Below are 114,033 nucleotides of genomic sequence, written 5' to 3' on the forward strand. Positions count from 1 at the left end.
TTCCATTAGCATTCATAATGCGACCTATGGTACGCAACCTCGACATCGCCCTGCTTCGCGCCTTCGTCACGGTCGCCGATCACGGCAGCATGACGGCGGCGAGCCGCGCGCTGCATCTGACGCAAGGCGCGGTCAGCCAGCAGGTCGCGCGGCTCGAAATGCTGTCCGGCCCGCTGTTCGTGCGCGAGCATCGCAACCTGCTGCTCACCGCGGACGGCGAGCGTCTGCTCGCGCAGGCGCGCCGGCTGCTCGCCGCGCACGACGCGCTGCTGACCGACATGACGGCCGGCGCGATGGAAGGCGCCGTGCGCATCGGCGCGCCGCAGGATCTCGTCGGCAGCTGTCTCGCGCCGATCCTGAAAGGCTATGCGCACGCGCATCCGCAAGTCGCGCTGTCGCTCGTGTGCGCGGCGTCGCCCGAACTGCGCAAGGCGCTCAGGCAGGGCGAGATCGATGTCGCGTTGATCGAGGCGCCGGTCGGCCCGTCGCGCGGCGAATGCGTCGCCGTCGACCGTCTGGTCTGGGTCGGCGCAAAAGGTGGCAGCGCCCATCTGCAGACACCGCTGCCCGTGTCGATGGTCGACCGGACCTGCGCGTTCCGCCCGACCGTGCTCGACGCACTGCGTGCCTGCGACCGCGCATGGCGCACGGTGTTCGAAAACGGCAGCATCGACGCAACGGCCGCGACCGTGCGCTCCGATCTGGCGGTGACCGTCTGGCTCGCGTCCACCGTACCGGTCGATCTCGACATCCTGCCCGCCGACAGCGGCTTGCCCGCGCTACCGAATTTCGCGATCAACCTCCATCTGCCGCGCGGCGAGCCCACGCCGGCTGCGGCGGAACTGGGCCGCCACCTGCGCAACGGCTTCGCACGCATGCGCGCGGCCGCCTAGCCTTCTACCCCGCTTGCCGCTACGCGACACGTGCCCCGAGCGGGCATTGCATGGCAAGCGCGCAGTGTGTTGCCCGGCATGAAAACAAGGCAGTGCGACGTAACGGTGAAAATGTTCCGGAGCCCTACGTCATGCATTCGCGGCATCCGGGCGGAACCCGATGGCACAATCACGGTCCCTTTCATGTGCCCTTCAGCGGGCGCGCGCCGCATCGCGGCGCAGATTCAACGCACGAGAAGGACCCTGTCTGCCCTTATGACCCTGAACGAATCCTGGTTTGCGCCGCTCGTCGGCATCCTCATCCTGCTCGCCGCCGCCGGCGCGATCACGGCCACCGCTCATTTCCTGCTGTTCCGCGTGGTCGCGCGTCTTGCGCGGATGTCGGCCACCCGCATCGACGACGCGCTGTTCGAGTTCGGCGCATTCAAGTGGCTGAACCGCATCGTGCCGTTCGTCGTGATCAAGCTCGGGCTCGGCGCAGTGCCCGGCATCCCCGCCGTGGCCGCTCAAACCGCCGACAAGGTGCTGTTCGCGCTGATCGTGTTCCTGGTGTCGATGACGATCAGCGCGACGCTGTCCGCGCTCGAGCACACGCATCGCACGAGCCGGCGCGACCAGCCGCGCCTGTCGCTGAAAGGCGCGATGCAGCTCGTCAAGCTCGTGATGTTCATCACGGCCGCGCTCGTCGTGATCGGCGACGCGACCGGCAAGCAGATCGGTCTGCTGCTGTCGGGCATCGGCGCGATGTCGGCGGTGCTGATGCTGATCTTCAAGGACACGCTGCTCGGCCTCGTCGCCGGCGTGCAGCTGTCGTCGAACGACATGCTGCGGATCGGCGACTGGATCACGATGCCGTCGGCCGGCGCGGACGGCACCGTGATCGACATCACGTTGAACACGGTCAAGGTTGCGAACTTCGATCACACGATCATCACGGTGCCGACCTGGAAGCTGATCACCGAAAGCTACCAGAACTGGCGCGGGATGACCGAGGCCGGCGGGCGCCGCATCAAGCGCGCGCTGTTCGTCGACGCGACGAGCGTGCGCTTTCTCGGCAACGACGAGATCGAACGGCTCGAACGCCTGACGCTCCTGAAGGACTACCTGGAAGACAAAGTCGACGCGATCGCGCAATGGAACGGCACGCTCGGTGCCGCCGGCGAATGCCAGGCGAACCGCCGTCAGCTCACGAATCTCGGCACGTTCCGCGCGTACGTCGCGAACTACCTGAAGGGCCATCCGCGGATCCGCCGCGACATGACGTGCATGGCGCGCCAGTTGCCGCTGACGGCCGAGGGCATTCCGCTCGAACTGTACTGCTTCACCGACACGACGACCTGGGTCGACTACGAGGCGATCCAGTCCGACCTGTTCGATCACCTGATCGCGGTGCTGCCGGAATTCGGGCTGCGCGTGTACCAGCATCCGTCGGGCTTCGACATGCGCCGGATGGCCGGCGCGGCGCAAGCCGACATGCCGGCGCTGCACGCGCGATAGTGCTTGCCGCGACGGCCTGCAACGGGTCGCCGCCGGCATCTCGCGCGCGTGGCGCCGCTCACCGCCCCGCGCACTCGGACGCGAGCCGCCCCACCACCTTCAGCGCATCCTCGATCTGCCGCGACCACGGATAACTGTAGTTGAGCCGGATGAAGTGCCGGTAATCGGCGGTCGCCGAGAACATGTGGCCGGGCCCGATCGTGATCCCCTGCGCGAGCGCGAGCGCATACAGCTTCATCGCGTCGACCTGCGGCGGCAGCTCGACCCACAGCACATAGCCGCCCTGCGGCTGCGACAATCGCGTGCCTTCCGGGAAGAAGCGCCGCACCATCGCGCTCATCAGGCTCGCCTGCTGCGCATACTGCTTGCGCATCCGCCGCAGATGAAAATCGTAGCCGTCGTGCTTCAGGTATTCGGCGATCGCGAGCTGCTCGATCGCGGGCGTCGCGAGCGTGTTCAGGAATTTCAGCTTCTCGACCTGGTCGCGGTAGCGGCCGGGCATCGCCCAGCCGATCCGGTAGCGCGGCGACAGGCTCTTCGTGAACGACGCGCAATGCAGCACGAGCCCGTCGCGGTCGTACGACTTCAGCGCGCTCGGCGTCGTGTCGCCGTAATGCAGCTCGTGATAGACATCGCTCTCGATCGCGGGCACGTCATGCTTCGCGAGCAGCTCGACGAGCGCGCGCTTGCGCGCATCGGGCATCTGGAAGCCGAGCGGATTGTGGAAATTCGGCATCACCATGCACGCGGCGATGCGCTCGCGCGCGAGGATCCGTTCGAGCGCGTCCAGATCGATGCCGTCGCCCGGATGGGTCGCCACCTCGAGCGCACGCATGCCCATCCGCTCGATCGCGTGCAGCATCGCGTAGAACGTCGGGGACTCCACCGCGATCGTGTCGCCAGGCTTTGCGACGGCCTGCAGGCACAGGTTGATCGCCTCCGTCGCACCGATCGTCATCACGATCTCGCCCGGCTCGACCGGGATCCCGCGCTCCGCGTAGCGCCGCGCGATCTGGCGGATCAGCTCCTGGTTGCCTGGCGGCAGGTCGTCGATCACGCCCCAGCGCGTGCGGCGCCGGCCGATCGCCTGTGCGTAGCGCGCAAGACGCTGCACCGGGAACTGCGACGCATCGGGATATGGCGAACCGAGCGGCACCGCGTCGTCGCGCGCGATCGAGCGCAGCGTCGACAGCACGAGCCGGCTCACGTCCACCGCCGACGGCTCGGCGGCCGGCGCCGACACGTGCAGCTCGGCCTCCGCCGGCGCCGTGGCCCGCGCCCGCACGAAATAGCCCGACTGCGGCCGGCTCTCGATCAGCCCGCGGCTCTCGAGCACGAGATACGCGCGCAGCACGGTCGTGACGCTGAGCTGCTGCTGCCGGCTCGCCTGGCGTACCGACGGAATCCGCTCGCCGGGCCGGTACACGCCGCGCTCGATCTGCGCCTGCAGATCGTCGGCCAGTTGTTCGTAACGCTTCACGCGCCTCCCTTTCAACGTCCCTTCAACAACACAGTTGCGGTCCGCACTGCCTGATTGGCCGCAACTGTACTCTTTTTCGAAGACGAAAGGTGTACACACAGCGGCCGGAACACTGCGCGTACTCTCCGTGCATCGACCCCGACACACGCATCATGAAAAAGAAATCCGCCGCCGCGCGCATCGAACCGTACACCCACCCGGCCGCCGGCTGGGGCGCGCTGAAAGCCGTCACGATCAACCTGATCAAGGAAAAGGTCGCCGGCGGCAACTACCGCACGCTGCTGCGCCAGAACCAGCCGGACGGCTTCGACTGCCCGGGCTGCGCGTGGCCCGACCGCCAGCATGCCTCGACGTTCGAATTCTGCGAGAACGGCGTGAAGGCCGTGGCCGCCGAAGCGACGAGCAAGCGCGTGACGCCCGAATTCTTCGCCGCGCACACCGTCGCCGAGCTGCTCGAACAGTCGGATTTCGAACTCGAACAGCACGGCCGCCTGACCGACCCGATGGTGTACGACGCGCGGACCGACCGCTACGTGCCGATCGCGTGGGACGACGCGTTCGCGCTGATCGCACGCCACCTGCGCGCGCTGCCGGACCCGAACCAGGCGGCGTTCTACACGTCCGGCCGCGCGAGCAACGAGGCGGCGTTCCTGTATCAGCTGCTGGTGCGGCTGTACGGCACCAACAACTTCCCCGACTGCTCGAACATGTGCCACGAGGCGACGAGCCGCGGGCTGCCGGCGTCGGTCGGCGTCGGCAAGGGCACCGTCACGCTCGACGATTTCGAGCACGCGGATATGCTGCTCATATTCGGCCAGAATCCGGCAACCAACCACCCGCGGATGATGGGCGAGCTGCGCGAATGCGCGAAGCGCGGCGCGACGATCGTGTCGATCAACCCGTTGAAGGAACGCGGACTCGAGCGTTTCGCCGATCCGCAAAGCCCGCTCGAGATGCTGACGATGTCAGGCACGAAGATTGCGTCGACGTTCATCCAGCCGACGATCGGCGGCGATTTCGCGCTGATCAAGGGGATGGCGAAGCGCGTGCTCGAACTCGACGACGCCGCGCGCGCCGCCGGTGCACCGCGCGTGCTCGACACGGCGTTCATCGGCGAGCACACGGCCGGCTTCGATGCGTTCGCCGAAGATCTGCGCAACGAAAGCTGGTCCGCGCTGACGGCCGAAAGCGGCGTACCGTACGAGCAGATCGACGGCCTCGCGCAACGCTATGCACGCAGCGAGCGCGTGATCGCGACATGGGGCATGGGCATCACCCAGCACAAGCATTCGGTCGCGACCGTGCAGATGCTGACGAACCTGATGCTGATGCGCGGCAACATCGGCCGCCCCGGTGCGGGCCTGTGCCCGGTGCGCGGTCACTCGAACGTGCAGGGCAACCGCACGGTCGGCATCGAGGAGAAACCGTCGCAGGCGTTCCTCGACCGGCTCGGCCACGTGTTCGACTTCGAGCCGCCGCGCCACCACGGCTACGACGTCGTCGAAACCATCGAAGGCATGCTCGAAGGCCACGTGAAGGTGCTGATCGGCCTCGGCGGCAACTTCGCGATGGCGACGCCCGACACGCCACGCACGTGGGAAGGCATGCGCCGCTGCGATCTCTCCGTCCACATCACGACGAAGCTGAACCGCAGCCACCTGATTCACGGCCGCGACGCGCTGATCCTGCCGACGCTCGGCCGTACCGAGATCGACCTGCAGGACAACGTCGCGCAGGGCGTGACGGTCGAGGATTCGATGAGCATGGTCCACGTGTCGTACGGGATGAACAAGCCGGCGTCGCCGAACCTGATGTCGGAGCCCGCGATCGTCGCGCACATCGGCCATGCGCTGTTCGGCAGCGGCAAGATCGACTGGCTCGCGTACAAGGACGACTACGCGAAGATCCGCGACGCGATCGAGGCGACCGTCGACGGCTTCTACGACTACAACGCGCGCATCGCGCGGCCGGGCGGCTTCCACCTGCGCGTCGCGTCGCGCGACCGCGAATGGCTGACGCCGACGGGCAAGGCGAACTTCATCGCGCATGCGCTGCCGACCGACACGCCGATCCAGCGCGCCCGCGCGCTACACGGCGAGCGCCTGATGACGCTGATGACGACGCGTTCGCACGACCAGTACAACACGACCGTCTACGGGCTCGACGACCGCTATCGCGGCGTATTCGGCCAGCGCCGCGTGGTGTTCGTCAATCGCGACGACCTCGCGATGCTCGGCCTGAAGGCCGGCGAATGGGTCGACATGGAAACCGTGTGGCACGACGGCATCGAGCGGCGCGCGGACGGTTTCCTGCTCGTCGAATACGACATCCCGCGCGGCTGCATCGGTGCGTACTACCCGGAAACGAACCCGCTGGTGCCGCTCGACAGCGTCGGCGACGTGTGCAACACGCCGACGTCGAAGTCGGTGCCCGTGCTGCTGCATCGCGCGGCCGCGCCGGCGTCGGCCGCTGCCTGACGGAGCGCCGCGATGATCGTTCGGCCGCGCGAGCACTGGTTTCGGATGCTGCTCGTCTGGAACGGATCGGTACTGCCGACCATCCTGCCGCAGCTCGCGCTGACGCTCGCGATCAGCTTGGTCGCGGTATGGGGCGGCGGCCGCCTGCTCGGCGAGAAGGTGCCGCTGAATCCGACGCCGTTCACGCTGATCGGCCTCACGCTCGCGATCTTCGCGGGGTTTCGCAACAACGCGAGCTACGAACGCTATCGCGAGGGACGGCAGCTGTGGGGCGGCGTGCTGACCGCCACGCGCACGCTGGTGTCGCAGGCGCTCTGCTACGGCGCGATCGACGGCGACGACGCTGCGCGGCAGGCGTTCGTGCGCAAGGTCGTCGCGTTCGTCCATGCGTTGAAGCATCAGCTGCGCGGCACCGATCCCGCGGCGGACCTGCGCACGCTGCTCGACGGCGCCACCTTTACGCGCATCGTCGCCGCCCGGTTTGCACCGATCGCGATCGTCCATGAACTGCGCGAAGCATTCGCCGCGCGCGCCGACGCGGGCCATCTCGCCGATACCCGGCTGTGGATGCTCGACGTGCGCCTCGACGATCTCGTGTCGATGGTGAGCGGCTGCGAGCGCATCGCCTCGACGCCGATCCCGTTCTCGTACGACGTGCTGCTGCACCGGACCATCTACGCGTACTGCGTGCTGCTGCCGTTCGGTCTCGTCGATTCGATCGGCGCGGCGACACCGTTCGTCACCGTGTTCGTCGCCTATACGCTGATCGCGCTCGACGCGATCGCGCATGCGATCGCCGAGCCGTTCGGCGACGGACCGAACCAGCTCGCGCTCGATGCAATGACGCGAACGATCGAGCGCACGCTGCTCGAACTGAACCGCGAACCGCTGCCGGCCGAAGTGACGCCGAGCCCCGCGTATCGGCTCACCTGACGGGCCGACGCTGCCGACGCGCGACGCATGCTCGGCCGGCCGGCCTGGCCGCTGTAATGAAGACTTGCAATCGATACAGCCGGAAACGTCAACAGCCGGGGGGCGCACAGCGTTTTTTCCACAAGCGCGCACGTTTCGTGACGCGCAACGACAGGAGAAAACGTCATGCGAGCCCTTACCCGCCATCTCACGATCGCCGCCACCCTGATGTCGGTACTGACCGGCACCGCGTTCGCCGAAACGCCGTGGCAGCAAGCGCATCCGCGCCGCGAGGAGGTCAACCAGCGCCTCGCCAACCAGAATCGCCGGATCCGTCACGAAGTGAAGGAAGGCGAGATGTCGCACGCCCAGGCCGCGCGCCTGCACCGTGACGACCGAAAAATCCGCCAGGAAGAGCGGGACATGGCCGCGCAGGATCGCGGTCACATTACGCAGAGCGAAAAGCACGTGCTGAACCAGCAGGAAAACGCGGTCAGCCACAAGATCGGCCAGTAACGCCGGCAAGCGTCGATTCGCCATCGCTTGAAACGCCCGCTGCCGCCGTGCGGCAGCGGGTGCTTGTTGTTGTATCGAATCGTTTCAGCAGGCCGTTCGCGTCAAGTGCCGCGGGTATACTTCGACGTCAGCCGCCACCCGCATCGACCGTCGACAACGGCACGATTCCGGCGGTTTCGTCGCGAAGCTCCGCGTTTCGCGTACCCCGCGCCCCAGCCTCGACACGAGACACACGACGATCCCGATCATGAAACGATTCCTGCTGCTCCTTCCCGCCGCCCTGCTCGCCGCCTGCGGCTCGGCGCCCTCGTCCGATTCGGCCGCGTCCGGCTCGGCACCGATGATCTACGTGTCGTCCGCGCGCCCGGCCCACGCGATCGCCAACTGCCTCGACAGCCGCCTGTCCGGCACCGCGCAGTCGCAGCACAACGGCGTGACCGACATCACCGTCGGGTCGCGCTCGTATTTCGTCACGCTCACGCCGTCGGGCAACGGGTCCGTCGTCAAAGTCGTGCGCGGCTCGGGCAGCGAGCCGGCCGAGGAAGCGATGCGCTTCGCGATCGCGCGCTGCGTGATCTGACCGCCACCGGCGCCGGGCGCTCCGCCCGGCCCGCAAGCCACGTCACCCGGGCGCCGTCATGCGCGTCCGTCGAATTTTTTCATCCGGGCCGCCGTCGATGAGAGAATCGCACCACGATTCCCTTTCAACGGAGCCCGCATGAAGCACCTGCTGTCCCGGCTGTTCGTCAGCGCCGCGCTCGTCGCGCTTGTTCCGGCGCTGCCGGCGCAGGCCGCGACGCCGCCCGGCATCTTCGTCGTCGCCACCCAGCTCGGCGAATTCACGACCCTCGATCCGAGCGAAATCTACGAGCTCGTGCCGTCCGAGTACGTCGCGAACACCTACGAACGGCTCGTGCGGGTCGACCTGAAGGACCCGACGCGCTTCGACGGGCAGATCGCGCAATCCTGGTCGGTCGGCGCCGACGGCGTCACTTACACGTTCAAGCTGCGCCCCGGTCTCACGTTCCACTCCGGCAACCCGGTCACCGCCGACGACGTCGCGTGGTCGCTGCAGCGCACCATCCTGCTCGACAAGGGCCCGGCCGGCGTGCTCGCCGATCTCGGCCTCACGAAGGCGAACGTGATGCAGAAGGTGCGCGCGGTCGACCCGCAGACCTTCGTGCTCGAAACCGACCACAAGTACGCGCCGAGCTTCGTGCTCAACGTGCTGAGCGCGTGTCCGGCGTCGGTGCTCGACAAGAAGCTGCTGATGTCGCACCAGCAGGGCAGCGATTTCGGCAGCGCCTGGCTGAAGACCAACGACGCTGGCTCGGGCCCGTACCAGCTCGTCAAGTGGACGCCGAACGAAAGCATCGTGCTGCAGCGTTTCGACAAGTACCGCGCGCCGTACCCGATGAAACGCGTCGTACTGCGCCACGTGCCCGAGGCATCCGCGCAGCGGTTGCTGCTGGAAAACGGCGACGTCGACGCCGCGCGCAACCTGAGCCCCGACAGCCTCGCCTCGCTGACCAAGGCCGGCAAGATCAAGGTCGCGTCGTGGCCGGTGTCCGCGCTGCTGTACCTGAGCCTGAATACGAAGAACCCGAATCTCGCGAAACCCGACGTGCAACAGGCGATGAAGTGGCTGGTCGACTACGACGGCATCCAGCGCAACATCGTCAGCACGACATACAAAGTGCACGAGACCTTCCTGCCCGAAGGCTTCCTCGGCACGCTGAATTCGAACCCGTACAAGCTCAACGTCGCGAAGGCGAAGGCGCTGCTCGCGAAGGCCGGCTTGCCGAACGGATTCGACGTGACGATGGACATGCCGAACGATTATCCGTACCTCGAGATCGCACAGGCACTCCAGGCGAACTTCGCGCAGGGCGGCATCCGCGTGAAGCTGATTCCGGGCGATGCGAAGCAGGCGATCGGCAAGTATCGCGCGCGCCAGCACGACATCTTCATCGGCGAATGGTCGCCGGACTACATGGACCCGAACAGCAACGCGCGCGGCTTCGCCTGGAATCCTGACAATTCCGACCAGTCGAAGACGAAGATGCTCGCATGGCGCAACAGCTGGGACATCCCGCAACTGACGAAGGACACCGAGGCCGCGCTCGTCGAGCCGTCGCCCGCGAAGCGCGCGCAGCGTTACGAGGCGCTGCAGAAGGCCGTGCTCGCGAACTCGCCGTTCGTCATCATGTTCGAGAAGGTCGTGCAGGTCGCGACGCGCCCCGGCACGACCGGGCCGGAGATCGGGCCGATCAACGACCTCGTGTCGTACCGGACGCTGGCAAAATAAGGCCGGCTGCCCGCGCGGCCGGCGACGCCGGCGCGCGGGTGCATCCATCATCCAATATGCTTCGCTCGGGGACCACGCAATGCGCTCATTACAAGAACTGCGCCTGGAATTTCTCCAGTACAAGATCGAACCGATCGGCTGGCTCGGCGACAGCCCGTCGCGCTTCGACTTCTACACCCGCACTGCGGAAGGATGCGACAGCGTCGTCGAGCTGGGCGTATTCACCGGCCTGACCACGACGGCCTTCATGCTCGCGCAGCCGAAGCGGCTGGTGTCGGTCGACATCACCGATCAGTATTTCCACATCCAGGATGAGCTGAAGCACGCGGCGAATGAACTGGCGATCGACTTCGAATTCAGGATCGCCGACGATCTCGCGATGGAGCCGCTTGCATCCGACCTGCTGTTCATCGACACCACGCACACGTACGAGCAGACGCTCGCCGAACTGAACCGGTTCGGCCCGCTCGCGCGCAAGAAGATCGTGCTGCACGACATGAACACGTCGGGCGTCTACCAGGCCGTATTCCAATGGCTGTGGGACAACAAGCAGTTTCACATCACGTATCACGACAGCCGCGGCTGCGGCGCGGTCGTCTGCGAGCGTCACGTCGGCTATTGAGCCGCGCACGCGCGACGGGAGGCACCATGCATTCGAACGGGCACGCGGTCTGCGTGGCGATCAACGACAACAACCGCGCGTGGTACGAGATGCTCGTGCCGTTCCTGCTGTCGCTGCGGCACACGGGTTACGACGGACAGGTGGCCGTCATCGGCTACGGGCTGTCCGAGCACAAGCGGCGCATCCTGGAAAGCCAGTCGGTCGACGTGATCGAAGCGTCGAGCGCGCATGCGCTCCCGGTCGGCCGCTTCATCGAGGCCGCCGGCTATTGCGCGCGCAATCCGCACATCACGAAACTCGCGCTGTACGACGCGGACATCTGGTTCTGCGCGCCCTCCTTCGACCTGTTCTCCCGGATCGCCGACGATCGCCTGTATGCGTGCCCCGACCCGCTGTTCTGCACGTTCGTGGTCACGCCGCTGATCGGTGAGCGGCGCGACGCGCATTGGCGCCTCGTCGTCGACGAGGTGCAGACGCGTCACGGCGGTGCGCTGCAGGCCGGACTCGTCGCCGGCACGGCCACCGCGTGGGCGCGCTTCGCGGCGCACCTGCGCGACTGCGTCGCCCGCATCGGCACCGACTTCCAGGAATGCTTCGGGATCGACACGACGTTCCTGCACCTGTGGGGCGCACGCGGCGAAACCGCGTTGCTCGACCCGGTCCAGAACTTCGTCAGCAAGAACGGCATTCACGAATCGTTCGACGCGCGCAACGGCACCACGACACTGCGCTATCAGGGCGAACCGATCCGCGCGCTGCACATGACCGGCGACATTCGCTTCCTCGACCGCTGGCGCTACTACGCGAACCACGTCGACGCCGCATTGCGCGACGGCGTGCCGTTCGCGCTGTCGGACGGCACGCCGTCGCCATCCGACACGGCTGCCGCCAGCATCGCCGCGACCGGATTCGTGCGTTCGGCCGGGCTGACCGTCACTTCCGCCGCGGTCGAGCGCAGCGCGGGCGCGTACCTGCAGGCGATCGACGAACCGGGCGGCACGATGCTCGTCGGCAGCGCGAACCACGAGATCGTGTTGACCGCGACCCGCGACATCGCGCGACTGAACGTGTACATCACGCATCCGTCCGGCACGCCGTCGCCGCTGCGATGCGAGGTGCTGATCGATGGACAGGCGCAACGCAAGGGCACCGAACTGATGACGCATTTCTGGTATCAGATCGCGGCCGGCACCGTCATCACGCTGCGCTCGACGAGCCTCGGCGGCCAGCAGTGCAATGCGATCTGGCGGCTGCGCGAGACGTCGGACATGCAGCAGTAGTCGATGGGCAACGTCGAACGCTCGCGTGCCCGGCTTCGAGCGCGCGGCATGTCGTCGAGGCGCCGCGCGGCGAAGCGCCCCGGCAAATTATCCCTGTCAGCATGAACGCGAATTATGCGTGACAGGAACAATTTCTCCGTTGCCCATCGCGATCCTCTCGTCGGACGCGCACGTCCGCCCCTATCATCCTCTGGCAAACGATAGTTTTTATTCGCTGGCGCCAATGATTTTGGCTTTGTTAGATAGATGTCAAAGAATCATCCAATGACAACGATCTAACAGCCCGATGACCTGTGCATTCGCCCATACCGTCGAATCCCGCTTTGCCGATCTGACGCCGACCGCGAAGCGTATCGCGAGCTACATGCTCGCGAACCTCGATCGGCTCGGCCTCGAAACCGCCGACCAGATCGCGCAGCAGACCGGCACCAGCGGCATTTCGGTCGGGCGGTTCCTGCGCAGCGTCGGTTACCGGAATCTCGACGACCTGAAACGCGAACTGCGTGGCGACGGCGATCGCCCGTGGATGATCACCGACCGCCTCGACGAGTACCGCCGCGCCGCCGCCACGCAAACGATCGCCGGCGAAGGCGACAGCGATCGCAGCAGCGGCACGCTCGCGTCGTCGCTCGACCGCGAGCTCGACGCGATCCGCCACGTGTACCGGCTCGCCGAAGAACCGGTGTTCGCGCAGGTCGCGGACCGGATCGCGCATGCCGATGCCGTATTCATCCTCGGCATCCAGTCGACCCGCGGCATCAGCAATGCGTTCAGCAGCTATCTCGAATACCTGCGCCCACGCGTGTTCTATTCCGACGGCCAGTCGGGCTCGTACGTCGATTCGCTGAATTCCGAGTTCGAACGGCCGTACTGCATCGTCACCGACACGCGCGCGTATTCGCGCAGCGCGCGCCGCTATTGCCAGGCCGCCGCCGAACGCGGCCAGCCGTTCGCGCTGGTCACCGATCTGTATTGCCCGTGGGCGCGCGAATGGCCGGCCGACCTGCTGCAGGTGAAGACCGACGTCGGCCAGTTCTGGGATTCGCTCGCGCCGCTCACCTGCCTGTTCAACCTGCTGATCACCGCCGTGGTCGACCGCCTCGGTCCCGCGGTCGACCGGCGCGTCGCGCGCAATCGCGAACTGCAGCGCACGTTCGACCAATTCGAATCCTGAGTCAACCGGACCGCCGATGAACCATCACCGTCTCGTCGAAATCACGCCCGCCACGCATCGCATCGAGATCGATCTCGTCTACGCGACCGAGCACAACCTGACCGGCAAGCCGATCTACCGCAACGCGCACTGTCTGCTGCTCGAGCCGGCCGAAGCCGCGCTGCGCCGCGCGGTCGACGTCGCCGCGCAGGCCGGCTTCACGCTGCGCATCTACGACGCATACCGGCCGCCGGAGGCGCAGCAGGTGCTGTGGGATTTCCTGCCGGATCCGAACTTCGTCGCCGATCTCGGCCGCGGGTCGAACCACAGCCGCGGCACCGCGCTGGACCTGACGCTCGTCGGCGCGAACGGCGAGCCGCTCGACATGGGCACCGGCTTCGACGAGATGGTGGCCGCGTCGGGCCACTTTCACGCGGGGTTGCCCGAGCACGTGCAACGCAACCGGCTGCTGCTGCTCGGCGTCATGCATGCGGCCGGCTTCGCGCATATCGACAGCGAGTGGTGGCACTACGAGCTGCCCGGTTCGCACGCGCTGCCGCAGATCGACAACGCGGCGAGCGGCCCGTGGCGCCTGATGTAACGATGCTGCACGCCCCCTTTTTCATGCAGGTTCACGTTCAACGACTCAAACGACAGATGGAGAAGCGCCCATGAAATTCCCGACCTCCCGGCTCGTCGCGGCGCTGGCCGCCGCGTCCCTGTTCGCCGCCGTTCCGCTTTCCACCGCCCATGCGGAAACGCCGAAGGACATGTTCGTGATGGCCACGCTGCTCGACGAATTCACGACGCTCGATCCGGGCGAAATCTACGAGCTGGTGCCTGAGGAGTACGTCGCGAACACGTACGACCGGCTCGTGCGCGTGGACCTGCGCGATCCGTCGAAATTCAACGGCGACGTCGCGCAGTCGTGGACGGTGAGCGCCGACGGCCTGACCTATACGTTCAAGCTGCGCTCGGGCCTCAAGTTCCACTCGGGCAACCCGCTGACGGCCGACGACGTCGCATGGTCGATCCAGCGCGCGGTGCTGCTCGACAAGGGACCGGCCGCGGTGCTGACCGGCATCGGGCTCACGAAGGCCAACGTCGTGGCGAACGTGAAGAAGCTGGACGACCAGACGGTGTCGATCACGACCGATCACAAATACGCGCCGACCTTTGTGCTCAACGTGCTCGGCTCGTGGCCCGCGTCGGTGCTCGACAAGAAATTGCTGCTGTCGCACCAGCAGGGCAACGACTTCGGCAACGCGTGGTTGAAGACCAACGAGGCCGGCTCCGGCGCGTACAAGCTCGTCAAGTGGTCGCCCAGCGACAGCATCGTGCTGCAACGCTTCGACGGCTACCGGCTGCCGCTCGCGATGAAGCGCATCGTGCTGCGCCACGTGCCCGAAGCGGCGAGCCAGCGACTGCTGCTGGAAAACGGCGACGTCGACGCGGCGCGCGACCTGAGCCCGGACGATCTCGCGTCGGTCGTGAAATCGGGCAAGGCGAAAGTCACGGCCTCGCCGCAAGCGACGCTGCTGTATCTCGGCCTGAACACGAAGAACCCGACGCTCGCGAAGCCCGACGTGCAGGAAGCGCTCAAGTGGCTGGTCGACTATGCGGGCCTCCAGGCCAACGTCGTGAAGACGACCTACAAGGTGCACCAGACCTTCCTGCCCGAAGGCTTCCTCGGCACGCTGAATGCGAATCCGTACAAGCTCGACGTCGCGAAGGCGAAGGCGCTGCTCGCGAAGGCCGGCGTGCCGAACGGCTTCTCGGTGACGATGGACGTGCGCAACGACTATCCGTACACGGAGATCGCGCAGGCCGTGCAGGCGAACTTCGCGCAGGCGGGCGTCAAGGTGCAGCTGATCCCCGGCGACAACAAGCAGACGCTCGCGAAATACCGCGCGCGCCAGCACGACATCTACATCGGCGAATGGTCGGCCGACTACATCGACCCGCACAGCAACGCGCAGGGTTTCGCATGGAACCCCGACAACTCCGACAAGTCGAGCTACAAGATGCTGGCCTGGCGCAACAGCTGGGACATTCCGCAACTGACGAAGGAAACCGACGCCGCGCTCGCCGAGCCGACCGCCGCGCAACGCGCGCAGCGGTACCAGGCGATGCAGAAGGAAATGCTCGCGCGCTCGCCGTTCGTGATCATGTTCGAGAAGGTCGCGCAGGTCGCGACGCGACCCGGCGTGAGCGGGCTCGAAGTCGGGCCGATCAACGACCTCGTGTCGTACCGTAACCTGAAGAAGCAATAAGGTTCGCCGCATGTCGACTCCCGCCTCCTCCCTCGAAGCACTGCGCACGCTGCCCGCGCGGCGCCCGGCCGTGCGCTGGGTGCTACGCGTGCTGCGCTGGGCGCTCACGCTCGCCGTCACGTTCACAGGGCTGCTCGCGCTGACGTTCGTGATCGGCCGCAAGGTGCCGATCGATCCCGTGCTCGCGATCCTCGGCGATCGCGCGTCGGCCGAGGCCTACGCGGCCGAGCGCATCGCGCTCGGCCTCGACAAGCCGCTCGTCACGCAGTTCCTGATCTACGCGCGCGACGTGCTGCACGGCAATCTCGGCATGTCGCTGCTGACGTCGAACCCGGTGCTCGACGACATCAGGCGCGTGTTCCCCGCCACGCTCGAACTCGCGACGATCGCGACGGTGATCGGCATCGCGATCGGCGTGCCGCTCGGCGTCGCGGCCGCGGTGAAGCACAACCGGCCGATCGACCACATCGCACGCTTCGTCGGCCTGATCGGCAATTCGGTGCCGGTATTCTGGCTCGGGCTGATGGGGCTGCTGCTGTTCTATGCGCGGCTGCACTGGGTCGGCGGCCCCGGCCGGCTCGATCCGGTGTACGACGGGATGGTCGACCCGCGCACGGGCAGCCTGCTGATCGACTCGGCGCTCGCGGGCGAGTGGGACGTGTTCCGCAACGCGGTGTCGCACATCGCGCTGCCGGCCGCGATCCTCGGCTACTACTCGGTCGCGTACCTGAGCCGGATGACGCGCTCGTTCATGCTCGACCAGCTGAGCCAGGAATACATCGTCACCGCGCGCGCGAAGGGCTTGTCCGAGCGGCGCGTCATCTGGCGGCATGCGTTCGGCAACATCGCGGTGCCGCTGCTCACCGTGATCGCGCTCACGTACAGCAACCTGCTCGAAGGCTCGGTGCTGACCGAGATCGTGTTCGCGTGGCCGGGGCTCGGCTCGTACCTGACCGGCGCGCTCCTGAACGCCGACATGAATGCCGTGCTCGGCGCGACGCTCGTGATCGGCGTGATGTTCATCACCGTCAACCTGCTGACCGACGCGCTGTACCGTGTGTTCGATCCGCGTGCGCGCTGAGGGCCGCTTCGACATGACCGTTTCCATCCTGCTTCCTTCACCGACCATGCCGAAGGCCACCCGTCCATGAATGCCGAACATCTCACGCTGCGCGCGTGGCTGCTTTCCGATGCGCCCGCGTCGCGCTCGCAGGCCGCGTTCGGCCTCGCCTACCGCCGCTGGCGCCGTTTCGCGGGCAATCCGCTCAACCTGTTCGGGCTCGCGATCCTGGTGACGCTGATCGTGGTCGCAATCGTCGGCCCGCTGATCATGCCGCACGATCCGCTGCGCCAGGTGCTGTCGGACCGGCTGCTGCCGCCCGGCTCCGCATCGCACTGGCTCGGCACCGACCAGCTCGGCCGCGACATCCTTTCGCGGATGATCGCGGGCTCTCGCCTCACGCTCGGCATTGCGATGCTCGTCGTCGTGATCGTCGTGCCGATCGGCCTCGCGATCGGCACGACGGCCGGCTATTGCGGCGGCTTCGTCGACAGCGTGCTGATGCGCATCACCGACATCGCGCTCGCGTTCCCGAAGATCGTGCTTGCGCTCGCATTCGCGGCCGCGCTCGGGCCCGGCGTGATCAACGCGGTCGTTGCGATCTCGATCACCGCGTGGCCCGCGTATGCGCGGCTCGCGCGCGCGGAGACGATCCGCATCGCGCAGGCCGACTACATCCACGCCGCGCGGCTGCAAGGCGCGTCGGGCCCGCGGATCCTGCTGCGCTACATCATGCCGCTGTGCATGTCGTCGGTGATCGTGCGCGCGACGCTCGACATGGCCGGCATCATCCTCACCGTCGCGGGCCTCGGCTTTCTCGGCCTCGGCGCGCAGCCGCCGAGCCCCGAGTGGGGCTTCATGGTCGCGTCGGGCCGCAACGTGCTGCTCGACGCGTGGTGGGTCGCGACGCTGCCCGGCATCGCCATCCTGCTCGTGAGCCTCGCATTCAACCTGCTCGGCGACGGGCTGCGCGACGTCTTCGATCCCCGCCATGGAGCATGACATGCCGATGAATTCCACCACCGCGCCCGCGCCGCTCTGCGAGATCGACGGCCTGAAAATCGGCTTTCGCGGGCACGACGGCGTCGTCACCGACGCGGTGCGCGACCTGTCGCTGACGCTCGCGCCCGGCGAACGGCTCGGCATCGTCGGCGAATCGGGCTCCGGCAAGTCGCTGACGGGCCGCGCGCTGCTCGGCCTGCTGCCCGAAGCCGCGCGCTGGTCGGCCCGCACGATGCGCTTCGCGGGCCAGGACCTGCTCGCGATGTCCGCGAGCGAACGCCGGCGCCTGTGCGGCAGCCAGATGGGGATGATCCTGCAGGATCCGAAGTATTCGCTGAACCCGGTGATGACCGTCGCGAAGCAGATGGGCGAAGCGTTCCGGCGGCACGAGCCGCGCCTGCGCGGCCGCGCGCTGCGCGAGCGGATCGTCGACGCGCTCGCGGCCGTGCAGATCCGCGACCCGGCGCGCGTCGCCGATGCGTATCCGCACGAGCTGTCGGGCGGCATGGGCCAGCGCGTGATGATCGCGATGATGGTGTCGACGGGCCCGCGCCTGCTGATCGCCGACGAGCCGACCTCCGCGCTCGACGTCGCGGTGTCGATGCAGGTGCTCGCGGTGCTCGACGCGATGATCGCGCGGCACAACACGGGCCTGATGTTCGTCAGCCACGACCTGCCGCTCGTGATGTCGTTCTGCGATCGCGTCGCGGTGATGTATGCGGGGCGCGTGGTCGAAACCTGCGCCGCGCGCGACCTGCGCGATGCGACGCATCCCTACACGCGCGGGCTGCTCGCGGCGAACCCGCCGCTCGTGAACCCGCCCGACGAACTGCCCGTGCTGCGGCGCGATCCGGCGTGGCTCGACGCCGCTGCGCCCGCGCCGACCGCTCACATACCGCAGGAGGCCGCACGATGATCGACGTCGATCACGCATCGATCCGTTTCCCGACCCGCACGGGTCACGTCGACGCCGTGCGCGATGCCAGCTTCGCGGTACGCGACGGCGAGGTGTTCGGGCTCGTCGGCGAATCGGGCTCCGGCAAGTCGACGCTGCTGCGCGCGCTGACCGGCCTCGTGCCGCTCGCGGGCGGCAGCCTGTCGATCGACGGGCGGCCCGTCGGCGGCACGCCCGATCGCGCATTTCGCCGCCACGTGCAGATGGTGTTCCAGGATCCGTACGCGTCGCTGCATCCGCGCTTCACGGTGGACCAGACGCTGCGCGAGCCGCTGTCGATCCACGCGATCGACGACGCCGACGCGCGCATCGCCCGTGCGCTGTCCGAAGTCGGGCTCGGCCCGTCGTTCCGCTTCCGCTATCCGCACCAGCTGTCGGGCGGCCAGCGCCAGCGTGTCGCGATCGCGCGCGCGCTGATTGTCGAGCCGCGCGTGTTGCTGCTCGACGAGCCGACGTCCGCGCTCGACGTGTCGGTGCAGGCCGAAATCCTGAACCTGCTGCGCCGCCTGCATCGCGAACGCAAACTGACGATGATCCTCGTGAGCCACAACCTCGCGGTGATCGGCTTCCTGTGCCAGCGCGTCGCGGTGATGCAGCATGGCGAGATCGTCGAACAGCTGCGGATCGAGGACGTGCGCGCCGGACAGGTCGCACGCGACTACACGCGCACGCTGCTGCGCGCGACCGAAGGCTACCGCCGCCTCGATCCGGTCGCCTGACATGAGTGCGACGCGCGGGCGTGCGATACTCGGCACCCCGTGCGTCGGTGCGCCAATGCACCGGCACGCACGCCGAATGGAACCCTCGCGCGCCGCGCGGGTCCATTTCCTTTCGTCAACAGCTCAACAGCTATAGGGAGGCGTTCATGCTGCAATTCATCGAAACCCTGGTGGTCGGGCTCATCGTCGGCCTCCTCGCCCGTGCGCTCAAGCCCGGCGACGACAAAATGGGCATCCTGATGACCGTCGTGCTCGGCGTCGTCGGCTCGCTCGTCGCGGGCTACGTCGGCCGCGCTGCCGGCTGGTATGCGCCGGGCCAGGGCGCCGGCTGGATCGCGTCGATCATCGGCGCGATCGTGCTGCTCGTGATCGTCGGCGCGATGCGCAAGCGCGCGGGCTGACCGCCGCATCGCCCGCGTCGATGCGGAAACGGCCGCTCGTCACACGAGCGGCCGTTTTTCTTTCTGCACCCCGCAATTCGCACCCTCGTCGAATCGTTGAGTTCTCAACGATTCACCTGCAAAACCCCTGTCCGTTGGCCGGATTGCAGCGAGCTTACGCCATCGGCAATACCCTGACTTGCGGCCGCACAAATTTGAGATAAATTGATTGGAGGAATACGGCGTCATTTGCTCGTTGCCGTCATTTCCCGTTCTTTCATTCAAGAGGTCCAATGGAATTGCCGTTTACGCATACAGCATCGCAGCGTTGACGGACTGCCATTCGAGCTGCCCCGCTGCGACGCGCTTCCTCTCTGGAGCCTGTCATGAAGCATCGCCTGTTTGCCGCCTCGTTTGCCCTGGCTGCCTCGCTTCTGGCGTCGTCCTCGTCTTTTGCCGCCGGCGCGTCCGGCGTCATCCACTTCACCGGCATGATCGTCGAGCCGCCGTGCTCGTTCGCACTCGACACGGCCGACGCCGCGCACGCGCACGTGCGCCCCGACTGCCCGCGCCCGGCGAGCGGGCAAGTCGCGTTCGTCGACGCGGCCAGCCTGCGCACGATCAAGACCACGACCTTTACGCAGGCCTCGCGCGCAATCGTTTTACCTGACCGTGCGGGCAACGCGCATGCGCCGATGATCGCCGTCGTGACGTACCAGTAGCGCCTGCTGCAGGAGACGTCGCGCGTCAGTCGCGATGGCAGGCGATCCAGTCGCTGAACGCGCGGATCTTCTGCTGGCTGCCGATGCTCTCCGGATAGACGAAGAAATAGCGGGCGCCGGTCTCGAGCACGATGTCGAACGGCCGTTCGAGCCGGCGCGCGGCGACGTCGTCGTCGACGAGCGTCACATCGCCGATCGCGACGCCGAAGCCCTGCATCGCCGCATTCGTCGCGAGATCGAGCGTGTCGAAGGTCGGCCCGCGCTCCGCGTCGACGGCGCGCTCGCCCGCGTGATCGAGCCACGCGCGCCAGTCGCGGTGGTCGCGCGTCGGATGCAGCAGCGTATGGTGCGCGAGATCGCCGACCGCGTCGAGCGGCACGGCCTGCCGCAGCTCGGGCGCGCACACCGGCGTCAAGCGCTCGTCGAACAGCGGCAGCGCGAACACGCCGGTGCCCGGCGACGTACCGTAGACGACCGCCGCGTCGAACGGCTCGGTCGAGAAATCGACGATGTGCTGCCACGCGGTCGTGATCTGCACGTGGAGCTCGGGATGCTCGCCCTGGAAGCGCATGATGCGCGGCAGCATCCAGCGCATCACGCAAGTCGGCACCTTCAGCGCGAGATCGGTGCGCTGCCGCGTGAGCTTCATCGAGATGTCCTCGATCCGCGCGAAGCTCTCGTTGACCACCGGCAACAGTTGCTCGCCCTCCGCCGTCAGCGTGAGGCCCTTCGCGTGCCGCTTGAACAGCGGAAAGCCGTAATGCGCCTCGAGTGTCTGGATCTGCCGGCTTACCGCGCCCTGCGTGAGGCACAGCTGCTCGGCCGCGCGCGTGAAGCTGCGGTGGCGGGCCACCGTCGAGAAGATCTGCAGCGCGTGCAGGGGTGGAAGTCGGCGCATGACGAAGGGGTAGACGGATCGATCGCACCCAACGAAGGCGCGGCAAGGCCGCGCGCCGACACCGGCGCGCGCTGATCGACACGATAAGCCAAACGCCCGCTTTACGCGAGGTGCACCGGACGCTCAGGCCGTGGCGGCGAGCGCGCCCGTCGCGATGCGCGCCGCCGACGCGACGACGTCCGCACGTGCCGCCGCGTCGGCACGCGGCTGCGTGAACGACACGGCCAGCACGATCGGCGCGCGCGACGGCGGCCACAGCACCGCGACGTCGGTCGTCGTGCCGTAACCGCCGGTGCCGGTCTTGTCCGCGATGCGCCAGCCCGGCGGCACGCCGGCCGCGATTCCGGTCGCGCCGCGCGCGCCGCCGGTCATCCATTCCGTGAGCTGCGCACGCTGCGGCTCGCGCAGCGTATCGCCGAGCAGCAACCGCTGCAGCGTGTCGACCATCGCGACCGGTGTCGACGTATCGCGCTCGTCGCGCGGCGCCGCCTGGTTCAGTTCGGGTTCCCAGCGGTCCAGCCGGAATGCGGTGTCGCCGCTTTCGTGCGCGAACGATGTGACGGCCTGCGGACCGCCGAGCACGCCCATCAGCAGGTTCCCCGCGCCCTTGTCGCCCGACTGCAGCATCGCCGTGCAGAGCTGCGCGATCGTCATCCCCGTGTCGACGTGGCTTTCCGTCACCGGCGAGCCGGCCACGACTTCATAGCGGCGATACAGGATGCGGCGCGGCAGCAGCGACGCGTCGAGCGAGCCGCGCGCGAGTATCGCGGCGGCGGCGACGACCGCATAGGTGCCGCACAGCGGGAAGCGCTCGCGCGCGTGATGCGCGATGCGCGTGCCGCTCGACGTATCGAGTGCGGCGACGCCGAGCCGGCCGTTCGACGCTTTTTCGAGCGCGGCGAGTTCGGCCTGGGCGGCATGTGCGCGGCCCTGGTCGGCGACGGGTGCCGACGAGCACGCGGCGACGAACGGCGCGGCGACGGCGGCGAGCAACAGCGAGCGGCGTGTCGGAGAGTGTTCCATGGGTGAAGGGTGTTCTGTCGGAAACGGTGGCACGAAGCAACATACGTGCGCATCGACGATGCACACGCATTCACGCCGACGGCCGGCTCGCGACGGCATACGCCGCGCATCCCCGAAGACGTCCGTCGGCCCCGCATGCGGCGGGACGCACATGAACAGGCCCTAGCGTAGCAGCGAGCGCCGCTGCGTTCCAGCGGCGCGGCCTGCATCACCCTTGCGACGAAGGCAGGTACGGCATCGGATTGACGGGCTTGCCGTCGCGCCGCACTTCGAACAGCAGCGCGACACGCGAGTTGTCGAGGTCGCCCATCTCGGCGATCTCGTCGCCCCGGCGCACGATGTCGCCGGTCTTCACGAGCAGCTTGCGATTGTGCGCATAGGCCGTGAGGAAATCCGCGTTGTGCTGGACGATGATCAGGGTGCCGTAATCGTTCAGGCCGCTACCCGCGTACATCACGCGGCCGTCGGCCGCCGCGCGAACCGGGTCGCCCGGCCGGCCGGCGATCTGGATGCCGCGGTTCTGCCCCGGCCGGAACGCGTCGACGATCTTGCCGCGCGCGGGCCACGTGAGCGCCACCGCACCCGTGTGCCGCCTGGTTTCCTTCACGACCTGCCGGTCGCTCGCCGTCGACGCGCTCGCCTGCGCGGCGCCCGCCGCATTGCTCGCGGCGGCCGGCGCCGCGGCCGGCGCGCTGCCACTCGCGCCCGATGCCTGCAACGGCTGCTGGCGAACGATGCGGAGCACCTGCCCCATGCGCAGCCTGCCGCGCCCATCGAGCTTGTTCCAGGTGCGCAGGTCGGCGACGCTGCAGTCGTTCGCGGACGCGATGCCCGACAGCGTGTCGCCGCGTTTCACCATGTACTTCTGCGCGACGAGAATGGGCGCGGGCGGCGGCGTCGCGGGCGTGGCCGCCGGTGCGGCGGCGGGCTGCCCCGACGGCGATCCCGCCAGCGTGTCGCTCGGCGGGACGGACTGCGTGCTGGCACAACCGGCCATGACGAGCACCGCGGCGAGGCCGGACAGCCACGCCGACTTGCGGCAAATCTCGCGCTGTTTCATGGACGATCGACTCCGGTTTGACAATCTTTCAAGCATCTCAAAAACGGAACGGCCGACGTGTAACCGGATGCAAACAATCATGACAAACGATCACGAACCAGGCGCCGGCGGACACTCGTTACCGGTAATACGGTCAATTTCGGGAAAACTTGACGGTTTCTGGCGCGCGATGCGGAAGAAATTTCGCAATGGGCCGAAATTTCGAATGGCTTTCAATATCGATATAGCCGCATCGGACAGCCGATGCGGCTGCGATGGGTGCCCGCTCAACGCAGCCAGTCGACCAGCTCCGCGCAGGCCCACGCGAGCCCGATGCACAGGAACAGCAGGTGCAACGCGATCTTGAACGACACACCCCACGACGAATCGACCCGCATGACAGTCTCCCCCGGTTGATATGCGGCCATGATCCGGCATCGATCCCGCCCCGAAAATGCGGAACCGGCGAACGGGGTCTCAGGCCCAGCCTGAGACCGGTGCGGCGGTTCCTGCTAACTTATCGGCCATACCAATCCTTACGCGCCCTCACCCCGCCATGCGATTCGACCTGACCGACCTGCGGCTCTTCCTGAACATCTGCGAGGCCGGCACGATCACGGGCGGCGCCGAGCGCACGCACATCACGCTGCAGGCAGCAAGCGAGCGCATTCGCGGGATGGAGGACGAACTCGGCGTGCCGCTGCTGCACCGGAGCAAGTCCGGCGCGCAGGTGACCGACGCCGGCCGCGCGCTCGAGCATCACGCGCGCACGGTGCTGCAGCAGATCGACCACATGCGCGGCGAACTGCAGCAATACGGCCAGGGGCTGCGCGGGCATATCCGCCTGCTCTGCAACACGGCCTCGCTGAGCGAATACCTGCCCGACGCGCTCGCCGCGTACCTGCCGCATCATCCGAAACTGTCGATCAGCGTCGAGGAGCGCTCGAGCCAGGAAATCGTGCACGCGATCCGCAACAAGACGGCCGAGGTCGGCATCGTCGCCGATTCGGTCGGGCTCGGCGGGCTCGAGCAGAAGCCATTCCGCGAGGATTGGCTGATCGCGGTCGTGCCGGCCGGGCATCCGCTCGCCGCGCGCGACAAGGTCGCGTTCGACGAGATCGCCGACGCGGATTTCATCGGACTGACCGACGGCAGCGCGCTGCAGGTCCATCTCGCGGACCAGGCGCGTGCGCTCGGCAAGCGGATCCGCTACCGTGTGCAGCTGAAGAGTTTCGATGCGATCTGCCGCGTGATCGAAAGCGGCGTGGGGATCGGCATCGTGTCGCGCCACGCGGCCGAGCGCGCGATGCAGACGATGGACGTGCGGCTCGTCGAGCTGTCCGACGCGTGGAGCCACCGCAAGCTGACGCTCTGCGCACGATCGTTCGATGCGCTGCCCAAATATACGCAGGCGTTCGTGTCGTATCTGTCGGGCGAAACGTCATCGCGCTGAACGCCCGCGCCATCCGCAACAGCCGGGCGATACACGAGGAGGCACCCCGTCATGACGAAACCCGATCTCGCCACGCACTACCGCGCCTACATCGACTGCCTGAACCGCCAGGACTGGCCGGCGCTCGGCCAGTACGTCGCCGACAACGTGATCCACAACGACCGGCCGCTCGGCCTGGCCGGCTACCGCGCGATGCTCGAGCAGGATTTCCGCGACATTCCGGATCTCCATTTCGCGATCCGGCTGCTGGTGTGCGAACCGCCGCGCATCGCGTGCCGGCTTCGCTTCGCGTGTGCGCCGAAAGGGACGTTCATGGGGCTCGCCGTCGACGGCACGCGCGTCACGTTCGCCGAGAACGTCATCTACGAATTTCACGACGGCAAGATCCGGCAGGTCTGGTCGGTGATCGACAAGGCGGCGATCGAAGCGCAGCTCTAGCATCGCCGCGGGGCCGCCGCCGGACAGAATCGACAGCCGAGATCCGGCTTGATTCGATTTTCAGGGGTAACGTTTTCTCTTGCATCTCGTCGGAAGCGCGCCGCCCGAGCACCTTTCCAACGCTTCCGTCGCTGCCGATATGTCACGCTGCATTGCAGCGAAAATAATAATAAATCGCGGCAATTCCGGCATCAACACCCCATCTTCACGACAGCTGCCGTTTCGGCCATCCGGGTTTTCACCGGCGTCTCCGGCGTGAAAGCGCATTGACATCGAAGCAATCGATGCCTAAATTTGGAAAACGTTTTCCTTCGCCTTCAGCGCGACGCCTTCGTGGCCCGCGCAGGGAGAACGCTTGCCTGCCCGAGTTGCGATTCAAGCCTTCATCACTATTCGAAAACCCGGAGACACAATGCATATGCGCAGCAGATTCGCGCTCGGCGCCGCGCTCAGCGCCCTTTCCGTCCTGTTCGTCAGCGCATGCGGCGGCAACGACGTGACCGCCTCGCCACCCTCGTCGCCCCCGCCGTCGACACCGGCGCTCGCGCCGAACTCGTTGCAGGCGCTCGTCTACGGCGCCCCCGACACCAGCGTGCCGGCGGGCACGAGCATTCCGGTCACGATGATGGGCCAGATGCGCGCGCTGTTCGACCTGATCCGGAAGTCGCCCGACTTCACGCAGGTCGTGATGGATCTCGGCGACGGTTCGCCGGTTCACGTGCTCGACACGAACACCGGCGACAAATTCCTTCCCGGCAAGCTCGCGCTCGGCCTGTCGTACATCCTGATCGACATGAAGTCGAAGGGCGACCCGCAATACGCAAGCTATCTGGCGACGTACCAGACGATCACGACCGCGATGATGGCGCAGTCGGGCAGCGACTATGCGTATGCAAATACGTCATGGGGCGAGTACTACTACCTCGTCGCGCTGAACAACCTGAAGGCGCACGGCATGCTCAACGAGGTCTTCAGCGACGCGATGCTCGCGACGCTGCAGCAACGGCTCACCTTCTGCGACATGTTCGGCCCCGATGCAAGCGGCAAGACCAGCACCTGCCCGGCCGCCGGCACGCCGATCGACATTGCGTCGCTCAACACCGCGCAGAATTACTATGCGGTGTCCTACGGAATTGCCGGCCTGCGGCAAAAACTCGGCTGGAGCAATCCGTCGTTCTCGTCGGCGACCGATCCGGCCGTCGCGACGATGGGCGCGCGCGATGCGCTGCTCTACACGTTGACGAACCACATCCGCAAGGATTCGTCGGGCGGGTTCTCCGACGAAGCGTCGAACACGCACACGACCTATTACGACCAGGCGCGCTACGACCGCTACAGCACGCTGCTGATCGGCGAAGTGACCGAGCGCACGTTCGAGATGGGCAACGAGGCGAACCTCACGCCGGAACTGAAGGGCTATCTGCGCAAGTCGGTCGACCTGATCCTGCCGCAGCTGAACGCCGACGGCCAGGGCTTCGACTACGGCCGTTCGATCGGCCCGTACGGCGATTCCGCGTTCATGGAGATCCTGACGGCAGCGGCCAATGCGGGCGTGTTGACCGATCAGGAAAAGCAGATTGCGTACGCGTTCATCTACCGGGCCGCGCGTCGCTTCGACACGTACTGGTACGACCCGTCGCTGCCGACGCCGTCGGTGAACATGTGGGTCAAGGGTCGCGGCACGGACGCCTATCGCGGCAAGCCGCGCGTGATGGGCGAGAATTTCAGCCTGCTGCACCAGTATCTTTACGTGAACGCGTGGTGGAACAAGCTCGGCTTCGGCGGCAAGGCGCCGATGGACGATGCGGCCTACGATGCGTGGCTCGACGCGCTGCCGCGCTACACGCTCACCCGGTACAACCAGCCCGGCGATACCGCGCATCCGTACGACGCGGCGCTGCTCACCGTGCGCGACGGCCGCCGCGTCATCAACCTGAATCTCAGCCAGGCGCCCGACTACAACTCGTTCACGCCGTACTACCCGGTGCCGTTCTCCGACAAGCTGATCTACGGGACGACCGATCTGGGCTATGCACTGCTGGTGCCGCAGGTGTCGTACAACGGGAAGACCTACGTGCCCGTCACGTACTACAAGAACCTCAACGTGCAGCAGGCCAACGGCCAGGTGGTCGTGTCGTTCGACACGGCGAAGTTTCGTCTCGCGTCGAAGAACGCGGCGTACACGACGGATCTCGACCTCCAGGTGCATACCGTGCTGACGTTCGCGCACGGCACGATCTCGCGCAGCGACACGCTTGCTTCGGGCACGCTCGCCGGTAACCTGTCGGTCGAGACGGACTTCGCGTCGTTCGCGGACTTCGCGTCGACGCAAGCAAACGGCGGCGGCACATCGGTGACGTACGCGAACAGCGCCGCGACCGGCTATGCGGCGTCCGGGTTCGACACCTGCGCGCTGTCCGCCTTCGACACGGTCAACGGCGCGACGAACCCGCTGTCGACGACGCCGATCGGCCAGCTGCATTCGAACTTCGCGTGCAAGACCGCGCCGTTCGCGCTCGGTGCGGGCGTCACCCGCGCGTTCGGGTGGACGCTGAAGTACGCCGACCCGGCCTGAGCGGCCTGGCCGCCGCTCCGTGAGCGTCCTCGAAGCCGGCGCTCGAAACCGGCTTCGGGGCATTCACGCGCGGCGCGCATGGCGCGTGTCGGCGATGCCCGCTCACTGCCACGCCGAAGCGGCCATGCAGACGCCGAGCGCGGTCATCCCGACAAAGAAGCAGCGCTTGAAAGTCTTCTCGCTCATCACGCGCCGCGCATATTGCCCGCCGATCATCCCCGCGAGTGCCGGCACGAGCGCCAGCGCCGATACGCCGAGATCGACCGTCTGCAGCGCGCCCGTCACGCGCAACTGCAGCCCGAGCGCGATCGTCGACGCGGTAAACGAGAGCCCGAGCGCCTGGATCAGGTCATCCTTCGACAGCCGCAGCGCCTGCAGGTACGGCACGGCCGGCACGACGAACACGCCGGTGGCGGCCGTCACGACGCCCGTCAGATAGCCGATCGCGGCCGACAGCCACTTTTCGTGCCGGCCCGGCGCGGGCAATCGCGCGGCGGCGAGCCCCCAGCCGCCGTAAGCGACCAGCACGAAGCCGAGCGCCGCGTGGGTCCACGCACTGCCGCCCGCGAGCGCGGGCAGCCCGCCCGTCAGCGTGCCGATCGTCAGCCCGGCGAGCAGCGGCCACAGACGTCTCAGCAACGGCCCGAACGACGGGCCGAGCCACAGCTGCCACACATTGGTGATGAACGACGGCACGAGCAGCAGGCTCGCGGCGGCCGACGGCGGCATCGCCAGCGTCAGCAGCCCCATCGCGATCGTCGGCAGCCCGAGGCCGATCATGCCCTTGACCGCGCCGGCCAGCAGAAAGACCATCACGATGATCGTCAGCGTATGGGTTTGCATGGAGGGCGTTCCGTCCGGTTGAAGACGGCGCCGATGATGAACCACCGTCACGCCGCCGGCCATCTGGCTTTGCCTGAGGCTGGCTCGGGCCCACCCGGCGGGCCTCGTCGCCTCATCATCCCGCCATGCCCGCCGTTCAGGCTGCGTGCGTCGACCCCCGGCCATGCTCGCTGTCGAGGTGCGCCATCTGGGGTGCTGGATAACGCTCGCCGGCAGCCGCCCCGGCGGGAACCGCCGTTTCGATGCGAGCCAGATCATCGACCGTTAGTTGCAACTTTGACGCTTGCAACGCGTCCTGGAGTTGCGTGCGCTTGCGCGCGCCGACCAGCGGCACGATGTCGTCGCCGCGCGACAGCGCCCACGCGATCGCGATCTGCGCCGGGTTGCTGCCCTTTTCGTCGGCAATCGCGCGCAGTGCGTCGACCAGCGCGAGATTGTGCGCGAGGTTCTCGCCCTGAAAGCGCGGGCTGGCCGCGCGGAAGTCGCGCTCACCCTGCCGCGCCGCGCTCCAGCCGCCGCCGAGCAGCCCGCGCGACAGCACGCCGTAGGCCGTCACGCCGATCCCGAGTTCGCGACACACGGGCAGGATGTCCGCCTCGATCCCGCGCGACAGCAGCGAGTACTCGATCTGCAGGTCGGCGATCGGCGCGACGGCCGCCGCACGGCGGATCGTGTCGGCACCCACCTCCGAGAGGCCGATATGGCGCACATGACCGGCCTTCACGAGATCGGCGATCGCGCCGACCGTCTCCTCGATCGGCACCGCCGGATCGACGCGCGCCGGCCGGTAGATGTCGATGTGGTCGGTGCCGAGCCGCTTCAGCGAATACGCGACGAAATTGCGGATCGCCTGCGGCCGCGCGTCGTAGCCGACGAACGCGCCGGCCGGATCGCGCAGCGCGCCGAATTTCACGCTGATCAGCACCTGGTCGCGCGTGCGGCCGCGCAGCGCGTCGCGGATCAGCATCTCGTTGTCGCCCATCCCGTAGAAGTCGCCCGTATCGAGCAGCGTGATCCCGCTGTCGAGCGCCGCGTGCAGCGTCGCGATGCTTTCGTCGCGATCCGCCGGCCCGTAGAGATCCGACATCCCCATGCAGCCGAGCCCGATCGGCGACACCTGCGGGCCCGTGCGGCCCAGTTGACGCTTGTCCATGTCCGTTTCCTTGCGGTGGTGAGTGAATGAACCGGATTCTGGACGCATTGCGGCGCGCGATAAACGCGAAACGCCCAACCAAATCATTCGACGCTGATTAACAATGGAGCCTGTCCCAATTCGCCCAGGCTCCCGCTCCGCATGGACCATCTGCATGCAATGCGCATCTTTGCGCGCGTCGCCCACCTCGGCAGCTTCACGAAAGCGGCCGAGCAGTTGCAATTGCCGCGCCCGACGGTCAGCAATGCCGTCCAGTATCTGGAAAAACACCTGCGGGTGCGCCTGCTGCAGCGAACCACCCGGCGCGTCGCGCTGACCGCCGAGGGCGCCACTTATTACGAGCGCTGCACGCGGCTGCTGGCCGATCTGGACGATGCCGAGACGCTGTTCGACGACGCCGGCGCCGCGCCGCGCGGCGTGATCCGCGTCGACCTGCCCGAACGCTTCGCCCTGAACAAGGTGATTCCGGCGCTGCCGGATTTCCACGCGCGCTATCCCGACCTGCGCGTCGTGCTGAGCACGACCGACCGCTTCGTCGATCTCATCTCCGACGGCATCGACTGCGCGGTGCGGGTCGGCGTGCTGTCCGACACGTCGCTGGTCGCGCGCCGCGTCGGCGAGATGGCGCAGATCAACTGCGCGTCGCCCGCGTATCTCGCGCGATACGGCACGCCGCGCTCGCCGGACGATTTGCCCGACCATGTCGCGGTCGGCTATTTCTCGAGCCGCACGGGCCGTGAGCTGGACTGGGAATATGCGGACATGGATTCGGGCGCGCTGCAGACGGTGAAAATGCGCAGCGTGGTCGCGGTAAACAGCTCGCAGGCGTATCTCGCGTGCTGCATCGCAGGCCTGGGTCTGATCCAGGTGCCGCGCGACGGGCTCGCGCCGCTGTTCGAGGACGGCTCGCTGGTCGAGGTGCTGCCGGAATGGCATGCCGCGCCGCTGCCGGTGTCGGTCGTGTTTCCGAACGGCCGGCATCTGGCGCCGCGCGTGCGGATCTTCGTCGACTGGCTCGCGCAAACGCTCGACGACGCGCACCGGCCAACATGACGAAAGCCGGCACCGGGGCGATCCGCCCCAGGGCGCCGGCACATCAGCGTCAGAACTTGTGGCGGATCGCGGCGCGCACCGCGAACTGGTTCGCCGACGACGACGGGCCGTCCGTCCCGACCACGTAGCCGCCATCGGCGGCGGTGCCGGTCTTGTCACCGGCGACCTTCTGCCATGCGCCCTGCAGGTAGACGTCGGTGCGCTTGGACAGGCTGTAGTCGGCCATCAGCCCGACGGTGTGGTACTTCGGCTTGAACGAACCGGCCGCGGCGTCGAACTTGCCGTCCGTGTACACGTACTGCGCGCCGAGATAGAAATCGGACGTGAGCTGATACTTGCCGTTGATCTCGAAGTTCTGGAACTTGGTCGCGGTCAGCCCGAGGCCCGAGAACGTCGACGCCGGCAGGTAGACGGTCGACACCGGGTTCTTCACGTCGGTCTTCGTATAGACGAAGCCGACCGTCGCCGGGCCGAACGTGTAGTTGATGCCGCCGCCGAAGATGCGCAGGCGGTCGGCGACGAAGTTCGCATCGTCGGCCGCGATCGCGCCCGCGTTGCCGACGCCCGGGCTGTTCGCCTGCAGGTAGGCAGCCGCGACCTGCAGCCCGGCCAGCGAATACTGCGCGCCGATGCTGTACTGTCGGTTGGTCGAGAAGCCCGTGCTGTTGCTGAAGCTGTAGGTGCCGCCGAACGACAGCCCGTTCCAGTCGGGGCTCGCATACTTGACCGTGTTGTTGACGCGGAACGAGTTGTCCGTGTTGTCGTTGTCGAACGGGTGCGAGAACAGCGTGCCGCCCCAGTTGCCGTTCGCGGTCAGCGGCGCGAGATAGTCGACGACTGAATCGTACTGGCGGCCGAAGGTCAGCGTGCCGAAGCGCGACGCGCTCAGCCCGACGAACGCCTGGCGGCCGAACATCCGGCCGCCCTGATTGAACCGGCCGTTGTTCACGTCGAAGCCGTTTTCCAGCGTGAAGATCGCCTTCAGCCCGCCGCCCAGGTCCTCGCTGCCCTTCAGGCCCCAGCGGCTGCCCTGCGCGTAGCCGCTCGCGAGCTGGTAATTCGTTTTTCCGACCCCGCCTACGTTCACGTTGTTCGTGTAGTTGAAGCCCTCGTCGATCAGGCCGTACAGCGTCACGCTGTCCTGCGCGAAGGCCGGCGCGGCAAAAGCGGCCAGCGCGGCGGCAAAAATGACGTGCTTCTTCATGACGAATCTCCGGAGCCGGGTGCCGGGCAGGCCATGCGCCCGGCGATTGTTTGGTCTGTTTTATAGAGGTGGCCCGCAGGGCGGACTGCGCGGTGTGCGGCCGCGAGGACAAAATGGTGTCACGTCGCAAACCGCCCGTCCATATGGGCGTGGGGCCGGCACGCAAAGCGTTGCGCTCGTCCAACTGCCCTGTCCTCGTCATGGCCTGACCAGGCTTGTCGGTAGCGGCTGGCCGGCCCACCATCCGCGTAAACCCGGACGGCGTCACATCGGTGGCACAATGCGCATCCGTTCGTCATTTCTTCACGAAGTCATGCTTCACCCCGATTCATGCGCGGCGGGTGCCGGCCGCGCACGCGGCGCGCGCCGGGAGGCGGCCCGATGACCGCCGCCGCCCGGGCCGGCCGCTACGCCGAGCTCGACTTCTTCCGCGGCCTCGTGCTGCTGGTGATCGTCGTCGACCACATCGGCGGCAGCATCCTGTCGCGCGTGACGCTGCATGCGTACGCGCTGTGCGATGCGGCCGAGGTGTTCGTGTTCCTCGGCGGTTTCGCGACCGCCATCGCGTACAACTCGCTCGCCGAGCGCCACGACGAGGCTGCCGCGCGCCAGCGTTTCATCCGCCGTGCCTTCGAGATCTACCGTGCTTTCCTCGTGACGGCCGGCCTGATGCTGCTCATCACCGCCGTGCTGAACGCATTCTCGATCGACGGCCCGAACATGCCGACCAACGATCTCGACGGCCTGCTCCACAAGCCGCTCGCCGCGCTGCGCGACATCCTGCTGTTCCGCCGCCAGCCGTATCTCGCGTCGGTGCTGCCGATGTATGCGTTCTTCGCGCTGCTCGTCCCGCTCGCGCTGCCGCTCGCGCGCACGCAGCCGTGGTTGATGCTCGCGTTCAGCGGCTCGCTCTGGTACGCGGCGCCGCACATTGCGCGCTTCTTGCCGACCGTCGAAGGCGCGCCGTGGGACTTCAATCCGTTCGCGTGGCAGTTCCTGTTCGTGCTCGGCGTGATCGCACGCTGCCAGCCCGTCTACCAGACGCTCGCACCGAAACCGCAGGGCTGGCTGCTGACGGCCGTGTCGCTCGCGATCGTCGCGGCCGGCGCGTACTACCGGCTGCGCATCGAGCCGTTCCCGACCGACCCGTCGATCAAGCAGAATCTCGGCGCGCTGCGGCTCGCGAACTTCCTCGCGATCGCGTGGCTCGCGGCCAAGCTCGTGCACCTCGGGTGGATGAAGAAGGTCGCGCATGCAATGCCGTGGATCGGCACGATCGGCCGCCAGGGGCTGCTGTGCTTCGTCGCCGGCACCGGCATCTCGCTCGCGGTCGACTCGCTGCTGTACCAGGCGACCGAAGGCTATCTGAACGTGCCGCTCGGCCTGACCGCCGACGTCGTCGCGATGGGCCTGCTGTATCTCGTCGCGAAGCTCTATGCGCCGCTCGTGTCGCGGCTGCCGTTCCCGTTCCGTCCGCGGTGATGATGCGCCGCGCCGTCACGCGCCGCTGCTACGATAGCGGGCGCCTCTCCTGAAACGGTTCACCATGCGCCGACTCGCCCTTCCGTTCGCCGCCGCCCTGATCGCCGGTGCCATCGCCACCGCCCACGCCACGCCGGGCGGGCCCGCGGTTTCGCCGGCGTCGTCCGCGCCCGCGGCCGCGACCGTCCCGCCCGCAACGATCGCGCCGGCCGCCCAGGAACCCTCGGTCAATCCGGGCAGCAGCGTCGTGCTGCGCGCGTTCCGGTCGGCGTCGCTGAAGCGCGACTGGTCTTACACGGTCTACCTGCCGCCCGGCTACAACCCGGAAGGCGCGCGCTATCCGGTGCTGTACCTGCTGCACGGCAACGCCGGCAACGCAAACGACTGGATCACGCAGGGCCGGCTGCAGGCCACCGCCGACACGCTGATCGAGCGCCGCGAGATCCCGCCCGTCGTGATCGTGATGCCGCAAGGCGGCACCGACTGGTACGTCGACCGCAAGGAGAAAATGCAGAGCGCGTTCCTCAACGACCTGCTGCCTGAAGTCGAAGCGCACTTCGCGGTGTCGAACCAGCGCGCGGGCCGCGCGATCGGCGGCGTGTCGATGGGCGGCTTCGGCGCGCTGCGCTTCTCGCTGCTCGAGCCGGGCCTGTTCTGCGGCGCGATGCTGCTGAGCCCCGCGATCTACGCGAACGAGCCGCCGCTCAATTCCGCCGCACGTTATGTCGGCGTGTTCGGCGACCGGCAGTTCGACCCGCGCGTGTGGCACGAGCTGAACTACCCGGCGCTGATGCGCGGTTATTTCGCGCGCAACTGGCGCGTGCCGATGTTCATCGCGGCGGGCGACGACGACCTGACGATCCAGGCCGAATCGAGCGTGCTGTACACGCACCTGCGCCGCGCGCAAAACCCGGCGGAACTGCGCATCGTCGACGGCGGGCACACGTGGGAAGTGTGGCGCGGGCTGCTCGGTCAGGGGTTGAAGTACGCACTGGAATGCGTGAAATGATGCGGGCCCGAGCGCGGCCCTGCCGTGGCGGGCGGTATGCGCGCGCCGCCGGCCGCCTTGCTTGAGTCAGACTTCCGCAGCGATCGTCCTTGCCATCCGCAGCGCCAGCGCATACCCGGTCAGCGTCGGATTGACCACCGACGAACTCGGATGCACGGCCGTGCTCGCGATGAACAGGTTCGGGTGATCGTGCGTACGGCAATCGCGGTCGACGACCGAATCGGCCGGATCGCTGCCCATGATCGTCGTGCCCATGATGTGCGAACTCGGCACCCACGCATGGATGTCGTTCACGATCTCGGTCGCACCGAACACCCGCTGGAAATCGCGGTAGTCGTCGAGCACTTGCGATGCCGCGCGCAACGCGTAGTCGTACACGTCGTAGTCGGTGCGCGGCGTCGGCAGCCCGAGCGCATCCTTGCGATCGCTCAGCGTCACGCGGTTGCGCGGGTCGGGCAGGATCTCGACGTAGCTGGCGATCTTCAGATAGCGCGCCGCGTCGTGACGGATCCGCGTATCGAGCGCGTCGCCGACGACACCTTGCGCGATCAGCCGCCGCGTGACGACCTCGTTGGGCACCGTGTTGTCGAGGAAATGCCGGATCGCGCCGTGTTCGCGGCGAAACGCGCCGTCGCGCCGCGTGTTGATACTGCCCTGCTGCGTCGGGCCGCGCCCGGCCCACACCGGCTCGCGCGCGAGCATCGCGATCGCGCGGCCGGTGTGTCCCATCATGTTGCGGCCGACCTGGTCCGACGAATTCGCGACACCCGACATCAGCAGCAGCTTCGGAATCTCGACGCCATGCGCCGCGAGCACGAAGGTCCGCGCGGTCAGGCGCGTGCTCTTGCCGTCCGGCGTCATGTAATGGATCGCGGCGATCCTGCGATTCTCGCCGCGCTCGATCTTGTAGACGACCGCGTTCGTCAGCAGCCGCGCGCCCTGCGCGACGGCGCGCAGCACCGGGCGATCGCCTGAAAATTGCGCACCGATCGGGCAGATCGGCGCGCAGTTGTTGTTGCCGGCGCAGGTCGGTCGACCCTCGTAGGGCCGCGTCGCGCGCGCGTTGGGTTCGTCGACGAAACGATGACCGATCGTCGCGACCTTGTCCGCGACCTGCTGCGTCAGGTACGACCACGGTTGCTGCCGCATCGGATACGGCTTCGAGCGCGGCGGGAACGGCCCGCCGCCCTGGCCGCTCTGGTCGTCGGTATCCGAGCCCGATACGCCGATCTGCTCTTCGGCGAGCTGATACCACGGCTCGAGTTCGTCATAACCGATCGGCCAGTCGCGCCCCTGGCCGTAGAGGCTGCGCAGCCGGAAATCGTTCGGCAGCATGCGCCACGTCGCCCCTCCCCAGTGCCACGTGGTGCCGCCGACGAGGCGCAGGAACGACGGCTTCTGCAGCACCGGGCCGACGCTGTCGATGTAGCGATCGGAATAGCGCCCCGTGGACGATTTCGGCGCCCACGGCAGGTCCGGATACGGGCCGTTGTAGTCCGACTTGTTGCCGTAGTCGCGGAACGCGCGCACGAGCTCGGCACGCTTCACCTCCGGCCCCGCCTCGAGCACGATGACGGACTTGCGTTCCTGCGTCAGCGACTGCGCAACGGCGCCGCCCAGGATGCCCGCGCCGATTACGATGACGTCCGCGTCATAGGTAGTGCTCATGATTTCGATCCTCGTTCGATAGGCCGGTCAGCCGGCGTCGGCGGTCGGGCGCGCCGTCCAGTACTCGGGGCGCGCGCGGATGTAGGTCGGAATGACCGTGACGTCGGCGGTCGGCTCGAACATCAGCGCGGTTTCGTAGCCGACCATGCGCGCCTGCCCGCCATGGCCGACGCTGCCCGTGTAGAAGGCCTCGATGATGGCCAGCGCGGCGGTGCGCAACTCGGGGGCCGCGACGCCGAGCGTGCGCACGAGCGCGTCGAGCGGCTGCGTGCCCATGTCGATCGCGACGGCGAGCGCGCGCAGCCGCGCGGGAAATTCGCGGTCCTGCGCGACGAGACCGTCGTAGACGGATTGCACATAGCGCGACGGAAGCGTCGAGCGGCGCGTCAGGTAGGCGGCCACGCCGGCAAAATCCCGCAGCGGCACGGCCTCTGGCGCAGCCGCTGCACGTGCGATCAGCATGCCGGCAGGCAGTGCGGCGGCAAGCGCCGCGCCGGCCGACAGCTTCACGAAGCGGCGACGCTGCGCGTTCGCGTCGTCGGTCACGTCGAAATCCTTCATCGCGTGCATCTCCTGTCAGTGGGCGGGGGCCGTGCGGATCTTCGCGACATCCGCCGCGCTCACGCGAGTCTTGCCATTGCCGAACCGGTCGCTCAAGTAGTTCACCAAGGTCGCCACTTCGTCATCCTTGAGTTCGGTCTGGAACGCCGGCATGAAATAGTGCGCGGCGCCGTTGTTCACGCTCGCGCCATGCATGACCACCTGCAGCAGGTTCGACGCCGTGGCGGTGCCGACCGCGCTGTTGGCGAACAGCGACGGGAAGAATCCGTCCGCCGTGCCGGCGCCCGTCATCCCGTGACAGCTCGCGCAATGATCGAGGTAGAGCGACGCGCCGGCCGGTGCCGGGCTTCCCATCGCGGCCGCGGCGCGTACCGCGACGTAGTCGTCGGTCTTGCGCCCCTGCGCGGAACGCGGTGCGATATCGGCGCCCTTCGCCGCCGGCACGGTCGACAAATAGGCGGCGATCGCATTCAGATCGCGGTCGCTCATGCGGCTGAAGCTGTGTTCGACCGCTTCCGCCATCGGGCCGGCCGCCTGTGCCTTGCCCGGCACGTTGCCGGTGCGCAGGTACTGGACGATCTGCGCGGTCGTCCACGTGCCGATGCCCGCGTCGCGGTCGCGCGTGATGTTGAACGCCTGCCAGCCCGCGAGCGGCGCGCCGCCGAGATAGCCGGCGCCGGTTTCGTCGTAGGCCAGCTCCTGCATCCCGATGCCGCGCGGCGTATGACAGGTGCCGCAGTGCGCGGCGCCCTGCACCAGGTAGGCGCCGCGATTCCACTCGGCGTCCCGCCCGTGCTTCGGCACATACGCGCCTTCGCGCAGATACAGCGCGTTCCAGATCTTCAGCGGCCAGCGCATGGTCAGCGGCCACGGGAAATCCGGCCGGCGGTTCGGCTGGTGCACCGGCGCGACGCCGTGCATGAAATACGCGTACAGGTTCGCGATGTCGTCGTCGCTGAACTTCGTGTACGACGGATACGGCATTGCCGGATACAGGTTGCCGCCGTCGCGCCGAAGCCCCTTGCGCAGCACGTTCGCGAATTCCTGCTCCGAGTAGTTGCCGATCCCCGTTTGCTTGTCCGGCGTGATGTTGGTCGAGTAGATGTCGCCCATCGGCAACGGCATCGCGAGGCCGCCCGCGAACGGCTGCCCTCCCTGCACCGTATGGCACGCGACGCAGTCGGCCGCGACGGCCAGCGCCTTGCCCGCGGCGACGCGATCCGCGGCCTGCACGGCCGCCGATGCGGGGTCCGTCGCAATGAGGAAAAGCGCGACAAGCGCGGAAAAGCCGGGTAAACGCATGGAAATCGTCCGTGAGAAATCCGGTGAGCAAAGCGGTTTCGGGGAGCCTCGCGATACGGCCCTCTATCTTCCGGAGAAATCGCTCGCGTGGTTTGGCCGCACTATATCATCTTCTGTATCGATACACTAAATCGATACAGAATCACCATTCGGATAATAATCGGCGGATGCCGGATCAGCGTCGCGGGATTCCGGAAGACGGTCGAACGCCGCGCGGGCGCGGCCGCGCCGATCGGCGTGCCGGGTGAGCCGGCACCGTTTTCAGTGCAGCGGGACGAAAGAACGGCTCGCATGCCGCGCAGGACAAAGTCCGGGCGGCATGCGGCTCAGCGATGCGACGGAACGTTCGCCCGGGAGACGGCACATGCTGCGCAGCATGGCTGGCGCGCGCGACATTTCGGCTCGCGAAAGCGTCGGTTCAATTCCACGCGTGACGCGCCGGCCGCACCCCGTTCAGGTAGTAGTTGCCGACGAGGTGATACTTCCACCGCACCGGATCGTGCAGCGTGTGCGTGCGCGCATTGCGCCAGTGCCGGTCGAGATTGTGCTCGGCGAGCGTCGACTGCGTGCCGGCCAGCTCGAACAGCTTCTCGCCCGCGAGCAGCGCGATCTCGGTCGTGAGCACCTTCGCCTCACCGACCGCGACCGACGCACGCGCGACATCGTCGTCGGTCACCGTGCCGCGCGCGCCGATCTCGTCGAGCGTGCGCGCCGCGCGTTCGAGCAGCGCTTCCGCAGCATGCAGCTGGATATGCAGACGGCCGATCTCGCGGACGATCAACGGATCGTCGACCGCGCGCTCGACGCCGCTGTCGACCCAGGGCCGCGTGCGCGTGCGCACGAACGTCTCGGTATCGGCGATCGCGGCCCTCGCGATGCCGGCATCGATCGCCGCCTGGATGATCTGCGACAGCGGGCCGTTGAGCGTCGGTTCGTCCGATACGCGCTGCGCGTTCAGCACATGCGAAGCCGGCACGCGCACGCTGTCGAGCACCACCGTGCCGCTTGCGGTCGTGCGCTGTCCGAAGCCCGACCAGTCATCGATCACGGTCAGCCCGGGCGTCGGCTGCGGGACGTACCCGAGCCACGCCTGCCGCGCATCGTCGAGGCCGAGCACCGGCACGTAGTGCGCGAACAGTGCGCCGGTCGAGTAGAACTTCGTGCCGTCGACGAGATAGTCGTCGCCGTCGCGCCGCACGCGCGTCTTCAGGTCGAGCACATGCTTCGTGCCCTTCTCCGAGAAAGCGTTGCCGAAACGCTTGCCGCTGAGAATTTCGGCGAAGAAATGGCGCTTCTGCGCGTCGGTGCCGGTCAGCGCGATCACGTCGACCAGCCCGAAGTGGTTCTGCGGCAACTGCCCGAGCGACGGATCGGCCGCAGAAACGATCTTGATCACCTCGGTGAGCGTCACGTGCGATACACCCGCCCCGCCGTACGCCTTCGGCACCGTGATCGCCCACAGCCCCGACTGCGAGAACCATTCGATCTCGTCGCGCGGCAACCGGCGCTCGCGATCGCGTTCTGCTGCCCCTTCGGCCAGCCGCTGCGCAAGTGCATGCGCGACCGCGATCGCCTGCGCGTCGTCGGCGATTACGCGGGCAACCTGCGGTCCTGCGTCGGCCGGGCGCGCCTGAATCGTCGCACTCGTATCTGACATCGAGCTCTCCTGTCGAATGACGAAAGCACTCAATCTAGCAGCGTCACGCAAGCCGGCAAACCGAGCGATTCTCGTATCGATATTCCTTCGGATAACAAACTACATTGCACAGAACGACGTCCGCCTCCGCGCTTCGGCATCGCAATCGATGCCCGAGCGTCGACGCCTTCCGTCGTTGATCCGCGTAATGCGCTGCGACGATAACGATCTGCGAATCCGTTATTGGAATGCGCGCGGCGTGCTTCCTATACTGGCATCCCGATGCAAACGGCCCCGCCCTTCGAGGAACACCGCATGACTTCGTCGCACGCAGATACCGATCTTTCCACCGGCACCGACTACGACGCACTCGCGAGCCGGTTTCGCCCCCTCTTCGAGCGCATCGCCGCCGGCACCGCCGAGCGCGAACGCCGCCGCGAACTGCCGCACGAAGCGATCGGCTGGCTCAAGGCCGCCGGCTTCGGCGCGATACGGCTGCCGGTGCGCGACGGCGGTGCCGGCGCATCGCTGCCGCAGCTGTTCCGGCTGCTGACCGAACTCGCCGCCGCCGATTCCAATCTGTCGCAGGCGTTGCGCGGGCACTTCGCGTTCGTCGAGGACTGGCTGAACGCGCCGCCCGGGCCGCTGCGCACGACGTGGTTCGACCGCTTCGCGAGCGGCCAGCTCGTCGGCAACGCATGGTCGGAAGCCGGCGACGTTCCGCTTGGCCAGACGATCACCAAGGTGTCGGAGCAGAACGGCCGGTTCGTGCTGAACGGCCGCAAGTTCTACAGCACCGGCAGTTTGTTCGCGGACTGGATCGACGTATTCGCGCAGCGCGCGCACGACGGCAGCGACGTGATCGTCGCGGTCGCCACCGCGCAGCCCGGCGTGATCCGCGACGACGACTGGGACGGCTTCGGCCAGACGACGACCGGCAGCGGCACGACACGCTTCGAGAATGCGGCGGTCGACGCCGACAACGTGATCGATTTCGCACGCCGCTTCAAATACCAGACCGCGTTCTACCAGCTGTTCCATGTCGCCACGCTGGCCGGCATCGGCCATGCGATCGTGCGCGACGCGGGCGAACTCGTGCGCAACCGCTCGCGCGTATACAGCCACGGCAACGCAGCGCGCGCCGGCGACGATGCGCAACTTCAGCAGGTGATCGGCGAAATCGCGTCGTGGGCCTATGCGGCCGATGCGCTCGCGCTGCGCGCCGCACAGCCGCTGCAGCAGGCGTACGTCGCACGCTTCGGTGGCGACGATGAGGCTGAACGTGCCGCGAACGTCGCGGCCGAAATCGAATCCGCGCAAAGCCAGCTCGTCGTGTCGGAACTCGTGCTGCGCGCGGCGACACGCCTGTTCGACGCGCTCGGCGCCTCCGCGACGCGCAGTACGACCGCGCTCGATCGTCACTGGCGCAACGCGCGCACGGTGTCGTCGCACAATCCGCTCGTCTACAAGGCGCGGATCGTCGGCGACTGGGTCATCAACGGACGCACGCCGCCGTTCGTCTGGCGCGTCGGCAATGGTGCAGGTGCAGATGCAGGTGCCGCCGTGGAATCGGGAGCCGCACGATGAGCAAGACCATTCGCTTCAACGCGTTCGAGATGAATTGCGTCGGCCATCAGTCGCCCGGCCTGTGGGCGCATCCGCGCGATCGTTCGTGGCAGTACAAGGATCTCGACTACTGGACCGATCTCGCGCGCGTGCTCGAGCGCGGGATCTTCGACGCGATCTTCATCGCGGACGTGATCGGCTATTACGACGTCTACCAGGGCAGCAACTATCACGCGCTGCATCAGGCCGCGCAGATTCCGGTCAACGATCCGCTGCAGCTCGCCGCGCCGATCGCGATGGCGACCGAGCATCTCGGCATCGGCATCACCGCGTCGACGACGTTCGAGCATCCGTACACGTTCGCGCGCCGGCTGTCGACCGCCGACCATCACACGAAGGGCCGGCTCGCGTGGAATATCGTCACGTCGTATCTGGAAAGCGGCGCGAAGAACGTCGGCGACAACGGGCTGCGCACGCACGACGACCGCTATGCGGTCGCGGCCGAATACGTCGAGGTGCTGTACAAGCTGTTCGAAGGCAGCTGGGAAGACGGCGCGGTCGTGCGCGATCGCGACGGCCGCGTGTTCACGCATCCGGAGAAGGTGCACGAGATTGGCCACAAGGGGCGCTTCTTCGACGTGCCCGGTTATCACCTGTGCGAACCGTCGCCGCAGCGCACGCCGGTGCTGTTCCAGGCCGGCGCGTCCGGCCCCGGCAAGGCGTTCGCCGCGCAACACGCCGAATGCGTGTTCGTCGCCGCGCCGACGCGCCCTCAACTCGCGCGCTATGTCGCCGACGTGCGTGCGCAAGCCGCGGCCGCGGGTCGCGACCCGCACGACGTGCTGATCTACAACCTCGTCACCGTGATCGTCGACGAGACCGACGAGAAGGCACAGGCGAAATTCGACGAGTACCGCCGCTATGTTTCGTACGACGGCTCGCTCGTGTTCATGTCCGGCTGGACCGGCATCGATTTCGGCCAGTACGCGCCGACCGATCCCGTCCGGCGCGTCGAGACGAATGCGATCGTGTCGGCCGTCGAGCATCTGGCCGGCGGCGATACCGCATGGACGATCGAGGAACTGGCGGCTTGGGGCGGCATCGGCGGGATGGGGCCCGTATTCGTCGGTTCCGCGCGGACCGTCGCCGACATCCTGCAGGAATGGGTCGCCGCGACCGACGTCGACGGCTTCAATCTCGCGTATGCCGTTGCGCACGAAACCTTCGAGGACATCGTGCGCTACCTGGTGCCGGAGTTGCAGCGGCGCGGTGTCTATCCGACCGAATACGCGCCGGGCACGCTGCGCGAGAAGCTGTTCGGCGGGTCGGCGCGGCTGCCGGACGCGCATCCGGCCGCGCGGTTTCGCGACATCGAACAGGTCAAGCGCGATGCGGAACTGGTGGCCGACTACGCGTGACGGCTGCGCGGCCGGACCGCATTCCCGACGGACGACCGCGTAACCGCCGCACCGGTCGCCCGGCGCACTGCCGCCGCTCGCGCCGCGCCTGTCAGGTCAAAGCCACGTCCCGCCTTGCCGCTCGCTCGGCTCGTCGGCGAGTGCGTCGAAATCGTGAATCCAGTCCAGGTGATGCAGCACGCTGTCGCGCGCGCCGAGCCGCGCATTGCGCGCCTGCGCGGCCAGCCCGTCGGGCAGATGCAGCACGTCGGCCGCGGAAATCGACGCGTATTGCACCTTGCGCGTGCGGCCGCGCCGCAGCCGCTCGTAAGCCTCCTGCGCCTCGCGCCAGTTGCCCGGCCCCGCCTTCGCCAGTTGCGCGGCCAGCACCATCGCGTCCTCGATCGACTGATTCGCGCCCTGCCCGTGATGCGGCACCAGCGCATGCGCGGCATCGCCGATCAGCGTCACGCGCCCGCGGCTCCAGCGGCCGAGCGGCGGCCGGTGGAACAGCCCCCAGCGCTGGCTGATCGGCACCGCGGTGATCATCTGCACCACCGCCGGATGCCAGTCCCCGAACAGGCGCAGTTGCTCGCCCTCCTCCGCCGGCATGACCCAGTCGCGCGACGGCCACGGCGACGGATGACGCTCGACCAGCAGGAAGTTCTGGTCGCCGTTGTCGCCGATCGGATAGTGCAGCAGATGACCGTGCGGCCCGACCCAGAACTGAATGGTCTCGGGATCGGGCAGCAGGTCCATCCGCTCGGCCGGCACCACGCCGCGAAAACCCGAGCAACCCGAATACAGCACGTCGTCGTAGCCGAGCATCCAGCGCCGCGTGATCGAACGCGCGCCGTCCGCACCGATCACGAGATCGGCGTCGACACGTTCGCCGTTGGCGAAGGTCAGCGTGATGCGTTCCGGATGCTGCGCGAGATCGACGAGCCGATGGCCGAGATGAATCTGCTCGACCCCGACCGCCTTCGACAGAATCGCCTGCAGGTCCGCGCGGTGCACGCCCCAGTACGAGCCGCCGAATTGCCGTCGATAGTCGGGCTCCCCGCGATGATGGCCGATCACCGCGCCGCTGCGTCCGTCGCGATAGACGAGGCCCGGGATCTCCGCGCACACCGCGTCGAAAGCCGGGCGCAATCCCATCCGTTCATAGAAACGCGTCGCGTTGGCCGACAGCGCGACGGCCGCCCCCACCTCGCGCAGCACGTCGGTCTGCTCGTACAGCTGCGCGTCGATGCCCTGTTCGCGCAATGCAAGCGCCAGCGTCAGGCCGCCGATGCCGGCACCGACGATCGCGATCCTCAGTTTCGTCTGCATGATGAACGTGTCTCCAATATTCAAGTAATGCGTGGTCGAGGCGCGCGGCGCGCGTGACCTGCCCGGCGCGCCTGTCGAATGCTTGCGCCGTGTCGGTATTTTCAGCAGCGTCTCGTCATCCCACAATAAAATGCCGGGAATCCGCTTCATCACTGAACGGAATGACCGGAGGCCACGCCGAACCATGGAACTGAGCGAGATCGACCTCAATCTGTTGCTGCTGTTTCAGCGGCTGATGCAGGAACGGCGCGTGTCGAGCGTCGCCGAGCAGATGAACATGAGCCAGCCGGGCGTCAGCAACGCGCTCGCGAAGCTGCGCCGCCGGCTCGGCGATCCGCTGTTCGTGCGCGGCCCGGGCGGCGTGGTCCCGACGCCGTTCGCGCTGCGCCTGGCCGAACCGGTTGCGCACGCGCTGTCGACGCTGCATGCCGCGCTCAACCCCGAGACCGGGTTCGATCCGCTGCGCGCGTCGCGTACGATGACGATCGGGATGACCGATATCGGCGAAGTCGTGTTTCTGCCCGCGCTGCTCGAACACCTGTCGCGCGCAGCGCCGGGCATCGCGCTCAATACGGTGCGCAACACGAGCGTCAACCTTCGCGACGAGATGGCCGACGGCCGCGTCGATCTCGCGATCGGGCTGTTGCCGCAACTTCAGGGCGGGTTCTATCAGCGCCGGCTGTTCGATCAGCGCTACGTGTGCCTGTTCCGGCGCGGGCATCCGCTCGAAGACGCGCCGCTGACGGTCGACGCGTGGCGCGACGCCGAGCATCTGGTCGTGGTGTCGGCGGGCACCGGTCACGGGCAGGTGGACGAATGGCTGAAGCGGCGCCGCGTGAAACGCCGCGTGCGGCTGACGGTGCCGCATTTCATGAGCGTCGGCTACATCCTGCAGCGCACCGACCTGATCGCGACCGTGCCGGAACATCTTGCACTGCAGCTCGCGGCGCCGTTTTCGCTGGGCTGGCGCGCGTTGCCGGTCACGCTGCCAGGTGCGCCGATTCACATGCTGTGGCATGCGCGCGTGAATCAGGACGAAGGCAACCGCTGGTTGCGGGAGGTCGTGGTCAGCCTGTTCGCGGAAACCGGAACGCGCGCACGGAAGGCCCCGCCGGCGCGCAGGAAATAGTCGCGCGCGTCGCGAAATTAGGCGTGCGCGGTAGCATGTCGCTTCGACCGGCGCACGGCGAGTGCATCGCGCGGCCGCCGCCGCTTTCCTCACCCAACCCGCAGGGAATCAAGCCATGTCTGTTTCGAAGAAGATCGCCGTCGTCACGGGCGCCGGATCCGGCATCGGTCGCGCGGCGGCAATCGCACTCGCGAACGCAGGATATACCGTCGCGCTGATCGGACGCAAGGAAGCATCGCTGCGTGAGACGAAAGAGGCCATCGTCGCCGCCCACGGCGACGCACACGCGTTTCCGGCCGACGTCACCGACGAAGCATCGGTCGAACACGCGTTCGCGCAGATCGCGCGGCAGTTCGGGCGGCTGGACGTCCTCTTCAACAATGCCGGCCGCAACGCGCCGGCCGTTCCGCTCGACGAATACGCGTTCGACGTATGGAACGACGTCGTCGCGACGAACCTGACGGGCGTCTTTCTGTGCGCGCGGGCCGCGTGGCGCGTGATGAAGGCGCAAACGCCGCAGGGTGGCCGGATCATCAACAACGGCTCGATCTCCGCCTATACGCCGCGCCCGAACACGATCGCGTATACGGCCACCAAGCACGCGGTGGCCGGCATCACCAAGTCGCTCGCGCTCGACGGCCGCGCGTACAACATCGCGTGCGGTCAGATCGACATCGGCAACGCGGCGACGTCGCTGACGGATCGCATGACGGAAGGCGTGCTGCAGGCCGATGGACGCATGGCGCCCGAGGCGCGGATGGACGTCACGCATGTCGCGAACGCGGTCGTGCAAATGGCGAATCTTCCGCTGGATACGAACATCCTGAACATGACGATCATGGCGACCACGATGCCGTTCGTGGGGCGCGGGTAACGCGGCGCCCCGCGCGTTTCAGCGATCGTGATAGATCGCGAGCCAGACGCTCGGCTCGTCGGGATGCGTCCACGCGACGCGATGCCGGCAATGCGGTTCGATCAGCACGTAGTCGCCGGGGCGCATGTCGTGCAGCGTCGCGTCCGCTTCGAACTCGAGCACCGCGGCGCCCGACAGCAGCACCACCCATTCGGCGCGCGAATCGTCATACCAGAACCCGTCGGGGCTCGTATGCCCCAGTGACACGATCCGCTCGACGTTCAGGCGCGCGCCGGCGACGAGCACATCGACCCGCTCGTCGTTGCCGCGCGTTGCTTCGACATTGAACAGGTTGCCGGTTTGAAGTTGCATGGTTCGACCTCGGGTCGGCCTTCGGCGGAAGGCGGATGACGCCAACTGTAGCGCGAAGGCCGGCGTTGCGGCGAACTTGTTTTGCGGATCCCGGCAAGGCCCGCCTTCACGCCGCCGCCTCGTCGTCGATATCGCGCGCCGTCGGTTCATGGCGCACGATCAACAGGAACACGATCGGCGTGGCCGCGCTGACTGCGACGACCCAGAACATGTCCGTGCCGAGACGGGCCTGCAGGATCGGCAGCACGAACAGCGCGAGCGCCTGGCCGATTCCGCACAGCGAGCGCCCGAAGCCGACCCCCGTGCCGCGGATCGCCGCCGGATAGGACAGCGTGGGATAGATCATCATCTGCGCACCCGGCCCGAAGCCCTCGGCGAACAGCCAGGTGCCGAGCATCAGCAGCACGAGGCCGACCGCGAGTGCGCCATGCGGATGCCCCGCCAGCGCGAGCGCGACGAGTGCGACGAACTGCAGCGCGAAACCGGCGATCGCGACGTGGCGCGACGGATATCGATACGCAAGGCGCATGCCGAGCAAGCCGCCGGTAAACGCGAACAGCACATTCAGCGCAAGCGACGCCGCGATCGTCTCGAACACGCCCGCGCCGAGAAACTGCGACAGGATCGACGGCAGGAAGAACGCGATCGCCGTGTATTCAAACGGAATGCACAGGTTCATCACGCTGGCGACGATCGTTCGTCCGAGATACGGACGCTGGAACAGCACGCGAATCCGCACGGGCGGCTGGCTCGGCGCACGCGGCACATCGTCCGCTTCATGGGCGTGAATGCCGAACGACTCGCGAAGAATGCGCGCGGCATTGGCCAGATCGCCCTGGTTCGCGGCCCACAACGGCGATTCGTTCATGAAGCGATTCCGGACCAGGATGATGACGAGCGCGGGCACCGCGCCGAAGATCAGCGACGCGCGCCACAGCCATCCCGCATGCTCGGCCGGCAGGAGGAAATACATGCCGAAGATCAGCAGGAAACACACCGACGACGCGACGTACCACATCGGGCACCATGCGGCGAGCCGCGACGCCTTGTTGCCGCGGCCGCTGAACTTCGAGAATTCCGCGAGAAACGCCATCGCGACGGGCAGGTCGATGCCGACCCCGAGCCCCATCACGAAGCGCGCGCCGATCAGCACCCAGACGTTCGGCGCGAGCCCGGCCGCGATCGCCGCGATCACGAAGAACAGCATGTCGGCCATGAACACCTGGTAGCGGCCGATCTTGTCGGTCAGCCATCCGCCGATCAGGCTGCCGAAGATCGTGCCGATCATGATCGCCGAGCCGACCAGCCCGGTCAGCGCGGGCGTCAGGCCGAATTCGCGCGAGACGTCGTCGATGCCGTAAGACAGCGTCGTCAGATCGTACGCATCGAGAAACACGCCGCCGAGCGCGAGCAGCACGATCATCCGTGCGTGGCCGACGGAGCTGTCCGTCGAATTGATCAGGCGCGCCACATCGCTCGCCGAGCGAATGGGCGCGGAAACCGGCGTGACAGCGTTCAGGTCGATCGAACTCATCGCATTCCCTTGTTCGCCGCATGGCCGGCGAAGTCTACGTGGAGACAGGAACCCGACACGTGCACACGCGGTCACCATCACAGGACAAGTGGATGCTGGAGCGCCGGCACACATGCATTCGGGTTCCGGAAGCGATGATTCTGTTCTCGCGATCCGGCATTCCCAACCGATATAAATCGATAAATTATTCGGTGTACGTCATAACGTCTTGCAGCCGCATGTCGTGACTCGCGTCACGCCGGCGGCTGAAAGGCGGCAACCTTGTTCCGGCCGGTCGCCTTTGCGTAGTACAACGCCTCGTCGGCTGCCTTGATCACGGCGTCGGCCTCGGCATCGTGCTCGGGCGTCCAGCTCGCCAGGCCGATACTGGCCGTGACATGCCCGTATTCGCTGCCGGCGTGCTCGAGCGGCAGCTCGTCGATCGCCGCGCGAATCCGCTCGGCAATCTGGGCGGCGCCCGGCTCGGATGTATCGGGCAGCAGCACGACGAATTCCTCTCCGCCATAGCGGGCCGCGGTATCGGCCGGCCGTCGGATGTTCTCGCCGATGCAGCGCGCGACCGCGGCCAGCGCGTCGTCGCCCGCCTGATGGCCGTAGGTATCGTTATAGGCCTTGAAGCGATCGACATCGACGAACAGCAACGAGAAAACCGATCGTGCGCGCCGCGCGCGACGCCATTCGCGATCCAGCACTTCCGCGAAGCTGCGGCGATTGTTCAGGCCGGTGAGACCATCGGTGCGGGCGAGCAGCACGAGTTCCGACTCGGCGCGCATCCGGTGCCGGAGTTGCGTGCCGAGCATGAAGGACACCGCAATGAACGCGGCGCCGAACGTCGCCACCAGCGCGCCGATCGTCACGGCACGGTGCCGCCATGCCGCATAGATATCCTGCTCCGCTTCCGCGACCATGACGATCAGCGGCAGCTTCGGCAGGTGCCTGAAGTAGTAGAGGCGACGCACGCCGTCGAGCGACGCGGTTTCGGAGAACACGCCCTCACGCGCGGCCTGGAACCGCTTGAACGTCGCGGCCTGGCTGATGTCGCGACCGACGGTGTGGACGTCGTACGGCTGACGCATCACCATCACGCCGTCGTTGCCGATCAGCGAGATCGATCCATGTTGCCCGAGCGACAGGCCGGCAAACAGGTGATGGAAATACTCGAGGTTGACCGCGATGAGCACGATGCCGGCAAACGAGCCGTCGGGGTTCGAGATCCGCCGCGTGAGCCCGATGCTGAGCGAGCCGCCGCGCAGGCGGGACGGGAACGGGTCGCTGACATAGAGCCCTGCATCCGGATTGTCGCGGTGGACGGTGAAGTACTTGCGATCGGCGAAATTGCCGCGGCGCGGCACGTCGCTGGCGGAATCGAGGACGATGTTGCCGCCGGCGTCGAGCACCAGCATCGAACCGAGAAACTGTGCCGTCATCGCGTTATCGAACAGCACCGCGCGCCGCAAGGTCGCCGGTGCAGCCATCACGTCGTGACGTTGAAGCCCGGCGATGACCGCCTGCAGCGACAGGTCGTAGAGTTCGAAATTGCGTTCGATGTCGCGCTCGGCGATCAGGCCCAGATTGCGGGAAGTTTCGCTCGCCCGCTCGAGCGCGTCGTTGCGGCTCTGGAACAACTGCAGCACGCACAGACCCATGAGCGCGCAGGCAATCACGACACCGATCACGACGATCGTCTGGGGCGCCGCCGACCTGAATTGCATGTGTCTCCTCGATGATCACGCTCGTGCGCGGCGCACGACGCGATTACGTCATACTAAATAACGCGCGGTGGCTTATCAAGCGGGGATGCACAGGTCACGGCGCGGCAGTGGCTGCCATGCCGGGTTATTGCCCAACCGGCCCTCACATGTCCGGGTCCGGAATCCTAGCCGACTGGATCACGACCAGCGTATCGCCCGCCTCGATCCGGCACGGCGGATCCTCGTAGAACGAATGGATCTTCCCGCAGCGATCGAGCCCGACGACGATCGCGCCCGGCACGACGTTCGTCATGCAGCCGATTTCGTGCGGCAACGCCTCGCGCTCCAGCAGCGTCGCCCGCCCGCGCGTCGACAGCATGTCGTTCACGAACGGTACGATATAGCGGCTGTGCACCGCGTCCGCGAGCAGCAGCGCGCCGATCTTCGTCGACGACACGATCACGTCCGCGCCCGCCTGCCGCAGTTGCCGCTGATACAGGTTCTCCTGGATCCGCACGACGATCTTCGTCTCCGGCGCGATGCTGCGCACCGACAGCGTCAGCAGGATCGCGGTCGGGTCGTCGGTCACCGAGATGATCACGGCCTTCGCCGCGCGCACCTGCGCCTGCTGCAGCAGATCCTCGTGCGCGGGATCGCCAAGCAGCCCGGTCACGCCGAGCGACGTCGCGGCCTCGAGCGCCTGCTGCTGCGCGTCGATCACGATGATCGTCGACGGATCGACGCCGCTTTCGAGCAGCTCGCGCACGGCGATCGACCCCGACAGGCCGTAGCCACATACGACGATATGATCGGACAGCTGCTTCTGCAGGCGTTTCATGCGAAATTCCTCGATGACGCGCTGGATCACGAACTGATATGCCGTGCCCAGGAAGATGAACCAGATGCCGATGCGGATCGGCACGATGAAGAACGCATCGATCAGACGCGCGCGCGCGGTGACCGGCACGATGTCGCCGTAGCCGACCGTCGCGACCGTGACCATCGTGAAGTACACGAGGTCCGCGACGTTCATCGGCGTGCTCTTGGTCGAATCGCGCAGGCCGTCGCGATCGAGATACAGCACGAGAAACGCGAGCACGCACAGCACCACGACCGCGCCGAGACGGAACAGCAGCGTGCGCCGCGGCGACGTCGCCGGACGCGTGAACAGCGTGCGCGCACGCGGCGCCCGCCATGGATCGCGGGTACGACGCAGGCGTGAGCGCAACGAGCGGCGCTTGTCGGAGGGCGTTGCCAACGGGGAATCTCCTGAAGATTGCGGGCTCGATTCTACGACGGGAACACGCGCGCACGTCCGCTACAGCATGCTGCGCGGCCGCACCATCGTCCCGTCGGCGAAACGCCGTGCACGGAACGCCGACAGGTCGAGCGACGGCTCGCCCGTATCGACCCATTCGGCCAGCAGCCGTCCGACGATCGGCCCCATCGCGAAGCCGTGCCCGCAGAAGCCGGTCGCGATCGCGAGCCCGGACGGCGTGCCAGGCGCGTCGATCACCGGAATTCCGTCGGGCACCACGTCGATCAGGCCGGCCCAGGCCTCGACGATCTGCGCGTCCTTCAGCGCGGGAAAGATCGCCTTCAGCTTCGCGAGCGCGCGCGGCGCATGCGCGCGATTCGGCTGCGGCTGCGGATCGCGCGGCTCGATCGCGCCGCCGCCACCGCCGATGCGCGCGCGGACATCCCGCCACGCCGCCGCATTCAGATGCAGCCGGAACTTCTCGCGCTGCGACCAGAACTCCGGCCAGAACAGGCTCAAGCCGCGCAGGTGGCCGAGCGTCAGGTCGACGTCGACCTGCATGTCGTCGGCGAGATTGATCGCACCGTTCCTGCGTTGCCGAATGCCGAGGCCGTGCCCCCAGATCGTCGAAGCGGACACGTCGGGCAGCACGTTGGTGCGCATGCAGGTGCCGCGCACGGCCTGCTGCGGCAGCCGGATGCCGACGCCGTCGAGCAGCCGGAAGCTGGTCGCGCCGGCCGCGCAGATCACGCGTCGCGTGCGGATCGTGCCGCGCTCGGTCACGACGCCGACGACCGCGCCGCCGGCGGTCTCGATCGCCGTTACGCCGCACCCTTCGAAGAAACGCGCGCCGGCTTCGGTCGCGCGCGCCGCGAACGCGGCGGCCACACGGCGCGGCTCGGCCTGCCCGTCGGTCGCCGTATACAACCCGCCGAGCGTGCGCGCTTGCGCCGACAGGCCGGTCACGCGCGCGTCGATTTCCGCGCGTGTCAGCGTGCGCGTGTCGAGCCCGTGTTCGCGTGCGACCGCGAGCCACGCCTGGAACGATGCCCAGTCGTCTTCGTTGTCCGCCATATAGAGGCAACCGCCCTGCCGCCATTCGAGATCGAAGCCGAGCGCCTGCTCGAGCCCTTCCCAGATCCGCATGCCGGCCATCATCAGCGGCACTTCGGCGGACTCGCGGCCCTGCTGCCGCACGAAGCCCCAAGCGCGCGTCGATTGCTGGCCGGCGATGCGCGACTTGTCGAGCACGACGGCCTTCAGGCCGCGCAGGCCGAGGTAATAGGCGGCCGCGCAGCCCATGATGCCGGCGCCGGCGATCACGATGTCGGCTTCGGCCGGAAACGCCGTGTCGGCGTGCGTCAATGTGTCATGCAGCGGATAGGTTGTCGTCATTGTTCTCTGTTGGCGTTGATACGTCCGGCGCATCCATCGACGTTCGCGATGGCATGCACCGGATCATGCGGTCGGGTTCCGGACGGGGCTGGCGAACGTGCGGGACGCGCGATGAACGGACCGGCCGCAGCCCCGCTGCCGGTCGTTTTCCGCTCATCGGCCGTCCCCATTTTTTCGCCTTGACGGCGCTATGTTACCGCGCGATAAACTGTACATCCATACAGTATCGCTGCAGTAAAAATGATCCTCCCCCCATTCGATCCCCCGAAGCTGAACGACCTCACCGAATGGTGGACGAAGTGCACCTACGCAGACGTACAGCGCCTGATACTCGAAGTGCAGCACCTCCGCCTGACGCTGTGGGAACTGAAAGCGCACGTCGCGGATGCGTCGCGCCGGATCCGCGTGCTCGATCCGGCCATGCTCGCGCATGGCTCCGCGCTGCGGCGGCTCGGCTACCTGCTCGACAAGGAGATCGAACGCGCGAATCCGATCGGCCGCACGCGTGACGTGTATGCGCCGTTTTCGGATGAGTGGCGCGCCCGCGAAGCGCTGCGCTGTGCATTGCGTGCGCGGCCCGAGCCCGCGGAAGCCGGCACGCTCCCGCACGCGATTCCGGAATTTCAGCGCGTCACCTGGGCAGAGCTTCGCGATCGCTGGCGCCACCTGAGCGACAAGCAATCGAGCCGGCAGAACATCGAGCAACGCATGGTGCTCGAGATCGCACGCCAGCGATCCGTGATCCTCGCGCGCGCGAGGAAACTCGTCGATGCCGCGATAGCCGAAGCGGCGGCGGAAGGCACGCAGCTGTTCGCGCTCGATCAACTCAAGCGGTTGCTGTCGGTCGAGCGCGAGGACGGCGAACCGTTCACGTACATGCCGGCGTAGGTCGATCGCATTCGGCCGCCGTCGATCGATGGCCGCGATGGCGCGCGCGTCGATCCATCGGTTCGCACTTCTCAAGAGATGGACACTGGAGGATCGCCGTGTAACCGGCGATCCTGCGGTGCTTCGCCAATGCCATCCACGCCGGGCATTCGGAACGTGCGTCGTGTTTTTCGCGTTGAATGAGCGTACCCGTCCTGCACGGCCGAACGACGCGCTACGCGTAGCGGCTCAGCCATTCTTCGGAGAACTTCTTCGCATAGGCGACGGCATCCGCTTCGGTATCGAATTCGCCCAGCTTGCGGAATGCCGCCTCGCGGCTGAAACCCAGCTTCGTGACCTCGACCTGGGCGGCGTACTTGCCGTCCTCCGTCACGCGCGGTTCGCAGTTCATCTCGTACCCGCGCATCACAAATTTCTTCTGCATCGCTTCAACACTATTTTGAGACCGCGAAATCGTAGCACGGGCCCCCGCCGCATTCACGCCCTCCCCCGAAACGGGGCAGCATCGGTTTTTTAGAGTAAACCGTCAAACAATCCGCGTATAAGACGCGATTCCGTCAAGCCCGGCGCACGACGTCCTGTAAAAATTTGTCGCCGTCAGAGTGACATGATGCCGCGGTTCCCGGTCATGAATTCGCCCTACTCTGGTGCAATTCTTCGGCAGCGCGACGCAATTACGCGCGGCCAGACAAGGAATCCTGTCCAGGCCCCTCGCGATCCGTGCCTGAAGGTTGCGAGCGGGGCAGCGGCGCGCGGCACACGCCGCCGGATCGCGCGTAACGTCGTGACACACCTTTCACAGAAACGCACCTTTTGCGACATTGAATGACAGTCGTTTTGCGGTAAAGTTATCTTTTCCGCGCGTGGCCGGTCGGCTCGCCCCTGGACGTCGTCAAGACTGTCCGCCGAGACTGCCGCAAGGCGTCGTTCTGAACGTCACGATCCGTTCCCGTAGCATGACCACTGAAGCAATCACCACGGATTCCCTCGCGGTTGCCGAGCGCGTGCGCGAGCTAATGACTCGCAACGGCATCGGCAAGCGCCAGCAAACCACCGAGCTGTGCCGCATCCTCGACCTGAGCTTTTCGCAGGGTCACCGCAAACTGCGCGGCAGCAGCCCATGGACGCTCGCGCAGATCAAGAAAGTCGCCGAAGCGTACGGCGAGCCCGCCGCTCAACTGTTCGGCGCGCAGACGCTCGACCCCGGCATGGTCGGCGCCTATTCGCAGGAAGCCGTCCTGTACGCCGGTGTCGCCGAAATTCCGTGTACCGCCTGGATCGGCGCGCCGCTCGAAGCCGGCGCGCGCCCCGAGTTCGTCGCGTACGAACAGAACGGCCGCTGGCGCGTGCTGCGCCACACGGGCGTGCTGTACCAGAACGCGTACGACGTGCACAAGATCGAGATCTATCCGCGCCGCGCGGAGAGCGACAAGCTCGTCGTCGCGGTGATCGATCCCGATCGCGTCAGCGCGACCGAGCTGTGCCGCTATCTCGAGCGGCAGGGTTTCGCGACGGCCGCATTCGACGGGCTCGCGCCGTTCGTCGACGCGCTGCAGGGCCAGGCGTTCGACGCGGTCGTCACCGAATGGCTGTTCGACGACGGCACGGCCGCCACCGCGATCAAGGCAGTGCGCACGTCCGACAATCCGGGCGCGCCCATCTTCGTGCTGACGGGCGACCTGCTCACGGGCCGCGCGAGCGAAGCGGACATCAGCGAAGTGATCCGCGCATTCGACGTCGTCTGCTACGAAAAGCCCGCACGCATGGCGATCCTCAGCGCCGATCTCGCGAAGCGGCTCGCACGCGGGTAATTCCCGCACGCACGCCCCCTCTTTCGCATGGCCGGCGCCCGCGCGGCGCGGCGGCCGTGAACCGGTTCCTCAGTACAATAGCCGGACCCTGTTCACGACCGGCCTGCGCCGCCCGACTTCATGGCCCGCCTCATTCCCGACGACTGGAAAAACCTCGCCGCCACCGGTGCGGCCGAACGCGAGCGCGAGACGCTTGCCGCCCTCGAACACGCGCTGCCGGACAGCTACACCGTCTATCACGGCGTGCACTGGACGCGTGCCGACCAGGGCTTCTCGGTGTTCGGCGAAGCGGCGTTCGTCGTCGTGAGCCCGGCCGGCCGCGTGCTGCTGATCGAGCAGAAAGCCGGCTTCCTGCGCGAAACGCCGAAGGGGCTCGTGAAGGTCTACCTGCAGAAGGAGCGCAACGTCCCGATCCAGCTCGCGCGCACGCAGGAGACGCTGCACCGGCGGCTGACCGCCGCGCTCGGCGCGGGCGTCTACGGCGTCGAGGCGCTGCTGTACTGCCCCGACTACGCGATCCGCGAGACGGCGATCGCAGGCGTCTCGGCCGACCGCATCGTCGACGCGTCGCGCAAGGCGCAGCTCGCGCAGGTGATCCTGCAGATCCTGCCCGAGCACGACGAACCGTTGCCGAACGCAGCGAAGCTGCATCATTTCCTCGCGGACGAGCTGGCGCTCACGCCCGACACGAGCGCGCTCGTCGGGCAGGCCGGCACGCTCGTCACGCGGCTGTCTGGCGGGCTTGCCGCGTGGGCGCGCCAGCTCGAGTTCACGCCGTTCCGCTTGCGCGTGACGGGCACCGCCGGCTCGGGCAAGACGCAGCTCGCGGTGCAGGCGATGCGCGATGCGGTCGCGGCCGGCAAGCGCGTGCTTTACGTATGCTTCAACCGGCCGCTCGCCGACTACATCGCGCGCATCGCGCCGCCCGGCGCGAAGATCGCGAACTACCATCAGCTGTGCGACTGGGTGGCCCGCGACGGCGGCTATACGCCCGACTTCGACGCGCCCGGCGCGTTCGAGCGGCTCGAGGCGCACTTCGCGGAAGCGCCGGTTCCGGAACGCTGGCGCTTCGATGTGCTGATCGTCGACGAAGGTCAGGATTTCCACGCGCCGTGGGCGGCCGCACTGGAGCGCCTGCTGGCACCGGACGGCGCATGGTGGTGGCTGGAAGATCCGCTGCAGAACCTTTATCTGCGCGAGCCCGTCGCGCTGCCTGGCTGGGTCACGCTGAAGGCGCTGACGAACTACCGCAGCCCGCGCGACCTGCTCGAATTCGTGCGCGACGTCGTCGGCCGCGTCGAGCCGCTCGCGGCCGAACTGCGCTCGGGCAGCCCGTTCGACGGTTCCGATCCGACGGTGTCGTCATACGGGGAAGACGGCGCGGGCGACGCGCTCGCCGACGCGTGCATCGACGCGACCAAGCGCGCGATCACGCACGCGCTGTCGCTCGGCTTCCGCAAGCAGGACATCGCGGTGCTGTCGTATCGCGGCCGCGAAAGCTCGGTGCTCGCGCGGCTCGACCAGCTCGGCCCGCATCGGGTCAAGCGCTTCACGGGCAAGTACGACCTGTTCGGCAACCCTGAATATCGCGAAGGCGACGTGCTGCTCGATTCGATCTATCGCTTCAAGGGGCAATCCGCACCGTGCGTGATCCTCACCGAGATCGACTTCGACACGCTCGATGCGCGCGCGGCCCGCAAGCTGTTCGTCGGCGCGACGCGCGCGACGATGAAGCTGCTGCTCGTCGCGTCGGCGCGCTCGGCCGCGCAACTCACGGGCGGCTGACACGGCGGGCGGCGGGTGCGCGCGGGACCGACCGCCCCGCCCGCCGCCGCACGTCACGCGACGCGAAACGCCCCCACCGCCCGGCGCAGCCCGTCGGCCTGCTCCTCGAGCGAAGCGGCGGCTGCCGCCGCCTGCTCGACCAGCGCCGCGTTCTGCTGCGACACCTGGTCCATCTGCGACACCGCGCGGTTCACCTGCTCGATCCCGTCGCGCTGCTCGTTCGACGCGGCCGCGATCTCGGTCATGATGCCCGTCACGCGGCCGATCGCCTGCTGGATGTCCTGCATCGTCGCGCCGGCCACGCCGACCAGCCGCGACCCCGTCGCGACACGCTCGACCGACTCGCCGATCAGCGTGCGGATCTCCTTCGCGGCCGACGCCGAGCGCTGCGCGAGCGTGCGCACTTCGCCCGCGACCACGGCGAAGCCGCGGCCCTGCTCGCCCGCGCGCGCGGCTTCGACCGCCGCATTCAGCGCAAGGATGTTGGTCTGGAACGCGATGCCCTCGATCGTGCCGATGATGTCGGCCACCTTCTGCGAGCTCTGGTCGATCTCGTTCATCGTGCCGATCACTTCGCCGACGACTGCCGCGCCGCGCGTCGCGATCTCGCTCGCGTTGTCCGCGCACGCCTGCGCCTCGACCGCGTGATCGGCGTTCTGCTTCACGGTCGCCGTCAGCTGCTCCATGCTCGCGGCCGTCTCCTGCAGCGCGGACGCCTGCTCCTCCGTGCGCTGCGACAGGTCGGTGTTGCCGGCCGCGATCTGGTGCGTCGCGGTCGAGATCGCTTCGGAGCCCTGGCTGACCTGGCGCACCGTATCGGCGAGGCTGCGCTGCATGCCCGTCACGCCCTTGACCAGCTCGGCCATCTCGTCGCGCGACGACCAGCGCACTTCCGACGTCAGGTCGCCGTCCGACAGGCGGCGGAAATGCGACAGCAGACGGTTCACCGGTTGCGTGATCGCGAAATGCAGGCCGATCGCGCAGCCGAGGCACGCGGCGAGACCGAACGCAATGCCGGCGATCGCGCCCGCGCGCATCCAGCCGTAATAGGTCTGCGCGGTGTCGTAGACGTCCTTGCCGCGCGCGGCCTGGTACGCGTCAAGCGCATCGGTCGCCTGCGTGAGCGCGACCGACAGCGGCGGCGCGACCGTCATCAGCAGCCGGTCGGCATCGTCGCGATGTCCCGCGCGGATCGCGTCGATCAACGGCTTCAACGCCTGTCCGATCAGCGCCTGGCGCGCGGCGTCGAGCCGCGTCGCGAACGGGCCTTCGTCGCCGTCGTGCGGCATCGTCGCGTAAGTGCGCCACGCGGCGTCGGCCTTCGCGAGATAGTTCTCGGCCTTGTTGACGAGGTCGGGCACTTCCGGCGCCTCAGGATGCAGCAGCGCGCGGTCGAGCGTGGTGCGCACGATCGTCAGGTTCAGGCTCGCGGCGGACAGCGCGGTCTTCGCGGCCAGCTGGCGCGTATAGGCCTCGTCGAGCGCACGGTTCGAGCTCTGCATGCCGGTCAGGCCGATCAGGCCCGAAACGACGAGCAGCGCGGCGACGAGGCCGAGCGTGGAAAAAATCCGCGTACGGATCGAGAAGCGGGAAAACAGGGCGTTCAGGTTCATGACGGGACGTGAGCGGGAAAGAGTGCCGCGGCAATCGGTCCGCGGCACTCTGGATTACGGTTAGCCTGCAAAAAACTTGAGCCCCGCCCGCTGCCGGGCTGATCGCGATCAATTTTCCGGCCCGCAATCTTCTGTTACCGATGCAACAAATCCAGATGCGACCCGCCGCGACGCGCCGACCGGGCTGATCGTCGCCGCGCTGCTGCTCGTCATGCTGCTGTCCGCACTTGACCAGACGATCGGTCGACCGCGCTGCCGACCATCGTCGGCGAGCTCGGCGGCCTCGACCAGCTGTCGTGGGTGGTCACGGCAACAGCGCTACGGCATCCAGGGTCGCTCGACGGTTCTGGTTTGGCTACGTAAATAGACGCCCTCTTTTATGCCGAAGCGGCAGCGCGCCTGGCGCGCGCTTCGCTCCTCGTCCCATCAACCGATAAACCTGTCTTGCACTTCGACCCATGCAACAACTCCTCGATTAAAGGTGTTGCGACGACCGGTTGAATCCGCCTCCTCAAGGATGAATTCCTGTTGCAACGCCCAGCCAACCTCGAGCAGGCTGCCAAGAAGGCCGAACAGTCGGTACACATCTACAACTACGAGCGGCCACATGCCGAGCTGAAATACAAAACGCCCGATACTGTCAACCTAATCCAGGACTTGACACCATCCGTCAATGCAGCCAGTGCGCTGTCTCTGGGGGCGCTGCATCCGCATAACCAGATATCCAAGTGTCGCTCTGCGTGCTGAACACCGCCCAAGGTCCCACCTTATCGGTTGGCGCACGACACACGCCAAGACGCGCTACAGCCGTCTGAAGCAGTCGATCAAAGCCGGTTTCGTTCAACTCATCGGCCGCCTCTAGTTCGCGCTCGTAGCCCTGCAGACCCAGCGCTTGCCACTCGTCCCGCATGAAGTCAAACGCCCATTGGTTGAACGAGAACGTTACCCGGCCCGTGTTCTCCGGGATGTTGAACGGTAGCAGCACGTAGCGAATGCGCGGCGCATGCACGCATATCACGTCAGTGGGCGTCTCCATCGCGAACCCGTAAGCCATCATGCAATATAGCGGGCTGTCTATGCCGTTCGCGTGGTCTAACAGGTCAAAATCCTGTAGTCGAATCGCTTTCCAATGGGCGCCATCTTCATCGCTGTGATACTCGTTACGCAGGTATGCGTACATGTTCGCCAACAGGCGCGAGACGAACACTACCGGGCCGGATATGCCTTCTTGGGGCGATCCGGTCCAAGCGGGTTCTATGAATGGCCCGGACTTGAGCACGCGGCGTCGCACAACAACCCAAAGTGACAGGGGAGGGGGGGAATGTATTGCGTCTTAACCTTCACCATTCTTAAAGCCCCTCACGCGCCTTGTATTCCGGGTCATTCTTTCGGGTCGAATATACCCAATCCTCCCATTCCTGCTCAGACATATAGGAAAGCGCCTCTTTACTTCGACGCTCGATATATGCGTCCCGCGCGTCAGGCGTCAAGCCTTCCCAAAAAGGTCTCCAGAGATATACAGACCAATATTCCTCTGCACCTTCGTTATAGCGCACAAATGGACCGTAGTAGCACCACACAACCCAAGGCGGCGGCGGCCCAAACTCTTCCTTAGCTTGATCCACGATCAATTCCGCAGAATTTGTAAGAATGTGGACATTCCGGCCGCCCAATTCATCAGAAAAGGATACGAACATGTGATGATTACCATCTTGGTAATGCAGAAGCCGCACCTCCTCCCATCCGCGCCTAATCAAACTCAAGTAACGCGGGAAGGCCTGAATTTCAATATGACGCGTCAACAGCACCGCATTAAATCCCAAATGCATCATCCCGGATACGTTCGGGATGCTATCCAGATCATTAAGCGCAATATTGTCTACAGGTTGAGAAAATACCTCCTGCATCGCCTCAAACGAATGAGGAAACGGAAACATTTTCCCAAGGGCTTTCCGCGCGTCCTGAATGTTGGATTCCGGCGACCTTTTCAACCAATCAAAAATTCCCATGCCGACCTCCCTACTCGCCCATTGTTTGATCCAACAAATACGACTCTCCCATATACGCGAGCGCACCCCCGATAATTCCACCAATCGCGCCGGTAATGATTGCACCCGGCCCCAATTCTATACCGCAAAGCGCACCCGTGGTTGCGCCCATCCGCGCACCGATTGCAGCCCCTGCCCAACGCCCTGCAATACTGCCTTCCCACCCCGCGATCTGTCGGAGTGTCGCTTTCGTAATCGGTCTTACGGATTTGAATTTAATAGATTCGTTTGTCGCCCTAGATAAATCGTAGGCAGTGAGAAAAATCCCAAAGACCTGAACAACTCGCGCCCATTTCTCGACGCCCAAAGCAATCTTTAGTCCTTTCTGCGTGAATATCCCTTCCGCCGGAATAATTGGCTTAGGTTTCACCAAAAATTCACTGTCAACACCCAAAGCCTTTTTCTTCAGATACTCGGCTTCGCGGCGCGCCTTTGGCGGCATACCTTTCACATACTCGTCAATACTTCTACCAATTTCAGCAGGCGTTACCATTACCGCCCCCGAACGCTTCGCTTTAGCAATATCGATGTACACCAACTTCGACGGGTTCTCAGAACCATGAAAACGTTCGGCACCACCCGGGAAATTGCTACTCGCAGATACGAAGGGTGTTTCAACCTTAATTCTTTTATCGAGTTCCAATACATGTTCCGCCGCCTGCGCAAGCCCTTGTGGATTGGGAGCCGTAAGACCTGACATTTCGGGATACACAATCTGGAACCGCTGCAAGGGCGTTAGTTCTCTTGGCAAACGCGGGTCATTGACGCTCGAATAGGTGCGACGAACTAGAAACCCCTCCGGCCCAACCTCATCGACAGTCACGAAGAAAAACGCCTTCGCGGGCATCACATGCCCGAGTACGTCATATTTCGATTCGGTCTTGTCGTTCGTGTGCGTCTGGTAAACAAAATCGCTCATGCGTTCCACCGTTCCAAGGCTTTCACACCGATTGTAATATCGAGTTCCGACACATCATCCGTGTACACGCGCGGGCAGTATCCTGACACGTCCGTTAGCCCCTTGTAGACCGCTCCACTAGCCGTCTTGATGTGATATGGAGTGCTCGGAATCGGGTTCCCAGACTCATCAAGCACACGGACCCGCTCATCGTAGTTACCTCGATATTGGTGCGTCATCGATAACGCACCGCCCCCAGCAAAACCCATATCCGCCATTTGGTGCGATTCGAAGCTTTGGTAACTATCGTGCTGTGACGCAATCATTACGGGCGGCGGAACGCACTGGCAGATGCAGATGTCGCCGTCTAGCGCCTGTTCCTTACCGTGCATCGAGTCGGGCCGACGCGGCCCCTTGGGTGCAATGTGACCGACCGTCTTACAGCCGTGGCAGAAGACTTGCGCACCAACGAACGTTAGAGGCGTCCCGTGGTGCGTACAGGTTGGAATCCCTTCCGTAACGACACCTCCACTTGAGGACTTGTCGCCTTGCTTGAGCAAATATCGCAGCATCTCAGGTTCCTTGTGATGAATTATGCACGCGATATGTGTAAGTCATTTGGATGGATATGTCTATCAGACAAGTCTCAACCTGAAAAAATTTATCCGCACGGCCAATCATTTCAATAAAAAAGATTTTATAGTCTTTTTGTTTTCCCTTACCCCCATGACGACCAAAACAGTTTTTATATAGAGGGGTTTCCTTTTAACTGAATGCCCCTCTTTCCCTCTTGTCTTACTGAAAATTCCCAAATTCCCGTGGCGTCGTCCCCGCAGGGGGCGAGCCAGAAACGCTTAGCCGCAGACGTAGCGCTTCTTTGTCTACATGACCCGCATCTGATCAATGATCCGAACAAGCATGAACACACACGTAGCAATCTACACCGAAGGTGCACGTTTCCGGAATCCCGGCCCCGGTGGATGGGCTGTGTGGTCACAACGAACACCCGGACAACGAACGCACCGACAAGCTCGCAGAGGCTGGATTCCGCTCGGATCAATACTCAGGAATGCGCGTAACTTTGTATAAACCCCGTTTTGAGCGATCCAGAGGGGTTTTTCTTTATCTACATCAGATTATTTAGAATCTCATTATATATAAAGCACAATTTTTTAAATAACGCAACGAATCCCCTTCAATCATGACGCAATTTAAGTACAGGAGCATAAAATAAGCTGCGCAAGTTCTGGTTGCCGGTGCAGAGCGTTGATGTAAAGCCAGTCGTAAAAGGCAGTACGCGGTTGTCCTCAAGGGCTCAGCACTCGGCATGGCGCAGGACATGACGCAGCTGATCGTGCTGCGCGCGCTGCAAGGGCTCGGCGGCGGCGGGCTGATGGTCGTCACGATGGCCGCGATCGGCGACCTCGTGCCGCCCGACCGCCGGGCGCGCTATCAGGGGATGTTCGGCGGCGTGTACGGCCTCGCGACGATCGTCGGGCCGCTGCTCGGCGGCTTCCTGGTCGAACATCTGTCGTGGCGCTGGATCTTCACGATCAACCTGCCGCTCGGCTTCGTCGCACTCGCGGTGATCGGCGTCGCGTTCCGGCCGCACACCGCGCACGTGAAGCACCGGATCGACTATATGGGCGCCGCATTCCTCGCAACGGCCCTTACCTGCGTGATCCTGTTCACGAGCGAAGGCGGTTCGCTGCTGCCGTGGTCGTCGGCGCAGCTGTGGATGACGCTGGTGCTCGGCGTGGTCGCGATCGGCGGCTTCATCTACGAGGAACGGCTTGCGGCCGAGCCGATCATGCCGCTCGAACTGTTCCGCCAGCGCACCTTCGTGCTGATGAGCCTGCTCGGCTTCGTCGTCGGCATCGCGCTGTTCGGTTCGGTCACGTTCATTCCGCTCTATCTGCAGGTGGTGAAGGGCTCGACGCCGTCGCAGGCCGGGATGCAGCTGCTGCCGATGATGGGCGGGATGCTCGCGATGTCGGTCGCGAGCGGCCGGCTGATCTCGCGGCTCGGCACGTATCGGCCGTTTCCGATCGCGGGGACGCTGATCGGCGGCATCGCGATGGCGCTGCTGTCGACGCTGACGCTCGACACGCCGCTGCACACGATGTACGCCTACATGGCGCTGCTCGGGATCGGGCTCGGCATGGTGATGCCGGTACTCACGCTCGCCGTGCAGAACACGGTCGAGTTCCGGCACATGGGGGTCGCGACGTCGGGCGCGACGCTGTTCCGCTCGATCGGCGGCTCCCTCGGCGTCGCCGCGTTCGGCGCGCTGTTCTCGCACGGGTTGCAGTCGCGAATCACGCAGGCGCTGCCGGCCGGCACGGAGCTGCCGCCCGCGCTCGGTCCGGCGGTCGTGCACCAGTTGCCGGATGCGGTGCGCGAGGCGTACCTGCATGCGTTCGCCGGGTCGCTGCACGTGGTGTATCTCTCGGCCGCGGGCGTGATCGCGATCGCTTTCGTGCTCGCGTGGTTCGTCGAAAGCGCGCCGCTGCGCAAGCATCACTGATCGGCGGGCTCGCAGCGGCACCGTGGCTCCGCCGCCTGTCCGCAGAGGGGCGCAGCGAGGCGACCGTTCACGACGCGCGGTCCGCCGTCACGGCACCAGCACCACCCCGCCCGTCGTCTGTCGCGATTCCAGCAAACGATGCGCGTCGGCCGCCTGGTCGAGCGGCAGCCGCGCGCCGATCTCCACGTGCATCCCGCCCGAGAGCCGTTCGAGCGTCGCGCGCGCCGCCTCCCGATACCCCGCCACGTCACGCGCGATGAAGCCCAGCACGCTCGGCCGCGCCAGCGCGATCGAGCGGGCCGGGCCCAGTTCATCGAGGTCGATCGTCTGCCGGGCGCCGATCGCGGCAACCTGCCCGATGCTCGCGACCATCCCGAACGGCCGGACCGCGCCGAGCGTGCGCGTCAGCACGTCGCCGCCGATCCCGTCGATCGCATAGTCGACGCCCGCGCCGCCGCCGAACGCACGGGCCGCCGCGACGAAATCCTCCTCGCGGTAGTCGACCACCACTTCCGCCCCTCGCGCGCGCACCAGTGCCGCCTTCGCGGCCGAGCCGACCGTGCCGATCACCCGCGCGCCGAGCGCGCGCGCCCACTGCGTCGCCAGCAACCCGACGCCGCCGGCCGCCGCGTGCACGAGGACGGTGTCGCCGGCCCCCACGTGGCGCACGCGGTGCAGCAGCATGTAGACGGTAATGCCTTTCAGCAGCCCGGCCGCGACCGCGTCGTCGCTCACGCCGTCGGGCACGGGCACCACGCGCTCGGCAGGCAGCGTGCGCAGGCTCGCGTAGCTGCCGGTCGGCAGCCCCGCATACGCGACGCGCTGGCCCGGTACCAGCCCCGTCACGCCGGGCCCGACCGCATCGACCACGCCGGCCGCCTCGACACCAAGCGCGTCCGGCAGTGCCGGCATCGGATGCGCGCCGGTCCTGAAATAGATGTCGACGAAATTCACGCCGACGGCAGTCTGGCGAATCCGCACCTCGCCGGCGCCGGGCGGCGCGACGGGCGCATCGAGGCGTCGCAGCACGCCGGCATCGCCGTAGCGGTCGATCCCGATCCGGGTGGCAGTGGCAGTCTGGGTCATGACGTTCCTCGCAATCGAATGATGTGACACGATCATCTCATCGTGCATAATCGATCGGAATTCCCGTTTCACGCCCATCTACCGTGCAAAATTCGACCGATCCGACGCCGGCGTCCGCGCCGCCGATGAGCTGGGACGACCTCCGCTATTTCCTGGCGGTGATGCGCGGCGGCAGCCTGTCGGCCGCCGCGCGAACGCTGCAGGTCCAGCACTCGACGGTCGCCCGGCGCATCGATGCGCTGGAGTCCGCGCTCGGCATCCGGCTGTTCGACCGGTTGCCACGCGGCTGGCCGCCGACCGACGAAGGCCTGCACCTCGCCGAGCATGCCGCGCGCGTCGAAGCCGACGTGCATGCGTTCGCGCGCGCCGCGCAGGGGGCAGCGGCGCTCGACGGTGTCGTGCGCGTGTCGGCGTCGCCGGTATTCGCGAGCCACTTCCTCGCGCCGCGGCTCGCCCGCGCGCAGCGCGCATGGCCCGCGCTGCGGATCGACCTGATGGGCGAGATGCACGCGGCCAACCTCTACGCGCGCGAAGCCGACCTCGCGGTGCGCCTGTCGCGGCCGAGCGAGCCGGGGCTGGCCGCGCGCCGGCTCGGCACGATGCGCTTCGCGCTGTGCGCGTCGCCCGACTGGGCCGCCGCGCCGCCCGACACCTGGGCATTCCTCGGCTACGACGACGCACTCGCACAAATGCCGCAGCAGCAATGGCTCGAACGCTTCGCGGCCGGGCGCCGCTTCGCATTCATCGCCAACGATCTGGCCGCGCTGCATCGTGCGTGCGTGGCCGGCGCGGGAGTCGCATTGCTGCCGCGCTTTCTCGTCGACACGTCGGCGACGGATGCGGACGCGGGCACGCCGGCTTCGGCCGATCCGTCGCTGTCGACTGCCGCCGCGCTCGTCGAGTTGACGTCCGCGCCCCGATGCGATGTCGAGCGCGAGATCTGGCTCGTCGTCCACCCGGACGTGCGGCGCTCGCCGCGCGTGCAGCGCGTCGCGGATGCGATCGCCGACGCGGTTCGCGACGCGGACGGCCATTTGTAGGCGCGGCTTCTCCTGACCGCGCGACGCGACCCATGCCTTTACGGCGCCGCCTCGCGGCCGGCATAGTAGCGGTTTCGTCCACCCGTTCCGCCACCATGTCCGCCGCCCCCGCCTGCGTCGTCCGCGACGCGACCGATACCGATCTCCCCACCATTCACGCGATCTATGCACACCATGTGCGCCACAGCGTCGCGTCGTTCGAGGAGACGCCGCCCGACGTCGACGAACTGCGCGCGCGCCGCGACGCGGTGCTGCGTCACGGGCTGCCCTATCTCGTCGCGGAATGCGACGGCCGCATCGCCGGCTATGCGTACGCGACGCCGTATCGCACGCGCAGCGCGTACCGCCACACGATCGAGGATTCGATCTACATCGACGACGCGCAGCGCGGCCGCGGCATCGGCCGCGCGCTGCTCGCGGCGCTGATCGCGCGGTGCGAGACCGGCCCGTGGCGGCAGATGATCGCGGTGATCGCCGACGGCGGCACCGGCGGCTCGACGTCGCTGCACCGCGCATTCGGCTTCGAGCCGGCGGGCGTGCTGAAGGCGGTCGGTTTCAAGCACGGCCGCTGGATCGATACCGCGCTGATGCAGCGCGCGCTCGGCGACGGCGCACGCACCCTTCCCGCCTCGCCCGAGCCTGGCGCGTCGCGCTAGAATGGCCGCATGCCAAGACAGACTCCAACCATGCCAGACGAGGCCGCACCGGATTCCCGCAACGAGTACACGGTCGACGAACTCGCACGCGTGTCCGACACGACCGTGCGCAACGTCCGCGCATACCAGGATCGCGGACTGCTCGCGCCGCCCGAGAAGCGCGGGCGCGTCGGCATCTACGACGACACGCACGTCGCCCGCCTGAAGCTGATCAACCACCTGCTCGCGCGCGGCTACACGCTGTCGAACATCCAGGACTTGATCATGGCGATCGACGAAGGCCACGACCTGCGTTCGATCCTCGGCCTGGAGAACGCGATCGGCGGCCGCTGGTCGCACGAACTGCCGAAGACCTATTCGCTCGCGCAGCTCGCACAGATGTTCGGCCCGCAGACGGCATCGCAACTGTCACGCGTGACCGAACTCGGTCTGCTCGAACGGCGCGGCCTGTCGTTCGTCGCGAAAAGCCCCGCGCTGCTCGAAGCGGCAGCCGCGATGACCAAGGAAGGCATCCCGCCGCGCGAGCTGCTCGACGTGATCAGCCTCGCGCGGCCGCATTTCGACGCGATCGCGCGGCTGCTCGTCGATCTCGTCGTGAAGCGGCTCGACCGCTACGACGCCGGCACGCTGCCGCCGGTCACAGACGTGCCCGCGCTCGTCGACGCGATCTGGCGTCTGCGCCCGCTTGCGGCCGTGTTCGTCGAAGGCGAGACGAACCGAGCGCTCGAGACGGCGGCAAGCGCCTATCTCGGCGGCCGCGTCGCGACGATCCTCGACAAGAAGCTCAGCGACGAAGCGGCACGACAGGCCGGCACGCCCGATCCACAAGGCGACGGCGACAAAGCATAGGACCGCCGCCGTCATATTCATATCGGCAATGCTTCGTTTGCGGGCCCGACCGCCCATGCGACGATTCTTCCAACCGAGCGGCACGCGCCGCTCACCGAAGACGTTTCGCATGGAGCCTGTTCGATGATTCGTTTCACCCGCTGGATCACCCGCGCCGCTGCGACGGCGCTCGTCGCCGTCGCAGCCACATCCGCGTTCGCGCAGGGCGGCGCCGACAAGGTCGTGCGCATCGGCTACCAGAAGGCCGGCCTGCTGTCGATCATCAAGGCGCAGGGCTCGCTTGAAGCGCGCCTCAAGCCGCTCGGCTACAACGTCCAGTGGTTCGAATTCCCGGCCGGCCCGCAACTGCTCGAGGCACTGAACGCGAACAGCATCGACTTCGGCTATACGGGCGCGCCGCCGCCGGTGTTTGCGCAAGCGGCCGGCGTGCGCTTCGTGTACGTCGGCGCGGAGCCGCCGTCGCCGCACAACGAAGCTGTGTTCGTGAAGGCCGATTCGTCGATCCGCTCACTCGCCGACCTGCGCGGCAAGAAGGTCGCGCTGCAGAAGGGTTCGAGCGCGAACTACCTGCTGCTCCAGGCGCTGAAGCAAGCAGGTGTGCGCTACGACGAGATCCACCCCGTGTACCTGCCGCCCGCCGACGCGCGCGCCGCATTCGAGAGCGGCAACGTCGACGCGTGGGCCGTCTGGGATCCGTACTATGCCGCCGCGCAGAATTCGTTGAAGATTCGCACGCTGTCCGACTACACGGGTCTTACGCCCGCGAACAACTTCTACGAGGCAACGCGTGATTTTGCTGAGCAGCATGCCGACGTGATCGGCGCGCTCCTGAAGCAGGCGCGTGAGACGGGGCTGTGGGTCAACGGCCATCCAGCCGAGACGGCCGCGCTGATCGCGCCGAAGGTCGGGCTGCCGTCGCCGCTCGTGGAAACGTGGATCAAGCGCGTGCCGTTCGGTGCGGTGCCGATCGACGAGAAGATCGTCGCGGTGCAGCAGGGGGTGGCCGATGCGTTCTACGCCGCGAAACTGATTCCGCAGAAGCTGAGCGTCGCGGATAACGCGTGGACCGACAAGCGCGTGGCAACGGCTTCGGTGGCGAAGTAACGGGCGGCGCGCACTCAATTGGAAAAGGCCGACGGGTGCCCCGCCCGTCGGCCTTTTTTCGTTCTTCTGGGATTTCAGGGGGAACGTCGGGCGCACTGTCGGCGTTCAGCCATCTTTCAGCACTTTTGAACTGCCATTCGAACGTCGATTCCGCTCGGACAATTGATCTTCTGCGCGTGGTCCGGTGAGGCAGCTACGAACGTTCGGCTATCGTGCCGATACCTCGCTGCGGGGCCCGACGCGTACTTCCGGGTTCGGCCAGGAGGAGTCATACGCCGTCTCGCCGAGACGGACCTGCGGGTGACCGCTTTGTCTCATGAATCGACAGGAACTTCCGGATTACCGCTATCGAGACTATGGTTCTCTTGTATTCCTGTCCCGCTTCGGGGCAGTAGGCGATTTGACGGAACCGTAATACGGAGTGCCAGGGTAGAGGCAGCTCGCCCGGATGTTCCGTGTTTCGCCCTGTCGCAGGCATCGGACTAGTCGGCTGATTGCGTACCGCGGTCCTGCCGCCGGGTCGCCAGATCGGGCGCAAGCGCTGCCAGGCTTCACCGACGGCCGGCGCGTGCGATGCGACATCGGCCACCGCAAAGAACCATTTGAAAGGATCGATCATGCCTGCATTGGTGGAAGCGACCAAGGACGCCATCGAAAGCCTCTTGCCTGAGCTCGAAGCGATCTACAAGGACCTGCACGAGCATCCCGAACTGTCGATGCAGGAAGTGCGCACCGCACGTATTGCAGCCGATTATCTCGAAAATGTCGGCTATGACGTTACGCGGGGTGTCGGCGTGACCGGCGTCGTGGGGGTGTTACGCAACGGCGACGGTCCGACTGTCATGTTGCGCGCGGACATGGATGCGCTTCCGATGGCAGAAGCGACCGGATTATCGTATGCCAGCACGGCGCGGGCGAAGGACGAGGATGGCCTCGAAGTGGGCGTCGCACACTCGTGCGGCCACGACATGCACGTGACCTGGCTGATGGGTGTGACGCACCTGATGGCTGCGCACCGGGACGCCTGGCGCGGAACGCTGATGGCGGTCTTTCAGCCGGGCGAGGAAGTGGCGCGCGGCGCCCGCAGCATGATCGACGACGGCATGGCCGAACGCTTCCCTAAGCCTGACGTGATCCTTGGCCAGCACGTCATGGTTGGCGCGGCGGGCACGGTCGGCTATCGGAGCGGCACGATTCTTTCGGCGGGCGACAGTTTGAAGGTAAGGCTGTTTGGACGCGGTTCGCACGGATCGCAGCCACAAACCTCGATCGATCCGGTCATCATGGCGGCGTCGACGACGCTCCGTCTGCAGACGATCGTATCGCGGGAAATCTCCCCGCGCGATAGTGCGGTGCTGACGATTGGTGCGCTGCAGGCTGGAACGAAAGAGAACATCATCCCCGACGACGCGACGCTCAAGCTCAACATGCGCACATTCGACGAAGACGTGCGCGAATACATGCTGGGTGCGATCCGGCGCATCTGTTGCGCGGAATGCATGGCTTCCAACGCACCACGCGAGCCCGAATTCACGACGCTCTCGAGCTATCCGCTGACGATCAACGACGCGCAGACAACCGAGCGTGTGCGGGCGGCTTTCGAAGCACACTTTGGCGAGCGCGCCTACGAAACGCCCCCGGCAGCGGCGAGCGAGGACTTCAGCGTATTCGGGCGCGAATGGGGCGTGCCGTATGGGTTCTGGTTCATCGGCGGAACCGATCCGGATACGTTTAGAAAGGCGTTGGCAGAGAAAAAGCTCAACGAGATTCCCAGCAACCATTCGCCGAAATTCGCGCCGGTACTCGACCCGACGCTGCGTACGGGGCTGGAAGCGATGCTATGCGCGGCCGGGGCGTGGCTCGACAAGCAAGATACATCGGCGTGAATTCGCACGCGGCCTACTTCACCCTCGATCTGGTCGGAACTTTCGTATTCGCGATGAGCGGCGCTGTTGCCGCTCGCCAAAAGCGGCTGGACCTGTTCGGCATCTTGTCCATCGCGTTCATGGTGGCATGCGGCGGCGGAATCGTGCGTGACGTCTGCATTGGCGCGATTCCGCCCGCAGGGCTTTCAAACTGGAGATATCTGGCGGCTTCCGTGCTCGCGACCGCGGTCGCGATTTTCGCGTATGCGCCGGTACGCCGTCTACGGCAGCCCGTCCTCTTCTTCGATGCGATCGGGCTCGGCCTGTTCGCCGTTGCGGGTGCGCAAAAGGCACTGAGCTTCGGACACAATGCGGAGCTCGCCATTTTGCTCGGCATCGTGACTGCGGTCGGCGGCGGTGTCATGCGCGACGTCGTGCTTTCGCGCCTGCCGGCCATTTTGGACCGCGAGGTCTACGCGACGACTGCGCTCGCCGGTGCGGGCGCACAAGTTCTGTTCTCGTCCGCGCACTGGGCGCAGTGGTGGACGCCATGGTTCGCGACAATCCTCTGCGTCGCCATTCGGCTTGCTTCGCTTCGGTTTGGCTGGCGCTTGCCCACCTTTCGTGGGCAGCGCGCCAGCGAGCTTCCCGACGACGAATAGCCTGCGTGGACGTGCGAATCCGACAACGCCCAAGTCTTCACGATTGCATGTTTACCGCGTGCAGGTCGGCTCAGGGGAGGTGCGGATTCGTGCTGCCCTTGCAAGTACAACGCGATGCACTCGATTGATGTTCCTGATCCCCCCCCCGACACTGCATACCGCGCCGTCGTAACCCGATCCAGACAAGAAAGGTTCATCGCGGATTTCCGGGGAACGCCGGGGACGAACGTCGGTGTTCGGCCAAAACCAGTCATTCGACATACAGGTGGGAATCGTCAACAATCGCGGTCACCGCTCGCACAGGACAGGGGAAAGAATTGAAGAAAGGTTTTGCGCTACGCCTAACAGGTTTGGCTGGTGTCGTCTACGCGCTCGGCGGTTGCGCCAACGTACCCTCTGAGCCCAATACTCTTGCCGATTTGCAAGGCTCATACGACGTCATCGACCAGTTCTCGTACAAGTACACTCATGCCACGCGCATTGACGTTCATTTCTTGCCGCCCGACGCACAGGGGAAAACTCAAGCAGATCTTGCGATCTACGATGGCGAGCGCGTGCAGGCATTCCGCTTGGACGATTGTGGTTATCCTGGCGACCGCATCGCGCACGACATCGCTAACAGCGACGCGCCACACGCGTCTGAAGTGGTCCGTTGCCTCAACGGAGGGGACAGAAGCCGCCCGGTGCTCTTTCTGATCAGAAGTCTTGACGGGCATAGACTCGTGTTCCATCCCGACGGGGGGCTGATTTCGTCTCTAACCCACGATCCTATCTATTCGGACACTGGGCTGATGGCGATTATCAACTGGGCTCCCGTGTGGAAATCGGGATTTGTGATAAAACGCGCGGATCGTTAGAGTTGCCTTTTTGCAAAAGCGTCACCGTCGGCTTCGGGTCGGGCGCTGCCCCTCACATCGGGCCGGATTCGGCCGAGCTGACACGGCACGTTCCCGGCTGTGCATCGGGCAGGATGCGGCCAGTTTCGGTTACTCGACGGTGCGCCCGGATTTGGTGACAATTTCACCCGTTCTGCTCGTTTAGGCCACGTAGATCCGCGATGAATCTCAACGAAAGATTAATCGAAATAGCCCGACAGTCGTCTTGGTGTATGTCTGCGCTGTCGGCGGCACGTGCAATGGGCCTGAAATCCTGGTGCATTGGCGCAGGGGCCATTCGTAATTTGGTCTGGGACTCGCTTCACGGATATGTGACTCCGACACGCCCAGCCGACGTCGATTTAGCCTACTTCGACCCGTCTGATTTGTCGTCGATTCGCGATGCCGAAATCCAGCGCAGCCTCACGGCGCAATGTCCCGAAATTCCGTGGGAGGTCACAAATCAGGCCGCTGTTCATCTCTGGTTCGAGAGCGCCTTTGGGCATCCGGTGTCCCCCTTCAGTTCACTGGCCCAAGCCGTTGCGTCGTGGCCAGAGTACACGACGACGGTAGGACTGACTTTGCTTAGTGACGGGACAATTGATGTCTGCGCACCATACGGACTCGACGACCTTTTTTCCATGGTGGTACGACGCAATCCAGCGCGTGTCAGCATTGATACCTATCTTCGGCGAATCCAGCAGAAGAGATACAAGGACCGCTGGCCCCGTGTGACCATCATCGTTTAGAAATGCCGCAGGCAGTCAAGGGGCGTGTTACCGACGGAAGTCGAGCATAAATGATCAATCGACGCGAGAGGATTCCCGAATGCTCACAACAGCGTTCGTCGTTGAGGTTCCCGCAGCAGAGTCAACAGTAGCGGACCTTCGGAGCCGGTTTGATGCTACCTCTGACCAGGGCGTGCCGGCGCATATCACGGTTCTGTTTCCCTTCATGCCGCCTGACGAAATTACGACCGATGTCCTTCGTCAGGCGCAAAGCGCGCTGAGTGTTGTGCAGCCGTTCGAATTTTCGTTGAGGAAGGTCGGGCGGTTTGCGGTCACCACTTATCTTGCTCCTGATCCGCCAGAACCGTTCGTCGCCTTGACGACTGCGCTGGTCGAGCGCTTCCCCATGTTTCGCCCCTATGGTGATGCACACGATGGCATCGTTCCACATCTGACTGTCGCGCATGGCGATGCTGCGACAGCTCATTTGGCTGCCGTCGAGCTCGAACATCGTCTGTCTGCGCAGGAGGCGATTCGAACGTGCTGTGGCTCTGTCGCTCTGCTGGAGAACTCGTCGGGTCGCTGGAGGAAGATGCATGTGATTGATCTTCCAAATGTCTACGTGTAATGACGATCGACCGCAGTCCGGTCTGCGCGGTTCTATGGCACTAGGCGTCTAGCCCATCTGAAGCGAATGGCCGCTTTGTAGAAAGCTGGCCGGCCGCTTCGGGTCGGCTTCCGCCGGATGCAGTCCGTTTGACGCCGGCATCCGACAACGGCTCGCCGTCGCGCTGTAGTCGGCCAGGAATGGACATTTGACTACGATACAACGATCGTCGCCAATATATGCAGGCTCGTGGCTGCCATCCATGGGTCGCGTTTGCACTCTCGCGAGGAGAGAGGTTGGTTGTGGTGACGTTAGCCCGGCGGCAGCCGGAGGGAAAAAACCTCGTTGAATCAGTCTAGGGCCTTTCCCAGGAGCAGCGCTTGAGCTTCGACGACCAGTTCTACCAGGAGATCGGCAAGGGTCCGCACACGTGGCGAACGTTTGACATCCGGGTGCATCACCAGCCATAGCTTACGTACCGTAGGGCATGCGGGATCGGGTACAGCCGCTAGTGCATCGTCGTTCGCAGCTAAAAAGTGGGGCAGTATTGCGATTCCTAGCCCCGCGCGGGCGGCATTAAGCAATGCAGCGAGATCGTTGCTCCTGAAGACAAAACGCCGATTGCCGGCAACATGAGTAAGCCAGCGCTGCTGCGGTACCTGCTCGAGACTGTCGTCGTAACCAAGAAATTCCCAAGCATCAGCTGCTCGGCGGGTATAACCATGGGCGGCGTAAAGTCCATAGCCCACATCCCCAATGCAACGCGTCGCCAGGCCCGGTGCAGTGGGCCGCGACATTCTGATCGCTAGGTCGGCCTCGCCCCTTGCCAGATTGGCATCCCGCGATTCGCCTATAACTTCCAGATCGATGTTTTGCCATCTGGAGCGCATGGCGGCTAACCGAGGCACGACGAAATGACCGGCCAAGACCGGTGGTGCCGAAACCCGGACCGTTCCCTGCAAGGATGAAACGCCGAGTGCTACCCGCGAAAATGCCTGCGCTTCGTCATCAAGTCGGCCGGCTTGGGCGACGAGCTTCTCACCTTCCGACGTCAATGACCAGGCTTTGGGTAAGCGGTCGAACAGCCTGATCCCGAGCGACCGTTCCAGTGCCTCGACGCGCCTTGCTACGGTCGAGTGTTCGACCCTGAGCCGCCGTGCCGCGCCCGACAGGCTGCCGGTGCGCGCGAGTTCGAGGAAATAACGGATGTCATCCCACTGTAGACCACGCTTGTCACCGCCAGCGATGGGTGTGTTTTTTTGCACAATTAGTGTGTAGCTTTTGAGAATTGTTGAGCTATTTTGCTCAACGTAACCTGCGCTTGCAAGTTCATCCAACAGGACAACATCATGACCAAGCGCGAATCTTTTCTCGACTCAACAGCTGCTTCCCAGATCGTCATCAGGCAATATGGCGACGCATCGGAACTCACCGCCGTAGACGCAACACTACCTCCGCCTGCGGCGGGCGAAATTCGAGTTCGGCACACCGCGATCGGTGTGAACTATGTCGATACCTATCACCGCACCGGTCTCTACCAGTTGCCCTCGCTTCCCGCAGTTCTTGGGGTCGAGGCCGCCGGGATCGTTGAAGCGCTCGGGCCGGATGTCGACACGGTGCAACAGGGCCAGCGTATCGCCTACGCCGGTCCACCCGTCGGCAGCTATGCCAGCGCCCGCAACCTGCCGGCCGCGCGGGCCATCCCCTTGCCAGATGACGTAACCGACGACGCAGTGGCGAGCCTACTGCTGCGCGGCATCACCACTCACATGCTGCTGGCCTACGTCCGTCCCCTGAAGGCTAGCGATACTGTGCTCGTGCACGCGGCGGCCGGCGGTCTCGGGTTGGTCCTCGTGCAGTGGGCGAAGGCCATGGGCGCTCGCGTCATCGGCACGGTCAGTTCGCCGGCCAAGGCGGCACTGGCCATCGAACACGGACTGGACCACGCTATCAATTATCGAGACGACGACTTCGTGGCGGAGGTCATGCGGCTGACCGATGGCCAAGGCGTCGATTACGCTATCGACGGGATCGGCGGAAAGACCCTGCTTGATACCCTCGGCTGTGTACGCCCCTACGGCATGGTCGCTAGTGTCGGCCAAGTGGCTGGCGACCCGGGGCCGCTCGATCTTTCGGTGCTCGGCCCGACGCGTTCCGTGGCCCTCTCCCGGCCTGGCGTCTTCCGCTTCATGATGGATCCGGCGCGTTACCGCGAAGGTGCACTGGCAACCATCCGGCAACTGCAGGCCGGGCTGAAGCCGACAATTGGCGCTATCCAACCTTTGAGCGAAGCGGCCGAGGCACATCGCCGACTAGAATCCGGGCAAACCGTGGGCGCAATTCTCCTGCGCCCCTGAGCAAAAGAGACGAGGATCATCATGCTATTTCTAGTGCTTCTCGAGTATCTGCGTCCCCTGTCCGAAGTGGACTTCCACATGGATGACCATCGTGCCTTTCTGAGTCGACATTACGCCGCGGGACACTTCCTGCTTTCGGGTAGGAAGGTGCCGCGGACCGGTGGAGTGATTCTCGCCAGGGCCGACGCCCTTGATGAGGTCACGCAATGGGTTTCCGAAGATCCATTTCATCAGGCAGGCGTCGCCCGCTACCAAATCATTGCTTGGGAACCGACTATGGCGGCCCAGGGTATACCCAACATCTGAGGTTGGCTTTGCCAAGTGCTAAAAAACACTGTCATCGCCGAGCAAGTCATGCCGTGTCTAAGGCGGCCCTGCCCGGCATGACGAAATCCCTGGCACGGGCGCTGGCGCCGGGAATTCGCGTCAATTGCGTCGCGCCCGGTGCTGTCGAAACCCGCTGGTGGTCCGGAAATGAAGCCCGGATGCGCTAGCTCTCGGGCAACCTTCCGCCACGGCGCCTCTCTACACCAGAAGACATCGCTCAGACTATCTGGCTTGTGCTTACAACCCGTTGGTTGTCCGGTTGCGGCGGTATCGATAGTCCGGAACGGGGCGACAGCGGTCAGTTGCTTTTGACCGCAGCCGGCCAGGAAGCGACATTCACTGCACGATCTAGGTACAACCCAGCGCGCATTCCGATCTCACACTTGGCTGCAACGGCCCAGTTGACAACTGCATTACGGAAATCCAATACTTCCCTTTTCCTCAGACGTTGTCGGCGCGATATTGCCCGGGTAATCAATCGCAGCAGGCGGACACGAGTCGCCTTCGCAGCGAGCGTCGGCGTCGAGCGATCTGTAATCACCAACACAGCGTGAGGAATTGCCATGCGCCGCCCTTTTTGCGTCGTTCTGACCTGTCTCGCCGCAGCAGCGACGCTCCTCGTCGATCCGGCCGGATCGCTGGCCTGTACACGCGTCGTCTATCACGGTGACAACGACGACGTTATCACCGCCCGATCGATGGACTGGAAGCTCGACGTCGCCACCAATCTTTACATCCTGCCGCGTGGCATCGCCCGCACCGGTGAATCCGGTCCGAACTCTCTTAAATGGACCGCCAAATACGGTAGCGTCGTGGCTACCGGTTATGACGTCTCCACCACCGATGGCATGAACGAAAAGGGGCTAGCCGCTGAACTGCTCTGGCTCGTCGAGTCGCAATATCCCCCCTTCGACAAAAACTCGAAACCGGGACTCACCATCGCCGCATGGGCGCAGTACGTGCTGGACAATTTCGCCACCGTCGCGGAAGCGGTCGCTGCGCTTGAGAAAGAGCCGTTCACAATCGTCACTGACAACGTCCCCGGAGAACAGCGCCTCGCCACACTGCACCTCGCCATGTCAGACGCGACTGGCGACAGCGCCATCGTCGAGTACATCGGCGGCAAGCAGATCATCCATCATGGTCGGCAGTACCAGGTCATGACCAATTCACCGACCTTCGACGAGCAGCTTGCACTGAACGAATATTGGAAGCAGATAGGCGGCACCGTCTGGCTGCCTGGCACCAATCGCTCTGCTGACCGGTTTGCGCGCGCCTCGTTCTACGTCAACGCTATCCCCAAGAGTGAAGACCCAGCCATTGCACTTGCCAGCGTTTTCAGCGTGATCCGTAACGTGTCGGTGCCGTTCGGGATCACCACCCCAGGCGAGCCGAATATATCGTCCACACGCTGGCGCACCGTTGCCGATCACAAGCGCATGCTCTACTTCTTCGAATCGGCCGTCACCCCGAGTACTTTCTGGGTCGATCTCAACAAGGTCGACTTCTCCGCCGGCGCACCTGTCAAACGTCTCGACCTCGGCAAGGATCAGCGCAATTCATTCGGCGGCGAAGTCTCCAAGGACTTTCAACGCGCACCCGCGTTTCCCTTCCTCGGCACCGACGCCAGCAAGTCCCGCTGAGGCGTGGCGTGACGGCTTCATCGTCGACGCATTCTGTCAGTGCCATGACTCGTTCCGGCCGGATGCCTGTCGCCAGCACGTTACATCTCGCGGAGGTATCGCCAGCACTGAGTCTGCAGCTTGGCCCAGTGGCACCCTTTGGGATCCGTTGGCGGGTAGCCTCTGGAAACGGACATTGAGAGTGGAGGCAACCAACGGCTGCTCAGGGTTGCGGATTCACCAGTCCTGGAACTCGGCTGTTTAGGGGGCAGTCGGCAGCGGTCAGTTGCTTTTGACCGCCGCCGGCCAAGAACGGTCGATCAGGGCGCGGCGTAGTTCGCTTACGTCCGGGTCTTGTATCATTCGCCCAGTTAAACTCATTCGCAGACATCGATGCCGACAGCCAGCATCATCCTGCTCAACGGGGTGGGTAGTTCCGGTAAGACTTCTCTTGCGCGAGCACTGCAATCAGCGTCGAAGGACGCGTTCCTGCATGTCCAGATGGATGCGTTCGTCGCCATGCTACCGCCCCGTTATCTGGACGATCCGGACGGATTTACCTTTGCGTCGTCGACCGATGATGGAAAGGACGTCGTATCGATACATAGCGGCGCGGTTACGCAACGTGTTATGCGGGGTATGCGACGCGCTATGGTTGCGCTCGCGGCTGAAGGGAACAATCTCATCGTCGATGAGGTTCTTCTCGGTGACGAGAAAAATGACTATGCACGCCTCTTCGAACCGTTCGAGCTAGTTACCGTTGGCGTCTACTGTTCACTCAAAGTCCTTGAGGAAAGGGAGCGGCAGCGCAGTGATCGGCTTGTCGGATTAGCTAGATGGCAATACGACAAAGTGCATACCGGAATGACCTACAACGTCACAGTCGATACCAGCGAAGCTACACCGGAGGAATGCGCACAGGCTGTCATGCGTGCGCTGTCGTCGCGAATTGATGTTTCGCGCGACTTCAGGTAGGTACGTAGGGCTCCGCGTAAAGTTCGCTGCGAATGTCCGATTCGTAGAAAGTCGAGTGTCCCTTAAGGGTCGACAACGGAATATCGACGCTGCAGCCCAGCGAGCGAAACATGAACCTGAGGCAAACTTCCGGTTTCGGCCAGTTCCGCACATTGGGTCACTGGCGCTGAATCGACGACAATCTGGCAAACTTTCCGAAACACCGGCGCATGGAGGGCTGCGTGTCCGTTAATGTCAGCGGAACGGAGGGCTACGCGGAGAATGCGCCATTGCTCATCGAGCAATGGCAACATATTTCGTTTGCGGAGCATCACGCGCCCATCATGCATCTCGTGCCGATGGCGCCGTCCTGCGTCCTCGACGTCGGAGCCGGTATCGGAACCGACGCTGCTGCGTTTGCGACGATGGGGCATTCGGTCGTAGCCGTCGAACCGGTGGACGCGCTGCGAGTTGCAGGAATCCGGCAGTATCCGTCTCCCCGGATTGAATGGCTGGACGATAGCCTTCCGGATCTCGCGCTACTGCGTTCCAGACGAAAAGAATTCCACTTTGTACTGCTGTCCGCTGTTTGGATGCACCTTGACGAGCACGAACGTCGCCGCGCGATGCCGAATGTCAGTGCTCTTCTTTGCGATGGTGCGGTACTGGTCATGTCCCTGCGTCACGGCCCCGTTCCGGAAGGCCGACGGATGTTCGATGTTCGGGCCGGGGAGACGATGCAACTCGCGAATGCTCATGGCCTGCGAACCGTCATGAACGTTCGGACCGAATCTTCTCAGCAAGGAAATCGGCGCATGCGCGTGATGTGGAGTCGCCTTGCTTTCGTCAAGGACGGCGCGCAGGGCTGCCGGGAAGCTTGGAATCCCCGCGCGGGTTACCGCTATCAGGCGCTGTGAATACCGGCTTCGGGGCGGGAGGCACCCTCCACGAAAGCGCACGACGAGTTTTTCTGCTCGCCCCACGGCAAGCAATCCACCCACGGCCATCGATCCGTCGACGTTGCGCGCAGCGCATGAAAAAAGGCCCGCAGGCACCCGTCCCGCCGGCCTTTTGCATGACATGGCCGTGCACGTCGGCCTACCCGCTTCAGCCGCCCACCACCTTCTTCTGCCGCCAGAGGCACAGCAAATCGCACGCGACATGCGCTGCCGCAATTGCGGTGATGTCCGCGTGATCATAAGCAGGCGCAACCTCGACGACATCCGCGCCAACCAGATTCACCGCACCGAGCCCACGCACGATCGCGAGTGCCTGCGCGGACGACAACCCGCCCGCGACCGGCGTCCCCGTGCCGGGCGCGAACGCCGGATCGAGACAGTCGATATCGAACGTCAGGTACGCGGGCCGCGCACCGACGATGTCGACGATCCGCTCCACCGCCGCGCGCGGACCATGCTCATGCACCCACGCGGCATCGAGTCGTTCGATCCCGAGAAAATCGTCGTTCCACGTGCGGATGCCGACCTGCACCGACGTCGCCGGATCGATCAGCCCTTCCTTCACCGCCTTGTAGAACATCGTGCCGTGATTGAGGCTGTCCGGCTCGTCGTCGGCCCACGTATCGCAGTGCGCATCGAAGTGGATCAACGACAATGGCTTGCCGTAGCGCTCCGCGTGCGCGACCAGTAGCGGATACGTGATGTAGTGGTCGCCGCCGAGCGTCAGCATCTTCGCGCCCGAGCGCAGGATCGTGCGCGCATGCTCGACGATCGCAGGCTTGATCGACAGCGGGTTGTGCGCATCGAACCAGCAATCGCCGTAATCGACGGCCGCGAGATCGTCGAACGGATCGAAGCCCCACGGATACGGATGGAGCTCCGCGAGCTGCACGCTCGCCGCGCGGATCGCGGCCGGCCCGAGCCGCGCGCCCGAACGATAGGTCGTCGCGAGGTCGAGCGGCACGCCGGAAATCGCGACGTCGACGCCGTCGAGCGCGCGCGTATAGGTGCGGCGCATGAACGACAGCACGCCCGCATAGGTGTTTTCGATCGAGGAGCCGTATGGCGTCGTGCGACGGATCGCGCCGTCGCCGTGGAGCAGTTCGGTCATGTCGAACCTGTTGGTCATGAGGACCGCACGCAGCCTCTGCATCGGGTGCGCTGGCGGGACCCGGCACGGATTCATTGAAAACGCGGCGGCCTGCCCTCGCCGGGCGCGGCCGTCGCGCCGGCCTGCGAACCCTGTAGCGCGGCCGGGCGGGACAACGTCGATACGCGGCGATGATAGCAAGCCGAAACCTCTGCGTTTGCCCCGGTTCGACCGGGGCAAACGCATCGGAACAACCGGCGCGGCGGCAGGTGTACCGGCGCCGCATGGCCCGAACCGGCATCGCCGCATCGCCACATCGCCGAACCGTCGCACCGCCACACCGCCGCACCGTCACCATGCCGCGCCTAGAAGGATTCGCCGGTTCTTACCCGGCCGTTCTTCCGGATAATGGCCAGCAGCCGCGCCCACGACGGCGCGCCGTCCATCGCGGACCACGACAATCCGGAGACACCCCCCTTGATCGCCACGCTTCCCGCCACCTATCGCCGGCTCTGGCCGCTGGCCGTCGCCGCCGCGCTGCTGTACGGACTGTCGCTCGCCGCCGCGCCCTATCCCGGCCAGGCCGCCGCGAAAGCCGCGATGGGCATCCTGTTGCTCGCGGCCGGCAGCACCTGCGCGGCACCGCGCGAACGCGCGTGGCTGTGCGCGGCGCTCGCCACGGCGGTGCTCGGCGACGTACTGCTCGCGCTGCCCGACTGGCCGCTGTCGTTCGTCCTCGGCCTCGGCGCGTTCCTGCTCACTCATCTGTGTTACTGCACGATCTTCGTGCGCTGGCGCGCGCGGCCGCACGGCTGGCGCATCGCGGCGCTGATCGGGCTCTGGATCGCCGCGCCGGCGTTCTACGTGGCCTTCCTTCCGCACCTGGGCGAGTTGCTCGCGCCGGTCGCCGTCTACATGCTCGTGCTGTGCGCGATGGCGAGCTTCGCGCTCGCGGCCCGCACGCGCGGCCCGCTGGTCGCCGTCGGCAGCCTGATCTTCGTGGGCTCCGACACGCTGATCGGCGTCGGACGCTTCCTCGGCGGCTTTCCCGGCATCGACTACCTGATCTGGGGCCTCTACGCGCTCGCGCAGGTCACGATCGTCGCCGGGGTTTTCCATGAGACGGTCGCCCGCCCGATCCGTCCCCGATAGCGTTTCAAACAGGCCGCCGCGCGCCGGCGGCCCCGCCGCTCGCTTCCCCCGCCCTGCCGACGGCCGTTTCCGCGCATCCCGCAATGCGGAAGCCGTCCCGTTCCAAACCCCGCTCAGCCTTTTCCCGCGCGGCTTCTGGCCCTTAGAGCGCCGCTTCTAGCCTCTTGCGGTTTCCCGGCTCACCCACTATCGTTACATCAACCAATGTAACATTAAAAAATGAGCCAAATCGGAGACACCCGGATGAATGCTCGCACGTTGCCTTTCGGCCCGCCCGGCCACGACGGCCTGGACGAAACCATCGACATCGCCATCATCGGCACCGGCTTCGCCGGTCTCGGGATGGCCATCCGCCTGCGGCAGACAGGTGTGACCGACTTCGTCGTCCTCGAGAAGGCCGCGTCGGTCGGCGGCACGTGGCGCGACAACCATTACCCCGGGTGTGCCTGCGACGTCCAATCGCACGTCTATTCATTCTCGTTCGCGCCGAACCCGCGCTGGACGCGCATGTTCGCGCCGCAGCCGGAGATCCGCGCATACCTGGAAGACTGCGTGCAGCGCTTCGGCGTCGGCCCTCACCTGCGCCTGAACCACGAACTGCAGCGCGCCGAATACGACGAGGCCGCGCAACGCTGGCGCCTCACGTTCGCGAACGGCAAGCGGCTGTCGGCGCGTGTGCTGGTGTCGGGGATGGGCGGGCTGTCGCGCGCCGCGCTGCCGGCGATTCCCGGCGTCGAGAACTTCAAGGGGCGCGCGTTCCATTCGCAGCAGTGGGATCACGACTACGCGCTCGAAGGCAAGCGCGTCGCGGTGATCGGCACCGGCGCGAGCGCGATCCAGTTCGTGCCGCAAATCGCGCCGCGCGTGAAGCAGCTCGCGCTGTTCCAGCGCACGCCGCCGTGGATCATGCCGAAGCCCGACCGCAACCTGACCGGCTTCGAGAAATGGCTGTTCCGCACGTTGCCGTTCACGCAGAAGGCGGTGCGCAGCGGCATCTACTGGATGCTCGAATCGCGCGTGCTCGGCTTCGCGATCCATCCGTCGCTGATGAAGAACGTGCAGAAGCTCGCGTTGCGCCATATCCGCAAGCAGATTCCCGATCCGGAACTGCGCAAGACCGTCACGCCAAACTACACGCTCGGCTGCAAGCGCGTGCTGATCTCGAACGACTACTACCCGGCGCTGTCGCGCAAGAACGTCGACGTGATCACGACCGGCATCGACCACATCGAAGCCGACGCGGTCGTGACGACCGACGGCCGCCGTCATGAAGTCGACTGCCTGATCTACGGCACGGGCTTCCAGGTCGCCGATCCGTATCCGCGCGGCGCGATCATCGGCCGCGGCGGCCTCGACATCGTCGACGCCTGGCGCGACGGCGCGCACGCGTATCTCGGCACGACGCTGCCGGGCTACCCGAACTTCTTCATGATCGTCGGTCCGAACACCGGCCTCGGCCACAACTCGATGGTGTTCATGATCGAGTCGCAGATCGAATACATCCTCGGCGCGCTGCAGGCGATGCGCCGCGAACGTGCAGACGCGATCGAGGTGCGCCCGCTCGTCGAGGCGCAGTTCAACAGCGACCTGCAGGGCCGACTCAAGAAGGCGATCTGGTCGACGGGCGGCTGCAAGAGCTGGTACCTCGATCCGCGCACCGGCAAAAACACGACCCTGTGGCCGGGCTTCACCTGGCGCTTCCGCCAGGCGACCGCGCACTTCTCGATCGCCGATTACCACGCGTATCGCGCGCCGCACCACGACACGAGCGCGCGGCCCGTCGTCGCGCCCGCCGCTTCCGCTTCCACTTCCGCCGAAGCGGCCTGAGCCAGACAAGGAGCCACCGACATGAGAGATTTCGCCAACAAGGTCGCCGCGATCACGGGCGCAGGCTCGGGCATGGGCCGCTCGCTCGCCGTGCAGCTCGCGCAGGCCGGCTGCCACGTGTCGCTCGCCGACAAGAACGGCGTCGGCCTCGCCGAAACCGAGCGGATCGTCCGTACGATCGCGCCGAACGTGCGCGTGTCGACGCGCGTGCTCGACGTCGGCGACCGCGACGCGATGTTCGCGTGGGCGGACGACACCGCGAAGGAACACGGCAAGGTCAACCTGATCTTCAACAACGCGGGCGTCGCGCTGTCGAGCACGATCGAAGGCATGGAATACGGCGATCTCGAGTGGATCGTGAACATCAACTTCTGGGGCGTCGTGCACGGCACGAAGGCGTTCCTGCCGCACCTGAAAGCATCGGGCGACGGTCACGTGATCAACACGTCGAGCATCTTCGGGATCTTCGCGCAGCCGGGGATGAGCGGCTACAACGCGACCAAGTTCGCGGTGCGCGGCTTCACTGAATCGCTGCGGCAGGAACTCGACATGATGAAGTGCGGCGTGTCGGCCACCTGCGTGCATCCGGGCGGCATCCGCACCAACATCGCGCAATCGAGCCGCGTCGCGAAGAACATGGTCGGCTTCATCGTCGAGAGCGAGCAGCAGGGCAAGGACAGCTTCGAGAAGTTCTTCATCACGACCGCCGACGACGCCGCGCGCACGATCCTCGCCGGCGTGCGCAAGAACAAGCGCCGCGTGCTGATCGGCCGCGACGCGAAGGGCGCGGACTGGATGGCACGCATCCTGCCGGCCGCGTACCAGGCGCTCGTCGTGCTCGCGACGCGCCGCGAGGCCGCGAAGGCCCGCCGCGCGGCCGCGCGCTACGGCGCGCCGGCGGCCACGCCGCTTCACGCCACCTACAACAATGCAGGCAATCAGGGAGGAGAACAATCATGAAGACCCCGAACATGATGCCGGTGCGGCGCGACATCCGTTTCGCGCTGCCGCCCGAACGCGCGAAGGACTGGCACGTCCAGGGCGTGCCCGTCACGCACTTCATGAACGCGCTGTCGCTGCTGTTCCCGGCCGGCGAGCGCTTCTTCATGGATTCGGTGCGCAACTACCGCGACCGCATCGAGGATCCGGAGCTGAAGAAGCAGGTGCTCGGCTTCATCGGCCAGGAAGCGATGCACACGCGCGAGCACATCGAGTACAACGACCTGCTGCAGGCGTCCGGCCTGCCCGCGCACAAGCTCGACAAGCGGCTGTGGACGATCCTCGGCTTCTTCAAGAAGACGCTGCCGCATTCGATGCAGCTCGCGATCACGATCGCGCTCGAGCACTACACGGCGATCCTCGCGAACCAGCTGCTGTCGGGCCACGAACACCGGATCGACGGATCGGTCGAAGGCTATCAGCAGATGTGGATGTGGCACGCGATGGAGGAAACCGAGCACAAGGCGGTGTCGTACGACGTATGGAACGCCGTGATGAAGCCGGGCCTCGGCAGCTACCTGCTGCGCACGGGCACGATGCTGACGACGACGGTATTGTTCTGGGCGATCGTGTTCGACTTCCACGTTCGCCTGATGCGTGCGCACCGTCGCGAACACGGCAGGTTCGGCGGCATGTGGCGCCTCGTGAAGTATCTGTACAGCCCGAGGCACGGCGTGTTCCCGAGCATCGCCCGCGAATGGCTCGACTACTTCCGTCCGGGCTTCCATCCGTGGGACCACGACAACCATCAGTACCTGCAGGAGCTCGACACGCTGCTCGCGAACATCGACGCGACCAACGCGCGCCATGCCGCGCAGGCCGCCCCGCGCCGCGTGCCGCTGCATCCGGTTCCGCAGGCATGACGTCGTGGCGCGCGCACACGAGATGCTGACCGTCCGCTCCGGCGACGTGAAACTCGCCGTGTACGTCAGCGGCCCACGGCGCGCGCCGCCGCTGATCCTCGTGCACGGTTATCCCGATTCGGCGGCCGTGTGGGCGCCAGTCCGCGCGCGGCTCGCGAAGCGCTATCGCGTGATCGCGTACGACGTGCGTGGCGCCGGCGCATCCGATGCGCCGCGCCGCCGCACGGACTACGCACTTGCGCGGCTCGCGGAGGACCTGAAGGCGGTGGCCGACGCGACCTGCGGCAATCGGCCGTTCCATCTGGTCGGCCACGACTGGGGGTCGATCCAGTGCTGGGAGGCCGTGACAGATCCCGCGTTCCGCGGCCGGATTGCGTCCTACACGTCGATCTCCGGCCCGTGCCTCGACCACGTGTTCCGCGCGAAGATGCGGCTCAGGCAGAGCCTGAAGTCGTGGTACATCGCGTTCTTCCACCTGCCGGTCGTGCCGTCGCTGGTCTGGCGCCTCGGCGGCGCCGCGCTGTGGCCGCGCTGGCTGCAGCTGACCGAGCGCGTGCGGCCAGAACGCGACCCCGCGCAGTTGAAGAATGCGCTGAACGGGTTGCAGCTCTACCGCGCGAACTTCCTCGCGCGGGCGAGAAAGCCGCGCGAGCGGTACGCGCAGGCGCCGGTGCAGATCCTCGTGCCGGTGCGCGACCGCTACGTGACGCCCGAGATGTCGGTCGATCTCGATCGCTGGCTCGGCGAGCACGTGCGCGAGGAAATCGACGGCGCGCACTGGATCGTCATGCGCAACCCGGAGCTGATCGCGGCGCGGATCGACCGGTTCGCGGCGGCGCATGAAAGGCCGGCCGTCGCGGCGGCAACGCGAGCGGCGGTTCAGCGCAATGCCGGCAGGCGCTTGAACAACGTTTCGTAGTCGATCACGAGCCCGTCGGCGTCGATGTCCATTTCCGCCGTGAAATTCCGGAAAATGCCTTCGTAGCGGTAGCGCCTGCCGGGCTCGATGCACGTGTACGCCTGCTTGACCGACGTCACCTCCAAGTCCGGCGTCGAGATGTATGCGACGTCGATCGGCCGCCGCTCGCCGCGCGCGAGACCGAGGCGGCCGATCGGCAGCGAATTCGTGAACGGCGTCGCCGCGATGTCGATGTCGACGCAACCGTCCAGTTCCCGCAGTGCACGCCCTGAACCGTCGCGCCAGTGCCCGGCGCCGTCGCCGTGCAACGCCAGCGTGCCGCCGCCCATCACCTTGAGCACCGCGTACGTCACGCGCCAGTGCGGATCGCACTCGACGCGATACGCGAGCCCGTAAGCGCGGCCGTACCGCTGGCCGACCACCGCGCTTTCGACGACGATGCCGCCGCCACTCCGGTCGAACGTCATATGTTCGACGCCGTCGCCCTCGAGCGACGCCCAACGCACCGCACGCATTCCTTCGTCTCCCGGTTGGTCCGATGCCGGGCATCGTCGCACGAATCCCCGCTCGAGGACGTGAACCACGACGCGTACTTGGGTCAAAAGAACCGGCCATTGCCCGAATTCGCGACCGAAACCAACAATTAGCCCGAAAACGCCAATGCGCAGTCCCCCGGGCATTCCCCAATTCGGGGCGTCCGCCACAAATCCTGACTATCCAGAATTCCCTATTCCGGTGCACGGGATTGTGTCCTATGCTCGCGGCTCGTCCTGCCTTACCGCCGCCATGCCTACCGCCCGCCCTGCCTCGCCGACGATCGACCTGCATACCCTGCTGCGCGGCATCGGGCAGATCGTCCTGCAGGCGAATGCAGTCAGCGGCGCGCTGCTGCTCGCCGCGCTGGCACTGACCGACTTGCGGCTCGCGTCCGCCGCACTGGTCGGCTCGGCCGCCGCCAGCATGACCGCCGTACTCACGGGCGCCGAGCGCCGCGACGTCGAACAAGGGCTGCACGGCTTCAACGGCGCGCTCGCCGCGCTGATCGCCGTGCTGTTCGCACCTTCTTCGCTCGCCGCCATCGCGCTGGTGCCGGTGGTCTCGATCGGCGCGGCACTCGTGCAGCGCGCGATGCGCGTGCCGCTCGCCCGCTGCCGCCAGTGCCCGTATTCGAGCCCGTGCCTCGTCATCACCGCGCTGTGGCTACCGTTTGTCGCACCGCAGCATGCAAGCAACGCGACGACAGGTGCCCCCCTTACGTTGCCTTCCATCGCCGACGCGCTGCTCTCGGGCATTGCACAGACCACCTTCGCGCAAGGCCCATGGGCAGGCATGCTGATCGTCGCCGGCCTCGCCGTCGCGTCGTGCCGCGCGGCCGCATTCGCGCTCGGCGGCGCGATCGTGTCGACCGTGCTGCTGGTCGCGTCCGGCGCGAACGGTGCGTCGTTCGCGGATGGCCTGCTCGGCTTCAATGGCGCGCTCGCCGCGCTCGCGCTGATGTCGCGCGGCCCGCGCGCGGCGTTCGCCGCCGCTGCACTCGCCGCGCTGATGCAGTGGCTCGCGACGCGCGCGGGCGTCCCCGCGTTCACGGCCCCGTTCGCACTCGCGTCGTGGGTCACGGTGCTCCTCGCGCGCCGATTCACCCTCGGAGAACCCGATGTCGTCATTCGCACACCGTCCTGACACCGTGAAGCCCGGCGGCCCGATCTCGGACGCCGAGCGCCGGTTGCGCGTCGATCTCGCCGCCGCCTATCGCCTCGTTGCGCTGAACGGCTGGGACGACCTGATCTACACGCATCTGTCCGCGACGGTGCCGGGCGAACCCGGGCATTTCCTGATCAACCCGTTCGGCCTCGCGTTCGACGAGGTCCGCGCATCGAATCTCGTGAAGATCGACCTGGCCGGCAACCGGATCGGCGACGGAGAACACGCGGTCAACGTGACGGGCTTCGCGCTCCACGCGGCCGTGCATGCCGCGCGGCCGAATGCCGTCTGCGTGATGCATCTGCACAATACGGCGGGCATCGCCGTGTCGATCCAGCGCGACGGGCTGCTGCCCGCGTCGCAGCACGCGCTGCGGTTTCACGGCGATCTCGCGTATCACGACTACGAGGCGCTCGCGTTCTCGCCGGCCGAAGGTGCGCGGCTCACCGCCAGCCTCGGCGCGAAATCCGCGATGCTGCTGCGCAACCACGGTACGCTGACGGTCGGCCGGACCGTTGCGGAGGCGTATGTATTGATGGATACGCTGATCAAGGCCTGCGACATCCAGATACGCGCGCAGGCCGGCGGCGGGCCGCTCGTGCTGCCCGAGCCGGCCGTCGCCGACCGCACGGCCGAGCAGTTGCGCGACGGCGGCGCGATCGAGGGTGAACTGGAATGGCCGGCGCTGCTGCGCCGCCTCGACCGGATCGATCCGTCGTATCGCGACTGAACCGACGCCATCGCCACGCTCTCTACGAATCGTTCACCCCAACCATCGGAGCATTCAGTCATGCCGACTTTCAATATCCAGTTGTTCGAAGGCCGCACCGTCGAGCAGAAGCGCGCGTTCGTCGAAGCGATCACGCGCGTCACGTGCGAGACGCTCGGTTGCGACCCGGGCTCGGTCGACATCATCATCGCCGACGTGAAGAAGGAAAACTGGGCGACGGCCGGCAAGCTGTGGAGCGACGAGCGCTGATTCCGGCAACTTCGGCACCGGTGCAACCTGCCCGGCAACGTGCGTTCGAATCGTGGTGACATTGCGGGGACATCCGGACGCACGCGCCGCACGATGCTGTGCGTCAGGGAGACCGCGTGATCGACGACAGCCGTATCACCGCCGCACCTGGCCCGACCGCCCATACGACGCCGGCTCCCGGCGTTGCATGCGGCCTCCCTCCCCTGCCCCGCGTTGTGCGCCCGCACATCGCTCCGTCACGCAACCGGCACATCAATCGGCACATCAATCGGCGCATAATGCCGAACACACGCAGCAGCCAGTGGCCACCCGGGAGACCGCCATGGAAGCGAAGAACGAGGAAGTCGTCGCACACCTGCTCTCCGATGTCGTCGAATTCGCGCGCGGGCGGCTGCCCGAAGCCACGTTCCGAATCGTCGAACCGTTCCTGCGTCATTACTACGATTTCGTCGACGCCGATGATCTGCAGAATCGCGGCATCGCCGACCTCTACGGCGCCGCGATGGCGCACTGGCAGACCGCCCAGAAATTCGTGCCCGGCAGCGAGCGGCTGCGCGTCTACAACCCGATCCTCGAACAGCACGGCTGGCACTCGGACCATACGGTGATCGAGATCGTCAACGACGACATGCCGTTCCTGGTCGATTCGGTGACGATGGCCGTCAATCGCCTCGGGCTCGCGCTGCACTCCGCGCTGCACCCGGTGTTCCGCATCTGGCGCGCCGGCAACGGCGGGATCGAGCGTGTCGACGCCGGTGGCGCGACGCCCGGCGACGGCCAGTCGCAACTCGCGTCGTTCATTCACTTCGAAGTCGATCGCTGCGGCGACGCCGCGCTGCTCGACACGCTGCGCGACGACATCGCGCGCGTGCTCGGCGATGTGCGCGCGTCGGTCGAGGACTGGCCGAAGATCGTCGACATCGCGCGCGCGACGATCAAGGACATGAAGGCCCGCGAATCCACCGCGGAAGACATCGAGGCGCGCGCGTTCCTCGAGTGGATGGCCGCCGATCACTTCACGTTCCTGGGCCAGCGCGACTACGCGCTCGTGTCCGACGGCACGGGCTTCGGCCTGCGCGGCGTGGAAGGCTCCGGCTTCGGCCTGCTGCGCGAATCACTGCGCACGCCCGGCGCGCCCGACGTGACGCCGCTGCCGCCGGCGGCCGCGGAGATCGTCACCGGCCCCTGGCCCATCTTCCTGACCAAGGCGAACTCGCGCGCGACCGTGCACCGGCCCGGCTATCTCGACTACGTCGGCGTCAAACTGGTCGGCGCCGACGGCAAGGTGACCGGCGAACGCCGCTTCATCGGGTTGTACACGTCGACGTCGTATTTCGGTTCGTACACCGAAATCCCGATCGTGCGCCGCAAATGCGCGAACATCGTGAAGCGTGCGGGCTTCCTGCCGAAGGGACATCTCGGCAAGTCGCTGGTGACGGTGCTCGAAACCTATCCGCGCGACGAACTGTTCCAGGCCGACGAGGATCAGCTCTACGACATCGCGCTCGGCATCCTGCGCCTGCAGGAACACCAGCGCACGCGCCTGTTCGTGCGGCGCGACCGCTTCGACCGCTTCGTGTCGTGCCTCGCGTTCGTGCCGCGCGACAAGTACAACACCGACCTGCGCCGCCGCATCGCGAAGCTGCTCGTCGACGCGTACAACGGCGTGACCGTCGAGTTCACGCCGCTGCTGTCGGAATCGGCGATCGCGCGAATTCATTTCGTCGTCCATGCGGAACCGGGCACGATGCCCGACGTCGACACGCGCGAGCTCGAAACGCGGCTCGTGCAGGTCACGCGCCGCTGGCAAGACGATCTCGCGGACGCGCTGCTCGACGCCTTCGGAGAAGAACAAGGCAACCGCCTGCTGCAGCGCTATGCGGACTCGTTCCCGGCCGGCTATCGCGACGACTACCCGGCGCGCACGGCCGTGCGCGACATCGAGTTGATCGAGCGCGTGAAGGAGTCGGGCCAGCTCGCGATGAACCTGTACCGCCCGATCGAGGCCGAGGCGCGCGCATTCCGCTTCAAGGTGTATCGCGCGGGTGACCCGATCGCGCTGTCGCGCAGCCTGCCGATGCTCGAGCATCTCGGCGTGCGCGTCGATGAGGAGCGGCCGTACCGGATCCAGACGCAGGATGCCGCGCCCGCGTGGGTGCATGACTTCGGCCTCGAACTCGCGGACGATACCGAATTCGACATCGAGCGCGTGAAGGGCCTGTTCGAGGACGCGTTCGACCGGATCTGGACCGGCCGGATCGAGAACGACGACTTCAACCGTCTCGTGTTGCGCGCGCACCTGAGCGCACGCGAGGTCACGATCCTGCGCGCGTATGCGAAATACCTGCGGCAGGTCGGCTCGACGTTCAGCGATGCCTATATCGAGCGCGCGCTGACCGGCAACCCGGCGATCGCACGGCAACTGGTCGAACTGTTCCTGCTGCGCTTCGACCCGGCCACCGGCGGCACGCGCGACGTGCAGGTCGAACACCTGCTGAAGGCGATCGAGACGGCGCTCGACCAGGTGCCGAACCTCGACGAGGACCGGATCCTGCGCCAGTTCCTCGGCGTGATCAACGCGACCGTGCGCACCAACTATTTCCTGCACGACGCGAACGGCGAATCGAAGCCGTACCTGTCGTTCAAGTTCAATCCGGCGAAGGTGCCCGGCCTGCCCGAGCCGAAGCCGATGTTCGAGATCTGGGTGTACTCGCCGCGCGTCGAGGGCGTGCACCTGCGCGGCGGGCGCGTCGCGCGCGGCGGGCTGCGCTGGTCCGACCGTCGCGAGGACTTCCGCACCGAGGTGCTCGGGCTGATGAAGGCGCAGATGGTGAAGAACGTCGTGATCGTGCCGGTCGGCTCGAAAGGCGGCTTCGTCGTGAAGAACCCGCCGCCGCCGAGCGATCGAGAGGCGTGGATGCGCGAGGGCGTCGCGTGCTACCAGACGTTCCTGCGCGGCCTGCTCGACCTGACCGACAATCTCGCCGGCAACGCAATCGTACCGCCGCCCGACGTGGTGCGGCACGACCCCGACGATCCGTATCTCGTCGTCGCGGCCGACAAGGGCACGGCCACGTTCTCCGACTACGCGAACGCGATCTCTCACGAATACGGCTTCTGGCTCGACGATGCATTCGCGTCCGGCGGCTCCGTCGGCTACGACCACAAGAAGATGGCGATCACCGCGCGCGGCGCGTGGGAATCGGTCAAGCGGCACTTCCGCGAGATGGGCATCGACACGCAGACGACCGACTTCACCGTGGTCGGCGTCGGCGACATGTCGGGCGACGTGTTCGGCAACGGGATGCTGCTGTCGCCGCATATCCGGCTCGTCGCGGCGTTCGATCACCGGCACGTGTTCCTCGACCCGAACCCCGATCCGGCGACGAGCTTCGCGGAGCGCCAGCGGATGTTCGCGCTTGAACGCTCGAGCTGGGCCGACTACGACACATCCGTCATCTCGGCAGGCGGCGGCGTCTACCCACGCACCGCGAAGACGATCCCGCTGTCGCCGGCCGTGCAGGCCGCGCTCGGCATCGACGCGCACGCGCTGCCGCCGACCGAGCTGATCCGCGCCATCCTGCAGGCGCCTGTCGACCTGCTTTACAACGGCGGCATCGGCACCTACGTGAAGGCCGCGCGCGAAACCCACCAGCAGGTCGGCGATCGCGCGAACGACGCGGTGCGGGTAAACGGCGCGGACCTGCGCTGCAAGGTCGTCGGCGAAGGCGGCAACCTCGGCTGCACGCAGTTCGGCCGCATCGAGTTCGCGCAGCGCGGCGGCCGCATCAACACCGACGCGATCGACAACTCGGCCGGCGTCGATTGTTCGGATCACGAAGTCAACATCAAGATCCTGCTCGGGCTCGTCGTCTCCGACGGCGAGATGACCGAGAAGCAGCGCAACGCCCTGCTCGCGGAAATGACCGACGAAGTCGGGCTGCTCGTGCTGCGCGACAACTACTACCAGACGCAGGCGCTGTCGATCGCGGGCCGCTACAGCGTCGATCTGCTCGACGCCGAGGCGCGCCTGATGCGCTGGCTCGAACGCGCGGGCCGCCTGAACCGCGTGATCGAGTTCCTGCCGACCGACGACGAGATCGCCGAACGGCAGGCCGCGAAACAGGGGCTCACGTCGCCGGAGCGCGCGGTGCTCCTCGCCTACAGCAAGATGTGGCTGTACGACGCGCTGCTCGAATCCGACGTGCCCGAGGATCCGCTCGTCGCCGCGATGCTCGTCGACTATTTCCCGAAGCCGCTGCAACAGCGATTCAGCGAACCGATGCATCGCCACCCGCTGCGCCGCGAGATCCTCGCGACGCACCTGACCAACGCGCTCGTCAACCGGGTCGGCTGCGCGTTCGTGCACCGGCTGATGGAGGAAACCGATGCGAAGCCTGGCGACATCGTGCGCGCCTGCATCATGGCGCGCGACGTGTTCGATCTCGATGCGGTATGGCGCGACATCGACGCACTCGACAACCGCGTCGCCGACGACGTGCAGGCGCGCATGTTCGTCGACGTCGCGCGGCTGCTGGAACGCGCGGCGTTGTGGTTCCTGCGGCAGCTTCAGTCGGGCGCGGTGGCCAACGGCGGCGTCGCCGGACTGATCGCGCGCTGCCGCGACGCGGTGCAGCGCATTGCGCCGCAATTGCCGTCGCTGCTGCCGGCCGACGATCTGGAAGCGCTGTCCGAGCGGCAGCGCGTGCTGGTCGATGCCGGCGTCGACAGCGCGCTCGCGGTGCGCGTCGCGAGCGGCGACATCTCCGCCGCGCTGCTCGACATCGCCGAAGTGGCCGCGACCTGCGATCGCAGCCTCGAACTGGTCGCGGGCGTCTACTTCTCGCTCGGCACGCTGCTGAACTACGGGTGGATCGGCGAACGCGCGGCCACGCTGCCGACCCCGACGCACTGGGACATGCTGGCGCGTGCGGCCGCGCTCGCGGAGGTCGCGCGGCTCAAGCGCACGCTCGCCACCAGCGCGCTCGCGGAATCGGCCGACTCGACGGCGCCCGAGACGATCGTCCATGCGTGGCGCGAACGCCGCGACGCCGCGCTGCAGCGCTACGAGCACCTGCTCGCCGACCTGCGCGCGTCGGGCGGCGCGAGCCTCGCGGTGCTGCTCGTGGTCGTGCGCGAGATGGCCGTGCTCGAACGTGCGTGACGGGTGAGCCCGGGTCGCGCCGGGATCACACCGTCGCGACGAGCAGCTCTTCCGCGTTGTCCGGCGGACGCAGACCGTCGCTGCGGTCGGCGAAGTAGCGACGTGCAAGCTCCGCGGCCGACACGTGCTCGGCCCGTGCGAAGCCGGCCTCCGTCGCGAGCGCGCGGATCTCCTCCGGCATGAAGAAGCTGATGAACGGCGTGCCGCTCGCGCGCGCGCCTTTGGCGGCCATTTCGAGCCCCGGACGCACACTCGGATCTGCAAGCTCGAGCGGCAGCAGGAACGTCATCGCGAACGTCGAACCCGGCGCGAGCGACGCGACTTCGCGCAACGCCGCCGCGTTCGCGTCGCGCGTCAGGTACATGCTGACGCCGGTGGACACGACGACCGCCGGCTTGCCAGGATCGAAGCCAGCGCGCACGAGCGCGTCGCGCCACGACTGCTTCGCTTCGAAATCGAACGGCACGAGCCGCAGCCAGTCCGGCACGCCGAAGCCAAGCTCGGTCAGCCGGCGGCGCTTCCACGCCTGCGGCACGGGCGGATCAACCTCGAAGACGGTCAGGCGCGACGCCATCTCCGGCCGGCGCTGCACGAAGCTGTCGAGGCCCGCGCCGAGGATCACGTACTGGCTCACGCCCCGCGCGGCGTGCTCGACGACGAGATCCTCGATGAAGCGCGCCCGCGCGACGATCGATGCGCGAAACGGCTGCGTGAACCGCGGATCCATGTCGCCGCGCTGATGCCAGCCGGGCGCCGGCGCGAGCAGGCGCAGGCCGACTTCGTCGGCGAGCACGTGCGGCGGCGCATCGAGTTCGACGTGCAGCGCGCGCCACAGCGCGACGCGTTCGGCGGTGCTGTCGGGGGCGTCCCGATGGAGGTCGGTCATCGCCGCGGCCTCACGCGCCCGGCTTGCCCGGCGCCTGCAGGCGCCAGACACGGCCGTCGGGATCGCGCACGGTCATGTCGCGCGTACCCCAGTGCGTATCCTCGAACGGAGTGACCACGTCGACGATCGGCTGCGGCCGGACCGCCTGCTCGTCGGGCACCTTCAGCACGACCTGCATGGCAGGCGTCTCGCCGGCCGGCACTTCGGCGATGAACAGAAACGGCCCGTCGCCGTTTCTCAGCTGGCCCGAGTTGTGATCGGTTTCGAATTCCAGCGTGAAGCCCAGCGCCTGGAAGAACTTTGCGGACTTGCCCCAGTTGTGCGTCGTCAGGTACACGGCTTCGATTCGCTCGGATGACATGTCATTCCTCCGTGGTGGACGGCCCGGCCCCCGGCTGCGGAGCGGCCAGATACGCGCGCAATGCGTCGGCCACCAGCGCGGACAGCGACTGTTCCGTTTCGATGGCGCGATGCTTGACCTGCCGGATCAGGCTCAGCGGCAGGTACACATTGAATTGCTTCACTTCTTCGTCGGTCATGTCTGCTAGTATGCTAGCAATCTAGCAAATGTCAATCGGGAGACCGGAACCGGCGGCGCGGCGGACGTCGACGCCCCGCCGCTCGCCACACCCTTACATCGGGTTCACCCGCGCGGCCATCCGGGTGAACAGCGCGTCGAGATCGAAGCCGCTCGTATCGATGCCGATCGTGTCGCGCAGGCACGCGCCCCACGCGGCCGCGTCGTCGAAGGTGACGGTGCGCCCCGCGCCCGCCGCGTCGCGCACCGTCAGCACGGTGTTGAACAGCGCCGCGCGGCCGTCCGGCAGCACGCGGCAGGCGATCAGGTCGTTCACGAAGATCGATTCGGGATAGGTCGACGTGAACCAGTTCGCGGCGTCGTAATCGATCCACTCGGCCGGTTTCAGCGAGAAGCGGTAAGTCGTCTGCCAGCCGTCGGGGATCTCGAACTGCATGTCGAACTCGCCGTCGACTGGCGCGCCGACGATGCGAAACGCGCCGTGCGGCGTCAGCTGCCGCTCGCCCGGCACGAAGCGCAGCGGCGCGGTCAGCGTCGCGCTGCCGAAGCCGATGTCCGCGAGCCACGTCGCGCCATCGAGATCGATGCGCAGCAGCATGTGCGTCTGCGCGGTGACGACCTCGGGCGGCCGCATCCAGCGCACGCGCGCGATCAGCGGCGTCACGCGAAAACCGATCGTCGTAAGCGCGGTGTGGAAGAGCTTGTTGAGTTCGAAGCAGTAGCCGCCGCGGCGGCGCCCGATCACCTTGTCGACGATCGCGGGCAGGTCGAGCGCGACACGTGCGCCGGTCAGCGGATTGAGGTTTTCGAACGGGATCGCCTGCGGGTGCAGCAGATGCAGCCGGCGCAGCACGTCGAGCGTCGGCTCGGCCGGGCCGTCGTAGCCGATGCGGGCGAAGTAGCGCGGGAGGTCGAACGAGTCAGTCATGAACCGGCACCGGGAACGGGAAACGCACAACGATAGCATCGCGCGATATCCCCATGTTGCGCGGGGCCATCCCGGATCGCCGCGCGCCGCCGGCACCGCGGCGCGCGGGGTGCGGCTGCGTTACGGCAGCAGCTTCAGCGCGGACGACGCGACCGCCGGCACCGAAATGCCCTGGCTCGTCGCGAACTGCACGGCCTGGCTGAGCGTCGACGCGAGCGACTGCAACTGGCCCGGCGCGCTTTGCGCGATATACGACGCGGCCTGCATGTTCTGCGGATTCAGGCCCGACTGGAGCAGCGAAGCGGCGCTGGTCGAACCGAGATTGCCAAGCCCCGACTGCAGCTGCGAATACTGCGTGAGGCCCTGGCCGAGCGATGCGAGGCCGTTGCTGAACGCCTGCTTGTCGATCGGGCCGTGGGTCGGGCCGCCGCTCGCGAACGCCTGGCCAAGCGCCTGCGACACCGACTGCTGCGCGCCGCCCATCTGCGACAGCACGGCCGGCGTCAACGCGTTGCCGCCACCGAGCAGGCTGGCGGCCTGCTGCGCCTGCCCGGCCGCGCCGGTGAGCCCCATCGCCGACGCGAGCGACGACTGCCCGGCCAGCACCTGCTGGTTCGCGCCGACGTACGCCTGCATCAGCTGCGCGACGCCGCCCTGCGCGGGTGCGGCCTGTTGCGGCCCGCCGCCGAGCAGCGCCGAGCCGATCGACTGCAGGTCGAGCTGCGCATGCGCGGCGCCGTTGGCGCCCAGCAGGATGCCGAATGCGATGCCCGCCGATGCCAGGTGCTTGCCCGTCGCGCGAATATGCTTCATCTGTTTGCCTCGTACCCGAATGATTGAGGCCAATATTGTCGAAGCGCGTCACGCGCCGCCGCAACGACTGAAACACATCGAAACGAAATCGCGCGCCGCAGCGGCTTGCAATTGCGCCGCGGTCCCGACTCGCCGCGCGCATTCGTCCGCGATTGCCGCGCGATGTCGGGCACGCGTCCGGATTCGTTCCTTTTCCGCATCAATAGCACTTGTTTCGGACATCCGCGATCGACACCGCGGCACGCATCACGCAGCCATCCACGCCGGCAGCCGCCGGCCGACCCAGTCGGCCGCCTGCTCGTAGCCACGCGCGAGCTGCAGCACCGCGAGGTCCGCGCGCGGCCGGCCGATCAGCTGCATCCCCATCGGCAGCCCCGCGTCGTTGAAGCCGACCGGCACGCTGATCACCGGGCAGCCGGCCAGCGTCCACGGCACGACCGTTTCCATCCAGCGGTGGTAGGTGTCCATCGCGCGGCCCGCGATTTCCTTCGGCCAGCGCTGCTCGACGTCGAACGGAAACACCTGCGCGGTCGGTGCCGCGATGAAGTCGTAGCGATCGAAGAAGCTCAGCACCGCCTGGTGCCACGCGGTGCGCTCGACGCTCGCGTCGAACACCTCGGCACCCTGCATCGCGAGCAGCCCTTCGACCTCGTAGATCGCCTCGGGCTTCAGCAGCGCGCGCCGTGCCGGATCGCGATAGTGCGCGAGCAGCCCGCCACCGGACAACAGATGTCGATGCGCGAGCCACAGGCGCCAGATGCGCTCGGGGGCGAACGCCGGCAGCGCCGCATCGACGTCGCAGCCGATCTCGCGCAGCGTCGCGAGGCCCGTTTCGCACTGCGCGAGCACGCCCGGCTCCGTCGCGAGATAACCGTTCCAGTCGCCGACCCACGCGATGCGCTCGCCGCGCAGGTCCTTGTCGAGCGGCTTCGCGAACGCGGCCGGATCCTCCGCAAGCGACAGCGGATCGTTCGGGTCGTAGCCGGCCTGGATCGCGAGCAGCTGCGCGACGTCGCCGACCGTGCGGCCCATCGGCCCTTCGATGCCGAGCTGCTGCATGAACACGTCGACGCCCGGCCAGCGCGGCACGCGGCCCTGCGACGGACGGAACCCGTAGATGTTGCAGAACGCGGCCGGATTGCGCAGCGAGCCGCCGAAGTCGCTGCCATCCGCGACCGGCAGCATGCGCGCGGCGAGCGCCGCCGCCGTGCCGCCGCTGCTGCCGCCGGCACTCTTCGTCAGGTCGTACGGATTGCGTGTCGCGCCGTGGATTTCGTTGAACGTATGCGAGCCGAGGCCGAACTCCGGCGTGTTGGTCTTGCCGATGAAGATCGCGCCCGCCGCACGCATTCGACCGACGCCGACCGAATCGCCCTGCGGCACGTTTTCGCGGAAAATCGGCGAGCCGTAGGTCGTCCGCAGCCCTTTGGTCATCGCGAGATCCTTCGGCGCCTGCGGCATCCCGTGCAGCCAGCCGTGATACTCGCCGCGGGCCAGCGCGGCGTCCTTTTCCGCGGCTTCGGCGAGCAGCACGGCGCGATCGCGCAGCGAGATCAGCGCGTTCACCGCGCCATTCACCCGCTCGATGTGATCGAGATAGGCACGCATCGTCTCGACGCACGACACCGCCTTGCCACGGATCGCCGACGCGAGCTCGCCGGCCGACAGGCGCACGATCGGGTCGACGGTGATGGAAGCGGGAGCGAGAAGCTGCGGGGCGCCGTGCGGCATGCGAGGTCTCCTGGAATCGGAATGGAATGGCTGGCCGCGCGGTGGCGGCAGTCCGTCCCGAACGGCCGGGAAGGCGCCGGAAAGCGGCCGCGCCGCGGTCGATGCTCTACTCTACGCGACGCCGGATGGCCAACCTCCGATATTTTCCGCCGCGATTCATTGAGGATTCGACTAAATCGGCCTGTGTCGGGCTGCCACTCGTTCGACTGGTGTAAACGTTTATGCGCATAAACTAAAATTTCTTATATTTCTAATAGGCGCAACACGAGGCGACGGACGTTAACGACATTTTTACGCGGCCGCCCAATCTCTTTAGGTCGCGCGATCCGGCGGCGCACTACGCTGGGAACATCTCGACTACGGAGCATTTTCCATGCTCAAACTGCTGGTTCCGGTCGGACATTCGCCTCGCTCGCTGCAGGCGGTTCGCCACGCGACCTTCCTGTATCGCGAACGTTGCGCATCCGAGATCGTGCTGATCAACGTGCAGGCGCCGCTCGAGGCGACGCGGCTCGAGGCGTTTCACCCGCTGTCGAGGCTTCAGTCGATCGAGGACAAGTTCGCGTGCGACGATCTGGCGATGGCGGAGCGGGTGTTGCGGGAAGCCGGTGTCCGATACAGCATCGTGAAGAAGGTCGGGCCGGTGGCCGACACGATCGCGGCCGTCGCGGCCGAGACCGGCTGCGACGAAATCGTCGTCGTTGCGCCGCGGCAGGATCCGTTTCACGCGATGCTGTCGATGTTCCGTCGCAGCGTGATGGATCGGCTCGTGCGGATCTCGAATGTGCCGGTGACGGCAGTGCGATGAACGGTGCGGCGCTTACTTGATGACCTTGCGCCAGAACACCAGATAGGTCGCGGCGGAAGACGCAATCAGCAGAATGGCCCACATCGGCGCGAGACTGATCAGCACGGAAGAGACGTTAAGCATTTGGATTCCTCACTATTTCGATAGCGATGTTCGGCACGTGCCTGTTGCGTTCGGATCCGCTGCGCCCATCGCTTGCGCGCATTGCGTTCCGTTGAAACATGCATTGATGCTATCGCTTTGAGTGCCGGCGCGACCGTCTCGCCCTGCCCGTACCCTGACATTCGTCAAACTCGCGTCAATCGCGCGCCGGTACGGCCGGCCACTGCCCCTTCCGCGTTCGCGCGGCACAAGAACGGGACGCAATTACAACAGGCATGTCGCCGTTTCAGCAGACGTTTACCGGGGGAAGCCCCAAGTGCTTCACGAAACGTGTCCGCGTTACGCTTCGGCAACGAGGAGACGAATCATGAGACGAGTGGTACACATCGCGTTTTTCGCGCTGCTGGCCTACCTGATCGGCGATCGGGCGCTGCTGCACGCGCAAGGCCGCGACGCCAGCCCGATGGCGTGTTCGCAGGGTGCCGAGCAGGTGAAATACGATGCGCTCAGCCGAGGCTTCGGCAACGCGGCCGCCAGCAGCCAGAGCGAGGCGTTCATGTCCGGCTGCCTGGTGACCGGGCGCAGCAATCGGGATGTTGCAATGACTGACCGTTGACGCCGAACGGGCGCCGCCGGACCGGTTGCGCTCATGGCGCGCCCCTGACCCGGAGACGGTCACACCCGGGGGCTTTCCGTCTTTTGCATTCCGCACCGCCGGCACTGACGTGCCACCGACAGCCGACGACACGCCGTCAATCCGGCGCGCGATGCAACCGTCGAGCGGCCGACGCGGCACGTCGGGCACGCCCCGTCGCTCGCGCCGACGCGTATCGCCGCTGCTGCGCCCTTCGCGCCGCGGTCCGGCCGCCCTCGTTCGCGAGCGCCCGGTCCGTTTTCTCCCGCAGCCCCGCTTCCCGCGCCTCGGCCAAGCCGGTTTTCTGCTGCGCCGCGCTCGGCGTTCGACACGCATCAGCCGACCGGCGCCGCCCGTCCCATGGCCCGGGCACGCCGATTGCGGCTCGGTTGCCCCCTTCCCACGGGCCGCCGACATGAACGACAACGAGTCCCTCGATACCGCGCAGCCTCGTCCGCGCGCGGCAACGTGGCTCCGGCGCCTCGGGCCGGGCCTCGTCACCGGTGCCGCCGACGACGATCCGTCAGGCATCGGAACCTATTCGCAGGCGGGTGCGCAGTTCGGATTCGAACTGCTCTGGTCGCTGCTGCTGACCTATCCGCTGATGACGGCGATCCAGCTGGTCAGCGCGCGCATCGGCCGCGTGACGGGCAAAGGCCTCGCGTCGAACATGCGCGCGCACTACCCGTCATGGCTGCTCTACAGCGCAGTGGCATTGCTGTTGATCGCGAACGTGATCAACATCGCGGCCGACCTGTCGGCGATGGGCGCGGCGGTCAATCTCCTGCTGCACGGCCCTCAGGAACTCTATGTCGTCTGTCTGGGCGGCGTGTCGGCCGTGCTGCAGATTTTCGTGCCGTACGACCGGTATGCACGCCTGCTCAAATGGATCGCGCTGGTCCTGCTCGCGTATGTCGCGGTGGCGCTCATCGTGCCCGTCCATTGGGGCGAGGTCGGCCGCGCGATCGTGTGGCCGCATATCCAGCTGACCGCCGCCTACCTGACCACGGTCATCGCCGTGCTCGGCACCACGATCAGCCCTTATCTGTTTTTCTGGCAGGCGTCGCAGGAGGTCGAGGAACTGCATGCGGAGCCGAACCAGCACGCGTTGCGGCACGCACCGCATCAGGCACCCGCGCAGTTGCGACGAATCAACTTCGATACCTGGGTCGGCATGGGCGTATCGAACGTCATTGCGTTCTTCATCACGCTGACCGCAGCGGCCACGCTCAACATGCACCACATCGAAGTGAAGACGTCCGCCGATGCCGCGCGCGCGCTCGAGCCCATTGCCGGGCACTTCGCGTACATGCTGTTTGCGCTCGGGATCGTCGGCACCGGCCTGCTGGCGTTGCCGGTGCTCGCCGGATCGGCCGCGTATGCGGCCTCGGGCAGCTTCCGCTGGCGCAACAGCCTCGCGCTTCGGCTCGGCGTCGCGCCCGAATTCTATGCGGTGATCGCCCTCGCGATCGTGGGCGGCGTCGCGATCACGTTCATGCATTTCGACCCGATCCGCGCGCTCTACTGGAGTGCGGTCATCAACGGCGTGACCGCGGTTCCGATCATGATCGTGATGATGCTGATGGCCGGCAGCCGACGCATCATGGGCAAGTTCGCCGTGACGGGCGCGCTGGCGTGGGGCGGCTGGGCCGCGACGGTCGCGATGGCGATCGCGGCGATGGGGGTGTTCGTGCCGGGGTAAGCCGCATCGGTCACCTGCGCCAGACCGTGCGCACGATCAGCCTGACTCCGGACGAATCACCAGCTCGTTGAACCCGGTCCCTGCATCGGGTTCACGGGAGAAACGATATGCGGGCAACAGCACGAGCAGGATCTCGGCGGTCGTCCGCACCATGCAACCGCTCGCGACGTGTCCGCCCGACACGCGGCCGTTCGCATCGGACACCGACATATGAAGGTGCGCGCCGTCCGGCGAGACCGAACCGGCCAGCGTCAGGATCTCGAGGTCGCCGCGCAGTTCGGTCGGCGCGTCGACACCGGCAAAGCGCAACTGCGCGACGGTCAGGCTGCCGATCCCCTGGATCACGAATGCCGCGTGTGTGTCGAGCCGGCACAATGCCTGCTCGACCGATGCGCGCAGATCGTCGCCGAGGGAAAGACGCAAAGGATGGGCTTGCATGGTCGATAACCTGCTGGTGGGCCGGGGTGTCGACAAAGCGTACGTTCGACCGGGCCATCCGGCAAGCCGCCTGCCGGATCGCGCACCGCGCCTGCGTCACGGCAACGCGCCGCACGCGCATCACACGGTGAATCGTTCGCTCGCGAATTGCGCGTCCGGCACGCCGGCCGCAACGGCAACTCCCCGTGCGCCCTCGACGAGCGGCGGCGGCCCGCATACGTACACATCCGGCAGCACTTCGGCCTGCGCAAGCGCCTCGCGCAACGCATCGACCGGCGTCCCGCGGAACCCGACCCATGCCGTGCCCGGTCGCCATACGCACAAGTCGATCCGCAGTTGCGGCAACTCGGCCTGCAATCTCTCCAGCTCGTCGAGCATGAAAAGTTCGCTTTCCTCATTGACGCCGAAGAACAGCCGTGCGTCGCCCGCCTCCTGATACTCGGCCATGCGCCTGAGCATCGACAGGACCGGCGCAAGCCCCGTGCCGCCCGCGACGAACCAGCGTGGCCGAAGGCTGTCCGCGAACAGGCCGAATCCGCCCATCGGCACGCGCACGGTCAGCGGGTCGCCGTGCCGCGCGCGCTCGCGCAGATAAGCCGAGAACCAGCCGCCCGGCCGCAACCGGATCAGGAATTCCAGGCGGCCGTCCCAGTTGCTCGTGTTCGCGAGCGAATATGGACGGCGCACACCGCTGCCTGGCACCTCCAGTTCCGCGAACTGGCCGGCTTCGAACTCCGCAGCCGCGCCGAACGCGTCGTCGGGCTCGATCTGCAGCTCGACGCGCATCGTGTCGCGCGCGATGGTATCGAGCGCCGCGATCCTCGCGGTGCGCACGGGCACCGGCTGCAGCAGCACCTTGGCGCGGTCGTACGGCGCGGCGACCCGCAGATCGCCGCGCGGCGTCGTCCGGCACAGCAACACCGCGCCGGGCTGGCCGGCCGGCAACGCGTCGGCGCTGTGGTCCCGCATCTCGTACGGGCCGTCGACGACGGTCGCCTGACAGGCACCGCAGCTGCCGCGTCGGCATTGCGACGGCAGCGTGATGTCTGCCTGCGCCGCCGCCGCGAGCAGATCCTGGCCGGGCTCGCAGTCGAAGCCGAACGGCGCGCCGTCGCGCGTCGTGATCTCGATCCGGTAGCTCATCGAACGATCCCGTTCATGCTGCCTTGCGCGCGAGCGCCGCGGCCAGATCCGTGTCTGCCTCACCGATCGGCTGGATCCCGAACTGATCGACCAGCACCGCGAGCACGCCCGGCGTGATGAACGCCGGCAGCGACGGCCCGAGCCGGATGTTGCGGATCCCAAGTGCGAGCAGCGTCAGCAGCACCGCGGCCGCCTTCTGTTCGAACCACGAGATGACGAGCGACAGCGGCAGGTCGTTCACGCCGCATTCGAACGCATCGGCGAGCGCGGTCGCGATCCGGATCGCGGAATAGCTGTCGTTGCACTGCCCGACGTCGAGCAGGCGCGGAATGCCGCCGATATCGCCGAACGCGTGCCGGTTGAACCGGTATTTGTTGCAGCCGAGGGTCATCACGACCGTGTCGTCGGGTGCCTGTTCCGCGAACTCGGTATAGTAGTTGCGGCCCGGCGCCGCGCCGTCGCAGCCGCCGATCAGGAAGAAGTGGCGGATCTGCCCTGCCTTCACCGCGTCGATCACCTTGTCCGCGACGCCCAGCACCGCATGCCGGCCAAACCCGACCGTGATCGTCTCCTCCGGCGCGGTGGCCGGGAATCCGGGCAGTGCCTGAGCGGCACGAATCAGCATCGAGAAATCGTGATGCTCGAGATGACGCACGCCCGGCCAGCCGACCGGCCCGGTCGTGAAGATCCGCTGCCGGTATTGCGGCAACGGCTCGATGATGCAGTTGGACGTCATCAGGACCGGCCCGGGGAAATGCGCGAAGTCGCTCTGCTGGTCCTGCCACGCGCCCCCGTAGTTGCCGGCCAGATGCGCAAAGGCTTTCAGCGTCGGATACGCGTGAGCCGGCAACATCTCGCCGTGCGTATAGACCTGGATGCCTGTGCCCGCCGTCTGTTCGAGCAACGCATGCAGATCGCCGAGATCGTGGCCGGACACGAGGATCGCCTTGCCGGCCACCGGCGACACGCGCACCGCGGTCGGCTGTTGCGCACCGAAGCGGCCGGTGTTCGCGTTGTCCAGCAATTCCATCACCGTCAGGTTCAGCCGGCCAAGATCGAGCGCCTGCGCGAGCAGCGCGTTGACGTCGTCGGGATCGCCCGCGAGAAACGCGAGTGCCGCTTCGACGCCCTCGTACACGTCGTCGCGTTCGTAGCCCAGCACCTTCGCATGATGCGCATACGCGCACACGCCCTTCAGCCCGTACAGCACCAGCGCACGCAGCCCGACGATATCGGCACCCACCGTGTCAAGGCCCGCATCGATGCCGACGCGCGCCGCCTGCTTCAGCAAGCCGGCCAGATCGTCCGCCGGCTGCCACGCGGCGGGCCCCGTCAGCACCGGCACGGCCGTGCCAGCCGCCCGTGCGTGCGCTTCGCACGCGGCCTTCACACGATCGCGCGTCTGTGCTGCTTCGCGCAACAGCGCGACGAAGCGCGCCGCATGGAAGTTCACGTTGGTCAGCGTGGTGAACATCGCGTACAGCACGAAGCGGTCGGCCTCACGGTCTGGCTCGCCCATCGTGCGCGCGATCGCGGCGTACTGCGCGATGCCCTTCACCGCATGAACCAGCAGGTCCTGCAGATCGGCCGTCGTCTCGTCCTTGCCGCAGTTGCCCTTCGCCGATGCGCAGCCGGGCCGTGCGCCGGTCCGGTCGGTCTGTTCGCATTGATAGCAAAACACGGTGCTCTCCTTTCTCGATCATGGGGGCGCGGGTCGGCGCGAGCGGCGGTGGGAAGCGTGTTCCGGGCCGCCGGGCGTCTCGCCCGCTTCAAGATGCGTGCTTTATGCATCTTTTTCATGATGTTTCAGCGCGCCTTTCGCTAGCGTGATGCAGGTCAAGAAAGCGCGCGCACGCGGTGGGACAACTTGTCGCTACGACTGCCCGCCAGCCGGCGCCGCGGTTGCCTCGTCGTTTTCATCGTCCGCATAGTCGATGCCCCAATCGCCGTATCGATACCAGTCGTCGCCGAGCAGTTCGCTCGGGTGCTGCGTGCGGCTGGAGCCGTTGCCGCACCGCATCGCATGCGTCGGGCAGTAGTTGTCGCATCCCCAGCAGATCCGCTCCGGATGCCCAGGATGCAGCGGAAATGTCTTGGCCATCGTTCGTCATCCTCCCGGTATCGTTGCGTTCGCTACCGTTCGACTCTAAGTCCACCGCGAAACGATGCCGATGCGACATTCGTTCGCACCGGACGCACCGCACTACCCGCGCCGCTCGGTCGCGAACGCCGAACGCGATCGCCGGAAAACAAGAAGGCCCGGACGATGTCCGGGCCTTCCACGTCAGCCGTTGCGGCCAGCCGCGCTTACGCTTCGAGCGCCTCCAGCACCTTGCCTTTCGTCTCGATCCCGACGAAGTGCACGGTCACCGCCGCGATCAGCGGCACGATGCCGATCAGGTAGAACGCCGGCGCGAGGCTGCCGCCGATGATCGCGTGCGGCACGATCATCGGCGCCGCGAACGACGCGATCTTCAGCCACGCGCTGCCGAGTCCGCAGCCCGACGCACGGATGCTCGTCGGATACTGCTCCGGCGTATAGACGTACGCGGTGATGAAGCCCGATGCCATCAGCCCCAGCGACAGCGAGCAGAACACCGCGACGACGTACACCGACGATGCGTGATAGAGGCCCGCGAACGCCAACGACAGCGCGCACAGCACGAACGACCACACGATCACCGGCTTGCGTCCGAGCTTGTCGACGAGCAGCGCCGACGCAAGCGACCCGAGCACGCCCATCACCGAGCCGATCACCGCGAGATTCAGCGCGAGTTGCAACGGCGCGTGATAGAAGTTCTTGTAGATCGTCGGCAGCCACGTGGACAGCCCGTACTGGATGAACCCGCAGGTCGCCCAGAGCGTCGCCACGGCAAGCGTGCGCTTGCGATACGCGGCGCTGAACAGGTCGCTCATCCGGCGCTTCGGGTGCTGGCGCACCATCTCGTCGTACGCGGCCACCTGCGTGACCGGCGGCAGTTCGCCGCGCACCGACGATTCGAACACACCGACCGCGCGCCCGGCTTCGGGGAGGCGCCCGCGCGATGCGAGCCAGCGCGGCGATTCCGGCACGAGATGCGTGAGCACCAGCGCGAGGATCAACGGCAGCCCGCCGACGAAGTACATGATCTCCCAGCCGAACCGTGGCACGAGCCATGCGCCCAGCGCCATCGACACCAGCAAACCGATCGGAAACACGATTTCATACAACAGCACGAAGCGGCCGCGACCGTGCGCACGCGTGATTTCGTTGATGTACGTGGCTGCGACCGGCAGTTCGCCGCCGAGACCGAGCCCCTGCAAGATCCGCAGGAGCACGAATATCTCGAACGTCGGCGCGAAACCGCACGCGATGCTCGTGATGCCGATCACGGCCGAACTCCACGCGATCGCCTTCACGCGGCCATGCTTTTCCGCGAGCGCGGGAAACAGGAACGCACCGATCAGCTGGCCGATCGCGCCGGACGCGATCAGCATGCCGATCTGCGTCGGCGACAGCCCCCACTTGTGAATCAGCAGCGGCAGCGTCGCCGCGATCGTGATCACGTCGAAGCCGTCGAAGAACGTGGCGGTGCCGATCAGCACACGCGCGCGGATCTGCATCGCGTTGGTCGGAAGCCGCTCGAGCCGCGCGATGATCGCGCCGGGCGTGGAGGCGGCAGCTTCCATCGTGGCCCTGCCGGCCACGACGTTGTCGAAAGTGCTCATGCGGGGGGTCTCCTGGATCGTTCGCCGGTCAGGCAAGCGGTTTGGTCGTGTCCGCCAGGGCTTCCGTATCCACAGCCCGGCCCTGGTTCATCCACTTGCGTGCGAGCTTGAGCTCGCGTGCGTTGTTGACGGCGATGACACCTCTCACATGCCCATCGCCTACGAAAAACAGCGTCGCGCGGCGCGCGGCGAGGTCGCCGCGCACGACGAGCTGCGCATCGGCCGGCAGATCGCCGAGGATCTGCAGGTTCACGTCGTACTGATCGGACCAGAACCACGGAATCTCCGCGTACGGCGCGCGCACGCCGAGCACGGCCTTCGCAGCCGCGATCGCCTGGTTCTGCGCGTTCGCCCACGATTCGAGCCGCACGCGCCGCTTCAGCCAGCCGTTGTGATGATTCGCGACGTCACCGCACGCGAAGATCGCCGGGTCGCTGGTCGCACCGAATTCGTCGACCACGATGCCGTCGTCGATCGCCAGGCCCGCGTCGCTCGCCAGCGTCGCGTTCAGCGCGAGGCCGATGCCGGCCACCGCGAAATCGGCGTCGATCGTCGTGCCGTCGGCGAGCGTCGCGCGCACCTTCGACGCGTCGTCCGGTTGCGCGTCGAGCGATGCGAGCGCCGCGCCGAGACGCACGTCGACACCGTTCGCGCGATGCAGGTCGAGCAGGAAGTCCGACACGATCTGCGGCACCGACCGTCCGCACAGACGCGGAGCGCCTTCGACGACGACCGCTTCGACGCCGAGCTTGCGTGCGGTCGCAGCGACTTCGAGGCCGATCCAGCCGCCGCCGATCACGAGCACGCGCCGGCTCGCACGCAGCTTCTCGCCGAGCGCGGCCGCTTCGTCGAGCGTGCGCAGGTAGTGCAGGTTCGGTGTCCTGACGATTGCGTCAGGCAAGCGACGCGACGTGCCGCCAGTCGCGATCACGAGACGGTCGTATTCGATCTCGAGCCCGCTTTCGGTCTTCACCACGCGGCGCGCGCGGTCGATCGACGCCGCGCGTTCCGGCTGCCACGCCTCGACGTTCAGCGCGTCGAATTCGTCGGGACGCACGACGCGTACCGTTTCGATGTCGGCATCGCCGGCCAGCACGGCTTTCGACAGCGGCGGGCGTTCGTACGGCAGGTGCGGCTCGTCGGCGATCATCACGAGGCGGCCCGCGAACCCTTCCGCGCGCAGCGTCTTCAGCACCCAGCCGGCGGCCTGGCCGCCGCCGACCACGACGACCGTGCCCGGCAGGGCCGGCTCCTGCGAGTTCGCTTCGGTCATGATTTGCGCTCCGTCATGAACTTGCCTTCCGGCGCCTTCGCGTCCTTCTGCCGGCGCGTGTTGCCGTCGAGGCCGCCGTCGACGGCCCATTCGGCGAACACGGTCGGGCCAGGTTCGAATTCGCGCGGCTGCCACTCGGGCGTCAGCACGTCTTCGTCCGCGTAGTACTCGATCAGCGCGCCAGCCGGGTTCTGGAAGTACCAGAAATACGCGGACGACACCGGATGACGGCCCGGGCCGAGTTGCGTTTCCCAGCCGCAGCGGTCGATGTGCATGCCGCCGCCGAACACTTCGTGGATGTCCCGCACGGTGAACGCGACGTGGTTCAGGCCGCGCTTGCCGTTCGGCAACGCGAGCAGGAACAGGTCGTGGTGGCCGCCATGCGGCGCGCAACGCATGAACGCGCCGCGGCCCGGATAGCGATCCGACGTCTCGAAGCCGAGCAGCTCGTGATAGAACGTTTCCTGCGCGTCGAGGCAGTTCGTGAAGAACACCACGTGGCCAACCTCGACCGGTTCCGCGCGCGGATAAATCGGGCTCGGCTGGTCGACGCGCAGCGTCTGGCCCCACACGTTCGACGGCGAGCCGGTGATGTCGAGTTCGCGCTTGCGCGTGACTTCGACGCGAATCGCCATGCCGTTCGGATCGATGCAACCCACCGCGTCCTCGTGCGCGTAATAGCCGGGCTGGCCAGCCAGTTTCGTGCGCAGCGCGTCGAGTTCCTGCTTCGTCGCGACACCCCACGTCACCTCGCGCAGCGTCGGACCCGCCTCGAACGCCGGCGGCAGCGACGGATCGTCGGCCTTGACGACCAGCACGGTGCAGCCGTTCAGCGTTTCGAAACGTGCGCGCGTGTCGTCGTGCGCGACTTCCTTCAGCCCCCAGTCGGCGAAAAAGCGCCGGCACGTCGCGAGGTCGTCGACACCGTACGTGATCTGCTCGATACCCAAGATGCTCATTGCGTCATTCCCCTTCGCTCAGTTCGCCCACGGCAGCGGCGCGTCGTTCAAGCCCCAGTAGAGGCTCTTCTGCTGCATGTACTCGCGGATGCCGAGACGGCCCTTCTCGCGGCCCATCCCGCTCTCCTTCCAGCCCGAGAACGGCGTGGAGATCGAAAACAGCTTGTACGTGTTGATCCAGACGGTGCCCGTCTCGAGCGCGCGCGCAATGCGCCATGCGCGCTTGTAGTCGCGCGTCCAGATGCCGGCGGCAAGGCCGAACACGCTGTCGTTCGCCTGCGCGATCAGCGACGCTTCGTCGTCGAACGGTATCGCGACCAGCACCGGTCCGAAGATTTCTTCCTGGCAGATGCGCGCGGTGTTCGGCAAACCTTCGAGAATCGTCGGCTGGTAGAAGAAGCCGTCCTCGCGCCCGTCGCCCGACGGCCGCGCGCCGCCGCACAGCAGGCGGCCGCCTTCCTCCAGCCCGAGCGCGACGTAGCGCTCCACCGATTCACGATGCTTCGCGGTGATCAGCGGGCCCATCTGCGTGTCGGGCCGCGTCGGGTCGCCCACGCGCAGCTTGCGCGCGCCTTCGACGAGGCGTTGCATGAACGTGTCGTAGATCGCGCGCTGCACGAACAGGCGCGAACCCGCGATGCACGCCTCGCCCGACGAACTGAAGATGCCGTACAGCACGCCATTGACCGCGTGATCGAGATCGGCGTCGTCGCACACGATCGTCGGCGACTTGCCGCCGAGTTCGAGCGACACGGGCATCAGCTTCTCGGCGGCGATGCGCGCGATGCCGCGGCCCACTTCGGTGCCGCCGGTAAACGACACCTTCTTCACGAGCGGATGGCGCACGAGCACGTCGCCGATCACCGAGCCCTTGCCCGGCAGCACGCTCAGCACGCCCTTCGGCACGCCGGCCTCCTCGCAGATGCGGGCCAGCGCGAGCGACACGAGCGGCGTGACTTCGGCCGGCTTGAGCACCACCGCGTTGCCGCCGGCGAGCGCCGGCGCGAGCTTCTGCGCGTCGGATGCGATGGGCGAATTCCACGGCGTGATCGCCGCGATCACGCCGATCGGCTCGTGCACGCTCATCGTCAGGTAGTCGCCGCGCGACGGTGTCAGTTCCTCGTCGAGCGTTTCCAGGCACGCCGCGAAATAGCGGAACGTGTTGGCGGCGCTCGCCACCAGCACGCGCGTCTCGCCGATCGGCTTGCCGTTGTCGCGGCGCTGCAGGTTCGCGAGCGCCTCGTGACGCTGCATGATCAGGTCGGCGATCCGGTACAGCACCAGCGCGCGCTGGTGCGGCTTGAGGCCGGCCCAGTCGGCGCGGCGCCACGCGGCGTCGGCGGCCACGACGGCTTCGGCCGCGTCTTCCGCGTTCGCCGTCGATACTTCCATGTTCAGCGACTGGTCGGCCGGGTAGATGCTCGCGTAAGGCGCGCCGCGACCGCGCCGCCACTCGCCGCCGATCAGGATGTCGCCGTTGGGTACGAGGCTCGTATCGAATGGAGTCATGTCACAAGTCCCACTAATCTGTCTCTGCGCAGCCGCCCGCGCCGTGGCGCCGGCGGCCGTTCAATGGCCCGAATGGCTGCGTCGCACGTTCAGATCACGCAGCGGGCCGCGCGGTTGCGCAGCGCGCGGATCGCGCTGTACGCAGTCAACGCGGACGTCTTCGGGTTGTCAGGCAACGGCTTGCCGCTCATCTCGAGCGACATTTCGCCGAACGCGCCGCGTGCGGTAATGCGGTGCACGTTACGCGCGACGGCCGGATCGGCGATCAGGCGCACGCGCGTCGCGTCGAGGCCGAGGCCCGCGAGCGCGACCGTCGCCGCGACGTTCGCGTTCTTCGGATACAGCCGCGCGGCGTCGCGTGCGGTGCCCTCGAAGATGACCTTCTCTTCGGTCATCGCACGCAAGTCGCACAACGCCTCGGCAGGTGTGCCGAGCCAGCCGAGCGGCGGCTTGCGGCCGACGTACAGCACCTCGTCGAGGCCGCCCTGCTTCGCCGACGCCAACGCGTCGATTCCGCCGATCGCGCCGGACAGCAGCGTCAGCGTCGCGTCGCCTTCGTCGGCGGCCTGCGACAGCACGTCGAGCAGCGCAAGGTCGGACAGCGCGCCGATCGATGCGACCGCGCAATCGGTGCCGGCCTTCAGCAGCGGCACGACGTGATCGACGAGCGCGCCGTGGCCCGCGCATTCGAGCGCGAACTCGGGCAGGTGGGCCAGTGCATCGACCGACGATACGACCTCCACCGCGCTTCCGAGCTCACGCTGCACCGCGTCGCGCTGGTGCTCGGGCACGATCACGTGCGCGACGCGCAACGATGCATCGTGCTCGACCGCGTGATACACGGCCGCACCGATCGCGCCGAAGCCGATCATCGCGATGTCGACGGGCGCATGCCCGTGGGCGTGGTTGTTACGCATACTGCCGCTCCGACGGCGTTTCTTCCTTCTTCACCGGCGGGCCTGCGAACTGCGATGCGAACGAGCCGACCGACAGCATGTCGACCTCGACCATCACCGGCCCTTCCTTCGCCATCCCTTCGCGCACGATCGCTTCGGCCTGGTCGAGCGACGAGATCCGGTAGTGCGTGAGACCGAAACTCGCGCAGAACTGTGCGAAATCCGGCTGGTGCAGCTGCACGAAGCAGCGGCGGCCGCCATAGTGCGCGTCCTGGATGTTGCGGATCACGCCGTAGCACTGGTCGTTCATCAGCACGATCATCACGTTCGCGTTTTCCTGCACGGCCGTCACGAGCTCGCCGACGTTGACCATCAGGCCGCCGTCGCCGACCAGGCAGACCGTCTTCGCCGCCGCGCCGGCCAGTGCCGCGCCGATGCCCATCTGGATGCCCTGGCCGATGCCGCCGCCGAGCGCATGCACGCCAGCGCGCGGTTCGAAGATTTTCAGCAGGCGGTTGCCCCACGTGCTGTTCGAAATCGTCACGTCGCGCACCCAGTTGTAGTCGCGGCCCACCGCGCCCTGCAGCGTATCGACCAGCTTCTTGTAGGGTCCGAGACCTTCCGACACGCTGGCGACGGCCTGCTCGCGCGCCGCCGCGAGATCGCCCGCGAACTGCGGATCGACGGACAGGCGGCCTTCGAGGCGATCGGCCAGCTCGGCCAGCACGCGCTTCGAATCGCCGTGCACGAACAGCTCGTTGCGATAGCCGCGGTTGTCGGCGAGCGCGTCGGCGTCGATGCGGAACAGCGGCTGCGGCAGCGCGAGCTTGTACTTCAGCGTCTCGTTGCCGCGCAGGCGCGAGCCGACCACGACGAGCGCGTCGCAGGTCTTGTAGAACGCTTCGACGGACGCATGCACGTTGAACGCGCCGAGCGTCGCCGGGTGATCTTCCGGCAGCACGCCGCGCCCCTGCACGCTCGTCACGACGCCGAAGCCGAGCTTCACCAGGCGTTCGACTTCCGCACGGGCGTGGCGCGCACCGCCGCCGATCCACAACAGCGGACGGCGCTTGGCCGCCAGCGCATCGGCGAGCTTCGCGACGCGTGCGTCGTCGTGCTCGCGCACCGCGACGTGCGCCGGCGCGAGATCTTCCGGCCATTCGATTTCGGCAGCCTGGATGTCGATCGGAATCTCGACCGACACGGGCCCCGTCGGCGCGGTCTGCGCGATGCGCACCGCTTCGCGGATCGTCGGCAGCACGGTCTCGACCGTGCGCACGCGGAACGCGGCCTTCGAGATCGCGTCGAGCATCGTGAGCTGGTCCGGCGCTTCGTGGATGTAGGCGAGATCCTGGTCGAGGTACGGCGTCTCGATCTGCCCCGTGATGTGCAGCAGCGCGGTGCCGGCCGTCAGCGCCTCGACCATCGCACCAGCGGCGTTGCCCGCCGCCGTGCCGGTGCTCGTGAACGCGACGCCGAGGCCGCCCGACACGCGGGCGAGGCCGTCGGCCATGTTCACCGCGCCCGCTTCACCGCGCGCGCCGACATACCGGATGTTGCCGCGCGAGTTGATCGCGTCGAGGATCGGCATGTTGTGGATCGAGATGACACCGAATGCGGTTTTGACGTCGCACTGCTCGAGAAAGGCGGCAATCAGCTCGCCAACCGTGGTTTTTTTAGACATGGCGTGCAAAGCCTCCAGAAACGTCGATATGGCTGCCCGTCGTGTAGGACGACAGATGCGTTGCGAGATAAAAAAGTGCCCAGGCTGCCTCGTCAGGCTTGCCGAAGCGGTTCAGCGGGATGTTCTTCTTGCGGGCGAGCGCGCCCGTCCAGTCCTCCCAGCTTTCGCCGGCCTGCGCCTGCGCTTCGTAGCGGCGGCGCCATTGACCCGACT

At 66.4% G+C, this 114,033-nt stretch carries 103 protein-coding genes and 3 pseudogenes (1 of these 106 cut by a window edge); 61 read left to right on the top strand and 45 right to left on the bottom strand.

The annotated features are described in order from the left end of the window. Positions 1-17: 17 nt before the first annotated feature. On the top strand, positions 18-893 hold the full coding sequence (locus tag BTE28158_RS02160) for a LysR substrate-binding domain-containing protein (protein ID WP_151048784.1): 876 nt from the start codon (positions 18-20) through the stop codon (positions 891-893). A gap of 255 nt (positions 894-1,148) precedes the next feature. Further along, positions 1,149-2,390 carry a mechanosensitive ion channel family protein gene (locus tag BTE28158_RS02165; protein WP_151048783.1) on the top strand — a complete coding sequence of 414 codons (1,242 nt, stop codon included), beginning with the start codon at positions 1,149-1,151 and terminating at the stop codon, positions 2,388-2,390. 58 nt (positions 2,391-2,448) lie between these two features. Here the strand turns inward: BTE28158_RS02165 and BTE28158_RS02170 are convergent, their stop codons facing one another. Continuing rightward, complete coding sequence (locus BTE28158_RS02170; RefSeq protein ID WP_151048782.1) at positions 2,449-3,870, bottom strand: aminotransferase-like domain-containing protein; 1,422 nt, start codon at positions 3,868-3,870, stop codon at positions 2,449-2,451. Between the two features lie 152 nt (positions 3,871-4,022). Here BTE28158_RS02170 and BTE28158_RS02175 point away from each other — a divergent pair, with 152 nt between their 5' ends. The 16 genes from BTE28158_RS02175 (at position 4,023) to BTE28158_RS02250 (ending at position 20,249) form a co-directional block, all read left to right on the top strand. Then, positions 4,023-6,347 (top strand): FdhF/YdeP family oxidoreductase, encoded by a 2,325-nt coding sequence (locus tag BTE28158_RS02175; RefSeq protein WP_151048781.1) that lies wholly within the window; start codon positions 4,023-4,025, stop codon positions 6,345-6,347. A 12-nt stretch (positions 6,348-6,359) separates the two neighbouring features. After that, positions 6,360-7,280 carry a bestrophin family protein gene (locus BTE28158_RS02180; protein WP_151048780.1) on the top strand — a complete coding sequence of 307 codons (921 nt, stop codon included), beginning with the start codon at positions 6,360-6,362 and terminating at the stop codon, positions 7,278-7,280. 165 nt (positions 7,281-7,445) lie between these two features. Beyond that, positions 7,446-7,775: a hypothetical protein gene (locus BTE28158_RS02185; protein WP_059607190.1), complete on the top strand. Its 330-nt coding sequence runs from the start codon at positions 7,446-7,448 to the stop codon at positions 7,773-7,775. Positions 7,776-8,022: 247 nt separating this feature from the next. Then, positions 8,023-8,355 carry a hypothetical protein gene (locus BTE28158_RS02190; protein WP_059607188.1) on the top strand — a complete coding sequence of 111 codons (333 nt, stop codon included), beginning with the start codon at positions 8,023-8,025 and terminating at the stop codon, positions 8,353-8,355. Positions 8,356-8,493: 138 nt separating this feature from the next. Beyond that, on the top strand, positions 8,494-10,083 hold the full coding sequence (locus BTE28158_RS02195; RefSeq protein ID WP_124904131.1) for an ABC transporter substrate-binding protein: 1,590 nt from the start codon (positions 8,494-8,496) through the stop codon (positions 10,081-10,083). Positions 10,084-10,162: 79 nt separating this feature from the next. Further along, positions 10,163-10,705: a class I SAM-dependent methyltransferase gene (locus tag BTE28158_RS02200; protein WP_124623074.1), complete on the top strand. Its 543-nt coding sequence runs from the start codon at positions 10,163-10,165 to the stop codon at positions 10,703-10,705. A gap of 26 nt (positions 10,706-10,731) precedes the next feature. Continuing rightward, positions 10,732-11,985, top strand: a complete 1,254-nt coding sequence (locus BTE28158_RS02205) for a hypothetical protein (RefSeq protein ID WP_151048779.1) — start codon at positions 10,732-10,734, stop codon at positions 11,983-11,985. A 286-nt stretch (positions 11,986-12,271) separates the two neighbouring features. Continuing rightward, on the top strand, positions 12,272-13,159 hold the full coding sequence (sapR, locus tag BTE28158_RS02210) for a sap1 transcriptional regulator SapR (RefSeq protein ID WP_151048778.1): 888 nt from the start codon (positions 12,272-12,274) through the stop codon (positions 13,157-13,159). A 16-nt stretch (positions 13,160-13,175) separates the two neighbouring features. Then, a complete protein-coding gene (gene ddpX, locus BTE28158_RS02215; RefSeq protein WP_059607182.1) occupies positions 13,176-13,739 on the top strand; it encodes a D-alanyl-D-alanine dipeptidase in 564 nt (187 codons plus the stop codon). 70 nt (positions 13,740-13,809) lie between these two features. Beyond that, a complete protein-coding gene (locus BTE28158_RS02220) occupies positions 13,810-15,411 on the top strand; it encodes an ABC transporter substrate-binding protein (RefSeq protein ID WP_059607180.1) in 1,602 nt (533 codons plus the stop codon). A gap of 10 nt (positions 15,412-15,421) precedes the next feature. After that, complete coding sequence (locus BTE28158_RS02225; RefSeq protein ID WP_124623079.1) at positions 15,422-16,492, top strand: ABC transporter permease; 1,071 nt, start codon at positions 15,422-15,424, stop codon at positions 16,490-16,492. A gap of 66 nt (positions 16,493-16,558) precedes the next feature. Then, positions 16,559-17,473 carry a nickel transporter permease gene (nikC, locus tag BTE28158_RS02230; protein ID WP_151048777.1) on the top strand — a complete coding sequence of 305 codons (915 nt, stop codon included), beginning with the start codon at positions 16,559-16,561 and terminating at the stop codon, positions 17,471-17,473. Position 17,474: 1 nt separating this feature from the next. After that, complete coding sequence (locus BTE28158_RS02235) at positions 17,475-18,389, top strand: ABC transporter ATP-binding protein (RefSeq protein WP_059607174.1); 915 nt, start codon at positions 17,475-17,477, stop codon at positions 18,387-18,389. Continuing rightward, the gene (locus tag BTE28158_RS02240; protein WP_059607172.1) at positions 18,386-19,147 is read left to right on the top strand and encodes an ABC transporter ATP-binding protein; all 762 of its coding nucleotides are present in this window, start codon (positions 18,386-18,388) and stop codon (positions 19,145-19,147) included. Before BTE28158_RS02235 ends, BTE28158_RS02240 begins: the two co-directional genes overlap by 4 nt. Before the next feature lie 146 nt (positions 19,148-19,293). Continuing rightward, on the top strand, positions 19,294-19,548 hold the full coding sequence (locus tag BTE28158_RS02245; RefSeq protein WP_059607170.1) for a GlsB/YeaQ/YmgE family stress response membrane protein: 255 nt from the start codon (positions 19,294-19,296) through the stop codon (positions 19,546-19,548). 365 nt (positions 19,549-19,913) lie between these two features. Continuing rightward, positions 19,914-20,249 (top strand): type 1 fimbrial protein, encoded by a 336-nt coding sequence (locus BTE28158_RS02250; RefSeq protein ID WP_151048776.1) that lies wholly within the window; start codon positions 19,914-19,916, stop codon positions 20,247-20,249. Positions 20,250-20,274: 25 nt separating this feature from the next. On the opposite strand, the gene BTE28158_RS02255 is transcribed toward BTE28158_RS02250, so the two are convergent. The 3 genes from BTE28158_RS02255 to BTE28158_RS02265 form a co-directional block, all read right to left on the bottom strand. Next, a complete protein-coding gene (locus BTE28158_RS02255; RefSeq protein WP_151048775.1) occupies positions 20,275-21,147 on the bottom strand; it encodes a LysR substrate-binding domain-containing protein in 873 nt (290 codons plus the stop codon). Positions 21,148-21,270: 123 nt separating this feature from the next. Beyond that, positions 21,271-22,170 carry a class A beta-lactamase gene (bla, locus tag BTE28158_RS02260; protein ID WP_059684794.1) on the bottom strand — a complete coding sequence of 300 codons (900 nt, stop codon included), beginning with the start codon at positions 22,168-22,170 and terminating at the stop codon, positions 21,271-21,273. A 208-nt stretch (positions 22,171-22,378) separates the two neighbouring features. After that, complete coding sequence (locus tag BTE28158_RS02265) at positions 22,379-23,230, bottom strand: peptidoglycan DD-metalloendopeptidase family protein (protein WP_174919650.1); 852 nt, start codon at positions 23,228-23,230, stop codon at positions 22,379-22,381. 535 nt (positions 23,231-23,765) lie between these two features. Here BTE28158_RS02265 and BTE28158_RS02270 point away from each other — a divergent pair. The 3 genes from BTE28158_RS02270 to BTE28158_RS02280 all read left to right on the top strand — a co-directional run bounded on the left by BTE28158_RS02270 (position 23,766) and on the right by BTE28158_RS02280 (position 27,675). After that, positions 23,766-24,662 (top strand): LysR family transcriptional regulator, encoded by an 897-nt coding sequence (locus BTE28158_RS02270; RefSeq protein ID WP_124623091.1) that lies wholly within the window; start codon positions 23,766-23,768, stop codon positions 24,660-24,662. 51 nt (positions 24,663-24,713) lie between these two features. After that, positions 24,714-25,100, top strand: coding sequence for an ester cyclase (locus BTE28158_RS02275; RefSeq protein ID WP_124623093.1), 387 nt, complete (start codon positions 24,714-24,716; stop codon positions 25,098-25,100). A 412-nt stretch (positions 25,101-25,512) separates the two neighbouring features. After that, a complete protein-coding gene (locus tag BTE28158_RS02280; protein ID WP_151051803.1) occupies positions 25,513-27,675 on the top strand; it encodes a hypothetical protein in 2,163 nt (720 codons plus the stop codon). 102 nt (positions 27,676-27,777) lie between these two features. Here the strand turns inward: BTE28158_RS02280 and BTE28158_RS02285 are convergent, their stop codons facing one another. Both BTE28158_RS02285 and BTE28158_RS02290 read right to left on the bottom strand, forming a co-directional pair. Next, on the bottom strand, positions 27,778-28,518 hold the full coding sequence (locus tag BTE28158_RS02285; protein WP_151051805.1) for a sulfite exporter TauE/SafE family protein: 741 nt from the start codon (positions 28,516-28,518) through the stop codon (positions 27,778-27,780). Positions 28,519-28,654: 136 nt separating this feature from the next. Beyond that, a complete protein-coding gene (locus BTE28158_RS02290) occupies positions 28,655-29,671 on the bottom strand; it encodes an aldo/keto reductase (RefSeq protein WP_151051807.1) in 1,017 nt (338 codons plus the stop codon). 141 nt (positions 29,672-29,812) lie between these two features. Between BTE28158_RS02290 and BTE28158_RS02295 the strand changes: the two genes are divergently transcribed. After that, the gene (locus BTE28158_RS02295) at positions 29,813-30,724 is read left to right on the top strand and encodes a LysR family transcriptional regulator (protein ID WP_151051809.1); all 912 of its coding nucleotides are present in this window, start codon (positions 29,813-29,815) and stop codon (positions 30,722-30,724) included. A gap of 49 nt (positions 30,725-30,773) precedes the next feature. Here the strand turns inward: BTE28158_RS02295 and BTE28158_RS02300 are convergent, their stop codons facing one another. Continuing rightward, positions 30,774-31,928 (bottom strand): porin, encoded by a 1,155-nt coding sequence (locus BTE28158_RS02300; protein WP_124904105.1) that lies wholly within the window; start codon positions 31,926-31,928, stop codon positions 30,774-30,776. A gap of 381 nt (positions 31,929-32,309) precedes the next feature. Between BTE28158_RS02300 and BTE28158_RS02305 the strand changes: the two genes are divergently transcribed. Then, complete coding sequence (locus BTE28158_RS02305) at positions 32,310-33,410, top strand: OpgC domain-containing protein (RefSeq protein ID WP_124623103.1); 1,101 nt, start codon at positions 32,310-32,312, stop codon at positions 33,408-33,410. Positions 33,411-33,474: 64 nt separating this feature from the next. Continuing rightward, positions 33,475-34,419, top strand: a complete 945-nt coding sequence (locus BTE28158_RS02310; protein WP_151050073.1) for an alpha/beta hydrolase — start codon at positions 33,475-33,477, stop codon at positions 34,417-34,419. 66 nt (positions 34,420-34,485) lie between these two features. Here the strand turns inward: BTE28158_RS02310 and BTE28158_RS02315 are convergent, their stop codons facing one another. The 4 genes from BTE28158_RS02315 to BTE28158_RS02330 form a co-directional block, all read right to left on the bottom strand. After that, entirely contained in the window at positions 34,486-36,087 is a 1,602-nt protein-coding gene (locus BTE28158_RS02315) for a GMC family oxidoreductase (protein ID WP_151050071.1), read from the bottom strand. A 27-nt stretch (positions 36,088-36,114) separates the two neighbouring features. Beyond that, entirely contained in the window at positions 36,115-36,648 is a 534-nt protein-coding gene (locus BTE28158_RS02320) for a sugar dehydrogenase complex small subunit (protein ID WP_124904101.1), read from the bottom strand. Positions 36,649-36,663: 15 nt separating this feature from the next. Next, entirely contained in the window at positions 36,664-37,950 is a 1,287-nt protein-coding gene (locus BTE28158_RS02325) for a cytochrome c (protein WP_151050069.1), read from the bottom strand. Between the two features lie 418 nt (positions 37,951-38,368). Next, positions 38,369-39,607 carry an SfnB family sulfur acquisition oxidoreductase gene (locus BTE28158_RS02330; RefSeq protein ID WP_151050067.1) on the bottom strand — a complete coding sequence of 413 codons (1,239 nt, stop codon included), beginning with the start codon at positions 39,605-39,607 and terminating at the stop codon, positions 38,369-38,371. A 294-nt stretch (positions 39,608-39,901) separates the two neighbouring features. On the opposite strand from BTE28158_RS02330, the gene BTE28158_RS02335 reads away from it, so the two are divergent. Continuing rightward, complete coding sequence (locus tag BTE28158_RS02335; protein WP_151050065.1) at positions 39,902-41,173, top strand: acyl-CoA dehydrogenase family protein; 1,272 nt, start codon at positions 39,902-39,904, stop codon at positions 41,171-41,173. Further along, on the top strand, positions 41,170-42,570 hold the full coding sequence (locus BTE28158_RS02340) for an LLM class flavin-dependent oxidoreductase (RefSeq protein ID WP_151050064.1): 1,401 nt from the start codon (positions 41,170-41,172) through the stop codon (positions 42,568-42,570). The genes BTE28158_RS02335 and BTE28158_RS02340 overlap by 4 nt, the downstream gene beginning before the upstream one ends. A gap of 96 nt (positions 42,571-42,666) precedes the next feature. On the opposite strand, the gene BTE28158_RS02345 is transcribed toward BTE28158_RS02340, so the two are convergent. Next, on the bottom strand, positions 42,667-43,881 hold the full coding sequence (locus tag BTE28158_RS02345) for an FAD-dependent monooxygenase (protein ID WP_151050062.1): 1,215 nt from the start codon (positions 43,879-43,881) through the stop codon (positions 42,667-42,669). 184 nt (positions 43,882-44,065) lie between these two features. On the opposite strand from BTE28158_RS02345, the gene BTE28158_RS02350 reads away from it, so the two are divergent. Both BTE28158_RS02350 and BTE28158_RS02355 read left to right on the top strand, forming a co-directional pair. Next, positions 44,066-45,010: a LysR family transcriptional regulator gene (locus BTE28158_RS02350; RefSeq protein WP_124904093.1), complete on the top strand. Its 945-nt coding sequence runs from the start codon at positions 44,066-44,068 to the stop codon at positions 45,008-45,010. 115 nt (positions 45,011-45,125) lie between these two features. Beyond that, positions 45,126-45,884, top strand: coding sequence for an SDR family oxidoreductase (locus tag BTE28158_RS02355; RefSeq protein ID WP_059607135.1), 759 nt, complete (start codon positions 45,126-45,128; stop codon positions 45,882-45,884). 18 nt (positions 45,885-45,902) lie between these two features. Here BTE28158_RS02355 and BTE28158_RS02360 read toward each other — a convergent pair whose 3' ends face one another. The 5 genes from BTE28158_RS02360 to BTE28158_RS02380 form a co-directional block, all read right to left on the bottom strand. Next, positions 45,903-46,235, bottom strand: coding sequence for a cupin domain-containing protein (locus BTE28158_RS02360; RefSeq protein WP_124623124.1), 333 nt, complete (start codon positions 46,233-46,235; stop codon positions 45,903-45,905). Positions 46,236-46,341: 106 nt separating this feature from the next. Further along, the gene (locus BTE28158_RS02365) at positions 46,342-47,769 is read right to left on the bottom strand and encodes an MFS transporter (RefSeq protein ID WP_151050060.1); all 1,428 of its coding nucleotides are present in this window, start codon (positions 47,767-47,769) and stop codon (positions 46,342-46,344) included. 233 nt (positions 47,770-48,002) lie between these two features. Then, a complete protein-coding gene (locus BTE28158_RS02370) occupies positions 48,003-49,481 on the bottom strand; it encodes a sensor domain-containing diguanylate cyclase (RefSeq protein WP_151050058.1) in 1,479 nt (492 codons plus the stop codon). A 142-nt stretch (positions 49,482-49,623) separates the two neighbouring features. Continuing rightward, entirely contained in the window at positions 49,624-50,718 is a 1,095-nt protein-coding gene (locus BTE28158_RS02375) for a potassium channel family protein (RefSeq protein ID WP_151050056.1), read from the bottom strand. Between the two features lie 60 nt (positions 50,719-50,778). Further along, complete coding sequence (locus tag BTE28158_RS02380) at positions 50,779-52,113, bottom strand: NAD(P)/FAD-dependent oxidoreductase (RefSeq protein WP_059607124.1); 1,335 nt, start codon at positions 52,111-52,113, stop codon at positions 50,779-50,781. A gap of 240 nt (positions 52,114-52,353) precedes the next feature. On the opposite strand from BTE28158_RS02380, the gene BTE28158_RS02385 reads away from it, so the two are divergent. Then, positions 52,354-53,001 carry a hypothetical protein gene (locus BTE28158_RS02385; RefSeq protein WP_059607122.1) on the top strand — a complete coding sequence of 216 codons (648 nt, stop codon included), beginning with the start codon at positions 52,354-52,356 and terminating at the stop codon, positions 52,999-53,001. A 214-nt stretch (positions 53,002-53,215) separates the two neighbouring features. Here BTE28158_RS02385 and BTE28158_RS02390 read toward each other — a convergent pair whose 3' ends face one another. Beyond that, positions 53,216-53,425 carry a hypothetical protein gene (locus BTE28158_RS02390; RefSeq protein WP_059464641.1) on the bottom strand — a complete coding sequence of 70 codons (210 nt, stop codon included), beginning with the start codon at positions 53,423-53,425 and terminating at the stop codon, positions 53,216-53,218. A gap of 532 nt (positions 53,426-53,957) precedes the next feature. Here BTE28158_RS02390 and BTE28158_RS02395 point away from each other — a divergent pair. Continuing rightward, positions 53,958-54,812, top strand: a complete 855-nt coding sequence (locus BTE28158_RS02395; protein ID WP_059607120.1) for a helix-turn-helix domain-containing protein — start codon at positions 53,958-53,960, stop codon at positions 54,810-54,812. Positions 54,813-54,932: 120 nt separating this feature from the next. Beyond that, positions 54,933-56,597 carry an ATP-binding domain-containing protein gene (locus BTE28158_RS02400; protein WP_151050054.1) on the top strand — a complete coding sequence of 555 codons (1,665 nt, stop codon included), beginning with the start codon at positions 54,933-54,935 and terminating at the stop codon, positions 56,595-56,597. 53 nt (positions 56,598-56,650) lie between these two features. On the opposite strand, the gene BTE28158_RS02405 is transcribed toward BTE28158_RS02400, so the two are convergent. Then, the gene (locus BTE28158_RS02405) at positions 56,651-58,210 is read right to left on the bottom strand and encodes a methyl-accepting chemotaxis protein (RefSeq protein ID WP_151051896.1); all 1,560 of its coding nucleotides are present in this window, start codon (positions 58,208-58,210) and stop codon (positions 56,651-56,653) included. Positions 58,211-58,364: 154 nt separating this feature from the next. Here BTE28158_RS02405 and BTE28158_RS32350 point away from each other — a divergent pair. Both BTE28158_RS32350 and BTE28158_RS02410 read left to right on the top strand, forming a co-directional pair. After that, a pseudogene (locus BTE28158_RS32350) lies at positions 58,365-58,531 on the top strand (EmrB/QacA family drug resistance transporter); the annotation flags it as partial. A gap of 186 nt (positions 58,532-58,717) precedes the next feature. Next, positions 58,718-58,855: pseudogene (locus tag BTE28158_RS02410) on the top strand (integrase core domain-containing protein); the annotation flags it as partial. 25 nt (positions 58,856-58,880) lie between these two features. Here the strand turns inward: BTE28158_RS02410 and BTE28158_RS02415 are convergent. The 5 genes from BTE28158_RS02415 to BTE28158_RS33050 all read right to left on the bottom strand — a co-directional run bounded on the left by BTE28158_RS02415 (position 58,881) and on the right by BTE28158_RS33050 (position 62,427). Then, complete coding sequence (locus tag BTE28158_RS02415; RefSeq protein ID WP_151051898.1) at positions 58,881-59,390, bottom strand: hypothetical protein; 510 nt, start codon at positions 59,388-59,390, stop codon at positions 58,881-58,883. A 169-nt stretch (positions 59,391-59,559) separates the two neighbouring features. Then, on the bottom strand, positions 59,560-60,219 hold the full coding sequence (locus BTE28158_RS02420) for a hypothetical protein (RefSeq protein ID WP_151051900.1): 660 nt from the start codon (positions 60,217-60,219) through the stop codon (positions 59,560-59,562). Positions 60,220-60,229: 10 nt separating this feature from the next. Beyond that, a complete protein-coding gene (locus tag BTE28158_RS02425) occupies positions 60,230-61,177 on the bottom strand; it encodes a glycine zipper family protein (RefSeq protein WP_151051902.1) in 948 nt (315 codons plus the stop codon). Next, positions 61,174-61,728 carry a PAAR domain-containing protein gene (locus BTE28158_RS02430; protein ID WP_151051904.1) on the bottom strand — a complete coding sequence of 185 codons (555 nt, stop codon included), beginning with the start codon at positions 61,726-61,728 and terminating at the stop codon, positions 61,174-61,176. The genes BTE28158_RS02425 and BTE28158_RS02430 overlap by 4 nt, the downstream gene beginning before the upstream one ends. Positions 61,729-62,367: 639 nt before the next feature. Then, the gene (locus BTE28158_RS33050) at positions 62,368-62,427 is read right to left on the bottom strand and encodes a hypothetical protein (RefSeq protein ID WP_420868024.1); all 60 of its coding nucleotides are present in this window, start codon (positions 62,425-62,427) and stop codon (positions 62,368-62,370) included. A gap of 20 nt (positions 62,428-62,447) precedes the next feature. Between BTE28158_RS33050 and BTE28158_RS02435 the strand changes: the two are divergent. Then, a pseudogene (locus tag BTE28158_RS02435) lies at positions 62,448-63,683 on the top strand (MFS transporter); the annotation flags it as partial. An 87-nt stretch (positions 63,684-63,770) separates the two neighbouring features. Here BTE28158_RS02435 and BTE28158_RS02440 read toward each other — a convergent pair. Beyond that, positions 63,771-64,769 carry a quinone oxidoreductase family protein gene (locus BTE28158_RS02440; RefSeq protein WP_151051906.1) on the bottom strand — a complete coding sequence of 333 codons (999 nt, stop codon included), beginning with the start codon at positions 64,767-64,769 and terminating at the stop codon, positions 63,771-63,773. Positions 64,770-64,894: 125 nt separating this feature from the next. Here BTE28158_RS02440 and BTE28158_RS02445 point away from each other — a divergent pair, with 125 nt between their 5' ends. The 9 genes from BTE28158_RS02445 (at position 64,895) to BTE28158_RS02485 (ending at position 73,176) form a co-directional block, all read left to right on the top strand. Next, on the top strand, positions 64,895-65,809 hold the full coding sequence (locus tag BTE28158_RS02445) for a LysR family transcriptional regulator (RefSeq protein ID WP_174910381.1): 915 nt from the start codon (positions 64,895-64,897) through the stop codon (positions 65,807-65,809). Between the two features lie 95 nt (positions 65,810-65,904). Further along, positions 65,905-66,465, top strand: a complete 561-nt coding sequence (locus BTE28158_RS02450; protein ID WP_059607114.1) for a GNAT family N-acetyltransferase — start codon at positions 65,905-65,907, stop codon at positions 66,463-66,465. Positions 66,466-66,474: 9 nt separating this feature from the next. After that, entirely contained in the window at positions 66,475-67,314 is an 840-nt protein-coding gene (locus BTE28158_RS02455) for a MerR family transcriptional regulator (RefSeq protein WP_124623148.1), read from the top strand. A gap of 123 nt (positions 67,315-67,437) precedes the next feature. After that, entirely contained in the window at positions 67,438-68,418 is a 981-nt protein-coding gene (locus tag BTE28158_RS02460) for a sulfonate ABC transporter substrate-binding protein (protein ID WP_151050679.1), read from the top strand. Positions 68,419-69,035: 617 nt separating this feature from the next. Then, complete coding sequence (locus tag BTE28158_RS02465) at positions 69,036-70,304, top strand: M20 family metallopeptidase (RefSeq protein WP_151050677.1); 1,269 nt, start codon at positions 69,036-69,038, stop codon at positions 70,302-70,304. Further along, positions 70,301-70,945, top strand: coding sequence for a trimeric intracellular cation channel family protein (locus tag BTE28158_RS02470; protein ID WP_151050675.1), 645 nt, complete (start codon positions 70,301-70,303; stop codon positions 70,943-70,945). The genes BTE28158_RS02465 and BTE28158_RS02470 overlap by 4 nt, the downstream gene beginning before the upstream one ends. A 317-nt stretch (positions 70,946-71,262) precedes the next feature. Continuing rightward, on the top strand, positions 71,263-71,802 hold the full coding sequence (locus tag BTE28158_RS02475) for a hypothetical protein (protein ID WP_151050673.1): 540 nt from the start codon (positions 71,263-71,265) through the stop codon (positions 71,800-71,802). A 200-nt stretch (positions 71,803-72,002) separates the two neighbouring features. After that, on the top strand, positions 72,003-72,569 hold the full coding sequence (locus BTE28158_RS02480; protein ID WP_111016823.1) for a nucleotidyltransferase family protein: 567 nt from the start codon (positions 72,003-72,005) through the stop codon (positions 72,567-72,569). A 79-nt stretch (positions 72,570-72,648) separates the two neighbouring features. Then, positions 72,649-73,176, top strand: coding sequence for a 2'-5' RNA ligase family protein (locus tag BTE28158_RS02485; RefSeq protein WP_151050671.1), 528 nt, complete (start codon positions 72,649-72,651; stop codon positions 73,174-73,176). A 329-nt stretch (positions 73,177-73,505) separates the two neighbouring features. Here BTE28158_RS02485 and BTE28158_RS02490 read toward each other — a convergent pair whose 3' ends face one another. Further along, on the bottom strand, positions 73,506-74,420 hold the full coding sequence (locus BTE28158_RS02490) for a LysR family transcriptional regulator (protein ID WP_151050683.1): 915 nt from the start codon (positions 74,418-74,420) through the stop codon (positions 73,506-73,508). 84 nt (positions 74,421-74,504) lie between these two features. Between BTE28158_RS02490 and BTE28158_RS02495 the strand changes: the two genes are divergently transcribed. The 6 genes from BTE28158_RS02495 (at position 74,505) to BTE28158_RS02520 (ending at position 79,332) form a co-directional block, all read left to right on the top strand. Then, entirely contained in the window at positions 74,505-75,512 is a 1,008-nt protein-coding gene (locus BTE28158_RS02495) for a quinone oxidoreductase family protein (protein ID WP_151050669.1), read from the top strand. A 21-nt stretch (positions 75,513-75,533) separates the two neighbouring features. Further along, a complete protein-coding gene (locus BTE28158_RS02500; RefSeq protein ID WP_151050667.1) occupies positions 75,534-75,818 on the top strand; it encodes a YciI family protein in 285 nt (94 codons plus the stop codon). Continuing rightward, positions 75,719-76,006, top strand: a complete 288-nt coding sequence (locus BTE28158_RS32765; protein WP_151050665.1) for an SDR family oxidoreductase — start codon at positions 75,719-75,721, stop codon at positions 76,004-76,006. Before BTE28158_RS02500 ends, BTE28158_RS32765 begins: the two co-directional genes overlap by 100 nt. Positions 76,007-76,402: 396 nt before the next feature. Then, complete coding sequence (locus tag BTE28158_RS02510) at positions 76,403-77,482, top strand: linear amide C-N hydrolase (protein ID WP_151050663.1); 1,080 nt, start codon at positions 76,403-76,405, stop codon at positions 77,480-77,482. Between the two features lie 372 nt (positions 77,483-77,854). Beyond that, positions 77,855-78,436: a chloramphenicol phosphotransferase CPT family protein gene (locus tag BTE28158_RS02515; RefSeq protein ID WP_151050661.1), complete on the top strand. Its 582-nt coding sequence runs from the start codon at positions 77,855-77,857 to the stop codon at positions 78,434-78,436. Positions 78,437-78,657: 221 nt separating this feature from the next. Then, positions 78,658-79,332: a class I SAM-dependent methyltransferase gene (locus tag BTE28158_RS02520; protein ID WP_174919652.1), complete on the top strand. Its 675-nt coding sequence runs from the start codon at positions 78,658-78,660 to the stop codon at positions 79,330-79,332. A 190-nt stretch (positions 79,333-79,522) separates the two neighbouring features. Here the strand turns inward: BTE28158_RS02520 and speB are convergent, their stop codons facing one another. Then, positions 79,523-80,485 carry an agmatinase gene (gene speB / locus BTE28158_RS02525; RefSeq protein ID WP_151050681.1) on the bottom strand — a complete coding sequence of 321 codons (963 nt, stop codon included), beginning with the start codon at positions 80,483-80,485 and terminating at the stop codon, positions 79,523-79,525. A 456-nt stretch (positions 80,486-80,941) separates the two neighbouring features. Between speB and BTE28158_RS02530 the strand changes: the two genes are divergently transcribed. The 5 genes from BTE28158_RS02530 (at position 80,942) to BTE28158_RS02550 (ending at position 86,224) form a co-directional block, all read left to right on the top strand. Continuing rightward, on the top strand, positions 80,942-81,616 hold the full coding sequence (locus BTE28158_RS02530) for a lysoplasmalogenase (RefSeq protein WP_151050657.1): 675 nt from the start codon (positions 80,942-80,944) through the stop codon (positions 81,614-81,616). A 243-nt stretch (positions 81,617-81,859) separates the two neighbouring features. Continuing rightward, positions 81,860-83,443 carry a flavin-containing monooxygenase gene (locus BTE28158_RS02535; protein ID WP_151050655.1) on the top strand — a complete coding sequence of 528 codons (1,584 nt, stop codon included), beginning with the start codon at positions 81,860-81,862 and terminating at the stop codon, positions 83,441-83,443. 21 nt (positions 83,444-83,464) lie between these two features. Further along, positions 83,465-84,403 (top strand): SDR family NAD(P)-dependent oxidoreductase, encoded by a 939-nt coding sequence (locus tag BTE28158_RS02540; RefSeq protein WP_174919654.1) that lies wholly within the window; start codon positions 83,465-83,467, stop codon positions 84,401-84,403. Then, positions 84,400-85,305, top strand: coding sequence for a metal-dependent hydrolase (locus BTE28158_RS02545; protein WP_124904873.1), 906 nt, complete (start codon positions 84,400-84,402; stop codon positions 85,303-85,305). The genes BTE28158_RS02540 and BTE28158_RS02545 overlap by 4 nt, the downstream gene beginning before the upstream one ends. A 4-nt stretch (positions 85,306-85,309) precedes the next feature. After that, a complete protein-coding gene (locus BTE28158_RS02550) occupies positions 85,310-86,224 on the top strand; it encodes an alpha/beta fold hydrolase (RefSeq protein WP_151048609.1) in 915 nt (304 codons plus the stop codon). Here the strand turns inward: BTE28158_RS02550 and BTE28158_RS02555 are convergent. Then, positions 86,185-86,739 (bottom strand): putative glycolipid-binding domain-containing protein, encoded by a 555-nt coding sequence (locus BTE28158_RS02555; RefSeq protein ID WP_151048610.1) that lies wholly within the window; start codon positions 86,737-86,739, stop codon positions 86,185-86,187. The genes BTE28158_RS02550 and BTE28158_RS02555 overlap by 40 nt on opposite strands. 271 nt (positions 86,740-87,010) lie before the next feature. On the opposite strand from BTE28158_RS02555, the gene BTE28158_RS02560 reads away from it, so the two are divergent. From BTE28158_RS02560 to BTE28158_RS02575, 4 genes are all read left to right on the top strand, one after another. Next, the gene (locus BTE28158_RS02560) at positions 87,011-87,904 is read left to right on the top strand and encodes an urea transporter (RefSeq protein WP_151048611.1); all 894 of its coding nucleotides are present in this window, start codon (positions 87,011-87,013) and stop codon (positions 87,902-87,904) included. Continuing rightward, positions 87,879-88,655 (top strand): class II aldolase/adducin family protein, encoded by a 777-nt coding sequence (locus tag BTE28158_RS02565; RefSeq protein ID WP_151048612.1) that lies wholly within the window; start codon positions 87,879-87,881, stop codon positions 88,653-88,655. The genes BTE28158_RS02560 and BTE28158_RS02565 overlap by 26 nt, the downstream gene beginning before the upstream one ends. A 60-nt stretch (positions 88,656-88,715) precedes the next feature. Continuing rightward, positions 88,716-88,904: a 4-oxalocrotonate tautomerase gene (locus BTE28158_RS02570; protein WP_151048613.1), complete on the top strand. Its 189-nt coding sequence runs from the start codon at positions 88,716-88,718 to the stop codon at positions 88,902-88,904. Between the two features lie 322 nt (positions 88,905-89,226). Then, entirely contained in the window at positions 89,227-94,068 is a 4,842-nt protein-coding gene (locus BTE28158_RS02575) for an NAD-glutamate dehydrogenase (protein ID WP_151048614.1), read from the top strand. A gap of 25 nt (positions 94,069-94,093) precedes the next feature. On the opposite strand, the gene BTE28158_RS02580 is transcribed toward BTE28158_RS02575, so the two are convergent. From BTE28158_RS02580 to BTE28158_RS02605, 6 genes are all read right to left on the bottom strand, one after another. Further along, the gene (locus BTE28158_RS02580; protein WP_151048615.1) at positions 94,094-94,954 is read right to left on the bottom strand and encodes a class I SAM-dependent methyltransferase; all 861 of its coding nucleotides are present in this window, start codon (positions 94,952-94,954) and stop codon (positions 94,094-94,096) included. A 10-nt stretch (positions 94,955-94,964) separates the two neighbouring features. Further along, positions 94,965-95,315 (bottom strand): VOC family protein, encoded by a 351-nt coding sequence (locus BTE28158_RS02585; RefSeq protein WP_151048616.1) that lies wholly within the window; start codon positions 95,313-95,315, stop codon positions 94,965-94,967. Between the two features lies 1 nt (position 95,316). Continuing rightward, positions 95,317-95,493 carry a ribbon-helix-helix domain-containing protein gene (locus tag BTE28158_RS02590; RefSeq protein ID WP_124629012.1) on the bottom strand — a complete coding sequence of 59 codons (177 nt, stop codon included), beginning with the start codon at positions 95,491-95,493 and terminating at the stop codon, positions 95,317-95,319. 93 nt (positions 95,494-95,586) lie between these two features. Beyond that, positions 95,587-96,420 carry an arylamine N-acetyltransferase family protein gene (locus tag BTE28158_RS02595; RefSeq protein WP_151048617.1) on the bottom strand — a complete coding sequence of 278 codons (834 nt, stop codon included), beginning with the start codon at positions 96,418-96,420 and terminating at the stop codon, positions 95,587-95,589. Positions 96,421-96,540: 120 nt separating this feature from the next. Next, a complete protein-coding gene (locus BTE28158_RS02600) occupies positions 96,541-97,233 on the bottom strand; it encodes a hypothetical protein (RefSeq protein ID WP_151048618.1) in 693 nt (230 codons plus the stop codon). 246 nt (positions 97,234-97,479) lie between these two features. Further along, entirely contained in the window at positions 97,480-98,964 is a 1,485-nt protein-coding gene (locus BTE28158_RS02605; protein ID WP_151048619.1) for an amidase, read from the bottom strand. A gap of 373 nt (positions 98,965-99,337) precedes the next feature. Between BTE28158_RS02605 and BTE28158_RS02610 the strand changes: the two genes are divergently transcribed. The 3 genes from BTE28158_RS02610 (at position 99,338) to BTE28158_RS02620 (ending at position 102,210) form a co-directional block, all read left to right on the top strand. Beyond that, positions 99,338-99,772 (top strand): universal stress protein, encoded by a 435-nt coding sequence (locus BTE28158_RS02610; protein WP_059608454.1) that lies wholly within the window; start codon positions 99,338-99,340, stop codon positions 99,770-99,772. 469 nt (positions 99,773-100,241) lie between these two features. Then, entirely contained in the window at positions 100,242-100,490 is a 249-nt protein-coding gene (locus tag BTE28158_RS02615) for a hypothetical protein (protein ID WP_059608455.1), read from the top strand. Positions 100,491-100,923: 433 nt separating this feature from the next. Beyond that, a complete protein-coding gene (locus BTE28158_RS02620) occupies positions 100,924-102,210 on the top strand; it encodes an NRAMP family divalent metal transporter (RefSeq protein WP_151048620.1) in 1,287 nt (428 codons plus the stop codon). Positions 102,211-102,246: 36 nt separating this feature from the next. Here the strand turns inward: BTE28158_RS02620 and BTE28158_RS02625 are convergent, their stop codons facing one another. From BTE28158_RS02625 to BTE28158_RS02675, 11 genes are all read right to left on the bottom strand, one after another. Beyond that, a complete protein-coding gene (locus BTE28158_RS02625) occupies positions 102,247-102,648 on the bottom strand; it encodes a PPC domain-containing DNA-binding protein (protein WP_151048621.1) in 402 nt (133 codons plus the stop codon). A 120-nt stretch (positions 102,649-102,768) separates the two neighbouring features. Further along, the gene (locus BTE28158_RS02630) at positions 102,769-103,791 is read right to left on the bottom strand and encodes a 2Fe-2S iron-sulfur cluster-binding protein (protein WP_151048622.1); all 1,023 of its coding nucleotides are present in this window, start codon (positions 103,789-103,791) and stop codon (positions 102,769-102,771) included. Between the two features lie 13 nt (positions 103,792-103,804). Further along, positions 103,805-105,472 (bottom strand): hydroxylamine reductase, encoded by a 1,668-nt coding sequence (hcp, locus tag BTE28158_RS02635; protein ID WP_151048623.1) that lies wholly within the window; start codon positions 105,470-105,472, stop codon positions 103,805-103,807. 192 nt (positions 105,473-105,664) lie between these two features. Further along, the gene (locus tag BTE28158_RS02640) at positions 105,665-105,892 is read right to left on the bottom strand and encodes a DUF3079 domain-containing protein (protein WP_151048624.1); all 228 of its coding nucleotides are present in this window, start codon (positions 105,890-105,892) and stop codon (positions 105,665-105,667) included. A gap of 206 nt (positions 105,893-106,098) precedes the next feature. Next, positions 106,099-107,499 (bottom strand): MFS transporter, encoded by a 1,401-nt coding sequence (locus BTE28158_RS02645; protein ID WP_151048625.1) that lies wholly within the window; start codon positions 107,497-107,499, stop codon positions 106,099-106,101. 28 nt (positions 107,500-107,527) lie between these two features. Further along, entirely contained in the window at positions 107,528-108,772 is a 1,245-nt protein-coding gene (locus tag BTE28158_RS02650) for an NAD(P)/FAD-dependent oxidoreductase (RefSeq protein ID WP_059608462.1), read from the bottom strand. After that, positions 108,769-109,731, bottom strand: coding sequence for a VOC family protein (locus BTE28158_RS02655; protein ID WP_151048626.1), 963 nt, complete (start codon positions 109,729-109,731; stop codon positions 108,769-108,771). Before BTE28158_RS02655 ends, BTE28158_RS02650 begins: the two co-directional genes overlap by 4 nt. Before the next feature lie 18 nt (positions 109,732-109,749). Next, complete coding sequence (locus BTE28158_RS02660; protein ID WP_151048627.1) at positions 109,750-111,240, bottom strand: aldehyde dehydrogenase; 1,491 nt, start codon at positions 111,238-111,240, stop codon at positions 109,750-109,752. Positions 111,241-111,329: 89 nt separating this feature from the next. After that, positions 111,330-112,157: an aspartate dehydrogenase gene (locus BTE28158_RS02665; protein ID WP_059608465.1), complete on the bottom strand. Its 828-nt coding sequence runs from the start codon at positions 112,155-112,157 to the stop codon at positions 111,330-111,332. After that, positions 112,150-113,820, bottom strand: a complete 1,671-nt coding sequence (locus tag BTE28158_RS02670; RefSeq protein WP_151048628.1) for a thiamine pyrophosphate-binding protein — start codon at positions 113,818-113,820, stop codon at positions 112,150-112,152. The genes BTE28158_RS02665 and BTE28158_RS02670 overlap by 8 nt, the downstream gene beginning before the upstream one ends. Beyond that, on the bottom strand, positions 113,813-114,033 hold the 3' end of the coding sequence (locus BTE28158_RS02675) for an SDR family oxidoreductase (protein WP_151048629.1). Its footprint extends 577 nt past the window's final position; only the last 221 of its 798 coding nucleotides appear in the window; its start codon lies off the right edge, out of view; the stop codon is at positions 113,813-113,815. Before BTE28158_RS02675 ends, BTE28158_RS02670 begins: the two co-directional genes overlap by 8 nt.

Origin of the sequence: Burkholderia diffusa, from assembly GCF_902499115.1 — a bacterium.
Lineage (GTDB): Bacteria > Pseudomonadota > Gammaproteobacteria > Burkholderiales > Burkholderiaceae > Burkholderia > Burkholderia diffusa.

Excerpts from the sequence above, each read along its gene's own strand:
- BTE28158_RS02160 (WP_151048784.1), top strand. The coding sequence starts at position 18 with ATGCGACCTATGGTACGCAACCTCGACATCGCCCTGCTTCGCGCCTTC.
- BTE28158_RS02165 (WP_151048783.1), top strand. The coding sequence starts at position 1,149 with ATGACCCTGAACGAATCCTGGTTTGCGCCGCTCGTCGGCATCCTCATC.
- BTE28158_RS02175 (WP_151048781.1), top strand. The coding sequence starts at position 4,023 with ATGAAAAAGAAATCCGCCGCCGCGCGCATCGAACCGTACACCCACCCG.
- BTE28158_RS02180 (WP_151048780.1), top strand. The coding sequence starts at position 6,360 with ATGATCGTTCGGCCGCGCGAGCACTGGTTTCGGATGCTGCTCGTCTGG.
- BTE28158_RS02185 (WP_059607190.1), top strand. The coding sequence starts at position 7,446 with ATGCGAGCCCTTACCCGCCATCTCACGATCGCCGCCACCCTGATGTCG.
- BTE28158_RS02190 (WP_059607188.1), top strand. The coding sequence starts at position 8,023 with ATGAAACGATTCCTGCTGCTCCTTCCCGCCGCCCTGCTCGCCGCCTGC.
- BTE28158_RS02195 (WP_124904131.1), top strand. The coding sequence starts at position 8,494 with ATGAAGCACCTGCTGTCCCGGCTGTTCGTCAGCGCCGCGCTCGTCGCG.
- BTE28158_RS02200 (WP_124623074.1), top strand. The coding sequence starts at position 10,163 with ATGCGCTCATTACAAGAACTGCGCCTGGAATTTCTCCAGTACAAGATC.
- BTE28158_RS02205 (WP_151048779.1), top strand. The coding sequence starts at position 10,732 with ATGCATTCGAACGGGCACGCGGTCTGCGTGGCGATCAACGACAACAAC.
- sapR (WP_151048778.1), top strand. The coding sequence starts at position 12,272 with ATGACCTGTGCATTCGCCCATACCGTCGAATCCCGCTTTGCCGATCTG.
- ddpX (WP_059607182.1), top strand. The coding sequence starts at position 13,176 with ATGAACCATCACCGTCTCGTCGAAATCACGCCCGCCACGCATCGCATC.
- BTE28158_RS02220 (WP_059607180.1), top strand. The coding sequence starts at position 13,810 with ATGAAATTCCCGACCTCCCGGCTCGTCGCGGCGCTGGCCGCCGCGTCC.
- BTE28158_RS02225 (WP_124623079.1), top strand. The coding sequence starts at position 15,422 with ATGTCGACTCCCGCCTCCTCCCTCGAAGCACTGCGCACGCTGCCCGCG.
- nikC (WP_151048777.1), top strand. The coding sequence starts at position 16,559 with ATGAATGCCGAACATCTCACGCTGCGCGCGTGGCTGCTTTCCGATGCG.
- BTE28158_RS02235 (WP_059607174.1), top strand. The coding sequence starts at position 17,475 with ATGCCGATGAATTCCACCACCGCGCCCGCGCCGCTCTGCGAGATCGAC.
- BTE28158_RS02240 (WP_059607172.1), top strand. The coding sequence starts at position 18,386 with ATGATCGACGTCGATCACGCATCGATCCGTTTCCCGACCCGCACGGGT.
- BTE28158_RS02245 (WP_059607170.1), top strand. The coding sequence starts at position 19,294 with ATGCTGCAATTCATCGAAACCCTGGTGGTCGGGCTCATCGTCGGCCTC.
- BTE28158_RS02250 (WP_151048776.1), top strand. The coding sequence starts at position 19,914 with ATGAAGCATCGCCTGTTTGCCGCCTCGTTTGCCCTGGCTGCCTCGCTT.
- BTE28158_RS02255 (WP_151048775.1), bottom strand. The coding sequence starts at position 21,147 with ATGCGCCGACTTCCACCCCTGCACGCGCTGCAGATCTTCTCGACGGTG.
- bla (WP_059684794.1), bottom strand. The coding sequence starts at position 22,170 with ATGGAACACTCTCCGACACGCCGCTCGCTGTTGCTCGCCGCCGTCGCC.
- BTE28158_RS02265 (WP_174919650.1), bottom strand. The coding sequence starts at position 23,230 with ATGAAACAGCGCGAGATTTGCCGCAAGTCGGCGTGGCTGTCCGGCCTC.
- BTE28158_RS02270 (WP_124623091.1), top strand. The coding sequence starts at position 23,766 with ATGCGATTCGACCTGACCGACCTGCGGCTCTTCCTGAACATCTGCGAG.
- BTE28158_RS02275 (WP_124623093.1), top strand. The coding sequence starts at position 24,714 with ATGACGAAACCCGATCTCGCCACGCACTACCGCGCCTACATCGACTGC.
- BTE28158_RS02280 (WP_151051803.1), top strand. The coding sequence starts at position 25,513 with ATGCATATGCGCAGCAGATTCGCGCTCGGCGCCGCGCTCAGCGCCCTT.
- BTE28158_RS02285 (WP_151051805.1), bottom strand. The coding sequence starts at position 28,518 with ATGCAAACCCATACGCTGACGATCATCGTGATGGTCTTTCTGCTGGCC.
- BTE28158_RS02290 (WP_151051807.1), bottom strand. The coding sequence starts at position 29,671 with ATGGACAAGCGTCAACTGGGCCGCACGGGCCCGCAGGTGTCGCCGATC.
- BTE28158_RS02295 (WP_151051809.1), top strand. The coding sequence starts at position 29,813 with ATGGACCATCTGCATGCAATGCGCATCTTTGCGCGCGTCGCCCACCTC.
- BTE28158_RS02300 (WP_124904105.1), bottom strand. The coding sequence starts at position 31,928 with ATGAAGAAGCACGTCATTTTTGCCGCCGCGCTGGCCGCTTTTGCCGCG.
- BTE28158_RS02305 (WP_124623103.1), top strand. The coding sequence starts at position 32,310 with ATGACCGCCGCCGCCCGGGCCGGCCGCTACGCCGAGCTCGACTTCTTC.
- BTE28158_RS02310 (WP_151050073.1), top strand. The coding sequence starts at position 33,475 with ATGCGCCGACTCGCCCTTCCGTTCGCCGCCGCCCTGATCGCCGGTGCC.
- BTE28158_RS02315 (WP_151050071.1), bottom strand. The coding sequence starts at position 36,087 with ATGAGCACTACCTATGACGCGGACGTCATCGTAATCGGCGCGGGCATC.
- BTE28158_RS02320 (WP_124904101.1), bottom strand. The coding sequence starts at position 36,648 with ATGAAGGATTTCGACGTGACCGACGACGCGAACGCGCAGCGTCGCCGC.
- BTE28158_RS02325 (WP_151050069.1), bottom strand. The coding sequence starts at position 37,950 with ATGCGTTTACCCGGCTTTTCCGCGCTTGTCGCGCTTTTCCTCATTGCG.
- BTE28158_RS02330 (WP_151050067.1), bottom strand. The coding sequence starts at position 39,607 with ATGTCAGATACGAGTGCGACGATTCAGGCGCGCCCGGCCGACGCAGGA.
- BTE28158_RS02335 (WP_151050065.1), top strand. The coding sequence starts at position 39,902 with ATGACTTCGTCGCACGCAGATACCGATCTTTCCACCGGCACCGACTAC.
- BTE28158_RS02340 (WP_151050064.1), top strand. The coding sequence starts at position 41,170 with ATGAGCAAGACCATTCGCTTCAACGCGTTCGAGATGAATTGCGTCGGC.
- BTE28158_RS02345 (WP_151050062.1), bottom strand. The coding sequence starts at position 43,881 with ATGCAGACGAAACTGAGGATCGCGATCGTCGGTGCCGGCATCGGCGGC.
- BTE28158_RS02350 (WP_124904093.1), top strand. The coding sequence starts at position 44,066 with ATGGAACTGAGCGAGATCGACCTCAATCTGTTGCTGCTGTTTCAGCGG.
- BTE28158_RS02355 (WP_059607135.1), top strand. The coding sequence starts at position 45,126 with ATGTCTGTTTCGAAGAAGATCGCCGTCGTCACGGGCGCCGGATCCGGC.
- BTE28158_RS02360 (WP_124623124.1), bottom strand. The coding sequence starts at position 46,235 with ATGCAACTTCAAACCGGCAACCTGTTCAATGTCGAAGCAACGCGCGGC.
- BTE28158_RS02365 (WP_151050060.1), bottom strand. The coding sequence starts at position 47,769 with ATGAGTTCGATCGACCTGAACGCTGTCACGCCGGTTTCCGCGCCCATT.
- BTE28158_RS02370 (WP_151050058.1), bottom strand. The coding sequence starts at position 49,481 with ATGCAATTCAGGTCGGCGGCGCCCCAGACGATCGTCGTGATCGGTGTC.
- BTE28158_RS02380 (WP_059607124.1), bottom strand. The coding sequence starts at position 52,113 with ATGACGACAACCTATCCGCTGCATGACACATTGACGCACGCCGACACG.
- BTE28158_RS02385 (WP_059607122.1), top strand. The coding sequence starts at position 52,354 with ATGATCCTCCCCCCATTCGATCCCCCGAAGCTGAACGACCTCACCGAA.
- BTE28158_RS02390 (WP_059464641.1), bottom strand. The coding sequence starts at position 53,425 with ATGCAGAAGAAATTTGTGATGCGCGGGTACGAGATGAACTGCGAACCG.
- BTE28158_RS02395 (WP_059607120.1), top strand. The coding sequence starts at position 53,958 with ATGACCACTGAAGCAATCACCACGGATTCCCTCGCGGTTGCCGAGCGC.
- BTE28158_RS02400 (WP_151050054.1), top strand. The coding sequence starts at position 54,933 with ATGGCCCGCCTCATTCCCGACGACTGGAAAAACCTCGCCGCCACCGGT.
- BTE28158_RS02405 (WP_151051896.1), bottom strand. The coding sequence starts at position 58,210 with ATGAACCTGAACGCCCTGTTTTCCCGCTTCTCGATCCGTACGCGGATT.
- BTE28158_RS02415 (WP_151051898.1), bottom strand. The coding sequence starts at position 59,390 with ATGTACGCATACCTGCGTAACGAGTATCACAGCGATGAAGATGGCGCC.
- BTE28158_RS02420 (WP_151051900.1), bottom strand. The coding sequence starts at position 60,219 with ATGGGAATTTTTGATTGGTTGAAAAGGTCGCCGGAATCCAACATTCAG.
- BTE28158_RS02425 (WP_151051902.1), bottom strand. The coding sequence starts at position 61,177 with ATGAGCGATTTTGTTTACCAGACGCACACGAACGACAAGACCGAATCG.
- BTE28158_RS02430 (WP_151051904.1), bottom strand. The coding sequence starts at position 61,728 with ATGCTGCGATATTTGCTCAAGCAAGGCGACAAGTCCTCAAGTGGAGGT.
- BTE28158_RS02440 (WP_151051906.1), bottom strand. The coding sequence starts at position 64,769 with ATGACCCAGACTGCCACTGCCACCCGGATCGGGATCGACCGCTACGGC.
- BTE28158_RS02445 (WP_174910381.1), top strand. The coding sequence starts at position 64,895 with ATGAGCTGGGACGACCTCCGCTATTTCCTGGCGGTGATGCGCGGCGGC.
- BTE28158_RS02450 (WP_059607114.1), top strand. The coding sequence starts at position 65,905 with ATGTCCGCCGCCCCCGCCTGCGTCGTCCGCGACGCGACCGATACCGAT.
- BTE28158_RS02455 (WP_124623148.1), top strand. The coding sequence starts at position 66,475 with ATGCCAAGACAGACTCCAACCATGCCAGACGAGGCCGCACCGGATTCC.
- BTE28158_RS02460 (WP_151050679.1), top strand. The coding sequence starts at position 67,438 with ATGATTCGTTTCACCCGCTGGATCACCCGCGCCGCTGCGACGGCGCTC.
- BTE28158_RS02465 (WP_151050677.1), top strand. The coding sequence starts at position 69,036 with ATGCCTGCATTGGTGGAAGCGACCAAGGACGCCATCGAAAGCCTCTTG.
- BTE28158_RS02480 (WP_111016823.1), top strand. The coding sequence starts at position 72,003 with ATGAATCTCAACGAAAGATTAATCGAAATAGCCCGACAGTCGTCTTGG.
- BTE28158_RS02485 (WP_151050671.1), top strand. The coding sequence starts at position 72,649 with ATGCTCACAACAGCGTTCGTCGTTGAGGTTCCCGCAGCAGAGTCAACA.
- BTE28158_RS02495 (WP_151050669.1), top strand. The coding sequence starts at position 74,505 with ATGACCAAGCGCGAATCTTTTCTCGACTCAACAGCTGCTTCCCAGATC.
- BTE28158_RS02500 (WP_151050667.1), top strand. The coding sequence starts at position 75,534 with ATGCTATTTCTAGTGCTTCTCGAGTATCTGCGTCCCCTGTCCGAAGTG.
- BTE28158_RS32765 (WP_151050665.1), top strand. The coding sequence starts at position 75,719 with ATGGGTTTCCGAAGATCCATTTCATCAGGCAGGCGTCGCCCGCTACCA.
- BTE28158_RS02510 (WP_151050663.1), top strand. The coding sequence starts at position 76,403 with ATGCGCCGCCCTTTTTGCGTCGTTCTGACCTGTCTCGCCGCAGCAGCG.
- BTE28158_RS02515 (WP_151050661.1), top strand. The coding sequence starts at position 77,855 with ATGCCGACAGCCAGCATCATCCTGCTCAACGGGGTGGGTAGTTCCGGT.
- speB (WP_151050681.1), bottom strand. The coding sequence starts at position 80,485 with ATGACCGAACTGCTCCACGGCGACGGCGCGATCCGTCGCACGACGCCA.
- BTE28158_RS02535 (WP_151050655.1), top strand. The coding sequence starts at position 81,860 with ATGAATGCTCGCACGTTGCCTTTCGGCCCGCCCGGCCACGACGGCCTG.
- BTE28158_RS02540 (WP_174919654.1), top strand. The coding sequence starts at position 83,465 with ATGAGAGATTTCGCCAACAAGGTCGCCGCGATCACGGGCGCAGGCTCG.
- BTE28158_RS02545 (WP_124904873.1), top strand. The coding sequence starts at position 84,400 with ATGAAGACCCCGAACATGATGCCGGTGCGGCGCGACATCCGTTTCGCG.
- BTE28158_RS02555 (WP_151048610.1), bottom strand. The coding sequence starts at position 86,739 with ATGCGTGCGGTGCGTTGGGCGTCGCTCGAGGGCGACGGCGTCGAACAT.
- BTE28158_RS02560 (WP_151048611.1), top strand. The coding sequence starts at position 87,011 with ATGCCTACCGCCCGCCCTGCCTCGCCGACGATCGACCTGCATACCCTG.
- BTE28158_RS02565 (WP_151048612.1), top strand. The coding sequence starts at position 87,879 with ATGTCGTCATTCGCACACCGTCCTGACACCGTGAAGCCCGGCGGCCCG.
- BTE28158_RS02570 (WP_151048613.1), top strand. The coding sequence starts at position 88,716 with ATGCCGACTTTCAATATCCAGTTGTTCGAAGGCCGCACCGTCGAGCAG.
- BTE28158_RS02575 (WP_151048614.1), top strand. The coding sequence starts at position 89,227 with ATGGAAGCGAAGAACGAGGAAGTCGTCGCACACCTGCTCTCCGATGTC.
- BTE28158_RS02580 (WP_151048615.1), bottom strand. The coding sequence starts at position 94,954 with ATGACCGACCTCCATCGGGACGCCCCCGACAGCACCGCCGAACGCGTC.
- BTE28158_RS02585 (WP_151048616.1), bottom strand. The coding sequence starts at position 95,315 with ATGTCATCCGAGCGAATCGAAGCCGTGTACCTGACGACGCACAACTGG.
- BTE28158_RS02590 (WP_124629012.1), bottom strand. The coding sequence starts at position 95,493 with ATGACCGACGAAGAAGTGAAGCAATTCAATGTGTACCTGCCGCTGAGC.
- BTE28158_RS02595 (WP_151048617.1), bottom strand. The coding sequence starts at position 96,420 with ATGACTGACTCGTTCGACCTCCCGCGCTACTTCGCCCGCATCGGCTAC.
- BTE28158_RS02600 (WP_151048618.1), bottom strand. The coding sequence starts at position 97,233 with ATGAAGCATATTCGCGCGACGGGCAAGCACCTGGCATCGGCGGGCATC.
- BTE28158_RS02605 (WP_151048619.1), bottom strand. The coding sequence starts at position 98,964 with ATGCCGCACGGCGCCCCGCAGCTTCTCGCTCCCGCTTCCATCACCGTC.
- BTE28158_RS02610 (WP_059608454.1), top strand. The coding sequence starts at position 99,338 with ATGCTCAAACTGCTGGTTCCGGTCGGACATTCGCCTCGCTCGCTGCAG.
- BTE28158_RS02615 (WP_059608455.1), top strand. The coding sequence starts at position 100,242 with ATGAGACGAGTGGTACACATCGCGTTTTTCGCGCTGCTGGCCTACCTG.
- BTE28158_RS02620 (WP_151048620.1), top strand. The coding sequence starts at position 100,924 with ATGAACGACAACGAGTCCCTCGATACCGCGCAGCCTCGTCCGCGCGCG.
- BTE28158_RS02625 (WP_151048621.1), bottom strand. The coding sequence starts at position 102,648 with ATGCAAGCCCATCCTTTGCGTCTTTCCCTCGGCGACGATCTGCGCGCA.
- BTE28158_RS02630 (WP_151048622.1), bottom strand. The coding sequence starts at position 103,791 with ATGAGCTACCGGATCGAGATCACGACGCGCGACGGCGCGCCGTTCGGC.
- BTE28158_RS02640 (WP_151048624.1), bottom strand. The coding sequence starts at position 105,892 with ATGGCCAAGACATTTCCGCTGCATCCTGGGCATCCGGAGCGGATCTGC.
- BTE28158_RS02645 (WP_151048625.1), bottom strand. The coding sequence starts at position 107,499 with ATGAGCACTTTCGACAACGTCGTGGCCGGCAGGGCCACGATGGAAGCT.
- BTE28158_RS02650 (WP_059608462.1), bottom strand. The coding sequence starts at position 108,772 with ATGACCGAAGCGAACTCGCAGGAGCCGGCCCTGCCGGGCACGGTCGTC.
- BTE28158_RS02655 (WP_151048626.1), bottom strand. The coding sequence starts at position 109,731 with ATGAGCATCTTGGGTATCGAGCAGATCACGTACGGTGTCGACGACCTC.
- BTE28158_RS02660 (WP_151048627.1), bottom strand. The coding sequence starts at position 111,240 with ATGACTCCATTCGATACGAGCCTCGTACCCAACGGCGACATCCTGATC.
- BTE28158_RS02665 (WP_059608465.1), bottom strand. The coding sequence starts at position 112,157 with ATGCGTAACAACCACGCCCACGGGCATGCGCCCGTCGACATCGCGATG.
- BTE28158_RS02670 (WP_151048628.1), bottom strand. The coding sequence starts at position 113,820 with ATGTCTAAAAAAACCACGGTTGGCGAGCTGATTGCCGCCTTTCTCGAG.